At 49.0% G+C, this 115,343-nt stretch carries 72 protein-coding genes and 1 riboswitch (2 of these 73 running past the window's edge); of the genes, 15 read left to right on the forward strand and 57 right to left on the reverse strand.

Annotated features, from left to right (window positions below):
- The 12 genes from PAEVO_RS11905 to PAEVO_RS11955 form a co-directional block, all read right to left on the reverse strand.
- On the reverse strand, positions 1-1,129 hold the 5' portion of the coding sequence (locus tag PAEVO_RS11905; protein WP_100537736.1) for a chitinase. The gene continues 332 nt to the left of window position 1, outside the view; the window shows 1,129 of its 1,461 coding nt (coding positions 1-1,129); it begins with the start codon at positions 1,127-1,129; its stop codon lies off the left edge, out of view.
- A gap of 606 nt (positions 1,130-1,735) precedes the next feature.
- Complete coding sequence (locus PAEVO_RS11910; protein ID WP_243390746.1) at positions 1,736-2,329, reverse strand: YdcF family protein; 594 nt, start codon at positions 2,327-2,329, stop codon at positions 1,736-1,738.
- 160 nt (positions 2,330-2,489) lie between these two features.
- Complete coding sequence (locus tag PAEVO_RS11915; RefSeq protein WP_100537737.1) at positions 2,490-3,032, reverse strand: GNAT family N-acetyltransferase; 543 nt, start codon at positions 3,030-3,032, stop codon at positions 2,490-2,492.
- Positions 3,033-3,186: 154 nt separating this feature from the next.
- A complete protein-coding gene (locus PAEVO_RS11920) occupies positions 3,187-3,693 on the reverse strand; it encodes a DUF6886 family protein (RefSeq protein WP_100537738.1) in 507 nt (168 codons plus the stop codon).
- 73 nt (positions 3,694-3,766) lie between these two features.
- Positions 3,767-4,366 carry a transglutaminase-like domain-containing protein gene (locus tag PAEVO_RS11925; protein WP_100537739.1) on the reverse strand — a complete coding sequence of 200 codons (600 nt, stop codon included), beginning with the start codon at positions 4,364-4,366 and terminating at the stop codon, positions 3,767-3,769.
- Positions 4,367-4,600: 234 nt separating this feature from the next.
- Positions 4,601-4,807, reverse strand: coding sequence for a DUF1963 domain-containing protein (locus PAEVO_RS34880; protein ID WP_100537740.1), 207 nt, complete (start codon positions 4,805-4,807; stop codon positions 4,601-4,603).
- A gap of 178 nt (positions 4,808-4,985) precedes the next feature.
- On the reverse strand, positions 4,986-5,081 hold the full coding sequence (gene comI / locus PAEVO_RS34315; RefSeq protein WP_224753282.1) for a competence inhibitor ComI: 96 nt from the start codon (positions 5,079-5,081) through the stop codon (positions 4,986-4,988).
- A gap of 506 nt (positions 5,082-5,587) precedes the next feature.
- The gene (locus PAEVO_RS11935; protein WP_100537741.1) at positions 5,588-6,352 is read right to left on the reverse strand and encodes an SDR family NAD(P)-dependent oxidoreductase; all 765 of its coding nucleotides are present in this window, start codon (positions 6,350-6,352) and stop codon (positions 5,588-5,590) included.
- Positions 6,353-6,525: 173 nt separating this feature from the next.
- A complete protein-coding gene (locus PAEVO_RS11940; protein ID WP_100537742.1) occupies positions 6,526-7,344 on the reverse strand; it encodes an SPL family radical SAM protein in 819 nt (272 codons plus the stop codon).
- Between the two features lie 90 nt (positions 7,345-7,434).
- Positions 7,435-8,148 carry a 2OG-Fe(II) oxygenase gene (locus PAEVO_RS11945; RefSeq protein WP_100537743.1) on the reverse strand — a complete coding sequence of 238 codons (714 nt, stop codon included), beginning with the start codon at positions 8,146-8,148 and terminating at the stop codon, positions 7,435-7,437.
- Positions 8,141-8,689, reverse strand: a complete 549-nt coding sequence (locus PAEVO_RS11950; RefSeq protein ID WP_100537744.1) for a methylated-DNA--[protein]-cysteine S-methyltransferase — start codon at positions 8,687-8,689, stop codon at positions 8,141-8,143. The genes PAEVO_RS11945 and PAEVO_RS11950 overlap by 8 nt, the downstream gene beginning before the upstream one ends.
- Positions 8,676-9,272: a bifunctional transcriptional activator/DNA repair enzyme AdaA gene (locus PAEVO_RS11955; RefSeq protein WP_100537745.1), complete on the reverse strand. Its 597-nt coding sequence runs from the start codon at positions 9,270-9,272 to the stop codon at positions 8,676-8,678. Before PAEVO_RS11955 ends, PAEVO_RS11950 begins: the two co-directional genes overlap by 14 nt.
- Before the next feature lie 141 nt (positions 9,273-9,413).
- Between PAEVO_RS11955 and PAEVO_RS11960 the strand changes: the two genes are divergently transcribed.
- A complete protein-coding gene (locus PAEVO_RS11960; protein ID WP_243390747.1) occupies positions 9,414-10,400 on the forward strand; it encodes a DNA-3-methyladenine glycosylase family protein in 987 nt (328 codons plus the stop codon).
- Positions 10,401-10,495: 95 nt separating this feature from the next.
- On the opposite strand, the gene PAEVO_RS11965 is transcribed toward PAEVO_RS11960, so the two are convergent.
- The 11 genes from PAEVO_RS11965 to PAEVO_RS12005 form a co-directional block, all read right to left on the reverse strand.
- Positions 10,496-10,969 (reverse strand): DUF3574 domain-containing protein, encoded by a 474-nt coding sequence (locus PAEVO_RS11965; RefSeq protein ID WP_100537746.1) that lies wholly within the window; start codon positions 10,967-10,969, stop codon positions 10,496-10,498.
- 226 nt (positions 10,970-11,195) lie between these two features.
- On the reverse strand, positions 11,196-12,242 hold the full coding sequence (locus PAEVO_RS11970) for an ATP synthase beta subunit C-terminal domain-containing protein (protein WP_100537747.1): 1,047 nt from the start codon (positions 12,240-12,242) through the stop codon (positions 11,196-11,198).
- A 73-nt stretch (positions 12,243-12,315) separates the two neighbouring features.
- On the reverse strand, positions 12,316-13,170 hold the full coding sequence (locus PAEVO_RS11975) for an acetamidase/formamidase family protein (RefSeq protein WP_347708110.1): 855 nt from the start codon (positions 13,168-13,170) through the stop codon (positions 12,316-12,318).
- A gap of 391 nt (positions 13,171-13,561) precedes the next feature.
- Positions 13,562-14,644 (reverse strand): glycoside hydrolase family 172 protein, encoded by a 1,083-nt coding sequence (locus PAEVO_RS11980; RefSeq protein ID WP_100537748.1) that lies wholly within the window; start codon positions 14,642-14,644, stop codon positions 13,562-13,564.
- 99 nt (positions 14,645-14,743) lie between these two features.
- A complete protein-coding gene (locus PAEVO_RS11985) occupies positions 14,744-16,420 on the reverse strand; it encodes a ribulokinase (RefSeq protein ID WP_100537749.1) in 1,677 nt (558 codons plus the stop codon).
- Between the two features lies 1 nt (position 16,421).
- Positions 16,422-16,556: a hypothetical protein gene (locus tag PAEVO_RS34625; protein WP_279300448.1), complete on the reverse strand. Its 135-nt coding sequence runs from the start codon at positions 16,554-16,556 to the stop codon at positions 16,422-16,424.
- A 36-nt stretch (positions 16,557-16,592) separates the two neighbouring features.
- Positions 16,593-17,600, reverse strand: coding sequence for a LacI family DNA-binding transcriptional regulator (locus PAEVO_RS11990; RefSeq protein ID WP_100537750.1), 1,008 nt, complete (start codon positions 17,598-17,600; stop codon positions 16,593-16,595).
- A 319-nt stretch (positions 17,601-17,919) separates the two neighbouring features.
- Positions 17,920-18,768, reverse strand: coding sequence for an aminoglycoside phosphotransferase family protein (locus tag PAEVO_RS11995; RefSeq protein ID WP_243390748.1), 849 nt, complete (start codon positions 18,766-18,768; stop codon positions 17,920-17,922).
- A 1-nt stretch (position 18,769) separates the two neighbouring features.
- Positions 18,770-19,147, reverse strand: coding sequence for a hypothetical protein (locus tag PAEVO_RS12000; protein ID WP_243390749.1), 378 nt, complete (start codon positions 19,145-19,147; stop codon positions 18,770-18,772).
- Between the two features lie 222 nt (positions 19,148-19,369).
- A complete protein-coding gene (locus PAEVO_RS34630) occupies positions 19,370-19,492 on the reverse strand; it encodes a hypothetical protein (protein WP_279300449.1) in 123 nt (40 codons plus the stop codon).
- 180 nt (positions 19,493-19,672) lie between these two features.
- Entirely contained in the window at positions 19,673-21,553 is a 1,881-nt protein-coding gene (locus PAEVO_RS12005) for a beta-L-arabinofuranosidase domain-containing protein (RefSeq protein WP_100537752.1), read from the reverse strand.
- Between the two features lie 190 nt (positions 21,554-21,743).
- Between PAEVO_RS12005 and PAEVO_RS12010 the strand changes: the two genes are divergently transcribed.
- A complete protein-coding gene (locus PAEVO_RS12010) occupies positions 21,744-22,604 on the forward strand; it encodes a helix-turn-helix transcriptional regulator (RefSeq protein WP_100537753.1) in 861 nt (286 codons plus the stop codon).
- Between the two features lie 26 nt (positions 22,605-22,630).
- Here PAEVO_RS12010 and PAEVO_RS12015 read toward each other — a convergent pair whose 3' ends face one another.
- The 3 genes from PAEVO_RS12015 to PAEVO_RS12025 all read right to left on the reverse strand — a co-directional run bounded on the left by PAEVO_RS12015 (position 22,631) and on the right by PAEVO_RS12025 (position 25,710).
- On the reverse strand, positions 22,631-23,425 hold the full coding sequence (locus PAEVO_RS12015) for an SDR family NAD(P)-dependent oxidoreductase (protein ID WP_100537754.1): 795 nt from the start codon (positions 23,423-23,425) through the stop codon (positions 22,631-22,633).
- A gap of 118 nt (positions 23,426-23,543) precedes the next feature.
- On the reverse strand, positions 23,544-24,389 hold the full coding sequence (locus PAEVO_RS12020; RefSeq protein WP_100537755.1) for an aldo/keto reductase: 846 nt from the start codon (positions 24,387-24,389) through the stop codon (positions 23,544-23,546).
- A gap of 115 nt (positions 24,390-24,504) precedes the next feature.
- On the reverse strand, positions 24,505-25,710 hold the full coding sequence (locus PAEVO_RS12025; RefSeq protein ID WP_100537756.1) for an MFS transporter: 1,206 nt from the start codon (positions 25,708-25,710) through the stop codon (positions 24,505-24,507).
- Between the two features lie 191 nt (positions 25,711-25,901).
- On the opposite strand from PAEVO_RS12025, the gene PAEVO_RS12030 reads away from it, so the two are divergent.
- Complete coding sequence (locus tag PAEVO_RS12030; RefSeq protein ID WP_100537757.1) at positions 25,902-26,306, forward strand: winged helix-turn-helix transcriptional regulator; 405 nt, start codon at positions 25,902-25,904, stop codon at positions 26,304-26,306.
- Between the two features lie 137 nt (positions 26,307-26,443).
- Here the strand turns inward: PAEVO_RS12030 and PAEVO_RS12035 are convergent, their stop codons facing one another.
- From PAEVO_RS12035 to PAEVO_RS12050, 4 genes are read right to left on the reverse strand one after another with little or no spacing between them, the layout of a single operon-like run.
- A complete protein-coding gene (locus tag PAEVO_RS12035; protein WP_100537758.1) occupies positions 26,444-27,442 on the reverse strand; it encodes an ABC transporter substrate-binding protein in 999 nt (332 codons plus the stop codon).
- Positions 27,443-27,474: 32 nt separating this feature from the next.
- Entirely contained in the window at positions 27,475-29,190 is a 1,716-nt protein-coding gene (locus PAEVO_RS12040) for an ABC transporter ATP-binding protein (protein WP_100537759.1), read from the reverse strand.
- Positions 29,191-29,243: 53 nt separating this feature from the next.
- On the reverse strand, positions 29,244-30,278 hold the full coding sequence (locus tag PAEVO_RS12045) for a FecCD family ABC transporter permease (RefSeq protein WP_100537760.1): 1,035 nt from the start codon (positions 30,276-30,278) through the stop codon (positions 29,244-29,246).
- On the reverse strand, positions 30,279-31,334 hold the full coding sequence (locus PAEVO_RS12050; RefSeq protein WP_100537761.1) for a FecCD family ABC transporter permease: 1,056 nt from the start codon (positions 31,332-31,334) through the stop codon (positions 30,279-30,281).
- A 231-nt stretch (positions 31,335-31,565) separates the two neighbouring features.
- Positions 31,566-31,626: riboswitch (Fluoride riboswitch) on the forward strand.
- 72 nt (positions 31,627-31,698) lie between these two features.
- On the opposite strand from PAEVO_RS12050, the gene PAEVO_RS12055 reads away from it, so the two are divergent.
- Both PAEVO_RS12055 and PAEVO_RS12060 read left to right on the forward strand, forming a co-directional pair.
- The gene (locus tag PAEVO_RS12055) at positions 31,699-33,024 is read left to right on the forward strand and encodes a voltage-gated chloride channel family protein (RefSeq protein WP_100537762.1); all 1,326 of its coding nucleotides are present in this window, start codon (positions 31,699-31,701) and stop codon (positions 33,022-33,024) included.
- Between the two features lie 242 nt (positions 33,025-33,266).
- Positions 33,267-33,479 (forward strand): hypothetical protein, encoded by a 213-nt coding sequence (locus tag PAEVO_RS12060; RefSeq protein ID WP_100537763.1) that lies wholly within the window; start codon positions 33,267-33,269, stop codon positions 33,477-33,479.
- Positions 33,480-33,678: 199 nt separating this feature from the next.
- On the opposite strand, the gene PAEVO_RS12065 is transcribed toward PAEVO_RS12060, so the two are convergent.
- The 3 genes from PAEVO_RS12065 to PAEVO_RS12075 are packed head-to-tail and all read right to left on the reverse strand — an operon-like array spanning position 33,679 to position 35,617.
- On the reverse strand, positions 33,679-34,362 hold the full coding sequence (locus tag PAEVO_RS12065) for a hypothetical protein (protein WP_100537764.1): 684 nt from the start codon (positions 34,360-34,362) through the stop codon (positions 33,679-33,681).
- Complete coding sequence (locus PAEVO_RS12070; protein WP_100537765.1) at positions 34,359-35,249, reverse strand: ABC transporter ATP-binding protein; 891 nt, start codon at positions 35,247-35,249, stop codon at positions 34,359-34,361. Before PAEVO_RS12070 ends, PAEVO_RS12065 begins: the two co-directional genes overlap by 4 nt.
- A complete protein-coding gene (locus tag PAEVO_RS12075) occupies positions 35,249-35,617 on the reverse strand; it encodes a GntR family transcriptional regulator (RefSeq protein ID WP_009591066.1) in 369 nt (122 codons plus the stop codon). The genes PAEVO_RS12070 and PAEVO_RS12075 overlap by 1 nt, the downstream gene beginning before the upstream one ends.
- A 231-nt stretch (positions 35,618-35,848) precedes the next feature.
- Between PAEVO_RS12075 and PAEVO_RS12080 the strand changes: the two genes are divergently transcribed.
- The 3 genes from PAEVO_RS12080 to PAEVO_RS12090 all read left to right on the forward strand — a co-directional run bounded on the left by PAEVO_RS12080 (position 35,849) and on the right by PAEVO_RS12090 (position 39,768).
- Complete coding sequence (locus PAEVO_RS12080) at positions 35,849-36,982, forward strand: phosphodiester glycosidase family protein (protein WP_100537766.1); 1,134 nt, start codon at positions 35,849-35,851, stop codon at positions 36,980-36,982.
- Positions 36,983-37,175: 193 nt separating this feature from the next.
- Positions 37,176-39,344 carry a restriction endonuclease fold toxin gene (locus PAEVO_RS12085; RefSeq protein WP_243390750.1) on the forward strand — a complete coding sequence of 723 codons (2,169 nt, stop codon included), beginning with the start codon at positions 37,176-37,178 and terminating at the stop codon, positions 39,342-39,344.
- A gap of 19 nt (positions 39,345-39,363) precedes the next feature.
- Entirely contained in the window at positions 39,364-39,768 is a 405-nt protein-coding gene (locus PAEVO_RS12090; RefSeq protein ID WP_100537767.1) for an immunity 7 family protein, read from the forward strand.
- A 131-nt stretch (positions 39,769-39,899) separates the two neighbouring features.
- Here the strand turns inward: PAEVO_RS12090 and PAEVO_RS12095 are convergent, their stop codons facing one another.
- The 4 genes from PAEVO_RS12095 to pxpB form a co-directional block, all read right to left on the reverse strand.
- On the reverse strand, positions 39,900-40,538 hold the full coding sequence (locus PAEVO_RS12095; RefSeq protein ID WP_100537768.1) for a pyroglutamyl-peptidase I: 639 nt from the start codon (positions 40,536-40,538) through the stop codon (positions 39,900-39,902).
- 65 nt (positions 40,539-40,603) lie between these two features.
- Positions 40,604-41,362 carry a LamB/YcsF family protein gene (locus PAEVO_RS12100; RefSeq protein ID WP_100537769.1) on the reverse strand — a complete coding sequence of 253 codons (759 nt, stop codon included), beginning with the start codon at positions 41,360-41,362 and terminating at the stop codon, positions 40,604-40,606.
- Positions 41,363-41,368: 6 nt separating this feature from the next.
- Positions 41,369-42,370, reverse strand: a complete 1,002-nt coding sequence (locus tag PAEVO_RS12105; protein WP_100537770.1) for a 5-oxoprolinase subunit C family protein — start codon at positions 42,368-42,370, stop codon at positions 41,369-41,371.
- Positions 42,367-43,086, reverse strand: a complete 720-nt coding sequence (pxpB, locus tag PAEVO_RS12110) for a 5-oxoprolinase subunit PxpB (protein ID WP_100539436.1) — start codon at positions 43,084-43,086, stop codon at positions 42,367-42,369. Before pxpB ends, PAEVO_RS12105 begins: the two co-directional genes overlap by 4 nt.
- A 234-nt stretch (positions 43,087-43,320) precedes the next feature.
- Here pxpB and PAEVO_RS12115 point away from each other — a divergent pair, with 234 nt between their 5' ends.
- Positions 43,321-43,500, forward strand: coding sequence for a hypothetical protein (locus PAEVO_RS12115; protein ID WP_100537771.1), 180 nt, complete (start codon positions 43,321-43,323; stop codon positions 43,498-43,500).
- 132 nt (positions 43,501-43,632) lie between these two features.
- Here PAEVO_RS12115 and PAEVO_RS12120 read toward each other — a convergent pair whose 3' ends face one another.
- The 7 genes from PAEVO_RS12120 to yqeK all read right to left on the reverse strand — a co-directional run bounded on the left by PAEVO_RS12120 (position 43,633) and on the right by yqeK (position 53,381).
- Positions 43,633-44,844 carry a VWA domain-containing protein gene (locus tag PAEVO_RS12120; RefSeq protein ID WP_100537772.1) on the reverse strand — a complete coding sequence of 404 codons (1,212 nt, stop codon included), beginning with the start codon at positions 44,842-44,844 and terminating at the stop codon, positions 43,633-43,635.
- A 3-nt stretch (positions 44,845-44,847) separates the two neighbouring features.
- A complete protein-coding gene (locus PAEVO_RS12125) occupies positions 44,848-47,220 on the reverse strand; it encodes a DUF5682 family protein (protein WP_207797472.1) in 2,373 nt (790 codons plus the stop codon).
- A complete protein-coding gene (locus PAEVO_RS12130) occupies positions 47,199-48,302 on the reverse strand; it encodes an ATP-binding protein (protein ID WP_100537774.1) in 1,104 nt (367 codons plus the stop codon). Before PAEVO_RS12130 ends, PAEVO_RS12125 begins: the two co-directional genes overlap by 22 nt.
- A gap of 15 nt (positions 48,303-48,317) precedes the next feature.
- Positions 48,318-50,180 carry a HEAT repeat domain-containing protein gene (locus PAEVO_RS12135; RefSeq protein ID WP_100537775.1) on the reverse strand — a complete coding sequence of 621 codons (1,863 nt, stop codon included), beginning with the start codon at positions 50,178-50,180 and terminating at the stop codon, positions 48,318-48,320.
- A gap of 25 nt (positions 50,181-50,205) precedes the next feature.
- On the reverse strand, positions 50,206-51,636 hold the full coding sequence (locus PAEVO_RS12140) for an SWIM zinc finger family protein (protein WP_100537776.1): 1,431 nt from the start codon (positions 51,634-51,636) through the stop codon (positions 50,206-50,208).
- A gap of 355 nt (positions 51,637-51,991) precedes the next feature.
- Positions 51,992-52,723 carry a metallophosphoesterase family protein gene (locus PAEVO_RS12145; protein WP_100537777.1) on the reverse strand — a complete coding sequence of 244 codons (732 nt, stop codon included), beginning with the start codon at positions 52,721-52,723 and terminating at the stop codon, positions 51,992-51,994.
- Positions 52,724-52,745: 22 nt separating this feature from the next.
- Positions 52,746-53,381, reverse strand: a complete 636-nt coding sequence (gene yqeK / locus PAEVO_RS12150) for a bis(5'-nucleosyl)-tetraphosphatase (symmetrical) YqeK (protein WP_100539437.1) — start codon at positions 53,379-53,381, stop codon at positions 52,746-52,748.
- A gap of 485 nt (positions 53,382-53,866) precedes the next feature.
- Between yqeK and PAEVO_RS12155 the strand changes: the two genes are divergently transcribed.
- The 3 genes from PAEVO_RS12155 to PAEVO_RS12165 all read left to right on the forward strand — a co-directional run bounded on the left by PAEVO_RS12155 (position 53,867) and on the right by PAEVO_RS12165 (position 57,007).
- On the forward strand, positions 53,867-55,123 hold the full coding sequence (locus PAEVO_RS12155; RefSeq protein WP_100537778.1) for an ABC transporter substrate-binding protein: 1,257 nt from the start codon (positions 53,867-53,869) through the stop codon (positions 55,121-55,123).
- An 86-nt stretch (positions 55,124-55,209) separates the two neighbouring features.
- Positions 55,210-56,169, forward strand: coding sequence for a carbohydrate ABC transporter permease (locus PAEVO_RS12160; protein WP_100537779.1), 960 nt, complete (start codon positions 55,210-55,212; stop codon positions 56,167-56,169).
- A 16-nt stretch (positions 56,170-56,185) separates the two neighbouring features.
- Entirely contained in the window at positions 56,186-57,007 is an 822-nt protein-coding gene (locus PAEVO_RS12165; RefSeq protein WP_100537780.1) for a carbohydrate ABC transporter permease, read from the forward strand.
- Positions 57,008-57,239: 232 nt separating this feature from the next.
- Here PAEVO_RS12165 and PAEVO_RS12170 read toward each other — a convergent pair whose 3' ends face one another.
- On the reverse strand, positions 57,240-58,820 hold the full coding sequence (locus PAEVO_RS12170; RefSeq protein ID WP_100537781.1) for an MDR family MFS transporter: 1,581 nt from the start codon (positions 58,818-58,820) through the stop codon (positions 57,240-57,242).
- 208 nt (positions 58,821-59,028) lie between these two features.
- Between PAEVO_RS12170 and PAEVO_RS12175 the strand changes: the two genes are divergently transcribed.
- Both PAEVO_RS12175 and PAEVO_RS12180 read left to right on the forward strand, forming a co-directional pair.
- Entirely contained in the window at positions 59,029-59,400 is a 372-nt protein-coding gene (locus PAEVO_RS12175; RefSeq protein WP_100537782.1) for a MerR family transcriptional regulator, read from the forward strand.
- Positions 59,401-59,525: 125 nt separating this feature from the next.
- Entirely contained in the window at positions 59,526-60,755 is a 1,230-nt protein-coding gene (locus PAEVO_RS12180) for an aminopeptidase (protein ID WP_100537783.1), read from the forward strand.
- A 241-nt stretch (positions 60,756-60,996) separates the two neighbouring features.
- Here PAEVO_RS12180 and PAEVO_RS12185 read toward each other — a convergent pair whose 3' ends face one another.
- The 10 genes from PAEVO_RS12185 to fabD form a co-directional block, all read right to left on the reverse strand.
- Positions 60,997-66,213 carry an S-layer homology domain-containing protein gene (locus PAEVO_RS12185; RefSeq protein WP_100537784.1) on the reverse strand — a complete coding sequence of 1,739 codons (5,217 nt, stop codon included), beginning with the start codon at positions 66,211-66,213 and terminating at the stop codon, positions 60,997-60,999.
- 777 nt (positions 66,214-66,990) lie between these two features.
- Positions 66,991-67,563 (reverse strand): DUF1697 domain-containing protein, encoded by a 573-nt coding sequence (locus PAEVO_RS12190; protein ID WP_100537785.1) that lies wholly within the window; start codon positions 67,561-67,563, stop codon positions 66,991-66,993.
- The gene (locus PAEVO_RS12195) at positions 67,560-68,957 is read right to left on the reverse strand and encodes a protoporphyrinogen oxidase (RefSeq protein WP_100537786.1); all 1,398 of its coding nucleotides are present in this window, start codon (positions 68,955-68,957) and stop codon (positions 67,560-67,562) included. Before PAEVO_RS12195 ends, PAEVO_RS12190 begins: the two co-directional genes overlap by 4 nt.
- 517 nt (positions 68,958-69,474) lie before the next feature.
- A complete protein-coding gene (locus PAEVO_RS12200) occupies positions 69,475-70,218 on the reverse strand; it encodes a GTP pyrophosphokinase (protein WP_100537787.1) in 744 nt (247 codons plus the stop codon).
- A gap of 352 nt (positions 70,219-70,570) precedes the next feature.
- Positions 70,571-71,557, reverse strand: coding sequence for an acyltransferase domain-containing protein (locus PAEVO_RS12205; RefSeq protein ID WP_100537788.1), 987 nt, complete (start codon positions 71,555-71,557; stop codon positions 70,571-70,573).
- 11 nt (positions 71,558-71,568) lie between these two features.
- Entirely contained in the window at positions 71,569-72,246 is a 678-nt protein-coding gene (locus PAEVO_RS12210; RefSeq protein ID WP_394057361.1) for an MBL fold metallo-hydrolase, read from the reverse strand.
- Between the two features lie 73 nt (positions 72,247-72,319).
- Positions 72,320-90,322 (reverse strand): SDR family NAD(P)-dependent oxidoreductase, encoded by an 18,003-nt coding sequence (locus PAEVO_RS12215; RefSeq protein WP_100537790.1) that lies wholly within the window; start codon positions 90,320-90,322, stop codon positions 72,320-72,322.
- The gene (locus tag PAEVO_RS12220; protein ID WP_243390868.1) at positions 90,319-100,656 is read right to left on the reverse strand and encodes an SDR family NAD(P)-dependent oxidoreductase; all 10,338 of its coding nucleotides are present in this window, start codon (positions 100,654-100,656) and stop codon (positions 90,319-90,321) included. Before PAEVO_RS12220 ends, PAEVO_RS12215 begins: the two co-directional genes overlap by 4 nt.
- A gap of 15 nt (positions 100,657-100,671) precedes the next feature.
- Positions 100,672-110,382: an SDR family NAD(P)-dependent oxidoreductase gene (locus tag PAEVO_RS12225; RefSeq protein ID WP_100537792.1), complete on the reverse strand. Its 9,711-nt coding sequence runs from the start codon at positions 110,380-110,382 to the stop codon at positions 100,672-100,674.
- A gap of 20 nt (positions 110,383-110,402) precedes the next feature.
- Complete coding sequence (gene fabD, locus PAEVO_RS12230; RefSeq protein ID WP_100537793.1) at positions 110,403-112,787, reverse strand: ACP S-malonyltransferase; 2,385 nt, start codon at positions 112,785-112,787, stop codon at positions 110,403-110,405.
- Positions 112,788-113,254: 467 nt separating this feature from the next.
- Here fabD and loaP point away from each other — a divergent pair, with 467 nt between their 5' ends.
- A complete protein-coding gene (gene loaP, locus PAEVO_RS12235; RefSeq protein WP_100537794.1) occupies positions 113,255-113,830 on the forward strand; it encodes an antiterminator LoaP in 576 nt (191 codons plus the stop codon).
- Between the two features lie 89 nt (positions 113,831-113,919).
- On the opposite strand, the gene PAEVO_RS12240 is transcribed toward loaP, so the two are convergent.
- Positions 113,920-114,822: an EamA family transporter gene (locus PAEVO_RS12240; protein WP_100537795.1), complete on the reverse strand. Its 903-nt coding sequence runs from the start codon at positions 114,820-114,822 to the stop codon at positions 113,920-113,922.
- A gap of 149 nt (positions 114,823-114,971) precedes the next feature.
- Positions 114,972-115,343, reverse strand: partial view of an RNA polymerase sigma factor gene (locus PAEVO_RS12245; protein WP_100537796.1) — the final stretch only. Its footprint extends 1,377 nt past the window's final position; 372 of the gene's 1,749 nt are visible here — the last part of the coding sequence; its start codon lies beyond the right edge, outside the window — the gene reads right to left on this strand; it ends in the stop codon at positions 114,972-114,974.

Raw genomic sequence — 115,343 nt, forward strand, 5'->3', positions numbered from 1 at the left:
ATCCAGAATTATAGTATTGGACGTTAATTACCGTTGTAATATCCTTCAGATTGGTATAAAGCTGCATATAGGAGGTGTTTGGATTCTGCATGTCTATCGTTTGGGGTGCCATCGTCAGAACAAAATCATTTCCCACTTTTTGCTTCAATTGGCGGATTGCATTGGTTAAATTAGGTACATTCATGCCATGCTCCAGATCAATGTCTATCCCATCAAGACCAAATTGAGTGATGATTCCGTACATGCTGTTCACAAAGTTCGCTACATTCGGGGAAGGATTATTCAAATTAATGTTTCCCATTTCCCCTCCAATGGATATAATGACCTTCTTGCCTTGAGCGCGTTTTGCCTGAATATCCGCGATCAGTTCGGCATTGGTGTACCCGCCAAGCGCTGCGGATAGCGCAGAATCCACAGTGAAAGTGACACCACCAGGGTTAACAGGGTCCATCTCGGCAAACGCTAACACAATGATGTCGTACTGATCCGGTATATCTCTCACTTTCAACTTGCTCGCACCATTGACAAAGTTCTGCCAGTACCCTGTCAATATATGCCTCGTCGGCTGGGGACCTCCTGTTCCTTCTGAAGTGGTTGCATTCACGGTTGCACTGGCAGGAGAAAGATTCCCGGCAGCATCCTTAGCAATGACCTTAAAAGAATAGGTCGTGTTCGGTGAAAGGCCCGTTATTATCGCTGTCGTACCGGTAACCGAAATGGCAAGGGATGTGCCTTGGTATACATCATACCCTGTCACGCCTACATTGTCCGTAGAGGCTTGCCAGGATATAGTAACACTTGAAGAGGTGACTGCGCTTACAGTTACATTCGTAGGAGTTGTCGGAGCTACAGTATCACCACCTCCACCGCCTTGAACAAACTGCCACAATGCAGGAACATTAGGCGGTTCCCATCCGGGTAATGAGGTATGAGCTTGAATTGCTTTATACGTTTTTCCATCGTACGTCACGTTGTCGTTTACGGCATAAGATACATTGGGTGCCCAAGCGCCTCGTTCTGCTGCAGACGCCTCAAGGGGAAAAAAGTTCAACACCATAGACACGACGACCAATAAAGGCAACATCATCATTCTCGATTTGTCCAGCACTCTGGATAAACCCTTTTTCATCCATTAATCCCTCCTCAAAATAAGTGATAGTTAGCCTTAGCCTTTGTTGCGAAGACGACATCACCTCCTTTATAAATCACAATGATCTTGCTAAATTCTCTAAAACTAGGTCGATACAACTTATTTACTCCATTTTGATTCATTTACATATTTCGTAAGTTGATTTATATGTAAAAAATTTACTTTATATGTTAATTTTTATCCATAGCTCTAACGGATCAATTTGTGTATGTAAGAAGATTTTCAAACAAGATACGCCCGGGCCTAGGCAACACAAAAACAACCGTCCTCCTTGAAATGTGTTCAGGAAAACGGCTCCTTCTATCATTGTATGCAATGGTGATAAAAACCCAACTCATCGTGAGGCAGCACTACGTATGCGGATTATGCTTTCGATCCCTGTTCCCCCCAGATTTCTTATTGTACTTCTCCAAGGTTGAAATCCGGGGGCAAAGGGGACCGCTCCGCTTCTCCAGCATGATTCCGCCTTCTCCGTTGGAGTCTGGAAGACCCTCAAATGCGAATTATCGAACATGCGTTAATATATCAGGTTTGAACCCTAATCACAGTTAAGACTGGATATAATCGGCGAAATCTTGATTATTTTCAAATTTCAACATCCGCATCAACAAAATATCGGCCCTTTACCCCGCCAATCACTTTATTAAGCTCACTCAGCACCCGTTTCTCTTCAACAGGATCGGTCCACCAATTGTCACGTCTCCCTAGAGAACGATGGTCCGGACACCATACATACTCATACCAAGGGGGCATAAAGGTCCTGAGCATCAGTTGGCATCGGCGCATATGACCAGGTGCACTGACGAGCAAGAGTCGGTGGATTCGTTGTAACCCCAATGCCCGGTCAAGAACGGTTAGGGAGGCCATAATGTTTTCCTTCGTATGGTTGGACATCGTTTCAATAAAAATGGATTCTGCCGGAATACCCATTTTTATCGCTTCATCCCGCATCATAACCGCCTCAGGCTGCTCCCACTCGCCAAATCGGTCTCCACCTGTGAATAATAGATAGGGGGCGCGCCCGCTTTTGTATAATTCAACCGCTCTCCATACCCGGTCCAGATTTTTTCCGCCAAACACAAAGATACAATCTCCGGTCTGCGTACCATCATCAATCTCCGTTTCCGCTCCGAACACCACCTTCGTGATCTGTTCTCTCGTTAATGTCTCTGGATTCATCTGTGAGATCAGCAGTATGATCGCCTCCCGTTTATCATGTTCATCCAAACGCAACCCAGGCCTGGTCGATTTCCATATCGATAAAATTACACAAGCATTGCAGCGTCTGGAGCCCTCCATGTTCCATAAACTCGGACTGAACGGAACTCTATACTTTAGACTAATTTACTGATTTAACACGCTTTGCCATAATAATATCCGGTTTTCCTATTCCATTCGCATCTGGTATAACGCCGACGATTGCAAATCCTAACTTTCTATAAAAATTCGCTGGGTGATCTAGACTTTCAAAATTGGATAGATGAGCCGGAATATCATCATACAAATTCACGTTTGCTAAACTGGTTTGATTATACTCATCATCCGTACCCAATATGATGGTTATACCTCCGCGTTGGTAGACCTGATGTTCAAAGTCGATCACTAATGACTTTCCTAAGCCTCGCATTCTACTATCTTTTCTAATAACTAACGGATGCAGTTCCCACACATTACCGTCATACTGACTTCTCCCGCCAATCCACCCTATAACTTCATCATCCCCATTAACTAATACTCTACTAATAGAATCATTGCTAAAAGATTCAAAAACTTCACGTTTGGCAGAATCTATTGTGGGCCATGCTTCAAAACTCTCATGCAGTAGCCTAGCTGTTTGATTTATCTTTTCAGTATCCTTTTCTAACAAATCCATTATGAACATGTATGTACTCCCACCACTCTTTAGATTCTATAACTTCATCTCATTCCCTTAAATTTTTCAAAAAAAGACGGCTCACACGATCGTCGCATACCTGAACTTCTATCCTTGTTCACTTTAAGTTTTGACGAATGCAGTAGGTGAATCCTCCCTACAATTACTTGGCATTATTAAATCTATGTATTCCAAATTCCTTAAAATCTGAAGAAACTATTGATTCCCTAAGAGGACGTAAATTGGGTGTAACCCTTAATTCAATTCCCTTACTTAGAAGTCTCTCAACCAGTCTATCAACTTTCTCTATACCCACTGGCTTTACGGTTTGATAGGAAATATAATATCCTGCAGTCTTATCAAAAATTTCAAACCCCTCGTTTTCAAATTGGTACTTATATAATGTTTGTTCAACGATTCTTGCATACCAATCACTTTCTACAGTTACAATGATGTCAGCAAACGTGTTATTAAAAAATAATTCTTTGTTTTTCTCACTGATATCCTCTGTTCTTCTACATACGATTCGCGGACAATCCCTCGGGAAGTAATATGAGAATTCATGTTCCTCATCGATTGCCCAAACCACTGCCGGAAAATCTGATCGGTTCTGTTTTTCTCTAGGGATGAAGACTTCAATATCAGCCTCTTCGCTAAAATGAAAAAGCATTCATGCACCTCATTTTTTCTATGTATTTCAGTAATTTCGTATTCAATTACCGCCTTTTCCTTGCTGCCCTCGTTCACTCACTCAGGTCTTCTGGTAATCCGCCTAGGTACATCTCCATACCATTTGAATAGGCTTCTAATGTTTGAATAATGATGGGATGGGGCTGATCGTAATTAATCTCATAATCCTTCTCGCCATATTCTTCCCTAATGGGAAATGCTAATCTCTCCTTATCTATTGAAAACTGTGCATTTACGCCTTCCTTATTTCCTCTTCCGTCTAACCGTATCCACCTGTCATATTCCTTCAAATACACTGTATTCAATGCATGTATGCAGTACCCATCCTCGGGTTTATCGAATAGGGTTAACCTTTGATAACAAATGCCTGAAGGTATACCCATTCCACGTAGTATTCCTGCTAACAAATGAGATTTGGCATAGCATATTCCATGTCTTTTGTTCAATACTTCAGAGGCCTTTCTTGTTACTTCATCATTTTTAATATCAAAAGAATGATCAATCTGGTCGCGCACAAATTCAAATGCGGCTTTTATTTTTTCTATTTCAGTTTCTTCTGTAAAAGATAAGATCACATCTTGTATCTGAGCATCAAAATAATCAATATACTCAGATGCCTGTAGATAGGCTTCCAATGATGATACCTGCTTCATTGTTTCTCCTCCTAGTTGTTAAATCTGCAATTTCAGCTAACGTTCTTGTATATACAAACCCCAGAGCTAAAGGAGCACCGCGACTGGGTTCGACGGACTTAGCCTAGACCAAGATTGCTGCATCGCCCCGATGGGTCAATGCGGTGTTGTATGACGTACACAACATCTCAGAGATTCATAAACCAACTAAGTACCCACTCGACTTGTCATAATGTGGTCAAAATTCAGATTTATTTAATCCTCTTTCTCAATAAAGAAATATAAAAGACCCGATAAATCCCACTCCATCCCAATATCGCGATCAGAATCAAATTGGAATAATAGCGTTTCGTTTAATGGATAACTACCAAATTGTAAAGTATCGATGTGTCCAAGAAATCTATATCCTATCCCTCGACTATGTTTATCTAAAAATTTTGGTCTGAATATAGACCAGTACAATTCGAGGGCTTATCCTTTAACCCATTTCCTGTTCACTTCTTTTTCCAATTGTGTTATCATAATTTATAAAGAAGCCGAGTGCGGGAACACTCGGCTGAACAATTGGCTTGGATGGTTTATTCCCTTCTAAGCGATCAGAATAAAGACCCACCTTCGGCGCTAACCTTGGGGTGGGTTTTTACTTTCTCTTGTTGTTCGAATTGATGTATGTTAAAAGTGCAAGGATAAACGATCCAAACAGAAACATGACCGTCAACGCATCTTTAACTTCCATGGCTTCACCTCCTTTCGAAGGGAAACCATGCCCACCCAAGATTCAATTGTCTTTCCTTATTGTACCATCATCTACCAACAAGATGAAGAACGATTGTTCGGTATTTTTAATCAATCTTGAATCCGTTGATTTCATCTACCTTTGTAAGTTTTCACGAACCCGATAGGCTTAAAGGAGCGAGTGCGACTGCGTGGCTTTGCCACTTAGCCTTGCAGGGTTATCGGCCTGGAACTGAACTCACATCTTCGAATGCTTCGGGAAGATCAAAGCTTCTATTGATCGTACTCCAAAAGGTTTGAGTCTCAAAATAAATTCGGGGTATCTTATCTATATAATTGCACTTATTATGCATATCAAACCGATTCATGAAATTGGGCTCATACCATAATTTCACGCGCTCATAGATTTTAATGATTCAAAAATCCACGAACTTCGCAAATCCCCCACCGCAATGAGAATCTACGAAGCTCATGAACACGGCTGAGCTCACTCCATTTACCGAACCTCTATATCCCTACCATCACATTCCCGCCACACACAGGAATATACGCCCCGGTAATAAACGACGACAAGTCCGAAGCCAGGAATGCCACGGCATTGGCAATCTCCTGGTCCGTTCCGCGGCGTTTCAGTGGAACGGAGGCTTCGTAGGAGGCGCTATGCTCGGTACCGTTCTCCCGATCGCGGTCACTGATCGTCCAGCCCGGCGCGACCTGGTTGACGGTGATACCGTGCTCGCCGATCTCTTTGGCGAGCACGCGGTAGACACCGTCCATGCCGCGCTTGCCTGCTACGTAGGCGGATTGGCTCGGGAAATTCTGGATCGAACACTCGGTGTTGATCCCGATGAAGCGGCCGCTTTGACGCTCGATCATAGCGGGAACGAAGGCTTTCGCCAGATAGACGCTTTGCATAACGCAGGATTGGAACTGACTCTCGTAATCCTCCGGCGCTTGCTCCAATACAGAAGTCCATTGATAGGATTCGACGGCATTGGCAACAATGATATGCGGGAGCGCACCGAAGTGTGCAAGCACCGCATCCCGCATGGCATTCACGGAAGCTTGATCCGTCACATCGGCTTGCACCGGGAAAGCCCGTCTTCCCATCGACTCTACTTCTCGCTGAAGCTCTTCGGCCTTGGCTTGGCTTCCCCGATAGTGGATAACCACATCCGCGCCGCATTCCGCTAGAGTTCTGACCATGACGCGGCCTAATTGGCCCGCGGCTCCCGTAATTAACGCAATTTTATCCGTCAAATCCATCTTCATTGTTCATTCGCTCCTTTACGTATGACTGGTTATTTTCGCCTATCATACCATAATCCTCTACCAGCAGACATGGCAAAAAAGACCGGAAACGTTCTCCCGGTCCTCGCCTAAACCTATCAAAATCTATCTAATCCATGAATCACGGATAACTACTATACTTGCCAACCTATCCCCTAAGGTTCAAAACCCTGCTGGCTCACAAACAACTGCTCCTCCGGAAACTCCCTGCTAAATCGATCGTAGACCACTTGATAAGCAGTAGGATCGTACCATTCCTGCTCCCCAAGCTCCTCGTACAGAGCCTGAACTGGAAGTCTCTTCGTACGTTTACCGCCACTGCCGTCCCCCATAAAATAATCGTCGATGCACACGCGATCAACGAGCGGCCGCAGGATCTGTGGGAAAGCCTCCGTGCTCGGAAGCACGGGTGCAATCGCTGCTTGAGTGGGAATTCCTGCGTCCCTCAGGAGCGCGAGGGTTTTCAGTCTAGCTTGGATCGGCGGGGCAGACGGCGTAAAATGCTTGCGCATCTCCTCACGGTCCGTCTCGACCGTCATACTTACCCGCACGCGATCTCCTAACTGCTGCAGCAGATCGATATCCCGCCGGACCAACGGACTGCGCGTCTGTACGAGCAGAAAATCCGGCGGCTCGCCGACCATCACCTCAAGCAACGTGCGAGTCACCATTTCCTTGGCCTCAACCGGCTGGTAAGGATCGGTGCTGGAAGACATGAAGATCGTGACGGGTCCCTTGGACTTGGCACGCTTCAGTTCTTTTTGCAATATATCAGCAGATTCGAGCTTAATGTCGACCCAGCTTCCCCATTCCTGATTGCGGAATATCGATACCGGCATTTGCCGGACATAGCAGTAAGAACAAGCGAAGGCGCAGCCCGTATACGGGTTCAATGTATGGCTGTATCCATTCAGGAATCCCGTTCCTTTATTGAGTAGGGTCTTCGGCGTTTTATAGTACACTGCATGTTTCACCTTGGACACACCTCATTTCTACACTTTCTTCTATTATACTATTTCGCTCCTCCCATCCCATAATGAATGAGTAAACACACACGCCCCCCTCTACTTCGCATCATGAAAAATAATCCCGAGGCTGTATCGGGTCCCCGACGTAATCGTGCTGACGCCATGCCGAAGCGTGGTCCGGTAATACCCCCGCGCTCCCTGAACGGGACGATGGTTGGTTGGAAAGATTAACCCCGCTCCTTGTTCCAAGGTGATTACATGTCCCCGGCTCTGTGCCCGCGGCCGCTGCTCCATGAGCAGAAACTCTCCACCCGTGTAATCGACTTCCTTCTCATTCAGCACAAATACCACTTGAAACGGGAAAAATTCATCTCCGTACAAATCCTGATGCAAGCAGTTATAGCCGCCCTCTTCATATTTCAAAATCAACGGCGTCGAACGCTCTTGCCCTTGCGCGTGACACATCTCAAGAAACGCATCCAATCTCTCCGGATACCTCTCCTCATGCCCAAGCTGCGTCAACCAGCGGTTAGCCGTTAGTGCAAGCACAGGATAAAAGCCTTCCCGAAGCTGTTGCAGCGATTCTGGAAGCGGAGCTTGATAATACTTGTACTCTCCGATTCCAAACCGGTACCTACCCATATTGATCGTGTTTCGGAACCGCTCCTCTTCCGAATATGTGTTGATAATCTCTGTACACTCTTCAGGCAGCAGCAGCTTTGGAATGACCGCATATCCCTGTTCATCCAGAGCTGCTTGTATCCCTGCCCAATCCAGCCCCGCTATGCGTTGTGACAACGATTTAGGCATACTTCATGGTCTCCCTCATCCTGGCTCGCTCGCCCTCAAGCTCCAGCAGCCGGGTCTTCATGGCAAGCCCCCCGCGATACCCCGTCAAAGCGCCGCTTTTGCCAATTACCCGATGACAAGGCACTGTTATCAGCAGCGGATTAGCCCCAATAGCCGCTCCTACAGCTCGAACCGCTGCCGGCTTTCCAATCTGGTTGGCGATGTCAGAATACGTAAAAGTCTGCCCATACGGGATCTGGCACAGTGCATTCCATACCGCCATCTGAAAAGCGGTCCCCTTGTAATCCATTGCCAACTCAAACCGATCGCGTTTCCCCTGAAAATACTCCACCATCTCGGCGGCATACGACTGCATGGCTTCATCATTCTGCACGAGTTCACAGCCAGGGAATTTCGCTTGTACCCAGTTCTCCAACTCTGTTAAAGGCTTATCCTGTGATCCAACGTAACATAAGCCCTGCTCCGTGGCCGCGATGTATACGCTCCAGTTATCATGACGCAGTTGAGTCCAGTTAATGGTAATTGCATTATTGGATTTCATGATCGTGCACCTCCGCACTCGTATTTTTCAAATACTGCCCGCGATAGCTAAGGGGGGTCATCCCGGTCTTCTTCTTAAACAACGTGATAAAATAAGCCGTGTTCTCCATGCCCACCTTATGGCCGATATCCGAAATGGCCAAGCTGGAATTCGTCAGGAGCTCCTTGGCTTTGCCGATCCGGTAATCCTGAATGTATTCCATCGGGGTCTGACCTTTGACGCGCTTAAAGATCCGGTGCAGATGGTACGGACTGCCGTGGCTCACATCGGCCAAGACATCAAGCGACAAATGATCCATGTAGTGTTTATCGATATACTCGGTGACGAGTTCAATCCATTCATGGTCCGGCAGGCGTTCTCCCGTCGGCTTGCACCTTTTGCATGGCCGGAAGCGCTCAGCTCTCGCTTCATCAGCCGATTGAAACACGCGCACATTTTCAAACTTCGGGGGTCTGGATTTGCAGGATGGCCTGCAGAAGATCCTCGTTGTCTGCACCGCATAAAAAAACTTGCCGTCACTATCCTTGTCGTTGTCGATAATGGCCTTCCACTGAGCTTCGGTCGGTTGTATTCGGTTTGCCACGTTTCCTCACCTCCGCTAACATTATAACCACAGGATATCCTTGTTGTACGCTTTTTGGAATAGAAGAGCAAGATAACAAAATTATACGCCCCCTGTTTATGGTACAACTAGTATAGATAATTCCAGGAGCGAAAGGAAACGATGAAGATGCAGGAACGAAACCAGACACATGACGACAAGCGATATCTTATCGAGAATCAACTCCCCCAGGACAGTTGGGAAGACCATGCCCATACAGTAAGGCTTTTTGTACCGAAGGAGTTCAGTTTTACGGAGAACCTCAATTATTTGCAAAGATCGCCGAACGAATGTCTTTATCATATCCGGAATGACAGAATCTACCGGGCTATCCCACTCGATGGTGACATCGCTGTAATTGAAGTCAGTGCGGAGCCTCAAAAGCAAGCAATCCTTGTTCGGTTCTTGGGGAATACCGCCCCATCCGATCCCTGCAAGCGGGCTGAAGTTGCGGGTTATGTCCGAGACTGGTTCGATCTGAATACCGATCTCGTACCGTTTTATACGATGGCGGAGACAGATCCATTGCTCAGTCAAGCCGTTCAATCCTTCTATGGGCTTCGCAACATGGGCATTCCCGATTTGTTCGAGGCTTTGTGCTGGGGCATTCTGGGGCAGCAAATTAACCTGGCCTATGCCTATACGTTAAAAAGACGTTTCGTTGAAGCCTTCGGCCGCCGCGTGGAGTGTGAAGGAGAGGTATACTGGATCTTCCCAAGTCCTGAGGACATAGCACCGCTGCTTGTTGAAGACCTGGACGGGCTTCGGATGACCGTGAAAAAAGGCGAGTATCTTATTGGAGTTGCTCAGCTTATGGTAGAAGGAAAATTGACGAAGGAGCAACTGCTTGAAGCAGGCAGCTTGAAACAAGCGGAGAAACAATTGGTCAGCATCCGCGGGATCGGACCGTGGACGGCCAACTATGTGCTGATGCGCTGTTTGCGAATGCCGGCGGCTTTTCCCATCGATGATGTGGGTCTGCACAATGCCATCAAACATCTGCTGGGCTTGGAGGTCAAACCGACGAAGAAGGAAATACTGGAGTTGTCGGCTGCATGGGCGAACTGGGAATCCTACGCCACCTTTTATCTGTGGAGGTTTCTCTATTAAAGCCGAAACAAAAAATAAAGAGGACGTCTCCCCTTCTGCCATGACAGACAGCAGGGAGACGTCCTCTATTAGCACATCGCTGATTCGAGAATCAACTACTTGATGAAATACAGTTTGCCGTCAACCTCGAGTGAGATGGCGGATTGCGACAAATCGTCCTTAAGCTTCTTCGCATAGTCCACCACTTGATTAAGCGAGTCCTTGTCAAGCTTCTCGGCAAACGCGTACACGATCGTTACTTTTTCCTTGATGAGGGTTTTGTTGTTGTCTACCCAAGCTCCTTCACCCGGAATCGCCGTTGCCCCGCCAAACCAGCCGGACAGCTTCGTCAGCGTTTGGTCGACAAACTTCTGATGAGCTGCGTCCGTAATTGGAATGTCCCCCTTCACCGTTGAAGGCACGTAAATCTTAACGACATGATCCAAGTGGAACTGATCGTTCAGAGCACTCTGTGTAATGGCGGTTGCCGTCGGATTGCCCTCTGCGCTGAAAGACTGCTGAACCGGTACTACGATAAGTGTTAACAATAATGCCGCTGCAAATGCGATAAGCCAACCTTTTCTCTTCATGTCCATTTCTCCTTTATGTATGGTCTCGTGTCCCGTACAAGGATGGCATTACTGTTGTCCAGTGCAATCCTTCCTGCCATCCGCACGATTCAGACTAGCACATATTATATACTGGCCTTTTCTTATCAGCTATGGGACATACGGATTATATTATGCGGAATCATGCAAAAAAGCCGATATTCCCGATAAACAAACTGCGGGAATTCGGCTTTTAATGGATACAGTACTATTTTATCGTCCCGATCCAGGATAAACTCTCCACTGATCGGTGATCCATGCTGCCGTTCAAAATAGCTTGAACATCATGCAGCGTATCCTGCAAATGAACCCGCTCGCCTGGTAACCCGGTATAAGCTTCGGCAACGTAAAAAGGCTGCGTAAGATAGGCCTCGAGCCGTTCTCCCCGCTCATAAACCTCCGTCTCGGATGCCGGAATGGCCTGCAATCCTCGAACTTGAACCAGTGAACGCAGCTCGCGATAACGGCGCAGCAGCTTCTGAGCCCGCTGTTGGACCGATACGTGAGATTGATCCAGATGAACGCCTTCCGATACGGATGATGTGGAATATAACGGGTTCACCGCAGGGAACATATGTCTTGCCGCCAGATCGGCATCGAAATACCACAACGTCTCCAGCGGCCCGTAAGGCATATCTTCATCAACAACCGCACCTTTTAGGTCCACAAGAAAAGTCGTGACCTGCCCCATGCCCTCTTGTTGAAAACGTTCCTGAAGAGCGTAGATATGGCCGGTCAAGACGTGCTCCCGGTCCGCTGCAAACACAATGTCTTTCTCGGTATTCGCATTCGCCACTATGGAATAAGTTTCTTCTATTGAATATGCAACCTTTTCTACGTCATTCAGCATATCCTGCAGTTCGGGATGTTCCCCTTCCGGCTTTAGCAAAATCGTCATGAACCCTTCCTGCTTGAAGTGATGAAACAGCTCGCCGAGCAGCACCAGTTGGCCCATTCCGGGACGGGCGACCAGACCAACGGTACCCCCTTTTACTAAAGGGGCAAATAGATCAAGCGGTTTGATGCCGGTTTCGATCATCTCCACGCTTTCCCCGCGCAGGATCAGTTCATCCAGACTGCATTTCGCCAGAGAGGCCAATGCGGCAATGGTACGGACTTCAGCCCGACCAACGGGTATTTTTCCCGTACATAGATTGGAAACCGTGGCGGGCCGCAATCCGACGGATTTGGCTGCGCTGGTCAGGTTCGGAACCCTTTGTCGTAAAAGTGATACATTCAGCTTCAGATTGTCCAAGTGCGTACACCCTTTTTAATAAATAGATTGATGGTTCTGCTTCATCTCTTCAGAAAAGAATCATAACTTCCTTTCATCTCAACGCCCCAAAAGGTAAAAATGCGTGCACACCCTTTAGGATGTTCACGATCTGGGTTACCCGCAGATCCACTGTCAAGGTGGCGTAAGCGTACGCCTCCGTTCTTGAAATAGAGTAAAGCTCGGTCATGAGATCCAGCATCCCGCTTAATGCCATCCACATGGCTTCGTCCAGGTCCTCGTGAAACCCCATCGTAAGCCAGCCAGTACTCGTCTTGGCTCTGGGCATCGTTATGGGCATGTCTTCTCGGACATGAAAGGTTAAACTCACCTTCTCCATAGGGCATTCCAGGGCGGGACCGCTAACTTCGCCGTCACCCTGAGCCGCATGTCCATCCCCTGTTGAGAACAGCCCGCCATCCACCGGGATCGGCAGATACAAGGTGCTGCCGGCGGTTAATTCTTTGCAATCAAGATTTCCTCCATAGGGGCGAGGTACAAAAGTGGAATGCTGACCCTTTTCTTTCGGCGGCATGCCCATAATTCCCATAAACGGTTTCAGGCCGATGCTGTACATGAAATCTCCGAACTGGCTCTTGCCTGTCATTGTCCGGGCATCCAATTCAAAGTCCAGCGTCACTTCCTTGGCGTCGGCCACGCCCAGCTTCTCGTTCCAATAGCTCGGAAAACCTCCGGCAGAGGTCCATCCCCACGAACCGGGAACGACTTCGTTGATCCGGATCTCCAATGTAAGCCCGGGTGTAGCCCCTTGGATATGGACGGGACCTAATAAAGCATGCCCAAAATGCTTCTCCAGCCGTTCCGGCTTGCGCTCCGTAAACTTCGTTCTCGCCGCGCCTGGAGAAGATCGCTTCTCCAGTCCCCAACCCGCATCTAAGGTTTGATACATCAACGGTATCCCCTGACTGAATAAATAGGGCGGGCTCAAGCTCCTTGCTAAAAAATCCGTGAAGTGTGTGAATATCCGGATTTAGATTATGAACCTTTGACATCCGTTTCTCTCCCTTCACCCCCATGAACAGAGTGGTCATTCAATGTCTCATTATCACCCTGTTACTTTATAAGGTATTTTAAATGACTCTTAGAGTCAACAATAAATTACTCCAAAACGTAATAATAATTACTTTTAATGCATTTGGTTACTCATTCCCGGTTGGACCAAGGTGGGTCGTCGGAAAACACAAAAAACCGTCCACTGCGCAGCATCGCTGCGAGGGACGGTTCATCACCATGCTCAGTTAAATTTCCACCTTACCGGCTGGTAAGCAATAGCTCCTCCTTTAAATAACCTCCCGCTTATCATTATCCGGAAGCTCTGGGAATGGCGCATGGGGCTCGGCCTGATACCAGAACGCCGTCGATGCAATATCGCTCTGCTGCGGAAGATACCTTCCTCCGGACCTCCAGCCGAGATCCTGAATGGTCACGCGAAGATCGCTTTGAAAGCGGATCGGATCCATGACATGCCATCGATACATGCCAAAACGCTGCTGGCTTCGATACAATCCGTCCGGCTTCAGCACTTGGTGCATCCCCAAATATGGCGTCGAGTAGGTTCGATAGGTACCGATCGGCTGCTCCCAATTCCAGGCCCCGCCAAAATAATCCTCCGTTCCCGTACCGCAAAGGGTCGGATAATCCTGATCCCCGTCCATATAGAACTTGATCTCGCCTTCGCCCCACCAGCCGTTATTATTCACCTGCCACGCTAGGTAAGTCCCTACATAGTGCCCGTGTCCAGTCACCCCATCCAGAATGGTGTAAACCTCTTTATAAGGAACGGGATTCGTTCTCCGCCACTGCGCATGAAAATAAGCCTCATCATCCGGGATGTCCGTCAGCGTATAGTCAATTTGGTAGTAAAGGACTGCCTTTTCCGGCGCACGGTTCTCCATCGTCAAACGGGCATGCTTGCGGAAGGGCATCTGCCAGTAGCTGTTCATGCCGCCGGCCGGATTCACGGCAACCGGAATAGAATTGACATCGCTGCGCTCTCCCCATCCGTTACAGAACAAATCGCCGACGGGCACCTCAACCGAAGGGTCTTTCTCATCATCCCAATACATGCGGATAATCAGATTACGCCACAGCGTTGGATGACAGGTCAGCCAGATATGCTGAATCGCTCCAGGACCCTGAATGTCCCCCATCGTAAACGTTTCTCCCGGTAAGATCTCCACGGAAGGTGAGACCTTCCAGCCCATGCCCAGGTCCCTGGAAGCCGCTGCGCCCGTGCCGTCGGTGGCCATGCCGCCTTTTCCTTTTTCACCGGTAAAATTCTCCGCGCTGATGGATCTCGTCTGCGCATTGGACAGCCGGGATAAATTTCCGAGGTGCATGTTGAGCCCATTAAAGTTCATCATCTGTTATCACTCCTTTTAATATGTAAAGACAATCCGGCGATATATTTCGTTGCTGCCAGGTTTTAATCCCTCGTTCATTTAGGTGTTCATTCTTGGCTCTCATTCCGGTAATTTTCCGCTCCGTAACGCCTTCAAGCGTTTCAGCACCCCGTTTTCGCCTCTTCCCAAATAATCATGAAGTCCTTTATATTCCTTGTATAATTGATCATATACACGCACGTTGGCCTCAATCGGCTTAAAGGTCTCTTCGCGAACACGTGCCATGACTTCTGCAGCCTCCACGATGCTCCCAAAGCCTCCCTGCTCTTTACCTGCCGCGACGGCGCCGAACATAGCTGCACCAAAAGCGGCCGTTTGGACGGTATCCGCTACTTTAATTTCCTTGCCGGTAACGTCAGCATAGATTTGCATCAATAGTCGGTTTCGCTGCGGCAATCCGCCGCAAGCATAGAGCTCCTGGACTTCTACGCCGCTTTCGGTAAAGGCCTCGATGATCGCCCGCGTTCCAAAGGCGGTGGCCTCCAGCAGCGCCCGGTATATTTCAGCCGGCTTGGTCTGGAGGGTCAATCCAAGGATGACGCCGCTCAGATCGGCGTCCATCAGTACGGAACGGCTTCCATTCCACCAGTCGAGAGCCAACAGTCCGCTTTGGCCAGGCACATATTGGGCAGCTTCCTTCTCAAGCCACTCATGAATGCCAAGGCGCTCTTCGGCAGCCTTGCGCCGGACATATTCCGGTACTGCCTCATCCACATACCAGGCGAATATATCGCCAACGGCCGACTGGCCCGCCTCATAACCGTAATAACCGGGAATGATCCCGTCCTCGACGACACCGCAAATGCCTTCCCCCGCCACTTCCTTGTCGCTTAAGATCAAATGACAAGTAGAGGTTCCCATGGCGAGCACCAGTTTGCCCGGGGTTACCACACTGACGGCCGGCACCATGGCATGGGCATCGATGTTGGCTACAGCTACCGCGGTGCCCGGCAGCAGGCCGGTTAAGGCTGCCATCGATTCGGTTAATCCGCCCGCTTTCGAACCCAGTGGCTTGATCGGTCCTCTCAGCTTCGTCTCCACGAGGGACCCGAATCTCGGGTCAAGCGACTGCAGGAATTCTTTGGACGGATATCCCTCACGTTTATGCCAATTGGCTTTATAGCCTGCGGTGCAGCTGCTCCGTGCGAGCTGACCGGTCAATTGCATGACCACCCAATCGGCAGCCTCCATGAACAGTACAGCTTGCTCGTACAGCTCGGGAGCTTCATTCAGAATCTGTAAAGACTTCGCTAGCATCCACTCCGAGGACAGCTTCCCTCCATAACGTGAAAGAAATTTCTCCCCACGCCGCTTAGCGGCTTCATTGATCAGGTTCGCTTCATCCTGCGCCGCGTGGTGCTTCCACAGCTTTACCCAGCTATGCGGATTGTTCCTCCATTCCTCCAGCATGCACAGCGGAGTCCCTCCGGCATCCAGCGGCATCATCGTGCATGCCGTGAAGTCGATGCCGATCCCGATGACTTGATCTGGTGGTACGTTTGCCTCCGACAACACACGCGGGATGGATTGCCGAAGCACCTCCATGTAGTCGCCCGGATGCTGCAGCGCCCAATCCTGCTCCAGCTTCAAACCGGAGTGGACCAGCACCTCGTCCATGACTCCGTGCATGTATGGCGTCACATGGGTAGCAACTTCTTGCCCGGTCGTGATATCAACCAACAGAGCTCTGCCCGATTCCGTACCGAAATCCACGCCAATGGTGTATAACTGCTTCATGTTATTTGCCTCCTTTTGTACAAGGACCATAAGCTGCGCATGCCCGGTAATCGGCCGAGATCGGCTCCAGTCCGCCGAAGGCGGCCCAGGCGCGATTAACCGGAATATCCGTTCCTTCCTCTGGGACATGGTGCATGCATACCAGAATGCAAAACATCGATCTCAAAAATGATCAATTCAGCTGTTTCACTTCATTGATGTAAATCTTGATTTCCGGTTCAGACAACGGAGCTTCTTCGCGAATTCGACTTAGAAGAATCTCTCCGGCTTTGATCCCCATGTCATAGGGATGCTGTTCCATATAATAGAGTCCCGATTCCTTGAGTAATGGACCGGCCTCTACCTCACCGAAAGAAGCTACCGCTATGTCGGCCGGAATCTTGAGACCTCTGCTTACAATTTCAAGCAGAACGCCAAGACTCATTCGGTTGTTAAGGGATATAATTGCGGTTGGCCAACGCTCCGAACTCAGAAAATGCCGCACCGCCCGGATTCCGTCCTCTGTAGAGAAGTCACCGTTATATACCATGGGTTCCTCGTTCAGCCCGTATTCCTTCATCGCCATCCGAACACCGTCAAGCCGTTCCCTGCCCGTGCTGGATCTCGTTGGACCGTTTACCACACCAATTGCCGTATGCCCATCCTCAAGCAGCTTCCGGGTTAGGCGGGATGCGCCTTCGGTATTGTCCTCGGCTACCAGATCGAGACTCACCCCCGTTTCCGGCGAGTCCAGCTTTCGGTCTACGAGAACAATCGGCATTTTGGAATCCGCCAGCTGCTGGATCGCCGGGTCATTGCCGCCAGACGTCGCCAGTACGACGGCATCCACGCGCTTTTCCTGCATAAGCTTAAGCAATCGTCTTTCCTTGTCCGGATTCTCATCCGAGCTGCAGAATATAAGCTGAAAGCCTTCTTTGCCTACAATATCCTCAATACCTCTGGAAATGCCCATAAAATAAGGGTTGGAAATATCGGGAACGACGACTCCGATCATATAGGTCCGGTCCTGCTTCAGACTGCGGGCGATGGCGCTTGGCCGATAATTTAACTGGTTCACCGCGGCCATCACTCGCTCTTTAATCTCATCGCTTACATAATCGCTGTCGTTCAGCACTCTTGAAACGGTGGCCGTGGATACTTCTGCTGCCGCCGCTACTTGTTTAATCGTTGCTTTTGCCAAACATTGTTCACCTCAAAACGTCATGATTCCGATATGTAATCGATTACGTAAACGATTACAAACAAAGATTACAAGAATGGACATGCTGATGTCAACCCTCTTTTTTAAATCTTCGGAGAAAGATTTAATCGAGCTTTTAGCATACCTTCTACTTATCTTCTTCTTGGCGGATTGGTAGGGGATCACGCTGCTTCTTATAGACAAAAAAGCCCCCTACCATCATGTGAAATGGCTATAAGGGGCTCAGAGTACTGCTCCAAGATTCCGTATATCTATCACCTCTTATCTGAGAACCGGCTGTGTATGTTTTGGCTCAGACTTAAAGAAGCTTGAAATTTAAATACTTGTTGCTCGTAAGTATGGACCTAACCCTTGCGATCGTATCCTTTCTCATGGGTGGGTGGTCCACTCTACTGAGCAAAACCCAGCGAAGACAGGCTATGGCTTCAAACAGCTCAAGCTCATCCGCTTCGTATCGTTTCTCGGTACAAAATGCAGCACGGTAGAAGGAAGCTCGCTTCTCGCTTACATATATCCACATTAAGATAATCGACCATCCGATATCATATCTGGGATCACCCATCTGGACATTCGTCCAATCGATCACAGTCAGTTCGTTTTCATTCTCAAGAATATTGCCAAGGTGGTAATCGCCATGGATAACACATTCTTGTTTCATGCCCGCACGCTGAACAAGCTCCATCAATGGGTGTAGGATATCGGAGAACTCATCCATTCGAGGATAAAAATAGGAGGTGAAGTCATAATCCGGCAGCCCGGAGTCTTTCAGGCTATCCAGAGGAAGTTTATGTATATCCATTAAAATCTTTGCAAGTTTCAATAATTTAGGCTGATCGACCTTTTGAACGGGCGTACCGTCGTAACTGGTCAGCAATATCGGATTGCCATTCCGGTCTGACCCCCAGCCCAAAGGCTTCGACACCGCTCTTCCATGCGAGCTTAATGCATTCAATATTTGATATTGCATCTGAACGTTTGGCTTGGACTTTTTATTCCATACCTTTAATACATAGTCTGCCGTTGACGTGGCGATCTTCACCACCTCAGCTTCCAGACCGGAATCTAACGGGACGACTTGAATGGTAGTTTCATGTTCCAGCAATAACTCAAGCGTCTCGCTTTTCTCCAACCAGTTTATTTCCCGCAAATTACATTCCTCCGTCATTGTGCAACGACTCGATGGTTGTGAAAATACGCGAATAGACAGCTTTGATATTGGTCTCATTCATAACATTGTTGTATAATCCGTAACCCCAATATTGATCATCCTTGCCGTAATATCCTGTTGCGTACATATCCGTTGAAAGATCTTGAACCTCATCATAGGACAATTCTTCGATCGTGAAGGGGACATGAGATTTGCTAGACTCGATATAGAAAAAAGGAACTTCAGCCTTGTTATAAACTTCTGTATACTTGGGCTCAGAAGCTTCCACCAGATGTTCTTTCGTTATGAACACGGCGTCAAGCTCAGGAGAAAGGTCTAGCTCCTCTAGCTGCTCAAACGTAACCTCCTTAAAATCCACATGTCCCTCCTCCCTAACCTGCGGTGTTTCTCCGATCACACCAATGACGAGGCTTCTGCCCTCATAAAGGGGCATATCGTCGAATCCGGCTTAGAAACGCAGCCCATTACAATAAAACTAATAAACAACAGGACCATTGAAATTTTTTTCATATGGAGAGCTCCTTCGGTCATTTTTCCTTCTCGGCAACCCGTACATTCCTTGTATATGTTTTTCTCACTTTCAATATCCATATTCGATTCGTGGTGTACCCACACCCTCCGCCCCTATTTTTCCCGGGAACACAAGGATGGTTAACAGAGCCAGCCATGCCGAGATATTAAATATGCGCTTATCTATTCTCACCCGATCACCTCCATGGATTGATAGCTAACATCAGGGAATGCAGCCCAGTACCATCTTTTCGAATAACTCCATATTATGTGTATTTCTGAGCTTCGTAAACACTTATCTTAACCTTGAACGCATATCTGTACAACAAAAAAACCGCGATCAACGCGGTTTTGATGATGCAATCCATCTTGCTTATTTCTTGTCGCCCTTTTTCCGCTCTCCAATCAGAGGAAATTCACCGATCCGAAGCCTGGCGCTTCCATACGGAACTAACTCCAATTCCGTCATGGGCTGTCCGTCCGTGTTCGGATGAAGCGGAGGGTTTCCGGCGTTGTTGCCTTCCATTTTCCAATCCCGAATCAGTTGGCCCTTAACCTTCACCCTGACAGGCGCATCCTTCGCCAGGAACGGCTGGCGGACCATATCCTGTTCTAGTACCTCGAATGACGTATCGGCGACCAAACCGTATTTCCAAGGCGAGGCAGGATATACCTCCCAATCGTGGAACATGTCGCGCTGCCGGATCATCTGCCAGTTCTCCTTCACGGGCAGCACATACACCAGAGGCCCTCTCTCAATGCTGGTAGCGTACATGCTGCGCGACACGGTCTTCACTTCCATGGGCAAATGAATCTCCAATCGGTCGCCGTTCTGCCAGTTCTGTACGATCCTTGCATAACCGGACTCCACCTGGAATGGCAATTCCTGCCCATTCAGAGTTATGACGGGATCGTCGCACCAGGCCGGGATGCGCAGCGATAGAGCGAACGACTCCGCGTGTTCCAACGACAATTTGATTTGAACGCGATCCTTGAATGGATATTCTCCGGTTACCTCGACTACAGCGGGAACGCCTTGACGACCGACTGTGGTTCTCACCGTACATGGCGCATAGGACACGGCAACAAGCCCGTCCTCCTGATCCTTCATCCATAAATGAGAGGTCAGCTTGGGCCAGCCCTGATGCATGTTAGCCGTGCAGCATCCGAAGTTCGGCTCCAGGCCGAAGACGTTGGCGTCCGGGCTGTTGCTCCAGGACCGCTGAGCGACATTGCAGATCATCTGGTTGACTTGCTGATCATACTGATGCGAGGTCCAATCCGGAGAGATGGCGGCAGGAAGCGCATTAAAAGCGACCTTCTCCAGGATATCCCCGAAACGTCCGTCCCCGAAAATACGCGTCAGCTGCTCCATCGAGAACATATACTCCACGACGGCACATAATTCCACGCCTTGACTCGGATGGGTGCCGGATAACCACTCGTCCCCGGAAAACATGCCGTGCGCTTGACCGTGGTACGTCATCAGGGAATCAATGCCCCGATGTACGCTTTCTCGCTCCACCGGATTTCCGTTCAGTTCATACAGCAAGCCCGGCGTTTTGATTCCCATCGCCACATTCACGACATGGGTTGTCCAATCCCACTCTTCGACCTTTCGCCAGAACGGAAAATCATGAAAGATATCGCTCCAGTCCGTGGTTTGTCCGGCAACGATATCGGCAAGCTCTAACAGAAAGGGCTGCTTCGTACGTCTATATAACCACACCATGCACAGCAGCATCTCTGCCCCCCTTGTTTGGGCCCAGCCCCGCAGCGGTTGTTCCTCGATAACCGAATGGACATAAGTGAAAAACTTCGTGAGAAAAGGGATGATCCGTTCATCGCCCGTTGCTTCTTCATGCTGCATCATCACTTTCAGCATGATCATGTAATGCCACCAGTCCTGCTCCTTATCAATATCCTGATTGACGGAGGTTATGCGCGCCGGACCGAACATGCCATTTTCCTGCTGACTGGTAAGCGACCACTCGACCCAGCGATTCGCTTTGGCAATCAAAGACTCGTCTTCAAGCAAATAAGCTAACGGAAGTAAGCCATCGACATAATACGGTCCCCGTTCCCAGCTCTCTCCTTGACCGCCGAGCCACCCATTCTCATCCCCTACGTCCTTCCACTGTTCTTCCAAATGTCCGGTAAACCCGCTTGCTTGAATCTCCAACTGACTCTTAAGCCAGCCAGCCGGTTTAATTGCTCTAAGCGGCAAGCTGTTAAAGGCAGGATTATGCAGCATCCATTCCACGCTCCTTGTTTCTGTCTTGTAGGTGCACACTCTGGTAGAAATATACCATCTGGGCCAGGCGTACCCTATACACAGAAACAACATCTTTTTATCCGATTGCAACTTGCTGTCTTATTGAATCCGGATCAGCAAAACGATTATCATAGAGAAAAGCTCGTTTGAGGAGGAGGCCTGGCCGCAGATGATCTTCCAGTTCACGGCGCCGCCGCTACCGCACTATATGATTTGTGGAGAAGATACCTATCAGGTAGGAGACAAACATCCGGATCGCTATAACATCGGGGTCTTTGATCTGATTCTGGTGACAAGAGGGACATTATTCCTGGAGGAGAACGGCGTTGCTTACAGGGTAAAGAGCGGCTGCCACCTGATTCTAAGGCCCGATGCCGCGCACCGGACGTATCTGCCCTGTCAGGAGGAGACCCACTTTTATTGGCTGCATTTTCAGACACTCGGTCGTTGGATTGAAACGGAGGAACTGACCCTTTTTGCCTTATCGCAAACCGATCAGCCTTATGTACAGATCGAGAGTTTTTCTTTTTACATACCCAAGTATGGAGAGCTGCCCACGATAGAGCAAGCGAGACTCCTGATCGAACAATTGCAGAACCTTCAGCAATCATCTTCTTCCGCGGCACGCTGGAAGCAGCAGCAGCTGCTGCATGAGCTGCTCCTGCTGTTTCAGGCCGAAGAGGAAGGAAGCCAGCATCAGAATCCTCAATATGCCATAGCCGAACGAACTGCCAACTATTTGAGACAACATTACAAAGAACCGGTGAGCTACCAGCAATTATCCGATGCGATGCATTTCCACCAGAACTATCTGTCGATCTGTATGAAAAAAACGTTTGGCTGCACGCCCCTGGAATTTCTGACTCGGCATCGGATCGAACAAGCAAAGCAAATGTTGATCCACACCAATGATCCGATTGGACGTATTGCCGAAGAATCCGGGTTCGGTTCATTTCCGTATTTCATTCGCTGCTTTGTTCGTTATACAGGCTTCAAACCCAAATCCTTTAGGCAAAAATACCGTTCCTAACAGAGCGTTCACAGCACCACGGTTGCTTAGAATACGCTTCGTACCAAGCCCCCGTCGATTCGAAGCGCTGAACCGTTAATCGCCGAGGATTTGGGACTGCTGAGATACGTAACAAAATCCGCAATCTCGTCTGGTCGAATCAATCGCTGAATAATGGAAGTCGGCCGATTTTCCTTCATAAACCGCTGCTCGGCTTCTTCGATCGAAAGATCCTCATTCGGATATAGCGTATTCAGCATCGTTTCCACGCCTTCCGTAAGAGTGGATCCAGGCATGACGGTATTCACCGTTACTCGGGTTCCTGTCGTCAGCTCGGCCAAGCTCCGGGAAAGGGACAGCTGCATCGTCTTGGTTGCGCTGTAATGTGCCATCTCCTGGGAAGGCATGACGGCTGCTTCACTCGCGATAAAAATAATTCGACCTTCATTGCGATTGATCATGTTCTTCAAATAGTGCCGGGTTAACCGAACACCGCTCATGATATTGGTCTCGAAGAACCTGAACCAATCCGCGTCAGGGATATCGAAAAATTCAGCAGGCTCAAAAATCCCTAAATTATTGATCAGAATATCAACGACCGGAGCAGCTTCCCTGACCTGATGGCAGCCCTCCTCCGTTCCAAGATCCGCCACGGCAATACGCAGCTCGGCATCCGGATGCACAGCGTGAATGTCATGGATCGTCTGTTTTACTTTATCCTCATGCCTTCCATTAATAATGACGGAAGCTCCCTCGGCTGCAAGCGACATGGCAATCGCTTTGCCAATACCGGATGTCGAGCCCGTTACCAAGGCGACTTTTCCCTTTAGATCCATATTCATTATGCTCTCTCCTTCCGTTATGTAGGATTGGACTCTCCTGACCCCTGTTGTGCTGCCGGCAGTACAGGAGAGCCACAATATTCATTACACTTCTATTCTTGCCGTTCACGCAGATTTCTTAGAAATCAAAATTGTCGGGATCCGGTCCCACTCTGTGATCCTGATTCAAGCTGTCGATGCGCTGCATCTCCTCAACAGACAATTCAAAGTCAAAGATGGCGGCATTCTCGGCGATCCGATGTTCTTTGGTCGATTTCGGAATCGTGACCACGCCGTTCTGTAAATCCCAACGAAGAATAATCTGGGCAATGGATTTATGATGTTTGTCGGCAATGTTTCGAAGCTCCTCTTGATCCAGCAGCTGTCCTTGCATTAAAGGAGACCAAGCCTCAAGCTGAATTCCGTTGGCCTGACAGTACGATTGCAATTCTTTTTGCGTTAATCGGGGATGATATTCCACCTGGTTCACCATCGGTTTGATTTCCGTTTCCTTCATTAACCGCTCCAGATGATGGATCTGGAAGTTGCTCACACCGATCGCTTTCACGCGTCCTTCTTTGTACAACGTTTCTAACGCCTTCCACGCCTCTATATATTTCCCTTCAACCGGCCAGTGTATAAGGTACAAATCCAAATATTCCAGGCCTAGTTTCCGTAGACTCTCCTCGTAAGCCTTCATAGTAGATTCATAACCCAGATCAGCATTCCACACTTTGGATGTGACAAACAGATCTTCTCGCTTAATACCGGCAGCTTCCAAGCCCTCGCGAATGCCTTGTCCGACGCCTTCTTCATTGCCGTATATGGCGGCCGTGTCCACGCTGCGATACCCATGCTGGATGGCTGTACGTACGGCATTCACCAGCTCCGGTCCTTCTTCTACTTTAAATACGCCTAATCCAAACCAAGGCATGTTGACGCCATTATATAAAATGGTTGTATCTTGTAGGTGTTGTGCTGTCATGTTGATAAACCTCCGAACATTTTTTTGGTTGTGATTAAATTAACCTATAATGAAGTATCTCCGATAAAACGCTTAGACATCACCTCCCTTCATCATAAAATAATCACTCAGGCATTCAGGCCGCTTGCTTATCCGGCTTCTCCGAGTTCTTCCGTTCCAGCTTCAAGCTCCATCCCGTAAGGACGAAGGCACCTACTACCATGAGCGCTCCGATCCATGCCGTATGAATCAGGCCCATGGAATTCGTGATCAAGCCGCCCAGAAAAGCCCCGATGGCGATGCCTGCATTAAATGCGGCAATGTTCAGCGCGGACGCCATATTCACGGCTCCGGGTGCAAACCGCTCAGCCAGCATTACGACATAAACCTGCAAACCCGGCACATTCATGAAAGCCAGAAATCCCATGAGAATAATCGTGATGAGTCCCGCTACTTGAAACGGTGCGGTAAACGTAAGCGTGAACAGCACCAACGCTTGGGCGATGAACATATAGAATAGTGCTTTAAGCGGGTTGCGATTGGCTGCCTTACCGCCGATCACATTCCCGACCGCAATGGCGATCCCGTATACAAGGAGGATAATGGCCACCGTATTATCCTTGAAGCCTGTTATATCCTGCAGCAATGGGGATAAATAAGTGAAGACCACAAAGGTGCCGCCATAACCGAGGGCCGTAATCAGGAGCATGAGCAGTAGTCTGCCATTCGTCAGCAGTTTAGCCTGATCACGGAATGAAGTGCGTTCTCCTTTTGGCAAGTCCGATGGGACCAGGATACTATTTGCAATCAGCGAAACAAGGCCGACCACAACAATCGCAACAAAAGCAAGTCTCCAGCCCCACTGCTGACCGATAAACGTTCCAAGCGGAACGCCGGTGACCGTAGCTACCGTCAGGCCCGTAAACATAATGGAAATCGCCGATGCCCTGCGGTTCTCAGGCACCACGCTTGCGGCGATGATCGAACCGATCGACATGAATACGCCATGGGAAAAGGCCGAAAGCACGCGTGCGGCAAGCAGAATACCAATGGAAGCTGCGCTGGCCGCCAAGCTATTACCGATGATAAAAATGATCATAATCCAGAGCAGCAACGTTTTTCTGGACATCCTGGACGTTAGCGATGTTAGGATTGGCGCCCCAAAGGTAACGCCCAGCGCATACATCGAAACGGTTAATCCGGCCGTCGTTACGGATATATTCATATCCTCCGCAATCAACGGCAGCAGCCCTACGCTGATAAATTCCGTTGTTCCGATAGCGAAGGCACTAACGGCAAGCGCCAGCAGCGCAAATAAACTTCTTCTTTTATCTATCATCATGGTGTTGATATTTCCCCCTATCCTATTCTCTTGCTTGTATATTGTAAAAATATTGAGTATGGTGTAATCCAGCTGGCAAATGCTATTATGATCTATATCGTTTTTTGTGTGAAGAACGTACTTTTTTGTAATGTAGGTACCTGACAGTACCCTAGGCACTTTTTAGTGCCTATAGAAATAGGAGGATGACTATGCAAGCAAAGAAATACAACATCGCCGTCGAAGCGACATTGGAAGTGATCGGAGGCAAGTGGAAATGCGTCATTCTGTGTCACCTGACCCATGGCCGTAAACGAACCAATGAACTGAAGCGTCTCATGCCGCATATCACGCAAAAAATGTTGACCCAGCAGCTGCGGGAGCTCGAGGATGATGGCGTGATCAATCGCATTATTCATAATCAAGTGCCGCCCAAAGTGGAATATGAGTTGAGCGATTACGGCATGAGTTTGAGCGGAATTCTGGATATGCTCTGTGCATGGGGAGAAAAACATATCACGAAAGTATATGGGGACAAATTCAGCGTGCTTGAAGATAGTATTCTGAATGATAAACTGAAAGTCTCGGAAGAGCCTACAACCACAGATGCACGCTAAACCTGATTGATAAGCGATCCTGATGCAAAAAAGGGCAAGGTCCGTGATTGCGGACCTTGCCCTTTTCGTATAAACCATCTCTTCCAAGCATATTCGAAATCGCCCAGCAATCTATCGGGGATCACCGATACCGCTGGTTATTTCGTGTCCTCCTTCTCTTTTTGGCTGACGATCATTTCCGTCACTTCCTCGGCCTGGGCCAGGACAGCAATGGGATCAAACGGCCAGAACCGCTTGGCATCCAGATAAAACACTCGATCCTGCTTCACCGCCTCAATCGATGTCCATACCTTATCCTTCTTATCCATCTCGGCACCGTTAGACTCATCAAAGAAGATATAATCGCCTGCATAATCGTTGAGCACTTCCAGGGAGACCTCTTTGTATGTCACGTTGGCATCAATCAATTCTTTTTGAATCGTTGCCGGAGGTGTTAGCTGAAGCTCCTTGTAGATCGCCAAGCCCCCGCGATAAATGCCGTCACCGTACAGATAGAAGGTTTTGCCGAATGCGCCAAAGATCGAGAACGTCTCTCCCTCTTCAACCACACCATTCACTTTCGCGCGCAGTCCTTCTATTTTCTCATCAAAATCAGCTAGCCACTCCTTCGCTTCTTCTTCTTTGCCTAGAATAGCCCCCAATCCCTCCACTTCTTCGTGCACGCTTCGATAGGTTTCATAAGGGAGAATGACCGTCGGTGCGATTTTGGACAATTTCTCGTATAATTCCGGGTCCGAGTTAGCGCTGATAATCAGGTCGGGGTTCAATTCCACAATCTTTTCCGGAGCGCTTTCCCCCGTGTTCTCTATGCCCTCAATCATGTCTTGAATATGGACGTTCTCGAGATCCGTCGCTGTCGCGCCGACCGGCTTTTCTCCGAGCAGCAGCAGAGTTGGCAGGTAGGCATCAACTACAATTCGCTCGGGAGCGGCCGGAATTTCGATTTCTCCGTTAATCGTATCCACCTTTCTAGTCGTGGGCGCTGAGGCCTCAGTCTGAGGCTTGTCCGTGCCCGCAGCGGTTTCACCGGCAGAGCCCCCATTATTCGCGGTATTTCCATTCCCGCTGCATCCCGAAATAACGATCGAGCATAAGACAAGCGTGGAGAGCATGACACGTATTTTAGACTTGAACATGTTTTATCCTCCTAATAAAATGATGGCTGGATTTAAGCTCCGAATTGAGCTCGATGTAATCGGCTGTATATGCCGTGCGCCGCGAGCAGATCCTCATGGATTCCTTGTTCGGCAATGCCTTTGTCTGCAACAACCACAATGCGGTCTGCATTCTTGATCGTTGCGAGCCGGTGTGCAATCACCAGGGTCGTACGTCCCTCCGACAGTTCGGCCAGCGCCTGCTGAATCGCCGCTTCGGTCTCCGCATCCAATGCAGACGTCGCTTCATCCAGAATAAGAATCGGCGGGTTCTTGAGGAACATCCGGGCGATCGACAGGCGCTGTTTCTGTCCGCCGGACAGCTTAACGCCTCTCTCGCCGATTAAGGTGTCCAGCCCATCCGGAAGCGAAGCAACCAGCTCCTCAAGCTGGGCACGGCTCACGGCTTCCATCATGTCGCTCTCTGCAGCGTTGAGCCGGCCGTAGGCAATATTTTCGCGGATGCTGCCGTCAAACAGGAAAACATCCTGCTGCACGATGCCAATATGGGAACGAAGGGATTGCAGCGTCATGTCTCGGATATCGATCCCGTCAATCGTTATCCGCCCGGCTTCAATGTCATAGAAACGAGGCAGCAAAGAGCACAACGTTGTCTTGCCTGCTCCGGAAGGACCCACAAGCGCAACGGTTTCACCTGCTCGGATGGACAAACTGACATTCTGCAGCACTTGATCTTTGTTCTCGTACCCGAAGGATACCCCGTCAAAGGCAATGTCTCCCCGCAGATGGTTAACCGGCTTTGCATCCGGCGTATCCGCAACGTCCGGTTCGCTCTCAAGCAGCTCCAAATAACGCTTAAAGCCGGCGATTCCCTTCGGATACATCTCAATGACCGCATTGATCTGTTTAATCGGACCCAGGAACACATTGGACAGCATAACAAAAGCGATAAATTCCCCGTTGGTCATCCGGCCTTCGATCACGAACCAAGTACCGCACACCAAAACGAACAGGGAAATGAATTTCATCAGGATAAAGCTGATCGAAGAATTCCAAGCCATAATGCGGTAGGCAATCAGCTTTGTCACGCGGAAGCGGTTGTTGTTCTCAGCAAAACGCGTCATTTCATGCTCCTCATTCGAAAAGGCCTGAACCACGCGGATACCGCTGACGTTGTTCTCCACACGTGCGTTGTAATCGGCAATATCGGAGAACATGCGCTTGAACGCTGCCGACATTTTTCCGCTGAAATACAGCGATAAATAAATCATCAATGGAACGATCACAAACGTCATTACGGCAAGCTGCCAATTAATCCCGAGCATGATGCCCAAGGCTCCGGCAAGCGTCATAAGGGCAATGAACAGATCTTCCGGACCGTGGTGGGCAATTTCCCCGATATCCATCAGGTCGTTTGTCATCCGCGAGACTAGATGCCCCGTCTTGTTATTGTCAAAAAAACGGAAGGATTGCTTCTGCACCCGATCAAACAGCTTTTTGCGCATATCCGTCTCAATGTTGATGCCGAGTTTATGCCCCCAATAGGTGACCACGTAATGTAAGAAAGAACTGACAACATAAATGCCGAGAAGACCCAGACAAGCGTACAAGATCCACTTCCAGTTGCCGCTCGGCAGCAGGTCGTCTATCACGCGGTTGACAGCAACCGGGAATATCAATTCCAGCAAAGCTGCAAAGATCGCGCAGCAAAAATCCAATATGAACAGCCCTTTATAAGGCTTGTAGTAGGAAAAAAATCGACGCAGCATAAGGACCTCCTTAATCCGTAATTCCGTTATAGAAATGAGCAAGTCCTTCCCTTTTAAGCTCTCGACCTGGATAGCAGGTAGAGGAAATAGGGAGCGCCAATTACCGCAACCACGATCCCCGTCGGAATCTCTGAAGGTTGTATGATCCAACGTCCAAGGGTATCGGCCGTGATGACCAGCAATGCACCGACCAGCGCTGTTACCGGCAGCAGCATCTGATGCTTCGCACCGACCAAGCGCCTGGACAGGTGGGGCGCGATAAGTCCGACAAATCCAATTCCGCCGCTTACCGCGACGCAGGAGGCTGCTAAGCCAACCGCCGCAGCCAGCAGCTTCAGTTGCTCCCTAGTGACGGAAGCACCGAGTCCGGTTGCCATCGATTCTCCAAGATTGAGAACGTTCATCACCTGCGCTTTGTACATGACGAAGGGCAGCAGCACAAGTATCCATGGGAGCAAAGCCAGGACGAACTTCCAGCTGGAACCCCAGATGCTTCCTGCTAGCCAAGTGGCAACAAACTGGTATTTTTCAGGACTCAAGCGCAGCGTTAGCACGATCATAGCCGCACTAATGCCAGCCGCAACGGCAATCCCCGTTAAGAGCAGCCCTGTCGGCTTAAAGCCCTGATTCTTCTTATAGGCCAGCACGCATATTAAGGCAGCGGTTAAGCTTGCCCCAATCAGTGCAAGAACCGGCAGTAAATAGACCGGGGCCGCCGTCGTGCTCGGGAAAAATGAAATAAACAGCATCACCATCAAGCCAGCTCCCGCATTAATCCCCAAGATTCCGGGATCCGCCAGCTCATTACGGGAAATCCCCTGCATGACGCAGCCCGATATCGCTAACCCGGCACCAATAAGAATTGAAATCACGATCCGCGGCAAACGGAATTCAAACAGCACCAGTTCCTGCTTGTCCGTCCCGCTGCCAAACAGGGTTTTTATGACCTCAAACGGCGATAAACGGATCACCCCCGTGTTCATACTGATCAGAAAGACCAGAATGATTAATGCAACCAGGACAAACAATGTCATGAACCTGCGCTTCCTGCCTTTTCGTTCATGCATATTATTGGTAACAGCTTCCATTCACAGTTCCCTCCTTTCTTTGCGTGCCAAGTAGAGGAAGAAGGGCACCCCGATCAACGCGATGATCGCGCCCACCGGTGTCTCGTAAGGGGGGTTCACCATTCTTGCCGCAAGGTCGGCAATGACGACCAGCAAGCTCCCAAGTACTGCCGAGCAAGGAATGATGAGCCGGTAATCCACGCCGACCAGCTTGCGCGTGACGTGCGGAATCATGAGACCGACAAAGCCTACCGCACCGACAACCGAGACGGCAGCGCCAGCCAGCACCAGCACGATAACCGTTCCGGCCAGCTTGACGAGTCCTGTTCGCTGTCCGAGCCCGCGGGCAATTTCATCGCCGAGGCTAAGCATGGTAATGGAGCGTGACAACGCAATAGCTCCCAATATAGCAGCGGCGATCCACGGCAGCATAATCTTCAGATGGACCCACTTAATCCCCGCCGTTCCGCCGGCATACCAGAATGCCATGTCCTGTCCGACCTGAAAATACAATGCGATGCCTTCGCTCAGCGCACTTAACAGAGCACTAAGCGCAGCACCAGCCAGAACAAGACGTACCGGTGTCAGACCGCCTTTTGCCATGGAACTGACACCATACACGAGGACCGCACCTAATCCTGCCCCAAGGAATGAGAACAGAATCAGGTACATATAAGGCAGCCCCGGAAAAAATGAAAAGCAGAGGGCAATGGCAAAACCCGCTCCCGCATTTAATCCGAGCAAACCTGAATCAGCGAGCGGATTCCGGGTCATCCCCTGCATGATCGCGCCCGATACCGCAAAGCAAGCGCCCACCATCGCACCACCGAGGACCCGCGGCAAGCGCAGCTCCTGTATAATCTGATGCTCCGTCACATCGGGATTAAAGAAGAACACCGCCTCCCATACCTTTCGCAGATCAATCTCGGCCGCCCCGAGTGATATCGATAAAGCTATGCCAAGCACCAGCGCTGCCACGCCTCCGGTGAGAATCAGGGTCGCAGCCCATGGTCGCCCCTTGAGTTTAACGTGGGTCTTGGAATCTGTAAGACTTGGATTGGACGTGTTTGATGACATCATTTTCTCCTCAATACTTTGATATTGATTCTCATTATCATCTGTAATGATAAAATAAAGCTCTTTCCTGCGTCCATGGACATCTTGAATTTCTTACCTGAAAAAAGTCCATGTCCAAGTCAAGCACTTTTCTCCAAATTAAAGCATACCTCTTTTGGCTCAACAAAAAGCTCGCTCCCGATGGATTGTGCCATTGACACAGAAACCTCTATTCCATTACAATAAATGCTAATTGAATGAGGCGATGGAGTTCGCCATAACCGCTTCGATAGCTAATGACTCCTACCAGAGGTCGCTTTCCTGGTAGGAGTCTGTTTGTATATTGAAGGGTCAGCGGCGAATACATAGAAACGGGTGAATTTGCATGATTAAAAAATGGCTTGAAGGTACCGAAAAATGGCCCTACGCCTTGTTGTCCGGTTACTTCATCAAATGGATCGTTCTGGGAAGCTTCGTTGGATTGATGACGGGCAGTGCCTCCGCCTTCTTTCTTTACAGTCTGGACGATGTAACCTCCCTTCGCATGGAGAACCCTTGGCTGCTGTTCTTCCTTCCCTTGGGAGGCGCCGTGGTCAGCTACCTATATTACAAGTTTGGCAAGAGCAGTACCAAAGGGAATAACCTCATCCTTGAACAAATCCATGGCGGTGCGGAATCCATTCCATTGCGAATGGCGCCTTTAGTTCTAATCGGAACATTAATCACGCATCTGTTCGGAGGCTCCGCAGGACGCGAGGGCACTGCCGTTCAGATGGGAGGATGCTTATCGGAGTGGTTCGGTAAGCTAATCCGCGTAACGCCGGCGTATCGAAAAATCCTGCTTATCTGCGGAATTAGCGGCGGCTTCGGATCCATTTTCGGCACGCCGCTAGCGGGAACCCTGTTTGGACTTGAAGTGCTTGCCATCGGACTGATCTCGCATCAAGCACTATTGCCAGCATTCGTAGCCAGCTTGGTCGGGAACCTGACCGCCACCTCTCTGTGGGGGGTCAGCCATCTGCATTATCCGATTGGAGACATTCCGGCTTTGAGTTTCATAGTGATCCTAAAGGTGATTCTGGCCTCGATACTCTTTGGTCTGACAAGCCGACTATTCAGTGAGCTAACCCATTCCTTGAAACGGTGGTACAGCTATTTCTTCCGGAATCCGATGATCAAAAGCGCTGTCGGCGGCATCATCATCATTGGACTGGTTTATCTGCTTGGGACACGCGATTATTTGGGGCTGGGCCTCCCCCTGATCGAAGCCTCCTTCACAGGCGAAGTATCGCCTCTCGCCTTTCTCGGCAAAATCCTCTTTACCTCGCTGACGCTCGGAGCAGGGTTTCAGGGCGGAGAAGTTACCCCCTTGTTTGCCATCGGGGCAACGCTTGGCAACGCGTTGTCGGGATGGATCGAATTATACGCACCGTTCCTGGCCGCACTAGGATTTATTGCCGTCTTCTGCGGAGCGACGAACACGCCAATTGCTTGTTTTATCATGGGAATCGAACTGTTCGGCGGGGAAGGTGCCGTTTATATGTTTATGGCCTGCGTTATCAGCTACCTATTCTCCGGGCACTCCGGCATTTACACCTCCCAACAAATCGGCATATCCAAACACCCGTACTTCTCGTTTCCGCTGGGCACCACGCTTGCGGGAGCGAAGATGTTAAACAAACAGAAGCACAACAAAAAGACGTCCGAGTAATCGGACGTCTCCGGCTGTTGAGAAAGTCTCGATAGCTATTTTTTGTACATTCAATTCAACACGACGCCGCATTAATGTACCGTTTTTATTTATTTGAATTATTGTATTAGTTCTATTTATATTGTTTTATTTCGTAACTAATTACCCAATCGAGTTGTTACTAATAATAAGTGGCAGTTTAAACGTTTGAAAAATCTATCAAATGGGATTTGAATTTCTTGAACTTGAGGTGGAAAACAGCTATGAAAAATAGAAATAAAACAGGTATTGTATTGGCCATAATATATTGCATTGTCCTTTTTGAGATTTTAACTGATGCCCACCCTGGTGAAGCTCCAAATAATCCGCTATGGGTATACTCATTGATTCCACTTGGAGCTGTTGTGATTACCTCTCTTTTTGATTTTGTGATCAAATTCGATTTGTTCGATTTCTTCAAAAAAAAGAAAACGTGAATGGAGTATAAAAAATGACAAAATAAAAATTGCTAACACTTTTTTGGCAGGAGTTCTACTCTCTACATCTTTTTCAATTCCAGCCCCCCATCCCCCCCTTTGAAGTGACCATTTGAAATGTGAGAAACCCTGTCCTTTGAAAAAGGACAGGGTTTCTTCGACAATCTGAGACGTCCGAGTAATCGGACGTCTTTTTGCCTTACACCGAGCTTTTGCGAATCGAGCGGTAACTGACGAGTGCGATGATAACCGAGATGGGAATGAGCCACAGGGACAATTCAAAGGCAGTACGTTTCACAACCCAGTCAATCACTTGCCCCCACCGGCCGTATTGGGTGATCAGTACGCTGACCACCGACAATAGAATGAAATAGGCCGCAAGCATGACAAAGGTCTTGATGCCGCGATTACGAAGATAGAAGACGCCGATTCCTATCCCAATAAAGGCAAATGTAAGAAGCAATATGAAATAAATGATGAATTGTTCTAACAGCGTGCCGTCATTCAAATACGGCAGGTTGAAGAACGATATCCGGTCTCCCCAAGAACCCGTAATGCGTTCAATTTCGGCTAAAACTAATAATATAATCGACGTAAAGACGCTGTACGATACCACCATCAGAACAGAGCCCAGATAGAAGTCCGTTCTTCGAATGCTGAATCCGAGGGAGAAGGGAAACAGCTGCAGCACCGATACCAGAGCCGCGATAAACACATAGATAAAGATCGTTGCCAATCCCCCGGCATAGAACGCTTCACCATCAACCAATACGCTGATAATGTAGTTGATCAGAAAGCTGAATGCCGTGATGGCCCAGGGCAAATAAAACCAGGATAGTTTCTGTCTCGAATAAATATGGATTACGCCAGGAATTCCGTTCATGGTTGGATCCCCACCTTTTCGCGCTTAGTTAAATATACGATCAATTGTTGAAGGGAAACGGGGGTTGTTTCCAAGCCCAATTCCTCCGCCTCTTTATGCAACCTCGTAGTCGCACTTCCCATCACCGTGACGGACAACATGGAAGCGAACGATTCCCGATTTATCACTTCCTGCCCTTGGATAAACGATTCAACCGTTTCGGAAGGACCGACGATCTTAAACGCACGTCCCCGCAGGTCATCCGTGGCATCGTCAAGCAAAATTCGGCCGGAATCGATAACGATGATATGCTCCAGCAATCTGCTAACCTCATCAATCAAATGCGTGGACAGAATAATCGTGCGCGGATGATTCGTGTAATCCTCAATCAGATGATCATAGAACAGCTCTCTTGCCACGGCGTCGAGTCCAAGATAAGGCTCATCAAAGATCGTGATCGGTGCCCGGCTGGCGAGTCCGACGATGATGCCTACCGATGAGAGCATGCCGCGGGACAATCTCTTTACGAGTCGTTTCATTGGCAGCCGGAATACCTCGATCAGTTTGTTTGCATATGCCGCATCCCAATTCGGATAAACGTTAGCTGCAATTCCCATAACGTCCTTGACCGTAAAGATATCCGGATATTTCTGGCCTTCCTTAATGAAGCATACCTGCCGGATCACCTTCTGATTTTCGTATGGATGCTCTCCGAATACGCGAATCTCCCCTTGGCTCGGAAACAGCTGCGCCGTTATCATCTGCATGATGGTCGTTTTGCCCGCGCCGTTCCTGCCCAGCAATCCATAGATCTTATTCGCCTCGATGGTAAAGCTCACATTATCGACAGCCGTCGCATCCTTGTATGCCTTGCTCAAATTCTTGACTTCGATCACGGTTTGGCTCATCAGTCTTGCTCCCCCCTGCGGATCATTTCCGATAATTGATCTTTGGTAATCCCAAGTTTGGCCGCTTCCTTAACCATGGCGACCACGTACTGTTCATAAAATTCCGTCTTGCGCTTCTCCATCAGCAGTTCACGAGCTCCAGAAGCTACAAACATGCCAATCCCCCGTTTCTTGTACAAAATTCCTTGATCGACCAGCAGATTAACCCCTTTGGCAGCTGTAGCCGGATTGATCTGGTAAAAGGCTGCAAACTGATTCGTTGATGGAACCTGCGTTTCCTCAGGCAGTCGTGCTTCGATGATGTCATCTTCAATTTTGTCGGCAATTTGCATGAATATCGGTCTGCTGTCATCAATCTGAAATGCCATTTACCTCACCAACTTTCGTTTATAACCTCGTTACATAATTGGTTAGTTACTCATGTAATTAACCATATAGGAGATGAAGCTCCTTGTCAATGGGTTCTCGGGATTTTTTTACAAAAACAAGAGAGATACTGGACTTTAGTCCTAAATAAATAGTCCCTGCAAGCCGATAAAATATAGGCACATATTCTACGCCCAATACAGATAAAGAGACAAAGGAGCTTGAGAGAAAACATGAAAAGAATCATTGCAATCGTTGTACTGGCCATGCTGACGGTCATGACACCGCTTTATGCCGCATCCGCCCCCAAAAATTTGGCCTACGTGGACAAGAACAGCCAGTCCTTCATCTCGGTCGGGGTACTCAAGACCTATGACGGTGTAAAGGTAGCTTATACAGCTGCAGAGAAGAAACTCAACATCACCCGTGAAGATACTGCTCTCACGCTATATCTGGGCAGTCGGAATGCCTATATAAACGGAAAAAAGGTTCAGGCTAAAGCAGCCCCGTTTTCCGAGAACGGCTCTACTTATGTACCGCTGCAATTTGTCAGCCAGCATCTTGGGCTTAAGCTGTCCTGGAGCAATAACAGATCCACCCTGAACATTACGGACGGCAGCGTGTCAAACACCCTCCCCGTTCTTTCGGGGAACATGATGACCCGTTCATCCAAGGCCGTGACGTCGGCCAGAAAAACATTTAAAGTGGGCTCCCGTTCCTTCAGCGCACAGGTCGTCACCGTTTCGCTGCTCCATCCGAAGGTGGAACTGGACGTTGTTTTGGCAGGCAATAAAGCAGGGAAAGTCGAAGACTTGCGGAGCATAGCAAAGCGCAGCAACGCCGTAGTTGCCATTAACGGAACGTTCTTTGACGCCTATACTTCAGGAGCGTACAGAGCACCGTACGGTTATTTGGTCAGCAAAGGCAATATTTTTCACAAGGCCTCGGGAGATAACCGGACGATCTTCACCTATGACAGCAATAATCTGGCGACGATGATGCCAGGACTCGACTTCAAATCCGTATATGATGCAGGCCGTATGGAAGGGGCACTTCAGGCGGGTCCGCGTCTGTTGACCAATGGCAAGGTGACGCTGGACGTCAAGAAGGAAGGATTCAAGGATCCGAAGATACTAACGGGCGGCGGCGCACGAAGCGCACTGGGTATCACGAAGGATCATAAGCTGATTATGTTAACGACAGGCGGCGCTACCATTCCTCAACTGGCTGAAATGATGAAGCAGGCAGGTGCCTATCAAGCAATGAATCTAGATGGCGGGGCTTCCAGCGGATTGTATTATAACGGCTCTTACTTAACGACGCCAGGCCGTCAGATCAGCAATGCCATCGTCGTAAAATATCAATAATGAACCCTCTCCTCTGGTTAACCGGATCTTCCGCCGGCTGCCAGAGGAGTTTTATTTTATGAACAGCACTACCTCCCCTTCGAGCCGCATATGCTGATCAAAGAAATGTTTCACTATGAGGACCATTTGTGTAAATATCTAGCAAACTGTCTATAGGGAGCGATTCGTAAGATAGTGGTTCATTCAGCGGGGGGTGGATTCGATTACATCGTCTATTGCGGTCATTCGGACGAGAATCAGGGACACGATCGAGGGGATATATCGGGTTTGGAAGGAATGGATTGGGAGGTACCCTTTGATTGCCAAGGTGTATCACTTATTTTCCTGGCTTTCCCTGCTGGTGCTCGTTATAAGTCTGGTTCTGATCGAAGAGTCGCGGACCATGCTTGTGCAATATTTGTGGTCTTTCTATGTACTACTGCAATTTTGGCTGCTAAGCCGGAGCAAAACCGTTACCTGGAAGCAGGTCAGCTTGTTTGTACTCTCAGGGGTTCTTTTGGTCATTCCCTTGACTAACGGGACCATGCAGGGACTTCATTTGATTTTTGGAGGACGGACGACCGACACATGGTCATTCGCCGTCATGACACCGGTCGTAGAGGAAATCTACAAGCTGCTGCCGCTGGCATTGTATTTATTTTTTTCAAGAAGAGCCACGACGTTAAGCCTGAGCGATTATATATTATTAGGGGCTGCTCCCGGCATTGGCTTTCAATTTATGGAGGAGCTGTCAAGACGCTTGGTCCAAAGCAATTACGGGGTGTCTTTTCTCGGCGGCAAAACGCTCCACTGGGAGTTCTTCGATTGGTTTCCGGGCTACTTTGAGGAAAGCTTTATTCCGACCATGATGAATGTTACGCATCCTGTACATAGTGCCATGATCGCGCTTGGAATCGGCATTGCATTTCGGTACGCCAAACGTCTGACACGCTGGGTCTATGCATTTCCGGCTGTCCTTCTGCTCTGGGCTATCCTGAATCATGCGGCCTGGAATGGACAGAATCGGCTGCCGGAGTGGGTACTTACTCTTCATGAATGGACCGGTGAGGGCTACCGAACCGAAGGCTTCTTCCTCATCCTGCTGGTTGCAGGGTTGTTCATCGATTATTTCGATCTGCATCGAATTCGTGACCGTCTCCCGGTTCTGAAGGGTGAGGCTCTCATCAATCCATTAACGGAATGTTGGCAGATGACGCGGGCTCTCTTTACAGACCGGAAACGCCTCGGTTACCTGATCGGATTCTACCGAGAACGACGCGAGCTCGGATATTCGTTATTGTATGGCAATCTCGAAGCAGCAGGCCAAAGGGATCAGGTCCAGGAAAATGTAAGAAAGTATACCGCTGTTCTGGGAGTCATCGGCATCCTCATACTTGCTGCCGGGATTCTGTCCAGTATCGGCGCTTCGATGATAGCTGGCGACTCCTCTTGTTTCGCGTGCTTATTCGACTCTCTTCAAAACTGGTGGGATCGGCTTAGCGGCTGGGAACAAGCGGGTCTCATATTGGGAGCTTTTGCCCTTTCCCTGCTATTTGTCAGCTTCTGGCCTGCGCTTGGTATTGCCTTGACCGGTGCCGGCATTGCCGGTGGCGGACACGAGATTGCCGGATACATCCGTGACCCGAAGAAGCTGCTATCCCCACAAAATGCGGCCGCTGCCGTGTTAGCCGTTATCCTCAGCCGTATTCCAGTCGGTAAAGGGATATCTTGGCTGTCCAATAAGCTGGGCCCACGAGCCAGGAGGTGGCTGGATACACTCGCCGAAAAAGTCGGCTTGAAAACGCGCGCTGAGCCGGATACTCCAACTGGCGGAACTCGCGATCCAAAGCCTGACGGTACGAATGAACAACCGGAAGAGAATCCGAGGAAGCCAGATGGTGACCATGAGAATAAACCTGATGAAGATAAGCCGAATCCAGATAAGCCTGACAACGAAAAGCCGGAGGAAGAAAAGCCAAAAGACAAACCCGATGATGAAAAGTCTGACGAACCAAACGACACACCGCAAGAGGTGCCGAGATATTCCGGAGAACTGCAGAAGGTTAACAAACCGGATGCTGCCGCCGATGCGCTTGCGGAGCGACTTGGCGGAGAATCGAGAATGAAGTTTGATTCCGACCCCATCGGGCGGGAATTCGACGCCGTTAGCGATGAATATATTGCCCAGACCAAGCCGGCATTGCAACAGGTTAACAAAAAGGTCCGTGATCAAATGAAAGCGACCTTTGAAGCAGCGGAGCAAACCGGCAGAAAGGTCTACTATCATTTTGAAGGGGAGCCTGCCCAATCCGTCATTGACAAATTACATGAATACAGCCAAAGATATGGTATAGAAGTCCATATTGATACCGATCCATTATAACGACAAGGAGTGAACATTCATGTATGAATTTCACGGCTGGGCTACCATCCAGGAGAATCCTGCCGAAGCGGATGCCGGGCAGCTTGACATGATCATTCAGAAAATACAGCTTAAGATGACCGAGTTTGCATGGGGCAGCGGCTTGCTATCCTTAAATGCGGCTAACGGCTCCTATTACCTTCATGTCGGAGGTTTTACGAACCGCAAGGGAGCTGAGGCTGCCGAGATCGTAGCGCTGTACCAATTGATTGGCGAAATCGCTCCCGGCTCATACGGTCTTCTGTATACCCGAGATGATGAGAATCTGGAGGGTTATGACAACGAGTTCCGGGTTCAGGTGCTGGCACGGGGACAACTACGGGAACAACGCGATTCGTTTCTCTCCCCTTGCGTCCCGGTGATCGAAGATGAGGTCGATGAATGACCATATGAAATCATAGAAATCCCGCAACCCCACCATGTTTTGTTCTCATGGTGGGAAGCTGCGGGATTTTTGTTGAGCCGTTATCGTTGGTATATCCGAATGGATATTACCAATGAATGAGTGACAGTAACTTAAGCTCGTCCATTCAATTCATCCATCGTTGCCTGCACGATGATCCGCAGGCCATTCAACATCGTTTCATGGGATAAGGTCGGCAAGGCCGGCTTCTCCACGGCCATCTCCGTCGATGCCGGAAAATGCACAAAGCCGCCTATGGCAGAACTTTGCTGAAGGCGAATTTCGTTCAAAACCGCATACATCGTATTATTGCAAATATACGTTCCAGCAGTATTGGAAACCGAAGCAGGAATTCCAGCTTCCTTCAGTCGGTTGACCATCAAACGGATTGGGAGGGTCGAGAATAGTCCGTCCGGTCCGTCAGCGTCTATGGGCTCATCTTGAGGTCTTGCACCCCGATTATCCGAAATCGTCGATTCCGGCGGTATGTCCTTGATATTAATGGCGATCCTCTCCGGTGTAATGGCGGTTCGTCCACCCGCTACGCCGCAGGCAATGACCGCATCGGGTTCGTATGCCTTCATCTCTTGCAGCAGAATGTCCGCACACTCATCGTAATGCACGGGAAGAAGCAGCGTTCTGATTTCTGCACCGGGGAAGTCGTCGTGCTTGATCTCCTTAACCAGTTTTTCGGTTGGATTGATAGAACTTCCGCCAAAAGGTTCAAACCCTGAAATTAATATTTTTAACATCTGTCATATCTCCTGTACTCGTTTATGTAAGCTGCCGGATCACGTAATTAGCATCCTGACTTTTATTATAGCAGCGCTTGAATGCTTACACCTTCAGCTTCAAGCCGTGATCGCAAGGTGCTGGCGAACAGCGATGCGTGCGCGCCATCTCCATGAATGCATACGGTATCTGCAGTAATGGGGATCACCTTGCCGTTCAGGGTAACTACCACTCTTTCTTTCACCATCCGCACGACTTGCGTGACCGCAGCTTCGGGATCGGTTATGATGGCATCCAGCTGATTTCTCGGCGTGAGGGTGCCGTCATCCCGGTAGGTACGATCCGCAAACACTTCGCTTGCTGTGCGAAGCCCTGCCCTCTCCCCCGCCGCGATTAACTCGCTGCCTGCCAACCCATACAGAATGAGCGTCGGATCGATATGCTTGATTGCGGATGCAATCGCATCCGCAAGGGGTCTGGAGGTCGCTGCCATATTATACAGAGCACCATGAGGTTTTACATGCTGCAGTCCGGACCCTTCCTGTATCGCAAAAGCCATCAAGGCTCCAACCTGATAGGTTACCATATCATAAGCTTCGGCAGGCGTAATCTCCATTCTTCTTCTTCCGAAGCCGGCCAGATCAGGCAAGCCCGGATGCGCACCGATCGCGGTACCGTTTGCGATAGCCTGACGGACCGTTGCCCTCATGACCGCCGGATCGCCTGCATGAAATCCGCAAGCAATGTTGGCCGAAGTTATACTGCGAAGAAGCTCCGTATCATTGCCTAACCTGTAAGCACCGTAGCTCTCTCCCATATCGCAGTTCAGGTCCACACGAACCATGCTGACTCACCACTCCTTTAATTTAAGCTTGATCATGGTTTCCAACATTCGAAGCTCTCGAACGTGAGCCGTATAAAGCTGTTCTGCGTCTGCCAAGGATATTTCCGCAAAGCGAATGGCCGCCCCAGGCGACAGCTGAGCGATCAGCGAAATATCGATGGTCGCCACTTGTGCGATTTTGGGATAGCCTCCAAGCGTCTGCCGATCCGCCATTAGAATGATGGGCTGGCCATCTGCAGGTACCTGCACCGTTCCAAGGGCTACCGGCTCGGATATATATTCTTTTGCATGGCTTAATTGAAGCAACGGGCCGGACAATCGGTAGCCCATACGGTCCGATTGCGGAGTTACGGTGAACCGTTCTCCGAGCAGCGCCTGCTTGCTGCCTTCGTCAAAGTCATCATATTGACGCCCTTTCAGCACGCGTATCACCGCCTCCTGTCCTGGACCAGGATACCCTTCAGCAGAGACGGCCCATTTTACGGTGAGGAAACCGCCGTAATCATCAAGATATCGTTTAGACGAAACCAGGGGAAGCCGAGAAGGATGGGCATGCAGCGTATCCCCTTTCTTCAACGGTCTCCCTTCATGCCCGCCGATTCCGGCCCTTAAATACGTACTGCTGCTTCCCATTACCTGGCAGACATCAAATCCGCCCGATACGGCCATATAAGCGCGACAGCCCGTTACCGGCTGTTGAAAGCGCAGAACACGGCCCGCTTTGATCAGCACGGGACGCCACATAGGAACCTTCACGCCTTCGATCGATGGCGATAGATCTCCGCCTGTAATGGCGACCCACCGATCGCTATGAAATTCAACCGCGAATCCTGACCATGTAATTTCCAGAACGGCCCGTTCATCCTCATTGCCAACAAGTCGATTGACGATCCGATAAGCGTAGTTATCCATGGCTCCTGCCATTATAATACCGTATCTGCCGTAACCCCGTCTTCCCGCATCCTGAAGAGTAACAAGAAGTCCCGGCTTTATAACGGTTATACTCATAGACCCACTTCCCTTATCTGTTCGTATTCCTCCGCTTGAATAGGCCGAAACCGGATATATTGCCCGCTCTTCAACAGCGTTGGAGGCTCAGCTTCGGGACGAAATAAAGCGAGCGGCGTCCGGCCGATAATCTGCCACCCGCCCGGCGTTTCGATCGGATAAATGCCGGTTTGCGTGCCGGCGATTCCTACTGATCCAGCCGGTATAAGCAGCCTTGGAGTCTGTTTCCTCGGTGTCGCAATTTGCTCCGGGATACCTCCGACATAGGGGAAGCCGGGCGCAAATCCGATGGCGTAGATTAAGTAATCCTGCCCGGAATGAATACGGATGACATCCATGGGAGAAAGGCGGTTCTTCTGAGCGACTTCGTCAAGATCCGGTCCATAGTCGCCCCCGTAACAAACCGGAATGTCAACAACCTCATATTTTGTGATGTCCTTCTCCCCAGCTTCCTCCTCCATCCGCTCATCCAGCATCGAGCAGACATAAGCAAACACCGTATCGAATCCGTCTGGTTTGCCGATCTTATCATAATCATAGTAAACCGCTAAGCTCGTATACGAAGGGATGCATTCGATCCAGCCTTGAAAAGGGTTCTTCTCCAATCGCCTCGCCATAGCTGTAACCAGGCGATGTACCTTCTCGCTCACGATGTCTTCGAATTGAATGAGAACAGCCGAATCCCCTAAAGGGAAGAACGAATAAGACTTACTCATAGGACATTCTCCGTTCCATATGGACTGCTGATTGTCGTCAATCATTGAATGATTATTCCTATGATAGCAGAGAAACGGGCATCCGTTGAATATGAAGTTAAATTTTTGGTCGATAGAATCAGAACAGCTGGCTCTGTACGGATCCTACCAAGCGTCCATGCTGTTATCTGCATAATTTTAGGGAATGGTTGGCAAAATACAGAAGTCGTACTTTAATAAGGAGGTGCCACCCACATGAGCCAACAAAACCATAACCGTAACGAACCGACAAAAGCAGAAGTACAAACCACAAAATTGAACAAAATGCCGATTCCAGGTGAATTTGACACCGAGATCTCTGCCGAAGAAGCAGCCGAGGTGTTTAAACAGCAGCAGCAACCAAACGCTGGTCATAGTTCCGAGAACCAACAATAAGTAGAAGACCTCACGGATCATCCGTTGTTTACAGGATCGTCCGTGAGGTCTTTTTAAGTGTATTATTTTACAGTCATTCGGGTTTTTATGGTTTAATTAGCCATCCATGAAGCTCTTATTTAAGCTTCCGGTTTAAATCCCCTTGGTGCCTAACCGCTTCGCAAGTTCCGCCAAATCCTGCCCTTTAAGGGCTCCTTCCACCAGCTGCGGAAGAAGCGCAGGAGTGCATGCAAAGCAAGGTGTTCCGTCTCTCGACAGTGACCTGGCTACCTGCTCATCATAGAACGGTTTTCCCTCGTCGGATAATGCGAGGAGACACATCGTCTTGACTCCCGCTTCCCGTAATTCACGCATTCGCCGGATCAGCCCGGCTTGATTGCCGCCCTCGTACAGATCCGAAATGATGATAAACAGAGTCTTTTTCGGTTCTTCAATAAATTGCTCGCAATACGCAACGGATTTATGAATATCCGTTCCGCCGCCAAGCTGGATGCCGAATAACATATCCACCGGATCATTGGCACACTGCTCCGTCAAGTCAACGACTTCCGTATCGAATACAACCACACGGGTGTCGAGCGAAGGTATGCTTGCAAATATGGATCCAATGACCGAAGCCCAGATCACGGATTCCGCCATGGAACCGCTCTGGTCGATATCCACGATGACGGTCCATTCTTTGCTGCGTCTTACTCTGTCAAAATAATAAAAACGCTCCGGAATGATCTGCTTGCGGTCCGCATCATAATTTTTCAGATTTCGCTGTATCGTCCGCTTCCAGTCAATACCGCTGAGCGAAGGAAGCGGTGTATGCTGCCTGCGGTTCAAGGCACCAGTCACTGCCCTGCGAATATCATCCTGCAGGCGCTGGACAAGCTCGTCCACAACCGCCTTCACCAGCAGGCGTGCCGTATCCTTGGTTTTCTCGGGAATCTTGCCTTTCAGGGACAGCAGCGTGCCAACCAGCTGTATATCCGGCTTGACCGTAGCCAAGACCTCCGGTTCAAACAGCAGCTGCTTCCATCCCTTTCGTTCCATGGCATCATTCTGGATAATGGACACCACGTCCTCCGGAAAAAAGGAGCGGACATCACCCAGCCACTGCGCGAGCCGGGGAGCCGACTTTCCTTGCCCGGCTGCCCGCTGCCCCGCGGACGCACTTCCAGCTTCCGCCCCGCCGTCCGTATTATCATAAATCGCGGCGAGCGCACGGTCCATAATCATTTCTTCCTCCGACAGCTGTATGCTTCCCCCGGCGCTATAGCCCGCTAGCTGAGGTTCAGCCGACTGGCCCAGAATGAGCCGCCAACGCGATATTTGGTTTGGTTCCGTTATGCAGCTCATCGCCTAAAAATCCTCAAAGTCAAAATCATTCAAATCATCGATCATCTTCGCTTCTTCCTCCTTCAGGTCACCGGTCAAAACCTCGGCAGCCTGCTCTGCATTCACGCCCCATAGCTCGCCAAGCAGCTCGGCAATCATGGTCTTCTCCTTCGCCGAAAAGCTGCTGAACGCCCGACGCAGAAAAACAAGCGCACGAGTGAATTCATCATCCTCCAGGGATTGGATGTATTCATTCAGCTGCTCCCACAGGCTCAACCGCGAGAGAAGGGCATACCGGTTCCGCATCGATAAGCCTTCAAACCATCCAGCACCCAAATCGGCCGGAATGCCGGGCGATAGTCTGCGAGATACTTCTTCGGCACACTGCCGGGCGGAAATCGCATTCCGCTCCATCAATACCGCACACGCATATCCTGACAACCGGGCGTTCAAGTCATCCCTCTCAGACAAATGCCCGAGTTCTTGCAGCCAAAGTTCCTCGTCCACCTGCTCCGCGTGCTCCATGGCGACACTGTTCAGTTCATTCAAGGCAGTTATCATCGAGCCTGATACCTCGTCGCTGCACTGGCTGCCATCGAGCAAAAACAAACAAGCGCGCATAAAGAGCTGCTGCAGCAGCGGTACTAACGGCTCTGTATTCATCCGCCTGATCCCGCCGTAGCGGATCAGAACCGATAACTCCCGGGAAGCTGCCGCAATCTGTACGACATCGCGGCTGTCCACAGCAAGCTTTTGCAGGGTCAGCCGACCTGCTTCCATCTGTTGAATCATCCCGCATTCATATGCGCTCCGGATGAGCGAAGAGGCTTCGTCAATCGAGCTGCAGCCCGCCAGCTTCTGCTGGAGCCTATAAGCAGCGGCTACCTCTACCGTCTCTCCCAGCAGCGTCGATTCGACAACCTGAATTTCAACCTCAGGCGTCCATTTCACAACCCAGTGCTCCGCCCACGCCCCTTGCTCCTGCCCGCTGGGTCTGGCCTTAACAAAGTCAATCCCCAACAGCTTCAAGCGGTGAAACAAAAAGGACCGGTTCAAATCGAGATACGCGGACTCTTTCGAGGTTACCCTCCGGTTCTCGCGCAAATCCAATATTAAATCGTTGGCCACAACCGATTTATACTTCTCAAGCTTCAACCTTTTCAGCTGGCGGTTCAGGTCGTCCTGGATCGGTGTCTGGCTGACGCCTTCGGCCAGCTCGCCGATCGCCGTGCCGATCTCCACTCGTGCAAGCTCCTCTGCTACGACGGAAAGATCGCCGCGCCCAAGCAGCGTCTGGGCCGCATCCCGTAAATCCCGCAGTGTCGGGAGACCGCCACCATGGAGCGCTGCGAGCGACTCCGCCAACCGGACGGCTTCGATCACCTCCGCCGTGGAGCGGTGGGTACCATTCTTTCTCATCGAGCCCGCGACCATGGATAAATAATGATGCGGCAATTCCGCTAGCGCGCCCTGCTGCATTCGTTCCCACATCATCTCAAAATAATGGGGAGCGATATTCCCGGCACCATAACCGGAAATGGACGACAGCTTATAGTAGGAATAAGGCATCAGCGTCAGCTTGGTTATCCGGTTAGGAAGCTGATTCAATTCCTCGTCGCTCATCGGGCCGGACAAATCGCTAAGCGCGGAGGCATGGTAAGCCCCGCAAATGACTACAATGCGCTCGGGGTCATGCCCTGCCGCAATCGCTTCAACAATCTGACGGCGCATATACGACTCCCGGACGGCATTGTAGGCGTATTCCACAGTATCCTCACGGTGCTCTTTCTCCTCCGACAGCTCTCGCATCTGCACGGAAAAAGCCGATATGGATTGCCGGTAAGAGCCTTCGCTCAGATTATGTTCGTAACTCCGCTCCCAGTACATATCATAATCATATTCGCCGGCAAGCTCGGCAATCCGCTCATATACGGATTTTTCGTCCGGCTGGCTCTCGTCCACCGGCTCGGCTGCCCCCGAGCTGGATCCATGATCCTCGCCTTCAAGATCTTCCCCACCCGCTTCACCGTCCGAGCTGCGGCGCAGCTCCTGCAGACAGACGGCAGCAGATGAGGGCAGATCGATAAATGCGGCATAAGCTCCGTGCTTCTGCGCCCATCTCATGGCCTGATATTCCGGGGAATATACCGCAAAAGGCCACAGAACCGTTCGTACGGGCAGTTCTTCGGTAAACGCCAATATAGCAACCGGCGGCTTTGTTGTTGCCTGGGTCAGATGCCGTATTTCCCCGCTTGCATCCGACGGCCCTTCGATGAGCACCGCCGTAGGATTGATCTCATCCAGAAAATCCAGTACATGCTTCGCACCGGCGGGCGACAAATGCCGAACTCCAAAAACATGTATACCGGCAGCATTCACTGGTTGATCTCCTTGCATGCGTTATATAAGCCACGCCACTGCGCTCCGCGTTTCTTCATGATATTATCAAGATATTCCTTCCATACGAGCCGGTCTTTATCATCATCCTTTACAATCGCCCCTTGGAGTCCCGCCGCCAAATCCTCATCCGTCAGCTCACCGCTGCCAAAGCTCGCTGCCAGCGCCATGCTGTTCGTCAGGAGCGAAATCGCTTCAGCCGTCGAGATCACCCCGGCCGGAGACTTCACCTTTTCCTTTTTATCCAGGGTCATGCCGCTGCGCAGCTCTCGAAAAATCGTCACGACCTTGAGCAGTGCTTCATCTGCGGGAGCAGCAGCCTGCAGATCATAAGAGGAGGCAATCTCGGACACCCGTTTCTTCACGATTTCGATTTCGGTACTCAGATCCGCTGGAGCAGGAAGAACGATAATATTGAAACGGCGCTTGAGCGCTGTTGACATCTCATTGACCCCGCGGTCTCTTGTATTTGCAGTAGCGATAATAGAAAAGCCTTTTCGGGCGTTCATTTCTTTTCCGAGCTCAGGCACCGATATTGTCTTTTCGGACAAAATGGAGATGAGTGCATCCTGTACCTCCGAGGCACAGCGGGAAATCTCTTCGAACCGGGCGATCCCTCCCGCTTCCATCGCCCGCATGATCGGACTCTGCACCAGCGCTTCGGGTGTAGGGCCTTGAGCGAGCAGCATGGCATAGTTCCAGGAATACCGGACGTGCTCTTCACTCGTTCCGGCCGTTCCCTGAACGACCAGACCGGAGTTTCCGTAGATCGCTGCCGCCAGATTTTCGGACAGCCAGGATTTGGCCGTGCCTGGTTCCCCGATTAATAACAGGGCACGGTCGGTTACCAAGGTAGCAACCGCCATCTCGATCAACCGCTTGTTCCCGATATATTTAGGCGTGATTTCCGTTTGGCCCGCCTTGCCGCCGACGATGAATTTGAGTACGGATTGAGGCGACATCTGCCATCCGGCAGGAATGTTCCCGGAATCCTCCTTACGCAGTGCTTCCAGCTCGTGACGGAACAGTATTTCCGCCGGCTGCCGCATGATATCTTGTAATTGCTCTTGTCCTGCTGCCATGGGCTTTTCACTCCTTTAAATTTCTTGTTCCTTCATCATCCGAAGGATGTAACGAAGCTGATCTTCGGCGCTGTCCCGATAGTTGCCCAGCACCGCTTGAACGCGGTCATAATAGCCTTCCGGTAATCGGCAAAGCTGCTTAAATATAAAAGGTTCAATCATATAGCAGTCCTGATTGCGCTTATCCTCCATTGCGACCACAATAGCTTCAAATAACGCTTCATCCTTCATGCCGGAACGTACAAGCCCCATAATGATCAAATTGGCAAACCGATTGCGGAATTCCGGTGAATTCTTCAGCTTCGCCAGCAAATACGACTCGGCTTCGTGGTGTCCCCGGCGGGCGAAAGCGCTCACCAGCGCAAGCTCATCCTGCTCGATAAACAGCTCAAGCCATCTGTCATCCCAGCTTGCTTGCAGCTGCTCCTGCGGAAGCATTTCCACGTAATACGTATAGCTCTCCTTCCCCGTAAACGGCATAACTTCCTCATAAGGTTTATACTGCCTATGGATGACCATATCTGACAGGGTGTCCAAAAGCCTTTTTCGTTCTTTGGCCGCGTTGCCAAGTGACGAGGAGGAGAAGCCTTCTAACATAACGTCCTTGTATTGTTCATATACGCGGTCCGGCGGGAGCACGCGAGCGGCTTTTTGGAATACTTCGCGGACATAAGAGCTGCCATGTCTGTATTGCTCCAAATCATTCTCCGCGTTTTGGCGAAGCAGTTCCCTGGCTTCCTCGGAATCCACGCGATTCATGTAAATGACCGCTTCATTCATAAGGTATGTCCAGCCCAAAGATTTGATATATAAGGAATACTGCTGAAGCACGTTCCGGTACAGCTCCTCGAGCGCCGGACTTTGTTTATCGTGCAGGGCCCACAAGCAGCGCTTCACCTTGCTCCAGCTCTCCTCCAGCTTTGACTTGTCATCCGGAAATTCGGAAACCGCTTGAAGCTCGGCGGACATGTCTCGTACAAGCCAATCCGTCAACAAGGCGGAACGGCATTTGCCCAGGGCAGGGTTAACCAGCTCTTTGTCTTTTCCTTGAGCGGCTTCATACAATCGCTCCAAGGCTTGATCCGAACCCATCTCGGCAAGTGCGTCATAAGCCGCCTCGCGGATCACCTTCTTCTTGCTCTTGCTCCATTCCATCAGATCAGCCTCATACTCTTCGTAGCGGGCAAGCAGTTTGATCGCCATGCACCGCACCTCATCGCTGCCGGTCTCGGCCGCTTGTCGAATCAGCTCTGCTATTTCCTTGCCGCCGGTTTGCGCCATCACCTTCAGCTTCCGCGACTCCGGCTTTCCGCCCTCCGGATTAAAGCTTTCCAGCAGAAATGGAACGATTTCCGGGCCATACGCTGGCAAGATCTCATTGGCTGCCAGCTCTCCAATCTCGACATAGGGGTCATTCAAAGCTTCAATTGCAAGATATACCAGACGGAAATCCCGGAACAAGCCTTCCTTCCATGCTTCTTCTATGATCTCGTAACGGCCGCCGCCCGTTGTAGTCAACGCGGTCTGTACAGCGGAAAGCTTGCGGAAGGATAAATGGGATGATAGTGAAACCGGATGATGGTCTACCGGGTGGAGCTCTCCCTCAGGGGCTGTCGTTCCTTGGGTATGCAGCACGGAGCTCAGCAGCTGGTTCAAATCCTGAAGCAGCTGTGCCGACTGGGTCTCCTTCCCGGATTCCGGTTCCATTAAAGCGCTGATCCCTTCACCCAATCTCTTGAACACGGGAGCGCGCTCTCCGAGCTGCTGAAACTGCGGCAGCAGCCTCTTGAGGCGGAAGTCGCCTGCCGCGAGTTCGCTGCCGGCAATATATAAACGCCTAACCTCCTGGTTAAGCTCCTGCAGTAATGCCGTACTCATGGTTGTTCCTCCTTCTTTACCCTGCTCAGTACAACAGCCGGATGATTTCGTGATTCGTAATGATGGTCAGCGGCTGCGCCAAGAGGCGGCCTGTCGTCAGGCAGTGCTCAAACATAACCAGCATGGAGACACCGCTCAGCTTCTCCTCCGGCAGATACCGCAGCATCGGTACCGTCGGCTGTAAAAAAACGTCACCAAGCGCAACCGACTGTCCGGCTTCATCCGTGATGGCATACTGACCATCGACGTTCAGGCTGATCCGGGAAACATGAAGCAGCATCACGGGATGGCTGTCAGCGAGCGGATTTTTCAGCTGGTTCTTCACCTTTTTAATTGCGTCAGCATAAGAGCCCGCCGCATATTCGTGAATCCAAACCATATCCTCCTCTGTCACCGGAGTTGAAGCCATCTCTTCAAAGCGGACCCGCCGGTTCATATCCCCCGGATAACGGTACAATACAGGGACTCGGGCTTTTTCGAAAAAGCTGTCTTCCTCACGCATCAGCTTGGCGGCCTTATAGGGACGGTACTGGATCGTTCGGTGAATTTCGCCGCTGTCCTTCTGAAGCCAGTATCCGGTATCCACATGCTCCAGCCGTGCATCGTCGGCATAACTCAGAAAAGAAAGCTGTATCAACTCTGCCTGTTCACTTACGAGCCCGAAGCTTTGCAGCTCCGTCAGCTGCCAGGCATGCCCCAGCCATTCCTCAATCGTCGACTCATGATCCAGCGCCATTTCCGGATCCTCAAGCTTTGAAGTCAGATAATGTCTGCCTTTTTTAATCATTGCGTTCATGACGGCTAGCTGCTCCACTGCATATGTATAAGCTTTCTCCTGGTCTTTGTCCGACAGCACCAGCGCCAAGCGACGAAGTTCCGATTGAGCACCCGACAAGTAATAATTGCCCATCTGCTTTACATGTTCCTGGATCAGCTTTTGTTCCTTTTTATCCAATGTTCCTAATCCGTTCCGGATCAACGAGTGGATCAGCTTCTCCAATACGTCCAGACCTTCCAGCTGCGCATTGATTTTCTTTTTTAATGCCGATTTGTTGACCTTTTTCGGTTTGGGCGCTGCCCCTTCGGCCGTTTCTTTGAGCTTGCGCTCTTCCCGCTTCTCCGCTTTCTCCCGCTTGGCAGCCAAATCTTCCGGCACCTCGGCAGGGGTAAACGCCGCTCCGCCCGCATACGCATAAAGCAGTCCAAGCACATGCTTGCACGGAAACTGCCGGCTCGGGCAAGTGCACCGCATCACCGGTTTCTCCGGCACCGCAAAATCGGCGGACGGCTGGTAATCGGAGCTTCCGCTGCCTGCACATGTGCCGAACAGCACGGCATGGTCCTCCGAATGATGCAGCTGCAGGAACCGTCCTTTTTTTACAAGGCCCTGCCCGTTCTTAATGGCTGCACTATTCGGTGCCTGCGAATCGATCCATGTCTCTGTAATCTCAACCAAACTCATACCCTCCTAAATCAAGTCACTGCTGGTCATTGCACAGTGTAATTATCCATTACTCATAATCATATCTAATCTGTGTCTGGCTCCCTACCCTTCTTAAGACCTATTTAAGAACATTCATTCCTATTTATTCAATCATCTTCATCCTTTAATAGATAATAATGTAAAATTAAATTTATGTGATTGCTAACATAAAAAAAACGTCTATCAACGTACTTTCTCAGTAGACAGACCGCATGTAGCGGAAGTTTTTCTTGCGAGATAAGGATGCTAAGCCTTGGAAGTTTATACTTTCTTATCTCTAAAAAAAAAGAGCCGGCATCACCGGCTCTTCAGAAATCGATATCATCCATTAGTCTTTTCTTACTTGATACCGTCCCGTTCTAACCTCAAGAATATAGTCCTCAGGGGAAGGCATGCCGGATTCCAAGGCATCCTGTACGGCTTGTTCAATAGGGTATGGCACGCGAATAAATTGAATGTTGAAAGGAGCAGGATCTTCGCTATCATAGATCCCCTCCAAAATGGCATAGGAGGCGTCAGGCATTTCAAGGGGGTTGCCGACGCTGCCGGTATTAAACAGCGTTCTCCCGTCCAGATGCTGGTGATACGCATTATGAATATCCCCGTAACCGGCGACATCCGCGATTCTTGGGTCCCCGCACAGCGGGGAACTGTGAAACAAGGTTTCCCGCTGCTCCTGATCATCCCAGGGCTGTATCCGCTCGTACACGCTGCGGGGCGAAGCATGAAACAACCGGATCCATTTACCGCTCATCATGAACTCAAGAATATACGGAAGATCGGCAAGATATTGAAGCCTCTCGCTTCCGAGTCGATGCTGATGCCATTGGAGGACCGGATTGTCGGTTTCCTTACCTATAAAGTCATCCCAGTTCCCCTTGATGACTTGCTGGCAATGGGTTCTCACCATATCAACCGCGATATCTCCGTGCGGGCCTTTGCCAATCAAGTCACCCAGGCAATAAATGGTTTCGATTCCGCGCTGTTTGATATCCTTCAGAACGGCCTTCAGGGCAGGGATGTTTCCGTGTATGTCGGAGATCAATGCAATTTGCGTCAATGAACCCGCCTCCAAACTTCGTTTATTTCAGATTACTGTGGTTGTAGTTTTGTGAATCCCGTAATTCATCATATGCGTCTCGAAGCCAAGGATGGACAACTTTCAGCGATTCACGCCGTTTCCATAAGTATTGTATATATTCAAATGAGGCATGATCCAGCGAGATTTGCAACTGCTCCGTAATCTCCTTTAAATATGGGGGAGTCCCCTGCTGATCCCACTCGATCTTGTCAGCGACGAACAATACCTTGTCTAACAAAGATGCCTTGGCTCTCAACGTTGTATGGCAGCCAACCGCATTTAAAATTTCCTGTTCTGTAATCTTGAACATATTCTCGGCCATGTATGCCGATATTTTCTGATGTATGATCATCGGAAATTGCTCTTCTTCAGGCAATACATCCAACCCGATCTCGCGGGATACCTGAATGCGGACGTGAGTTGGAAAAACGGCGCTAATATCATGAAGATACCCGGCATATTCAGCTGCGGTCGGATCGGCACCATAGAGAACAGCAATTCTGCGGGCTTCCTCCCCCACTTTCAGTACATGCTCTGCTGTCTGTGGACATTGGTGTTTCAGCAGAAAGCTGGCCACGTCATTCCTAAGATTCCCGGTGAGCTTGTGCCCCCCAAGCTCACGGTAGGAACGGATCATCAATCGACGGTTACGCGGGTCATTCACTCTTTTCACCTCACCTAATCCCCTTGAATTTACCAATCTAGCACTTCATTTTCCATACAATATTCACTTATACTGAGAATAGTTTGAAGCTATTATACATGAAAGTCAAAGAAAGGAGGTCATCCGATTCCATGCATCGTCGGCTGGGTATTAGAGCACGCGATGCGTATATCCACAGCAACGGCAATACATAACGCACATTGGAAGGAGGCAATTATACACTGGAACGAGCCCAAAGGATTCTATTAAAAAGCAGCCCGGAGGCTGCTTCATTCAATGGAATTAGTTAGGGTGATCCGAAAGCGTACCGTTTGTCCATTTATTATTCCTTAATATGGAATGTTTCGATTTTTAGTCTAATGTTTATAAAGGTAATCATATATTTTTACTCACGCAAGCTTGGTAACTGAATAAGATTTAAGCATCACCGACTTCACCACGTTAGGAGGCTGACGATAGTGAATACACGCAGGATGGTTAGCTTGGGGTTACTGATTCTTGTTATGCTCATCAGCGGTTGCGCTGGAAATGTTTCCACCGAAAAGACGAAAACGCTTACACTCTGGTATTGGAATCGAAGCCTGGACGATGAGCTGATTAAATCCGTTGAACAGGAGTTTCCGGGGATCCGAATCGATGCGCAAAAAATCGGTGGCGACTTCAAATCGAAGTTAAAAACAACGCTAGCGGCCGGTTCCGGAGGACCGGACATCGTCGCTTTTAACGACTGGGTGGCAGAGCTGTTTACGAGTTCGGATCGTTTCTACGATCTGTATGAGCTGGGCGCAAAGGACATTGAGCCGGATTTCCTGGATTGGAAATGGAAGCTAGGCGTTACGCCCGAAGGCACCATGATTGCCCTGCCAATCGATACAGGGCCAACGGCTCTTTACTACAGGGCCGATTTGTTCGGGGAAGCCGGGCTGCCGACCGAACCGGAAGAGGTCCATGCGCAGCTTGGCACCTGGGATGAATACTTTGAAGCCGGGCAGAAGCTGCAGGAGCATTTTGATCAAAAAGTAAAAATGCTCGACAACATCACCAACATTTACACGCAAATGAATGCTCAGTCTGAACGCATATATTTTGCCGAGGACAATACGTTTATCGGCGAAACTCCCGAGTCCTCCATGAAGACGGCGTGGGATACGGCGGTGAAGGCTTCCCAGATGAAGCTAAGCGCCAACGTCAATACGTCCTCCTCCGAATGGAATGCCGCCATGAACAATGGACGGGTCGCTTCCTTTGTGGGTGCGGTGTGGATGAAGGAAATCTTGATGCAGGCAGCGCCGGATACCAGCGGCAAGTGGAGAGTAGCACGCGCCCCTGGCGGGGACGGCAACAATGGCGGCTCCTTCCTGGCCATTATGAAAACGAGTAAATATCCGCAAGAAGCATTTGAAGTGATGAAATATATTCAGAGTCCGGAAAATCAGGTTCAATCCTTCAAGAAGATCAACCTCTTCCCTTCCGCCAAAGACGCGCTGGATGCCCCCGTGATGAAGGAACCCGAGGAATTTTTCGGGAATCAGGCAACGGGCGAGGTGTTCTCGGAATCTGCGCGTAACGTCAAACCTGCTTATTTCGGCGGTAAATTCGCTAATGTAAACGGCATTGTCAATCGAGAGCTGTCATCCGTTGCGCTCCAGGGCAAGAATCCTGATAAAGCCTGGGAAGACGCGCTGGCCAGAGTCAAAAAAGAACTGCTGCGCTAACCCGGATCCGTTTTCGGTTCTTACCTGTATGTTTCTCGATGGCTATAAGTACTTAAATACCAACCGATTGAGGAGGTTACAGTACGATGGATAATCCAATGCTGAATCATACGCCCGCGGAACAGAAGCCTGTTCCTAAGCATCCGAAATCACAAGACAGACTGTCCGCACAGATATGGAAACACCGCAAAGAATATTTGGCGATTTCCCCTTTTTACATTCTATTTGCCATATTCGGGCTCTTCCCGATCGGCTTCTCGATGTTCCTGTCCTTTCAGAAATGGGACGGCATCGGCGAGATGACCTTTAACGGGCTGGGCAACTACCAATTCATGCTCACCGATCCGGAATTCTGGAGAGCTGTCGGCAACACGCTGCTCATCTGGATCTATTCCACCATACCGATGCTCTTTATCGCGCTGGTTGTTGCCTTCCTGCTGAACGCATCGTTTGTCCGATTCCGCACATTCTTCCGAATCGGTTATTTCCTGCCGAACGTTACCTCACTCGTAGCGGTTGCCATCGTGTTCGGTACCGTATTCTCAAACAATTACGGCCTGCTCAACTATATTCTGTCCTTGCTCGGCCTGAACTCTATCGAGTGGTTGAATAAAACATGGGGCATACAGCTCGCCATTTCGGTCATGGTCATATGGAGATGGGCAGGGTATAACGCCATTATCTATCTTGCCGGGCTGCAGAGCATCCCGACCGTCCTGTACGAAGCCGCCAAGATCGACGGTGCCTCCGGAATACAATCCTTTTTCAAGATCACCATTCCCAATCTAAGGCCCATCATCCTCTTCACGGTTATTACTTCGACCATCGGCGGCATGCAGATCTTTACCGAACCGCAGGTGCTTGTCGGCAACGATGGCGGTGTCAGCGGCGGCGGTATGACCATCGTCCTCTACCTATACCGTGAAGCCTTCGTGAATAACTATTTCGGATATGGCGCTGCCGTCGGCTGGGGAATGTTCCTGCTCATTGCACTCTTCTCCATCGTGAACTGGAAAATGGTGCAGGGCAGTCCTTCCAATGACTGAAATGGGGGTGAATCGTATGTTCAAATGGAAATCCATATTCCTTCACATCGGGTTAATCGCCGGACTGCTGCTGTCGATTTTCCCCTTCTATTGGCTGCTTGTAATGGCAACGCGCACCACTTCGGATATTTACAGCTTTCCTCCGAAACTATGGTTCGGTCCTCACCTGCTTGATAACGTGTCGAGGGTGCTGAGCAGCATCGATTTCTTCGGCGCCTTCTGGAATACCCTGTTCGTAGCTTCCGCTTGTACGCTGTTAGTCTTATTCTTTGATTCCCTGGCCGGATTCACGTTCGCTAAATTCCATTTCCCGGGCAAAAAATGGCTGTTTGTGCTGCTGCTAGCTACCATGATGGCGCCTGCCCAGTTGTCCCTGGTGCCCTCGTTTGTCATTATGGCAGAGTTCGGATGGGTAGGAACTTATAAAGCGTTGATCATTCCGGGAATGGTAAACGCCTTCGGGATCTTCTGGATCAGGCAATATGCGCAGGAGTCGGTACCCTCGGAGCTGCTCGATGCAGGCAAAATCGACGGCTGCGGATTCTTCCGCCTCTACTGGAATATATCGCTGCCGATTCTGCGTCCCGCCCTCTCGTTCCTGGCCGCCTTCACGTTCATCGGCGTTTGGAACGACTACCTGTGGCCGCTTATTATTCTAAATGATGAGAACAAATTCACCTTACAGGTTGCGCTCTCCTCATTGAACGGAATATATACGACCGACTATTCGATGGTCATTGCCGGTACGCTGCTCGCCGTCATTCCGCTGATCGTTATGTTCCTGTTCATCAGCAAGCAATTCATTTCCGATATTGCAGCAGGTGCCATTAAGAGTTAACCATCAGGGGGTGCCCCAAAAGATCCTGGATCTGGCGGGATGCCCTCTTTTTCTCTTAAGAGCAACCGACTGAAACGCAAGAAATGGCGATGCAAGGATAACATCCTGAGCACCGCCATGATTTCATAGAACATAGCTTTCAAACTGACGAACCATCAGTCCAATGAGCCATCTGCTTGTGGGACAAATCTTTGATATGTTGACCCCAGATCATGCCACCGAACTGTAAACGCTACGGCACCATCACCAGCTTTTCATTTTCCGGAGTTTCTCCCTCTTCTTCTGAATCAACCATGGCCTCCCTCTTTAACTCCGCTGTTTCATCCAACTTTTTACGGCCCATTAACGTTGCTGCTGCAAGCGCTAATGCTGCAGGAACAATTGCCCAGGCAAATGTAACCGCAATAGAGGAAGCGAGGGTGTCCGAGATCGGTTTGAGCAGCTCTGATGGAATCAGAGACCTCGTCTCCGGCGCCAATAAAATGTGGGGATCCTTCAGATCGAATCCTTCGGGAAGACCACTGGTGTTCATTCCTCCCGGTGACAGGGATCCGGTGAAGAAGCGGCTCTGTATTAACCCGAACACCGTTATTCCAATGGTCATTCCAAGCGATCGCGTGAAGTTGAAAGTCGAACTCGCCATCCCGCGCTGTTTATAGGATAAGCCATGCATGACGGCCGTACCCAGCACGGAGAACGATCCGCCGATGCCAAGCCCGATCAGCACCATATATAGGGTTACGATGAACCTGCTGGATTCCGACGTAAGCGTCGATGCGAGCACCATCCCTCCCGTGAACAGGACAAGCGTCGGGATCATGATGTTGCGATACGATATTTTACTCATCAGAAAGCCGCTCACCGTAGCCGTGATGACGGAGCCCACCATCATGGGCAGCAGGACGAGCCCCGAGTTCGTTGCGCTTCCGCCGAGTACGCCTTGAATGAAGATCGGAATATACACGGAAGCCACGATGAACGATCCTCCGCTAAATAAACCGCACAGCACACTGGATGTATAGAGTTTATTCTTGAACAAACGAAACGAGATTATCGGTTCCTCCGCCCTTCTCTCCGCAAGCACGAAGAGAACCAGCATGACAAACGCCATAGCAAACAATGCCAGAATGATCCAGGAATTCCACGCCAACTGCTTGCCGCCAAGCTCTAAAGCAAACATGAAACAGATGACACCCGTCAGGAGCGTAGCGGCTCCCATCCAATCAATCGGCTGCTTGGAACGTTCATGCGATTCCTTATAAAACAGCGTAACCATCATGAAAGCCGCGATGCCGATTGGCAAATTAATATAGAATATCCACTGCCATGTAATATGATCCGTAATATACGCACCTGCGAGCGGTCCGAATATGCTGGATAATCCGAACACGGCTCCGAATAACCCGGTGAGCTTACCCCGCTTTTCAAGGGGAACCGTATCGAACATTATAGCGAATGCAATCGGGATGAGCGCACCGCCGCCGATACCTTGCACAGCACGATATAACGCCAGTTCTGTAATGGAGTTCGCCGTACCGCACAGCACGGAACCTAGCATAAATACAATCATCCCGAATACAAAGAACTTCTTGCGACCGTACATGTCGGACAGCTTTCCGAAGATCGGCATTCCCGCAAGCTCGGCGACCATGTAAGCGGAGGTCACCCATACGAAATGATCAAGCCCTCCGAGCTCCCCGACGATATTCCCCATTGCGGTCGCTACGATGGTATTGTCCATGGAGGCCATTAATATGCCGAGCAGCAGGCCGGCAAGCACGATGGGTAATTTGTTCGTTGATTGTGTCTTCAAGTTCTCATACACTCCTTCTACGTAAGTTTCTTTCTTTACTGTTGTCATTGTAATTCAGAAAATATGACAGGTGACTGTCACACTTTTTGCCCTACTTCTCTTTTTTTTTCGACTATATAAATAAAGCCCAGACACTTTCAACCCACATACCTGGTAGCGTATAATCTGGGTATCCAACTCATGCAAGGAACAAGGAGGTTCATGTGGAATGAAGATCAGTGAATTATCGCAAATCAGCCAGGTCAGTGCACGCTCCATCCGGCATTATGAACAAAAAGGCCTGCTTGAAGCCGACAGGCTTGATAATGATTACCGTCATTTCGACACATCGGCCATCGAACGGGTTAAGATGATTCAATTGTATTTGAAACTGGGATTAACGACGGATCAAATCAGAGCTTTATTCAAAGGTGAGGTCACTTCTCCAGATGATTACGAGTATTGCGAGGAAATGCTGTCCATTTACCAAGAGAAGTTAAGTCATGTGGATGGTCAGATCGCAGCTCTCCATGAGTTGAAAAGACTGCTTGAAAGGCAAATTTCCCTTACGCTAAAGAAAAAGAATCAGGTCCCTGTCTGACGACATCCGCGGCCCCGAGTGTCATCATGCTCGGGGCCGTTCATTTCAAGGATTAGATCCGTTATCTGCATTCCTACTTAACATGTTAAAATAAAGTGTACATCTGAAATGGAGGAAATCTACATATGGACAATTTCGAGAAAAATCTGGAGAAATACGCGGAGCTGGTCGTTAAGGTTGGCGTAAACGTTCAACCGGGCCAAGTGCTGATCGTCAATGCTCCAATCGAAACCGTAGAATTGACACGCCACATCGTGGCCAAGGCTTACGATGCAGGCGCGAAATATGTGCAAGTCGACTGGGATGATGAGCAAATCACCCGCATTCGCTACGAGAAAGCACCCGATGACTCTTTCGGTTATTATCCGCAGTGGCAGGCTGACGCCATGCAGCAGCTGGCTGAAGGTGGAGGAGCCATTCTGCGCATTAAGGTTCCGGATCCGGAGCTGTTCCGCGGCATTGATTCGGCCAAAGTATCTACAGCCGTGAAAGCCGCTGCCGTAGCTAACGAGAAATACCAGGTTTATGTGCGCAACAATAAAATCAGTTGGTCGCTCATTAAAGCCCCTACCCGTGCCTGGGCCGATAAGGTATTCGGGGATCTTCCCGAAGAGGATCGGATTCAAGCGATGTGGGATGCGGTATTCCAGATGAATCGGGTGGGTAGCGAAGAACCGGTTGCCGCTTGGCGGGATCATATTGCTCAGCTGAAGCAACGCCAGAATCACATGAATGCCAAACGCTATAAGAGTTTCCACTATCGTGCGCCGGGAACGGATCTGCGCGTGGACATGCCAGAGGGGTATCTCTGGCTCGGCGGCGGTGACGAGAATGAAGCCGGCGTATATTTCGTGGCCAACATGCCGACCGAAGAAATCTACACGATGCCGCACCGTACAGGCGTGAACGGGACCGTAACCAGTACGCTTCCGCTTAATTTGAACGGTCGCCTGGTGGAAGGCATGAAGCTCACGTTCAAGGACGGCAAGGTTGTCGAATATGAAGCCGAATCCGGACGGGAGCATCTTACAACACTCCTGGAAACGGACGAAGGTGCCTCCTATCTAGGAGAAATGGCACTCGTACCGCATGACTCGCCAATCTCCCAGCTGAACCGCGTCTTCTATAACACCGGTATCGATGAGAATGCATCGTGCCACTTTGCCCTGGGAAGCGCCTATCCTGTCAATATCGAGGGCGGTACCAAGATGAGCAAGGAAGAACTGCTCGCTCGCGGAGCCAATGTCAGTCTGACGCATGTTGACTTCATGATTGGTTCGGCTGAGCTGGACATTGACGGCATGCTGGCTGACGGCACGATTGAACCTGTATTTCGCGGCGGACGATGGGTTTAAATTCACTCTGAACAAGTTCAGAAACGCATCTGAATATTTGGGACAAAGCCCTGCGGGAAATCGCAGGGCTTTCTAATGTTCATCACTCGTAAAACGTATCCTTCCATCCGCACCACGCGCGGCTCCCAGCGCGCCTTGTTTGGCGTTACATGACGGTGGTCAACCATGAAGCCTTCAACTCCAAAAAGGCTGACACTAAAGCGCTCGCTCTAGTGTCAGCCTCTTATTTGTTCTTAAATCTTTATTGTTGTTCTCCATGCTCCAGCATCCGCAGAATCATCATGACCGCTTCCGCACGGGTAGCAGATTCCCGAGGAGCAAACCGGTTACCCGAACGGCCATTCACGATGCCGGCCGCGGCCGCGGCTGCGATTTCCTTCTCCGCCCAAGCCGGAACGGCTTGCTGATCACGGAATTCCGTTTCTGTTGCTGGTAAGGCAAGGCCCAGATAACGAGTGATCATGACCGCCATTTCAGAACGGTTGACGGATTGATTCGGTCTGAATGAGCCGTCTTGATATCCATTCACAATACCTTCGGATACGGCCCATTGAGTCGCTTCAAGCGCCCAGGATCCGATCAGGGAACTGTCTTTGAAATTCAGCTTCCCAGCTTCCCCTTGTCCATCCAGTGCATTGGCCATCATCACCATAAATTCTGCTCGCGTTACCTTACGGTCCGGTTTAAAGGTTTGATCCGGATAGCCGCCAACGATACCAAGCTGAACCGCTTCCTCTATCGCCGACGAAGCCCAATGTCCAGCGATGTCTGTTAACATCACCGGTTTTGGCTCCGGCTTCGGTTCTTCGGTCCCCGGCTTCGCCTTACGGTGAATGGTTATCTGGTAGGTTCGGGTCGTACCGTTCTCCGCCCGAATTACCAGCCTCAACAGGTTAGCCCCTTCCTTCAGCGCGATTACCTGATCCTTCTTCAGGGGTTCTTCTCCCAGAAGGATTTTTGCCTTGCTATGCGCCGCATCAACACGGAGCTGCACGGAATCGGCTTCCGTCTCAAGTCGGTACTCTGTCGTGTTCTCATGGAATGCAGGGGTTAATTCAGCTGCTTTGCCGCCGATGATCACTTCAAGTCCTTTTAAACGGTTGTCTCCAGATAATACATGGCCTCCAGAGGATCCCGATTCTGATCCCGATGATGGAGGATTCTCCGGTGAAGGTACAACCGAAGCGTTATAGGCACGAATCGCAGCTTGCAGAGCGTTGATCGCATCCTGTACTTCCTTGGCAGTTGCATGATCCTGTTGCGCTATGGCGCTGGCGCTTTCAATGGCGGCACGGAGTGCTGACCTTGCTCCGGCCGGATACTGCCCCGGCGATGTGCCTTCCCGTGTTTCGTCAAGCCTTTGCTGTGCCGATGCAATCAATCCGATTAACTCGCTCTTGTCAACTGCTGCTGCCGGTGTTGTGACCGAGTTATGAAGTCCGGCGCTCTCTCCCGCAGCATTATAGGCTTTTACGGTAAAATGATATCGGGTGTCCGGCTCCAAACCGGTGGCGGTATGTGAATACACATCATTTGTCACGGTAACCACCGGTTCACTCCGCCCTTTCAGATATACACGATATCCATCCACGCCATCATCTGTGGTTGCTTCCGGCCAGCTCATGGATACGCCGTTTGATGTGATGTCCGAAAATTCAAGCTTCCCGGCTGTCCACACAGGTGCACCCGGAATTTCTACGGCTTGAGTGATGACCGTTAAAATCTCACTCGGAGCCGATTCCGTGCCTTGCTTATCCACGGCGGTAACTTTGAATTCATACAGCGTGTCCGGGGTCAGCCCAGTCGCTTCATATACGCTATCGGTGACAGTTGCCACGCGCTCCCCGTCCTGATACACATTATAGTTCACAACTTGTTGGTCCGGACCCTTCGCGGGATCCCAACCGATTTGAACCGTTGACGATGTCACATTCAGTGCTTTCAGGTTGGTCGGAGCATCAAGCTTCCCGCCATCTGTCGTGAAGGTCCACACATCCGAAAGGGTTTTCCCTCCGAATTTGTCTTGTGCGACGACATACCAGGCATAGGTGCCATCGGAATGAAGTCCTGCCCACGGCTGAGTAACCTCCGTGCCGCTAGCCACGTTCTGCGGTGTACCGATGGGTGCTCCTCTTAGATGATTTACTTGGATCGAATCCGTTGCTACTCGCTTTAATTTCGGTTCAAGATCCAGATTCATCTTGAACTCATCCGATCCATTTGTATAATAATTGTACTTATCCAGGTAAGGAGAATACGTATTCACATAAATCTGCTTGCTATCCTTATCAAAATGCAGCAGTCTCAAGTAACCACTCCCGCCATCGGCATGTCCTTGATAGTCTGCCAGCATCTGATACACGGTTCTGTCCGCAGTACCGTCACCATTATCATCCAATTCATTTTTAAGCAGACTGGCTCCCGTGTAATGGCCGCTCAGAACGGCAACCACGTTCGGATTCGGGACAACAACTTCCTTGTATAATTTGTTGCCTATTCCGGAGCGGGTTCCGTTCGCGAGCATATAATCATGGAAATTCAGGAATGCGATACGGTCAGGATACTCTGCGAGAACCTCGTTCATCCACTTGATATCCTCATCTTCGACGCCCCATCCCATATACATCATGATGAAGTCGTTTCCTTCTACGGAGACAAGATCGTAGTGCCCGCGATTGTCCTTGTAGGAACCTCCGTAATATGGCTGATTCTTATAACGGTCCTCCCCGAAGTATTGACTGTAGGTCGTGTAATCCCAATCATAACTTCCCACATCATGATTCCCGGCAAGCACGCCGTGCGGAAGATTTGCATCCTCCAGCATCTTCATGTAATCATCGGCACGTTTCCATTGATACTCAGCTGTTGGATCGTTCACGATGTCACCGGTATGGAACAAATATTTGATGTTCATATCATCGATGGAATCGACTATCCAGTCGAATTGCTTCTGCTGGATATGCGGGTACAGCTCCGTTAAGAACTGGGTATCCGATACCCATACAAACGTGTAATCATAATCCCCACGGGAAGGGATTTCATCCTGTACGATGACATCCACTTTGCTGTTCAGTACGTAGTCTGCTGCCGTCAGTTCGCCTCGAAGCGTAAAATCATCTTCAGACTGCGCAATCTGTTTGGTGATCTCCGTCCACTTGTTCAGATTGTGGTTCCAGGCATACATCGTGACCTTGCGGCCCGAAACAGTGTGTCCTTCCCAAGTCACTTCAACGCTGTCACCCGGCTCCACGGCATGCTCCAGCTCTACCTCAAACCGGATATAAGGGAACTGGGACGTGGAATCCACCGTGACATATTGATCGTTGGATTCAGCTACCAGCTTCAATTCCTCTTCAGTCAGCGCGGTTTCGCCCGCCGGGAACCTATCCTTAGGGGGCTCTTCATCCGAGGCGTTCCTGGATAATTTTACCCGATCGCCGCTTAATGCATGATACGGATATGCCTGATGGAAGGAGACCTCAAGCTCGTCATCCGATGGATCGCTGACTTGGACCTTAAGCTCCGGCGATAACCCGGTTCCGCTCTCCATATCTGCTGGTGAGATCAATACTGGGGCATTCGGATGCTCCGGTGAAGTGTTAAACGTAACCGTACGTTCCGAGATGTTGCCGATCTTGTCCACTGCGCGGATTTCCAGCTTATGATCACCTGGATCAAGCTCGGAAGATGAAGTATCATACGGCACCTGGATGGCTTGACCATCTAGCAGGACCTCCACCTGTTCCACGCCGGATACGCTATCCTGTGCAGTCACATCAATGGGAATGCTTCCCTTATAGCTTTTGCCTTCTTCAACCGTCACGTTAATTTCGGGTCCATTGTTATCTACCTGAACGTTGGCAAAGGCTTCAGACTTACCCTTTACATGCAAATCAACCTTGTGCTGCCCGTCTGTTACCGACGTGGTATCCCATGCGTAAGACAGGGCTTTTACTTTATCGGCAGGAATATCGAATTGAAACGCAACAAAAGGCAGAAACCGTCCATCGTCACCAAGGTCGTGGATAAGCGCAGGATCCTTAAATTGCGGATCCCGAATTTCTGTCCCATCTCCTAACAGCAGCCGTACGTTGCGGGCATTAAAGTCATCCATATTGCCCGTCGGCTTGTCATCCTCGAAATAGGTTTTCTCGTTATCGCCGGCCCGAAGGGTAATTTCGTTTGTGCCGCTTGTCAGCCATTGCGGTTCGATGGGGACAGCGATCGTTTGATAGCCGTCAATGTTCGCCGCGGTTTTGAACAGAACATTCTTGCCGATGGTTACCGTGTTAATCCCATCGTCAATACCATCGCCTTCAAAAACAAAATAAGCGGAATGCTCCATAACAGGTGTGCCTTGAACCGGCTGCCCGTCGATATGAAGCTCAAGATCGGCAGGTTCTACCCCATCCGCTGCCCCCCGAATATACGTTATCCCGGTGACGGTCTGTTGATCGTCAACATTCAGGCTAGCGCTGGCACCATTCCCCGTTAGATCGACTTCGTATTTGGGACTTTCTACTTCCTTAAAGGTGTTGGACACTGTGAAATAGTACTCCAGCTTGGTGTGTCCCAGCAGTTCCAGATAAGAAATCGTATGGCTGAGGCCTTGCTCCCCTTCCTGAAGCTGTACGACCTTGTAATCGTTCTGTCCATCGACACGATAAGATAGCGCGAGGGAAGTAACCATACGATCATCATGCGCTTCTGCGGCAATCTCCAGATTTTCGCCCGGCTCCACATTCGTCGTTGTCGTCCGGTTGGTGACCGTCGGTTCCTTGGTCACGTCGATATGTACCGGCTCCGCAGGCACCTCGGAATGCTGCAGCGAACCCGGCGTAGCCTTATGCTCCAACTGGGAAATTCGCTGCATCTTCAGGCTGCCATCCTCCGGATACTTATAGAAGATTCCCTGATCAGAGCCGTTATGAACATCTCCGTCATTGTAAAATGCGGACACGATCGGATTGCCCGTGTTTGTCACAACCACGAGCTCCCGCATGCGTGAATTGGACATGCCGCCTGAGAATATTTTGACAACATCGGTGTTTTCAATCAGGTTCGTGCCGTAATTTTTATTAAAATCAGCAATCGTGGATTTGCTGTTCTGAGCGTTAATGATCCAGAACACCAGCGTGCCTCTGGATGGAATCATCACCTCATCGGGAACATGAGCCCAAAGGGTATCACTCTCCAAGTAACGATAACGAATTTTGTAATGGCTGAAATCGATGTCTTGATCGGTATTGTTGTATACTTCAATAAATTCATATCCGTCGGCGGTTCCTACATTCGTAGAATCAGGAACAAGCTCGGTGATCAGCAGTTCAGGCACATTGTTCAGCGCAGTGGATGACTGGGCTGAAGCCTGTCCTGCGAAACCGGTAAACGAGGCCGACAACACGATACAGAGAATCAAGAAGCAGGATATACATCGATTCAGGACGATCTTAGACAATGGAAAACCTCCTAGAAATGATTTTTTGAACAATCAATTCAGTTTCCCAATTCTCCAGGTCTCCATGGGATCTCCAAATTTTAATTAAAGCGTTTTCAAGATTAAATCCCTCATGATATCAGATTCAGGCTATCCCCTAGAGAGATCCATTTAGCACTTCACCTCCTAAGATCAATAATTGCATATTCCCTTCGTTTTTTAAACCACTTTATGTAAAATCTGATAAATGATACACAAGTCCCGGAATCAGCTAACCATCTAGTAAAATAGGACAACATGTTAACAGACCTGCATCACTATTTCTTGAGTAAGCATCCATATCTCAAGAACCGCATATGAGATTAGCATGACGTTTAAAGCTCATTACTTCCGGACTATTCACGTCTTATCCGGTTCATCTTTGAGCAAAGATCGGTCCCATCCTCTATCATAGGATGTGGCTTCTGCATATTCTGCACAAAAAAAAGACCCCGCGAATGTTATCGCAGGATCCTTATCAGTGGGAAGCGATTCTGTTATTCATTATGCAGCAATTTTCCAATTGCTAGGGTGCCTTACCTGAAAAGAATCGAAGAAACTTCGCTCTCCTTCTCCTTTTGCGAGTGTTCATGGCGAATCAACTGCCTTTCGGAATGACATCATGTTCTTCCGTCCGTCGATTGACAATACCACTTCCCACTTGTTCTATATTTACCCGTTCCTCAGAAAGTGAAACACTTTAGCCCGAACTTCCTCTCGAATTGGGAGATCGGCCTATGTCCCCTTCATTTGTATAAATTATTGCGATGGCTCACTTTCCATCGACTGAGACAGTTGTACCAGCTTGTTCATTGTTTTCCAATTCCGCATCGTCATCGGTACGCCAAGCTTCGACAACTGAACCGCCAGCTTGGAATTCCGAACGCTTTCCTTGAACAGTAAGTATACCTCTTCACCGATAACTTCGAAGGTTTCTTTTTCATTCACATAAAGCCTTAATTTCTCCACGTCTTCAGCAGCAGGCGCTTCCGGCAGCATGGCAACATAAAGACTCTCAAACTCCGATGCTGCCTCCGCTTGACGTATCGTTTCATCCGAAAATGGACAGTTCCGAACGATCCCCTCGATTTCCTCGGAGGTTCTAATAATCACCGATATCGGAAAGCCGAACGTTTCAATTATGCCCTGCTCTATATGAACGCGCAGCGTTTCCTTGGATTCCCCGGATTCAAAGAGCACGTTTCCGCTCTGGATGTAGGTCTGCACGCGATCTAGTCCCATAGATTCAAGCATCTTTCTTAAATCGGCCATCTTGATTTTATTGTGTCCGCCTACGTTGATCCCTCTAAGCAACGCAATATAGATTGTCATCCAGGCATCCTTTCCAGAATCAGACCTGCCGTCTTCTCCCCGTTCGCGATGCAATCCGGTATACCCACTCCATAATAGGAGCATCCCGCGAGAATAACGTTAGGATACAGGTCATCCATTTTCTGTTCTAATGACTCCACGATTTGCCGGTGCTTCAAATGATAATTCGGCATATTGTCATGCCATTTGGTGACTTCGCATGACACGGGCTCAGCCTCGATGCCTAAACTCCGGCGGATATCCTCCATCCCGACACGCTTCAATTCTTCGTCGGATAATCGGATTAATTCGTCATAATGCGGATTGGAGCTCTTGTAGAACAATCGCATCAATAACCGATTATTCTCGGAGGTATGCTCCCATTTCCGGCTCGTCCAGGTGCAAGCATCACATTTTAACTGGGTTCCCTTAGCCGTAATAAATCCCGTTCCATCATAAGGAAGCTCTTCGTCTTGAATATCATAGGCAAGGTACACGCTGATGAGCGATTTGGTATAGAGCTGGTCAAAGTCCTCGTTAAGCTGCGGATCTTGCAGCAGTTCCTTCGCCGCAGATCCCATCGTGCTTAATACAACAAAATCAGCTTCAAGCTTTTCGCCATTTGCCAACGTTATCCCGTAGCCGCTAGCTGTTTTCTCCAGCTTCTCTGCGGCAACGCCCTTGTATATCTTCGCACCTGCTTCTGTCAGGCTCTGTGCCAGTGCGTCAATCACAACCGAGACTCCGTCTTTGAAGGAAAGAAATTTCTTATTGCCCGAGCCAAGGAATTTCTGTTTATTCTCGGCCAACCCCCCCATGATGCTGCCATACGTATTTTTGTACTCCAGCAAATAGGGAAATGTGGACGCAATGGTCAGGTCATGAAGCTCCCCGGAATAGACGCCCGATATGACCGGAGCGATCTGATTCTGAACGATTTCCTTGCCTAGGAAAGACTCGAGGAACTCCCCCAGAGAATCATGCTTGGTAAATGACTCATTCGGCGTGTAGTAGTCCTTGAGCGCCTCCACCTTCCCCTCGGCAGACACCAGCTCGCTTTCCGCCAAGGATTTCAGGCTAAGCGGTATGCCGAATACGCTCTCATCCGGGATTCTTTTCAAACCTGCAGTCGTATAGATAAAAGAAGTCCCCGTGGCATTATACACAACCTGGTCTGTTAACTGAAGTTCCTCCAGAAGTGGTGCCACATTCGTTTTCCGGGAGACGATCGAATCCGCTCCGGTTTCCATCGTAAATTCACCGTTCTGAACGGTTCGGATTTTGCCTCCCAACGTTTCACTTGCCTCGATAAGCACCAGTTCCATATCCTGTTGATGGCGATTCAACTCTTTTTGCAGATAGTATAAGGTCGACAGTCCGGTAATGCCGCCGCCGATGACTACGGTAGTTGTCACTGTACATACACCTCTATTATGTAGGTTCATAACATCTTAATCATGATTGTTACCATTGTATCCAATTTCTAAGTATATCATAGAGGCCGCTCTTTCGAGGGTCGCCATTCCCTCAATATTGTGAACTGATCCGTTTATACAGCCACCGGCTTCCCGCCCGCGGAATATACCGTGTGTACTGCTCCCTTTTATGCACGTGCTTGGATGGTTGTCGACAGCAAAAAACTCCGCGAGATCACTCGCAGAGTTTTTCTATCGTGGGAAGCGGTATATCCATTCTGACGCTATCATTCCATTTCTTTAATAGCTTGAGGTGTACGTTTGGAATAATTCAGACTGTGTCGTCCTTATTCCTCGTTACGTTGTACATGGGTATCAAATCCTTTCGGTAATTCCGACTTAACGTCTTGTTATCCGTCTGGTGTTGATGTGTTTCCACTTCCCACTTAGGATATATATACCCGGTGCACAGTCGATGAAACAGGTGAAACTTTTCTTATTCCCACCGGCGAGAACTTTATTTATCCTCAGTCAACACTTCAAGCAAGCCTGCCGGGAGCTCATACTTGCGGTTGTTGATCTGAATGCTCTTCAATTCCTCCAGCAGCGAATCATCGCTTTCCGAATCCTTAATGGCCTGCACTTCGTGGTGCAATTGCTCCATCTGACGGTCCAGCGCGTTAGCCGTATCGGCAGCCTTCTTAAGCTCTTCCAGCAGATGCTGAGGGACCGACTTATTATATTTGTAGAAAATTTTATGCTCCAAGCTCGCCCAGAAATCCATGGCAATGGTTCGAATTTGGACTTCAACGCATACCTTCTCCACCCGGTCGGAGAAAAAAACTGGCACTTCGACTAAGAGATGCAGGCTCTGGTAACCGTTCGGCTTCGGATTCTTGATATAATCTTTGACATTTAGGACCGTTAAATCGCTCTGCTTCTGCAGCATGTCGCTGATTTTATAAATGTCGGTAATGAATGAGCAGGTGATTCTTAAACCCGCGATGTCTTTGATATTATCTTCTATGGAACTGAGAGAGATGTTTCCGCCTTTTCGGAGCAGCTTCTTCATGATGCTCTCCGGTGATTTCAGGCGGGATTTCGTATGTTCGATCGGGCTATAATCATGAAGAGCCTGGAACTCCTCTTTTAATATTTCCATTTTGGTTTCGATCTCATCTAAAGCGAATTTGTATTTCATCATAAATCGGGTAATTTCATTCCGAATGATTTTGAGCTGTTCAATTTGCAAAGAATTCATGGGATACTTCCTTTCGATTGTGTGATTCAGAGCCGTGATGACTCGAGTAGTAAATAAAAACAAAACACGCTGCTAACATTCTAGAAGTTCTGTTCCCTCTTTAAATAGTAGTTGATATTGAGGTGCGACTGCAACTTTAGTGCAATAACGTCAAAAAGACGCTGCAACCAGAAAGTCGCAACGTCTTTTATCTTATGCGAGCACCGCGCTGCTTGATATCGTTGGTATAAACCATATCTTGCAAGGCGTTTATGCTCGTATTTTATTATCCCATACGGTTTATGAACAAGTTATTATTTCTCGGGTAATCGCAAAATACTCATGGTTTCGACATCAATTCTCTTAGAATGACTTAAGTGGTTACTCGCTGCATTTTTATTTTGGAAATGACTTGTTCCAATCTATGGATATCCTTATGAAAAGGACTTAGAACGGTGTGTATATTTCGGGCTTCATGGGAGCCAAACATTTGATGATTATGCTTAATGAAGGTGGCAAGTGTTCCTCCAGGGCCTAAATCTACAAAAATCTTATCTTCCAGGGGCATCAAAGATTTCAACGCGTCGCGGAATCGGATCGGTTCCCTCACCATGTTCCACAAGTATTCGGGTTCGAAAGCAGCCACCCTCTGCCCGCTAAAAGATGAAATTACGGTTGTATGGGGAGACTTTAAAGCTAAAGAGCTTACATGGCGCTTATAATACGGGCCAGCCGGGTCGATCCACTTGGAATGGAAACCATGACGAATGGGTAATCGCTGAGCCATGATATTACGATCTCTTAAATAAGACTCCACTTCGGAAAGAGCCGAAACTCCTCCCGAGATGACAAAATGCGTATCAAAATTAACCGATGCAATTTCACAGTTCTGATAAAGTATCGATTCGCTGCGGTATAGCGATACCTGATCAAGAATAGCGATCATGCCCCCGGGTTCGCAATGATTCTGAATGATTTCAGCTTGAGCGATCACATGCTCCAACGCTGCATTGTAATCCATGGAACCTGCGACCGTGCAGGAAGCAAATTCCCCCAAGCTTGTGCCTAACACATAATCAGGGAAGATCTGATATTCCATAAATACCTGAGCTAAGGCATACTCGATCATGAATATTGCGGGGTGCGTGAATGGTAATGAATCAAATGGCCGGCTGATTGGATAATTATTCTCGTAAAGCTCGCGGGTTACCGATTTACCGGAGATTTGATAATAATATTGATCCAGCTTCTGAATCCAATGACGAAATACCGGCTGATCCCGATATAACTCCTTGCCCATTTGATAATATTGTGATCCTTGCCCGGAAAACAAAAATACGATCGATTTCCCCACTTTCATTCACTCCCATTTCATCGAAAATTAAATATTCCTTCTTGATTTGGCCTCATTCTGAAATTGACAAAATGCTTGAGCGAATCCAATTGAAAGTAGATGTTCTGATCGTACAACATACTTATCGTTTGACCAGGAGGGGTTCCATAGGAATGACCGGGAAATACCCGCAGTTCCGGAGACGCAAAAGATTTGATTTTTTGAATGCTATCAAACATCGCCTCAGCGGATCCACCCTTGAAATTGCATCCCCCGCAGCCTTCAATAAAGAGTGTATCCCCCGTAAAAATACAGTCTTCAAGCAAAAAACACATACTTCCCGAAGTATGCCCGGGCGTCCACAAGCACGTCACGTTTGTCTCCCCGAATACGACGACCTCATGATCGGATAAACTTCTCAAATGTCGGCAATTGAAACCATAGTCTTCAATTTCCACGCTCGACATGAATACATCGCATTCATAAATCTCGGTTAACACCGACGCCAAATTTACGTGATCGTAGTGAGAATGGGTCAGCATAATCCCTTTCACATCTGCGTTTAAATCGTTTAGCTTGCCCATTATGGTATCGAGTTCCCATGAAGGATCAATGATGATGGCAGAGCGGCTGCTTTTATCAAAAACAATATAGCTATAATTAATAAAGGGATGCGAAACCGTTCGCAGTACAAACACTTCGTAATGAACCATGATTCCTCCCCTTTCACATTGGGTTACAAAAAACTCCCGGCTAAGTGCCGTTTACTGCAGCTTAACCGGGATTCGTTCATGCCTTGACTCCGTGTAATTCTTTCGTCTTCTCTTTAAACATGTGGAGAAACTCTTTGGTCATGCCATGTTCCGAATATAACTCTTCGCAAAACGCAAAAATCGTTTCATAAGATTTGGCTTCTGATAACAGCACCATATGATTGGAAGGATCTATATCCATAACATGCAGATTAGGAAATTGACGTTCCCATTCCTCCCAGTAGGTTGCATGGTCAAGAGCAGAAGAATCTTCGGTAGTAGAGAAATAGGGTTCCAGCTCTCCGAAGATCAGTCCACCCTTATTGCGGAAGTAGTAGCAGGTTACTGCATCGGGTTCGGATAGCGGCCTCACCGAAAATCGATCAAATTGGTATGCATGCTGTATCTTGATATTCGCTTCGATCATCGACATGATTTGCTCCTCCGTCTTGGTGAGTCCGCGGGTGTTTCCAAGCTTAATTAACTGTTCAAACAATTCCTCTTCCTGAACACTCAGATCCAATTCATTTCGATGGATGAGCGTCTGCATAAATGTGTCCGGTTCCTGAAAATTCTTTGAAGCAAGGGCCAAATTAACGGCTTGCAATACGGCCGTCTTTCTAGAAACGGCTCCTTGCTGAAACTCTTTTCCATATGGTGAATCCAGCATCACCACTGAATTCACCGAATGACCAAGCTCCTGCAATTGACGCGTCACTTCATACGCCAGTACTCCGCCTAAGGAGTAACCTCCCAGATCATAAGGCCCGTTAGGCTGAACGGATTGAATAATATGGGCATAGTACGCAGCCATCGCCCCAACCCCTTTTAACGGAGATCGATCAGTTAACCACCCTCTTGCCTGGATGCCGTAAAATGGCCGCTCGCTCTTTTGCGCGAGCTTTTGATACATTTCCACGCCACCCAAGCCGCCATGAAACCAAAATACGGGCGATCCCTGTGAGCCATTGTTAAGAAGGATTAGCTCGGGAAACTGCGGCCAACTCCCGGGCACTTCGGACTTACTTTGTCGGCTGATACTTCGTGATCCATCCACTTTGCTCAGCGATTCGATCATTGTAATGATATCCAGAAAGGTCCTGCATTCCTGAAGTTTAATGAGATCCACCGCCGGGGCCAACTGATTCTGCAATTGCTGCAAAAGCTGCATCAATAGAATGGAGTCAAGCCCATATTGATCCAAAGGCCGGTCCGGATTCATCTCAGAGGGTGCCATTCCCAGTATTTTCGATACGATCTCGATAACACGGCTGCTTACATTAGGGTCCGTCTCCGCCATAACCGATGTGGTTTCTGTTAAACGATGGGTTGAAGCTGCACGTTTAACCTGTCCCTCATGGATCTCTCGTGCACTCTCGCTATCAAGATCGGGCCAGCACCTTCTCCTCTCAAACGGATAGACAGGCAGTGACATTCTACGAACCTCTTTTGCATCGTGAAGTGTTTCCCATGGAAATATGCCGCCTCTTGTCCATTGGAGAGCAATATCATTCAGGTTGTTATCCGCAAATAATGTTAGAACGGCATCCGAATCCATTTTGGGCTTGGAATTGACTGTCTCTCCTGTAAAAATGACAGGATGCGAATCTTTCGCCATCGGGAGGACTTGCGATGGTTTCAGGAATTGCCTGAAACCACTAATCAGCTCCTCGCGACAACTTGCAACGAAAGCCAGCCGGGATTCCATCTGTTCTCTGCCTATCTGCAAGGTGAATGCGAAATCGGATAAAGAGAATTCCGGCACACGTTCTGCATATTCAAGCATGTGTCGAGCATATTCTTCCAGTCGCTCTGTACTTTTTGCCGAGAGCGCTACGATCTGAGGTTTCCTCGAAGGTTCCTGATGCTTACCGGCATCTGCCGGAACATACTCTTCCAGGATGACATGAGCGTTCACACCGCCGATGCCATAACTGTTTATCGCCGCACGTCGCGGGAGCACCTTACCATGCACATCGGTTAACGACTCCCATTCATGATGCTCTGCAGAAATTCGAAGCGGACTTCCCTCCAGCGAAATATGCTGACTCGGACTCGTAAATCGTTTCACTCCAGGGATAAGTTTGTGTCTTATCGCCTGAATGGACTTGATCAACGAAGCCATGCCTGAGGCAACTTCCCCATGACCCAGTGAAGGCTTCAGCGTGCTGATATAACAAGCGCTCTCTCCCAAAGAACCAGATGGGGATGGATCGTTAGACGCTATCTCCTGATAACCCGCCTTCAATGCATTGACTTCGATGCCGTCGGCGATAGGCGACGCGATACCATGGGCTTCAATGTAGGATATCGTCCGGGGGTTAACACCCGTGCCTTTAAATGCTTGGGCCATGGCAGCCTTCATCCCTGCCGCATTGGGCGAGGTCAATGACATTCCCTTGCCCCCATGGGACACGCCGGTCCCTCTAATTACGGCATAAATTAAATTATTGTCCTCAATCGCTTTCGACAATGGCTTGATGATGATTGCACCAACACCTTCGCTCCGAACAAATCCGTCCGCGTTGGACTGAAAGGATTTAGCTTTTCCATCCGGGCTTAGATATCCCATAGCATCAAAGCCTATGAAGCCTATAGGAGAAATCAGCAGATTTACAGCGCCTACAATTGCTTGTTCGCATTCTTCGTTATATATGGATCGGATCGCTCGATGTAACGCTACCAATGTAGAAGAACAAGCTGTTTCGTAGTATTCACTGGGACCTTGCAAGTTTAATGCATATGAAATGCGGTTTGGAATCAGGGACGGGACCACGCCGGTCATCGCTTGGGGATTTCCTTGTGAAATCGAAGTGATGTTCATATAATCGCCTGGGCCAGCAGCTACGAAAACGCCTGTAGGCTGTTGCGAGAGCTTGCTCGGCGAAATGCCGGCATCTTCAACCGCCTTCCAAACCTGAGTCAGCAGGAGACGCTGTTGGGGATCCATCATTTCGGCTTCTCTCGGAGAAATACCGAAAAACAACGGATCAAACTCTTCCACACCTTCAATAAAGCCCCCCCATTTCAGACTGGTTTGCTCTTCGTCATCAGAATCATCGTCCAAGCATTCTCTCCAATCCCAGCGCTCTTTCGGTATTTCCGTTATACAGTCCTTGCCCTCCACGATATTCTTCCAAAATTCATCCACATCCTTTGCCATCGGAAACAGGCCACTGATGCCCACAATCGCAATTGGCTCAGATTCAGAATCGGTGGCCTCCGGGTCCGGAGACGGCGACTCAGACCGGACTGCCATCCTTGCCGGGCGAGAACGTGATTTTCTCAAGGGAATCTCTTCTTCCTTGGGCCCCCTTGTCTTCGGCACGGATATATCCTGCTCAGCGGTTAATGCAGCCTTTACATCAAAGGCAGTCCGATGTTCCGATAACAAGTATTCGGCAAAGCTATCCAGCGTCGTATATTCAAAGAACACGGTAGGTGTAAGTTCAAGGTGGTATTCCTCATTCAAATGATTGGCAAATTGCGTAAGCGAGATCGAATCAAACCCATACTCACTTAACTCCGAATGCATATCGATGTCTTCCAGCTTGACCTTTAGCAGCTTGGATACAGTCTGGACCAAGGCTGTCTCTACTCTTGCTGCCAAGCTGGTATCATCTGACTTAACGAGCGCTGGCATGTTCTCATGCTGACCGGATGCGGCTGCAGGCAGCATTCTAGGCTTCACTCGGGACAGGATGCCTGTCATTACTACCACCTGGTTCCTTCCCGAGGCAAGCCCCTGATACAGTGCTTGGATACCTGTCGAAGTCTGCATTGGGACAGTACCCAGGCTCTTCATCATGATTTTTTCGACTTCCTCGTCAACACGCATACCGCCTTCTTTCCAGAGCGGCCAATTGATGGATAACATGCGTCCATGCCTTTGCCTGGAAGCCGTAAGCGAATTTCTATACTCCGCGTAGGCATCCATGAAAGCGTTAGCGGCTGAGTAATCCGCTTGTCCCGGATTCCCCGTCGCCCCAGCCACAGAAGAAAACGCAATGAACCAATCCAGTTGAATGTCTTCGCTAGCTTCGTCTAGATTTACGAGTCCCCTTACTTTGGGTGCCATCACGTTTTCCAACTCTTCGACATCTTTTCTGAGAATTAGATTGTCTCGGATAATGCCCGCCCCATGAATGATGCCGTTCAGGCTTCCGTATTCCTCATGAATGCTCTGAATTAAGGAAGTAACCTGCTGCTTATTTGTCACGTCGACTTGTCGATAATCAACCTTGGCTCCAAGAACCCGCAGTTCATCCAGTTCGGCATGCATGCTCTCATGCAGTGATGAGCGTCCGGTAAGAATCAATACGGCCTCTTTCGCTTTATGGAGAATCTCTTTGGCAAAAATGATGCCAAGACCTCCTGCACCACCTGTGATCAGGTAAATGCCTCGGTCTCTCCAGGGAGCAGCCGCCTTCATAGCATCAGCTTGGAGTTCATCCCATCCGGCAACCCAACGTTTGCCGTCCCGATACCGAATCCGTTGATCCATTGGATAATGACTGTTCTCCATCAGTACGTCCGTTATATTAGAATCAACGGATTCTATTTCGATATATTGACATACCAGCTTGGAGTTTTCCGACTGTGCAGCCTTCATCAAGCCGGAGATACCCGATAACAACAGCCGATCCTGCTGAGAGAGTGACAACACCTGGATAAGGATTTTATCTTTGGGCTTGTCTCTCAGGATCGCTTGAACCTCCTCAAAGATTCGGGCCGAATACGTTATGAACCGTTCTTCTATTCGTTCCTGATATAATTCCAGCGTAATGCAACGGGCCTGGCTCAACGGATGGTTTAAACTCTGCTCCATGCCCGAACTGATTTCACACAGGAACACCAAGTGTTTGGCATACTCCGGGGCACTGCCAATCCGAGCAGCTGGCTGGTCCCTCCAGATCGGTTCCAGCATGAGGGTGCCAGGTGTTTCCGAAACCGCCGATGATTTCACCTCTCCGTCAAGCACCCTGGTTGAAAACCCCTTCATTTTTACATAAACCTTACCCAGAACATCACATAGGTCGATATCCAGTTTCTGCACTTTACTCTCTGGTTTATTTCCGTCACTGTACCGGATTCGTGCCCACATCTCGGAAGGACAGCTGCCGAAAACCTCCAGCTCCTGCAGGGCAAAAGGAAGCCCCGGCTTCAATGAAGCGGTCGACGCTGAATCTGGGCTCATCATCATGGATATGGTGGCCTGCAGAGCAGAATCCATTAGGCTGGGGTGCAGCGTAAATGGAGCAGCTGGGTCGGTCACTCCGGATGGAAGAGACAGCTTCGCTAACGCCTGGCCTCTGCCCAGATAGACTTTTTGTATGCCTTGATGTGCTGGACCGTATTGTATACCCATTGCGCTATAGGTTTCATAGATCTTGCTTGATGAAATGATGTCCAGATTGCATTCAGCCAGAAGAGATTCAATATCCAACGAAGCATGATCATTCATGCTGCATACTTCCGCACTTCCCTGGCTGTGCAGCACCGGTTCTCCTCCCGCTTCCTGCTCACTGTATACTTCATAGGCAATTTCACCATTATCCTCATGATATAGATCCAAATGGACTTGAACCGGTTGATCTTCCGCCACAATGGGCCGAGCCCATACGACATTTTTAAGCCGAATTCCTGTGCGACCTTGCTCCAGCGTCTCTCCGGCAATTTGTTCTACGGCCGTTCGAGCCATTTCAAGATAAGCCACTCCAGGCAGAACCCGCTGTCCCTTCACAACATGATCCTTTAGGAAAAACTCGCTCCCCGTAAAAACCGAACTGAAACGCAGCCCCGAAAGATCGGAGGTATTCCGGTGAAGTAAAGGATGAACAACCGATACGGCGGGAACTCCAACAGGCTCTGTTGCATTGGCATCCTTCTCGATCTCAGGAATCCAGTAAGGTTCACCAGCAAACGGATAAGTTGGCAAGCTAATGCGGCACGGCTTCACGTCTCCATAGATCTGGTTCCAGTTGACACCCAGTCCTCTTACCCAAAGATTGAGAAGTTTGGCGTATTTTCCGCGCTGGATCCATTTGATAACGGCTTCCTGAAACTCTTCATCTGCTTCGAAGACTGACAACGTCTCCTTATTGCGTTTAACCTGTCCCCGGAACATGTCCTTGATATGACCACTGCCCTCAATGAATCCTTCCAACTTCATCTTAAGATCGTCCATAGACCCTACGATCCATGCCAATCGTTCTTCCATGGCTTCACGCCCCACTTGAAGCGTATAGGCAATATCAGCAAGCGCGCCGTCCGAAAACGGTTCTTCCGTAATGGCATACAATAACTGCCTGGCCTTTTCCCGGAGCCTGTCTTCGTTTTTAGCCGATAAGAGAATTAGCGCAGGACTTTGCGAATTGACGGCAATGCGGGCCCGTGGATCGTTCACCGGGACATACTCTTCAACTATGATATGTGCGTTAGCTCCCCCTGCACCGAAGGATGAAATACCGGAACGGCGAGGAACTTCCTGTCCATGAATCGTTGGACGTTTCCAATGAGCGGTATCACGCTGCACAACAAATGGTGTCCGATCAAAGTCAATATTAGGATTTAAACCATGCCCGTGCATGACATTTTTCACTAAGGTTTGATGCTTCAATTGAAGCAGCACTTTGGTAAGCTGCGCAATACCAGCCGCTGCCTCTGCATGTCCAATGTTGGATTTGACTGAAGAAATGGAGCAATATCCTATATCCCCGGTATATTTGCCGAATACATCCGTCAAGCCTTTAATCTCAATCGGATCCCCGAGAGAAGTTCCGGTGCCGTGAGCTTCAATGGAACTGATGCTTCTTGGATCAATCCCGCTTTGGAGAAGCGCCTTTTCAATCGCCTGAGACTGGGACACTGGACTTGGTACCGTATAACCGTTCGTCCTGCCCGCATGACTGACCGCGGTTCCTTTTATGACCCCATAAATGGAATCCTGATCCTTGATTGCCTCCTGCAAAGGCTTTAAAAAGACTGCGCCTACCGCCTCAGACGGCACATAACCTGTTCCCCCTTCGCCAAAAGCGCGGCATCTTCCGTCGGAGGCGCTGAATTGTCCCTGGCACAATGTAATATACTTGCTAGGATGGAGCGAAAGATTTACACCGCCGGCGATTGCCATCCGGGACTGCCCATTTCGAATGCTTTCACAAGCCAGGTGAACTGCATATAGGGATGAAGAACATGCTGTGTCCACCGTCAAGCTTGGACCTGTAAAATCCATGATATAAGACACCCGGTTTGCTATCGAAAACATCTGGCTTGTCGCCAGATACATCTCTTTACTGGCTTGCCCGGCAGCATCGGCCATAAACAACTGATAGTTGTTAAAAGTAGCACCGACAAATACTCCGATTTGATTTCCATACCCATCCCGCTTCAGCGATTCCCGGGTATATCCCGCATTCTCCATACATCCCCAGGCAACCTCAAGAAACAAGCGTTCCTGCGGATCCATGTACATGGCGTCCCTTGGCGAAATATTAAAAAACAATGGATCGAAATATTCAATGCGATCCAAAAAGCCTCCCCACTTGCTATAGCTTAAACCCTTCGCTACCGCTTTGGTCCGGTCCGGTTCATAGAAGCCGTCTAAAGACCAGCGACTTGCCGGAATTTCTTCAATGGAATCCTTTCCTGCGTACAGGTTATTCCAGAACTGCTGCAGCGTATCTGCTTTCGGATAGCGGCCAGCTAAACCGATAATGGCAATATCGTTCGAGGCGTTTGGCTGCCGATCCGTTAATAAGATCGAACGGCTTAAAGGTATCGCTGCTGGAATAGGAGCTTGCGGAGGTTGTTTTGAGGCCGGTCCCACTTCCTCAACCTGCTTTATGTTCTTCAGAGATGCCCCATTCACAGCCGTATCCACATGCTTGGAGACCGCTACATTATATTCCTGTGCCAAATAAGCGGCTAATGCTTGGATGCTGTTGTACGTATAAAAAAGAGTGGCGTCTAACTGTCCAACCCAGAGCTCGATTTTTTTATTTAACGCATGAATCATCAGGGAATCCAGTCCCAATTCTTCAAAGGTGGCCGCATTCTCCAATTTGTCATGGGGAATCCCGGTTACCTCCGTCAAGAGGGTTCTTAGTTGAGCAGAAACTGACGACACCAGCGCTTCGGAATCCATTTCGCCTGAATGATATGAAATCTCAACATCAGCTTTGATCTCCACATCATATGTGCGGTCGGCTAACGGACTCACCTCAGCCTCTACTGCAGGATGAGGTCCTGCGGCATCGATCCTCCTGATTGTTGGCTCACAAAATTCTCCTTCAGCAGTATTCACCCAATAGCTTTCCCGTTCAAATGGATACGTCGGCAGCTTAACCTTGTAAGGTCGAACATGACCAAAAAGTTGACCCCACTCGATTTCATATCCTTGGCAGTAAAAGTCCGCCAGGGCATATAGCGTGTCTTTAAATTGGCTTTTGCCAAGATGCTGGGTACAGCTCTTCGCAAGCAGTTCCTGTATATACAGTTGCATCGCTTTTTGTCCGGTAAAATCGCGGGGAACCCTGCCTTCGAAAAGATTCGGCACTTTCTCGCGGTTCCCAACCTGTTTCATTACATACACAGCATCACTTAAATCCTGTATGACAACGGCACAGCGATAACTGAAATGAACGCGGCCATTCAGCAGCGTATAGCTGATATGCTGAAGGTCCTCTTCACCCCACTTCTCATTAACGAGTGCATGAAGCATATCCCGGATTTTTTCCTCGAGCGCTTCTTTCGTTTTGGCTGAAAGTGCAAGCACATAGTACGGCGGTCGCTCCGTGGACACAGCAACTTTTTTCCTCGAATAACTCTCGACAACCATGTGCGCGTTAGTTCCGCTCATTCCGAAAGCGCTGACGGCTCCTTTTAGGGATGTTCCGTTAGCTTGACTCCAAGCCTTCGCTTTCTTGTTCACATAGAACGGGCTGTCCGCCCATTGGATATAATCGTTCTCTTGCACAAAATTAAGACTTGGCGGAATCATTTCATGACGCAGGGACATCACGAGATTAATCAGGCTTACCAGTCCGGAAGCCGCAAAAGCATGGCCGAAATTCGTCTTGGAAGAGGTAAGCGCGCAGTACCCCTGTTTCTCCGTATGCGCTTTAAACGCTTCATTCAAGGCATTAATTTCTACTGGGTCGCCCAATTTTGTCCCGGTGCCATGGGTTACAATGTACTCTATTTCTGCTGGATTGATCTGATATTGATGGTAAACTTCTTTCAACAGATTGGTTTGGGCAATTCCGCTGGGAGCTGTGATCCCATTGGTTCTCCCATCATAATTAACTCCGCTTCCGCGAATCACCGCATGTATAGGGTCCCCGTCCGCTTCGGCTTGTGACAAGCGTTTGAATACCAAAGCGGTAACAGCTTCACCGGGAACCGTTCCGTTAGCCCGTTGGTCAAATGCATAACACTTGCCGTCTGCTGATAATATCCCAGCCTGACTAATGCCAGTGTATGCATTGGGTGTAAGCAGAAGATTGACTCCTGCCACGATGGCCGCGTCGCACTCTCCATTACGTAGGCTCATACACGCTTGATGAGCTGCAACCAGTCCCGATGAACATGCTGTATTAATGGCCATATTCGGCCCGGTCAAGTTCAGAAAATACGATAACCGCGCTGCCAGAATAGCGTTATGGTTAGAGGTTATACTCCCTTTGTCTTTCACAAGCAGATGATAGTCGCCATCTTCGACTCCAACAAACATCCCGATCTTGCATCCGCCAAGCTTGTCCTCCCCATACCCGGCATCTTCCAACGCCCTCCAGGATTCCTGAAGCAAAAGCCGCTGTCTCGGATCCATCGTTTTCGCCTCATTAGGCGAAATCTCAAAAAACATCGGATCAAATTCACGGACGCCCGGAATGGTTCCGCACCATTTGCAATGGATTGGCGTTGATTCCTGCTCGCCATCCCCATAATATCGCCGCCAATCGAATCTCTCGGCAGGAACTTCCGACACGGCACTTTTGCCTTCCGCCAGGATCGTCCACATCTCATCGATGTTTCGGGCTTCCGGAAACCGTCCGCTCATGCCAATGATCGCAATAGGCTCATGGAGGTTTGATGATGAGGCTATTCGTTCCTGCACCCTCGCTCTCTTGAAAGCTTTGGGCTCAGCTGCAGCTGTGTCTGGAAAGTTTGGCGATTCCGTATCTACGATCTGACTTTCTCGATAAAATTCAGTCATCATTTCGTTATGCTCTTTCAAAAAATAATCGATTAATTTTCCGATCGTGGATTGTCCGAAGAATAACGAAGGTGTGATATCCAAGTCATAATGCCCGGTCAGCACATTGGCAAATTGTGCAAGATTGATGGAATCAAAGCCGAATTCCGCCAAATTTTCGTCTAAATCCAGCTTATCGCGAGGGATCTTAAGGAGCTCGCTTACGATTTCCTTCATATCCCATTCCAGGCGCTGCGCAAGGCTCAATCCCTTCATTTCATTCCGCCATCCCTTGCCTTGAGCAGCGTTCGCATTTACGGTATTTGGTGTTTGTCTATTTGCTTCAAATGAATTCTCGTTGTTGGCCAGCCCCAGGAATCGATGCACCCGGCTTCGCTGACCAACCAGCACCAGATGCTGCGAAAGACTGTGAGAAAGAATGCGCTCAAATATCTGTAAGCCCTCTTCAGTCTCCAGCAAGCGCTGACCGCTGGATTTCAAATACATCTTGGTATTATCCTGATCCTCAAAGCCCATGCCGCCTTCCTTCCAAAGCGGCCAATTGATCACGATGGATCGACCGGCCCGGTTCTGTTCGTTCCGATGTCGCGCATATGCCATCTGATACCGGTTTCCAATGGCGTAGTCGCATGAACCAAAATCGCCAATCACAGCCGAGGTGGATGAGAAATAACAGATAAATTCCAACTGCTGCTCATCCTGAAGTATTTCATCCAGTGCGAGTGTTCCTTCCACTTTAGGAGCGAGCACTGCATGGAAATCTTCCAACTCTTTTTCAAGTATATGTTGACGGCTTGACATGCCGGCCGCATGAATAACCCCATGTATAGGTTCGAAACGAGCCTTTGCAGCGACCAAACCTTCACGCATATGTTCCACGTCACAAATATCGGATTGGACATATAGAACTTGACTGCCCAGGTCCTCCAGCTCCTTGATGCCGGCCCGTATTTCATCATTCATCGGGGATCTGCCTGTAAGGATTAAATTCGCAGCATACCGGCTTGCGATATGTCTGGCAAAAAGAAGCCCCAAGCCGCCGCATCCGCCGGTAATCAGGTAGGTTCTCCCTCGCTTCAACATGATAGAATCAATCTCCAGCATGGTGGGCTTGACTCGGCAAATATACCGTTTTCCGTCCTGATACAGTACACTTCCTGATTGGTTCGCTTGAAGTTCCGTCCACAGCTTCCCAATCGGGACGATCAGAGACTCCTTTCGCAACCGTGCCTGCAACTCAATGGAAACGACACTTACGCGAACATTTGGCAGTACGAGACCTAAAGATCGCTCAAAGCCAATCCATGATTCCATATAACATCGCTCAATCGGATTCTCGAATTGGCCGGCAAGCAACAACTGCTTCGGTTTTAATTTTGCGGCAGCGATAGCCTGAACCAAATGCACGATGCTGGAATAATCTTTGATGTACGCAGCATCTTCAATTGGCCATAAATACAGAACGGCATCGATTTCTTTGAAATCCTTGCGGATACTCGACAGCACCTGTACATATGAATCCCTATTCATCGCGGGAATACGGTAATCATGCCTGGATTTCTTGTCAAAGACGGTACTTTGCGAAACAAAAATAACCTGCGTGTCTCCATCCAAGGCTGTGGCTTTGTCCGTAACAATCTGTTTGCTCTCCTCTTCGGTTAGGAAACAAACCAGCGTCTTTAAATCGGCGTTATGGATATCCTCTAAAGCCTCTTCTTCCCAGACCTCTTCAAATGTCATCAATTCGTTAGCTTCTTGCGGCGCCGCACCTTCTGTTATTCGAAGCTGATCTTGTCCCACAGAAGGCCCATGATGTGCATCTCTTCGGGGCCTGTTTATGATTCGGAAGCGCCCGGGTTTCGTATTTGCAACGCCAGCGGTCGCGTCTTGGACAGATGCCCAATAATGCTCTCTGGCGAATGGATAAGTCGGGAGCTCTGTCAGCTGGGCCAATGCACCGTCATATAAACCTTCGCCGCTGATCTCATACCCTTGGCAGTACAGATCAGCTAATGCATAGAGTGCTTCTCGGTATTTATCCGGATCTTCCTTCAGAGATTGGGCAGATCTCAGTAGATCGTTGACGTACTGCTGGATCAAAGGTTGGCCTTCAAAATCACGTGGCACTTTTCCAGCAAAGCGATTGGGCAGACGTAAGGTATCCCCGTTTGCCGATAATATATATTCTGCGTCCTGTTTATCCCCAGCAACAACTGCCATACGATGGTTAAAATGCTGTCGTCCTTCCAACAAGGTATAACTTATTTTGCTCAACGATTCCTGTGATGCATCCGCTTTTCCTAGCATGACAACCATATCTTGAATCTTCTCTTCCATTGCTTCCTTCGTTTTGGCAGAGAACGTAAGCAAATGATAAGGGGGAATGCCTGTTGGCTCTTCTACGGAAGCTGTAACGTAGCTCTCCAAAACCATATGAACGTTCGTTCCGCTCATTCCGAACGCACTTACGGCACCCAGACGTTTTTTATTTCCGCTGGCTGGCCAGGGTTTATTCGATATATTGACATAAAAAGGACTTTCCGTCCAATGGATAAAATCATTCTCTTGCTCAAAATTCAGGCTTGCAGGAATCGTTTCATGACGGAAAGCTTGTATCAGATTGATCATATTGACTAACCCAGAAGCGGCGAAGGTGTGCCCAAAATTCGTTTTATTGGAAGTAATCGCGCAATATCCTTGTTTATCCGTATAGGCTTTGAATGCATCTTGAAGGGCGTTTACCTCTACCGGATCCCCCAGCCTCGTTCCGGTCCCGTGTGTTACGACATATTCAACATCACCCGGGTTAACACGAGACTGTTCATAAACGGCTTTCACAAGCTCGGTTTGCGCAACTCCGCTCGGAGCCGTGATTCCGTTTGTTTTGCCGTCATAGTTAATACTGCTGCCGCGGATCACCGCCAAGATCGAATCCCCATCGGCCTCTGCCCTGGATAAACGCTTGAGCACAACCACGGTGACCGCTTCTCCAGGAACAAGCCCGTTCGCCCGTTTATCAAATGCAAAGCATGTACCATCCCTGGAGAGCATCCCGGCCTGACTCATTCCAACATACGGGTCTGGAGTAAGCATCAGATTGACACCGGCAGCAATGGCCGTATCACACTCATCATTGCGAAGGCTGAGACAAGCTTGGTGTGCTGCGGCCAGCCCAGAAGAACATGCCGTATCCACCGTGAGTACCGGACCATTCAAATTCAGAAAATAGGACAGCCTTGCCGCCAGAATAGCATTATGGTTGGAGGTAATCCCTGCCTCTCCTCTAACTAGCTGCTGGTAATCCCCTTGCTCAGCACCCACAAACATGCCAATTTTCCCAGCTCTGATTTTTTTGTCTCCGTAGCCAGCATGCTCCAACGCCTTCCAGGCTTCCTGGAGCAATAAGCGCTGCCGCGGATCCATTGATTCCGCATCCTTAGGTGAGATCTCGAAAAATAACGGATCGAATTCGCTAACGCCCGGGATACAACCGCACCATTTATTGTCTGTCTTGTGAGGATCCTTGTCTGAGGGACTGTAATAATGACGCCAATCAAACCGATCAGCGGGAATTTCTCTCACTGCGTTCCTTCCCTCGGTCAGAATCGTCCACATTTCTTCAACGTTTCTCGCTTCCGGAAATCGTCCGCTTATGCCGATAACGGCGATGGGCTCATGGGCATCATCAGATAGGTTGCTGCTTAGCTTCATCTTTGCCTGCGCGATGGGGCGTGCTTGGGGAGCGATCTTTGCAGGCCTGTGCTCGTCAGCCTCATAGTAAAACTCGGCAAGTGCTTCTTGGTGCTCCTTCATCAAATACTCCGTTATTTTACTTATCGTGGAATGACCGAAGAATACCGAAGGTGTTAGTTCCACCCCATAATGCTTAGACAGCCTGGTCGCCAAATGGGTTAAATTTATGGAGTCAAAGCCAAAGTCAGCAAGATTGATTTCGCTGTCCAGCCTACCCTTCTGAATTTGGAGCAATATACCGATCTGCTCCTTCAAATCCCATTCAATGCACTGCTTCGTGCTCATGCCTCTCATTTCTCTTCGCCAGCCTTTACCTGACACAGCACTTCGATGACTTGCCTCGTGGATTGTTTCCTTGGAGCTTCCATCCATCTCCATCCTTGCAGACTCATTCGCATTCGCAGAATCCACGAGCGACTTCCGGGTTGATGAAACAACGCCTTCTTTAATCAGCTGATGCTCTGCAATATAATATCGTTCCCTCGCAAAGGGATAGACGGGCAGACTTCGACGGCGTGGTTTAACGCCATTCCTATACAGGATATTCCAATCCACGCGCAGGCCCTGAACCCAAATCATGGCGATGCTATGAAAATTCCGCTCCAGTACCAGCTTCTCCATCGATGAATCCGCTTCTTCTATACTCTGTTGCTCTTTATCCGGCTTCATCTGTCCCCTGTAGAGTCCATCAATATCGTTGTGTCCCGTCACATAACGTGTTAGCTTAGCTCGAAGATCTTGAATCGATTCCGCAACGACTGCAATCCGTTCTTCCATGCCTTCTCGCCCAACCTGAAGAGTGTAAGCCATATCAAGGAGCTGACTATCCGATAAAATCTCCTCAGCCATCATCTCCAAAAGCTGTTTCACTTTCTCGTTAAGGCATGATTGGTTTTTGGCTGACAACGGAACAACCACAGGAAGACCATCTTGAGAAGACGGGGCCGGGCGATACGTCTCCTCAGGCGTATATTCTTCCAAGATGACATGGGCATTGGAACCGCCTGCTCCAAAGGACGAGACACCCGCTATCCTAGGAAACTCTATAAGCTCTCCATCCATATGAATCACCGGTTTTTGCCATTCCTGAAGCGATTGCTGGACGACAAAAGGCGTGTTGGCAAAGTTAATGTTCGGATTCAGTTCTTTGGCATGCAGACTGGGTACCAGCATCTTATGCTTCATTTGCAAGACGATTTTGGTTAGACCGGCCATGCCGGCTGCCGCTTCCAAATGGCCGATATTGGATTTGGCTGAACCGATGGAGCAAAACCCAGTATCCCCTGTATCTATGGAGAATGCTTGGGTAAGCCCTGTTATTTCAATGGGGTCGCCGAGATCGGTTCCTGTTCCGTGCGCTTCGATATAACTGACCGCTCTTGCATTTATTCCTGCTTTATCCAGTGCAGCACGGACGAGATCTCCCTGCGCTACAGGATTGGGTACAGTATAGCCGTTGGTTTTACCGCCATGATTCGTACTGGTGCTTTTAATCACGGCATGAATCTGATCTTCATCTGCAATTGCACGTGACAGAGGTTTCAGAAGAACGATCCCCACGCCTTCACCAGGAACGAATCCGTTTGCGCCCTGGCCAAAACTTTTGCATCTGCCATCCTTCGAGAGCATTTGTTGAACGCTAAGCCAATGATAATTGGAAGGGTGCAAGTATAGATTCACACCGCCTGCGATCGCCATTTCACATTCTCCCAGATGAAGATGCTCACAGGCTTCGTGAATCGCGGTCAGAGAGGATGAGCACATCGTATCAATCGGCATGCTGGGTCCTTGTAAATTCAGATAGTACGAAACTCTGTTGGCAACTGAGCTAAAGGAGGTGTACGGGTTAACATGTTCCCCCTGCTCCCATAAACCGGGGCCGTACAGATCGTAACCCGTCTTCGTGATCCCGGCAAAAACGCCTACCCGGCGGTTATGCTTGATCGCCAGCTGCTCCCGCGTATAACCCGCGTCTTCTAACGCTTCCCAACAGGACTCGATGAACAAGCGCTCTTGAGGGTCCATCATCATGGCTTCACGGGGAGAAATATTGAAAAACAAAGGGTCAAAATCCGCAAATCCCTCTAAAAACCCTCCCCATTTACTATAGCTCTTGCCTTGCGCCACTGCTTCCTGTGGATCCGAATCGAAGAAGTCTTCCATCGGCCAGCGGTCACCAGGTATTTCGGTAATACAATCTTTGCCTGCCTTAAGATTCTCCCAATATTCGTTGAGATTGCGGGCAGAAGGATAACGTCCGCTTATACCGATAATAGCAATGGGTTCTCGCGATTTGAGCTCAGGTTTATGGATTGGAGAGCGGGTAGAACGGTTCTTCTCTTTACGGAATGAAACGAGAACAGGAAAAGGTTCACCGGAACGAGGATCCACCGATGGTCTTGCAGATCCCTCCTCACTCTGCTCTCCCAGCCCTGTCCACCACACACATCGTTCCGTGTGTTCGGCAGTCAGATAATCAAGGACTTCACCTAATGTCTGGTACTCGTAGAACAATGTTTTGGAAAGCTCCCCGAAGATCACTGCCATTTTTGCATTCAATTGGTTGATCATGATCGAGTCGATTCCATAACTCTCAAGGGGTTCATTCACATGTAATTGGGTAACCTCGAGTTGTGTCACTTCTCCAAAGAGGACTTTGAGTTGACGGCCCGTTCTGTCTCTTAACAAGCCCTCATCGACTTGGTGACGCTTCGTCGGTTCAGAAGCTGCTGATTTAGGAGTGGGACCGGGTAGCAGCCTCTCTCTGATCTGATCTACTTGACCTGACACGATGAGGACTCGATCATGACCGGAAGCCAGTGCTTGATGCATAGCCTGTATACCGGTTTTCGTGTCCAGAGCCATCATTCCCCAGCTTTGCATCATCGATTTCTCCGTTATTTCATCAACTTCCATTCCGCCATCCTTCCAGTATGGCCAGTTGATGGACAACGATTGGCCTTGACGCAGTCCGGTTGCTACGAGACCGTTTCTATACGCCGCATAGGCATCCATATATGCGTTGGCAGCAGCATAATCCGCTTGTCCCGGATTGCCGAAACAGCCCGCGATCGACGAGAAGAAAATAAAGAAATCCAGCGGCAAATCCTTGGTGGCCGAATCTAGATATGTCGTCCCTGACACTTTGGGATTCAGCACTTGCTCCAATTCATCCCCGGTCTTTTTAAGTATGAAATTGTCACAAACGACACCTGCACCATGGATGATCCCATGCAGGCTTCCGAATTCCTCCAGGATGTCATGAATCAGGAGTTCTACCTGATCCTTAAGAGACACATCCGTTTGTTTATATTCGATTCTGGCTCCTGTTGCTCTCATCTCATGAAGTTTGGCTTCTTTATCCATAGATAGGACAGAACGACCGGTAAGAATCAATACTGGAGCGTTAACTCGCCGGATAATATCTTCCGCAAACAGGAGTCCGAGTCCACCTGCGCCTCCGGTAATCAGATAAACCCCGTTGTCTTTCCATGGAATGCTCACCTCCACCGGCGGAACAATAACTTCATTCCACCCTGCCTCCCACCTTTTTTCTTGATCAAAGCGTATGATATCTACTGCCAACCCCTTGCTGCGGTTAAGCATTTGCACGAGTATTGATGCCTCTACGTCCGGTTCTATTTCTATCAGTTGACCGCTTAATCGCGGGTTTTCCATACGGGCTGTTCGTAGGAGGCCGTAAAGTCCGGTGAACAGCTTCTGCTCACCCTGAACCGGCACCACAAGTTGAATAAGCACCTCGCCGGTCACTTTCTGTTCCATTATCGTTTTTACGAGGTCAAGAAACTGCTGTGCATAGGATTGGAAGCGTTGATTGATCTCCAGGTAAGAAGGTGACTGAAGCATCAGGCACTCGATGCCTGTCAGCCCGCTCTGTAGACTTTCGAAGGTTGAATGATCCATCTCACAAAAGATGGCTAGATGCCGGACATAACTCGACGGATTCCGACCATTCATGGTCTCTGTTTCTTTATAGATCGGTGTAAACATCTGGACCCCTGAAGCAGAAACTGAGCCTTTTGAACTTGAAAGAGCATCCTGATTTCTCATATTTGTAATCCTCCTCCAACCTTTGCGTGTTTTACGGTATGCTGTCCGTTGCTCTCCAATCGCGCTGTAAGTCCTTTCATGGTTGCGTATAACGCTCCGTGATGATCGTAGAAGTCAATATCAACTTTGATATTTGTCCCCTGAACGCCATACGCACTGTTTCGTACGTGAACCCATGACAATGGCGTTGGCTTACCGATCATATGAACCTCCTGCAAGGATAGCGGTTGTGCAGAACTCACGATTCCGCTACCCATTTGCTCATCCCAATCTGGCAAGAGGCCTATCGTCGCTTGCATAGCAGCCTCGGTTAGACTTGGATGCAATATGAAATGATGGGATGAATCCCGAAAAGCAGAATGCATTGAAAGCTTCGCGAGCAGCTGGTGGTGTCCGATAAACATCTCCTCTACCACTTGCTGTTGAGGACTATGAATTATTCCTGCTTCCACATATACCTTGTACCACTCAAACTTTGAGAAATATTTCACATTGCATTGTGCCTGTACAAGACTCATATCAGCCCGCAATGCCTTGCTTTGAAGGGCCGTTGTCAACACCCGTCCCTGATTGTGTATAACCGGATCTATGCTATTCTTGTCCGCTGTACTGTAGATTTCATATGAAAGGTCTCCCGCATCCGGGAAGATATCAATATGGAGCTGCAAGTCTTCTTCCACAAATTCAACCGGTTGGGACCAAACCACATCCTTGATCTGAATCTCTTCATGGGCGTCAAGGAAAACTCCCCCCGATAACTCCGCTGCTTTCCTGGCCATCTCCACATATATCATCCCCGAGAGTGTGTTCCTTCCTGAGACATCAGTTGAAGCCAGTAAAGGTTCGTCTCTGTTAAAAGTCGAGCTGTAGCGGACTCCCGAAAGATCCGATGTGTTCTGATGAAGCAGAGGGTGCAGCATGGCCTGCCCTTGTGGGGCTGATTCAATAGAAGAGCTGCCTTTGCCTTTTTTATCCGGTACCCAATAGCGTTCAGTCGCAAAGGGATAGGTTGGCAGAGATATGATGGTATAGCGTTCATTCGAGAACAACGCTTCATAATCAAGCCCATATCCTTGAATATATAACTCAGCAATCGTTGTTAGCCGCTCCACATATTCGGTGGGTTCGACCAAATGGCATTCCTGGATGCATTGGTTTCCGTATCGCTTTAAGGAAGGCTGTTCCCGACGATCATTTTCATTCAGTTCCGACACATAAACCTGTGGTACCTTGCTTCTGGCCAGCCATTTACTAAGGAATGTCATTAACTCATCCAAGCTCCGAGCTACGCAGGCTAAGCGGTTGTTAAAGTGCTTTCTTCCCGCCAACAAGGTATAGCTAAGGTTTCCGCAGTCTGCTTGCCTGTCATCTTGGCAGAAATCCAGCAGTTGATTCGCCTGCTTGCGCAGCTGCTCAGGCGTTCGTGCAGATAACACAATCAGATATCCCGGTTTGTCGGTATGACTCCCTGTTAGTTCCGGTGCCTCTTCTATAACAATATGGGCGTTAGTTCCGCTGAATCCGAAGGAGCTCACGGCTGCTCGTCTTTTACCACTCCTTCCTTTCTCCCAATCCCTGAGGCTCGTATTTACATAAAAGGGGCTGTCCTTAAACTGAATATTCGAATTCCCCGTTTCAAAATTTAGCGTAGGCGGAATTTGCTTATGCTTCAAAGACAGCAAAACCTTAATGATTCCCGCGACGCCAGCCGCATGGGCCGCATGCCCGATGTTGGTCTTGATCGAGCCGATCGCGCAGTACTCTTTGTTGTCGGTATAATTTCTAAAAGCCTTCGTTAGTGCCTGATACTCAATGGGGTCTCCCAGCTTCGTGCCCGTTCCATGAGCTTCTATAACCTGTATGTCGCCGGGATCAATTTGGAAGGCATCATATACGTTTCGTTCCAGGCGTTCCTGAGAGACGGCGCTTGGCGCCGTTATGCCGTTCGTCGTTCCGTCCTGGTTCATTCCCGATCCGCGAATGACTCCATAAATATGATCTCCGTCATGTATCGCTTCCTGAAGACGCTTCAGTACTAGAACGCCCGCCCCTTCACCCGGGATAAATCCGTCAGCACGCTCGTCAAAAGTATAGCTGTGGCCCGTTGTCGAAAGCATTCCCGCTTTGTTGGTGCTCAAATAGTACCATGGCGTAGACTGGATAAACACGCCTCCAGCCAATGCCATTTCCGTCTCGCCTGACCATAACCCCTGACATGCCATATGGACGGCGACTAATGAGCTGGAACAGGCCGTATCAATGGCGATGGCCGGTCCCTTGAGATCAAGATAATACGCAATCCGTGCCGGAATGACCGATCCAGCTATGCCCCAGAATGCTTGCGCCGGCGCATCATCTCCGAAGAGCTGTTGATAATCGCCCGCACCTCCAAGGCAGCCGACATAAACGCCGCAATGGCGTCCCTGAATCCTGGATCCGGCATAACCTGAGTCCTCCAGTGCCTTCCAGCACTCCTCCATAAATATCCTTTGCTGAGGATCCATATAGCTGGCTTCCAGACCATTAATATTAAAAAAGAATGGGTCAAACTGATCAATATTCTCTACAAAACCTCCGCGATCGCAATACTGGGCCACTTTCGGATAATGTGCCGAGAGATCCCAACGCGGAGACTCTCCAATAAGTTCTGCTCCGTTGGACAAGTGCGTCCATAGTTCATTCACGTTAGCTGATTTAGCATACTTTCCGCTCATTCCGATAATGGCAATCGGTTCTTTGTTCATGGGTGTCACAGGAGCGACCTCATGCTTAACGAGATCAGGTGCTTGCCTGCCTGATAAGGAACTCTTGTTGATAAACCGACTGGAATAAGATGGCGATGCTGCTTCACCTAATTCAGGCATATCCCGCCGATTGTCATCAGAGGCGACTGGTTTCTTTAAATTCTGCCCAAGCAGGCCAGCGACTGCATCCCTGTGATCCGATAAAATATAAGCTGTAAGCTGCTTAACTGAACTGTAATCAAAGAGACTCGTGGTATCGAGTTCGATGCGTAAGGCTTGATTAAGAACTTGTACCAGATGAACCCCGATAATGGAATCCAGACCATAATCGGCAAAGGACTCCTCCAATTCGATTTCGTTCCTATTTACTTTTAATGCCTCGGAAAGCTTCTCAATGATGGTCTCCTTCACATGATCTTCCAGCATCTGTTCGGTCATAACCGTGCTAGCCTGTTTAGCGGCAACGTTCTTAACTCGAGGCTGCTCTTCCACTGCGGCAATCGTTTCTAACCTGTCCCTCGTATCAAATGGTTTGGGATTAAACGTGCGTTTGACCTCTGCATCGGCTCTGTCTGAATAGGGCACCTGTTTTACTCGGACCACCCCGTTACTACTTGCCGCAATGATCTGCTGTCCCCATTCATGAGACTCTTTTGCCGGAAAAAAAACCGCTTCGTAGCCCTCGGACTCCAACACGTCCTTCCAGGTTTCGGGATACAGACCCGGACTACCAGGAATGCGTAAAGGTGCATCTTCATAAAGCCACCAACCTTCCAGGAGTCCAAAGGTTAAGTGCGTAAATAATCGGTTATCGCTCAGCTCATTGATTAGAATCAAACCGTTCTTTTTCAGGACGGATTTGGTATTGCGTAAAGTTTGGCGGATATTTCGGGTCGCGTGAAGCACATTTGTTGCAATAGCTATATCGAATTCACCCAAAGGGGTGTCCGAGCCGGCAACGGGCGCATCAACATTCAATATTTTATAAGTCAAAAAGGGATTGTGCGGACCGTACTCCTTCTCAGCAAATAATAAAAACGCTTTGGAAATATCGGTGTAGCAATACTCCTCGATATAATCACTGCAAGGCTTTAATTTTTGGAAAAGCCTGCTGCTCGTTCCTCCCGTGCCGGCACCAATTTCAATGATCCGGATTTTAACGGCAGGAGATTCGTTGATCCGTTCCTCCATATAGGCCAATAAGGTATCGGCAAGAACTTCATTGAAATGATCGGCGACGGGATTATTTTTATAGATGCCCTCCACTAGGTTCATGGAGGAATTCGGGAACATAATATCGGTGGCCAGGCGTTTACCTGTCAGAATTTCAGGCAATGCAAGCATGACCTCTTCAGCTAATGTCATCCATGCCTTTAAACTCGGATCTTCCAGCCATTCGACTTTCTTCAGTTCCCATTCCTTCCATAACAAGGCTTTATCAACGGATAACGGATCGGTTACTTTGTACATTTCACCATCCTGATAGAGGGAGTGATGCTGCACAAGGACGCGCAAGCTTTCCTCAAACCACTTTTGGTACATTGTGATGATTCCAATATGGGCTTTGCTCTCGGCTGACTTCGTATCCTTTTCCAATAATCCCATTGACGATAGCTCACTTAGCAGCATTCTTGATAGAAGGCTGATCATTTCCTTATTTAAACTCTGGGCCTCATTCATGTTCTGGAGCCGATCTGCTGTTCCCGAATTATAGTCCCTAATTTTGTTGATCACTGACGGTATGCTATCCGATCGGATATCGATGCGCTCTTTAGGATTCATGCCTTCCACGATAAGAGGTTTGGTCGTTGTAATCATCGCCATTTGATGAATCGGATTGGAAACCAATCGTTCCAAAGCTCTCATGCCAGCTTCAGGCTCAATGAGTCCCATCCCGATCCGGGACAGCTGTTGTACATCCTCTGAAGCAGAAGCGTCATCGCTGCTCCAATACCCCCAATTCATCACCTTCACCTTGCACGGCCATTCATGCGAAAGCCGATGTGCGAACGCATCCTTGAACGTACAGCCTGTTGCGTAGTGGCTCTGTTTTGGATTCTTAATGAAAGCGATCAAGGAAGAGAAGAACATAACAAAATCCAATGATTCCTTACGGAAAACCTGGGCCATCCGTACGGTCACGTCAATCTTGGCCGATAGCCCTGATCTGAATTGATCCTCTTCCATGTCCAGGAGACTTCGATTCGACAGCACCATCGCCGAATGCACGACACCGTTAATTCGCGAATATGTCTGCTTTATTTTTTCATAAGCTGCTCTGAGTTCTTCATAATCGGTTGCATCTGCTGAGATATAGACGGGTCTGGGTCCAAAACGAGCGATTCTATCCATATCCGCCCGTATATGTTCATCCATCTGTCTGCGGCCGATCCACACCACATGGGCTCCATAAGCACGAACCATATACTCGCTCCATGCCTTGCCGATACCGCCAGCCCCTCCAATTACGACATATACGCCACCCTGCCTAAAGCTTGATTCCACCGTTGCAGGAGCATTCAATGGTATGAGCTGCTGTCGGTACCACTGCTGTTTCCGGTACACCCAAGGGTGTCCGCGCCGATCAGCAGGGAGAGTGAATATATCGGATACAGGCCACGGACGGCCGGCCTCCAAATCGATAATTCGGATATTCCAGCTCGGATATTCTTTTGCCATTGAACCTACCAGACCGTGAATGCCGGCATGCGAAGGATCGACCTTGCGAGATTCGTTAACCCTCTGCGTGTCAAATGTGATCACTGTCCATCCCAAGGCGCGGGCAGAATAACCCAAACCAATGAACGCCTTAATCAAGCGGAACAATGGGATAACGCCATGCTCCTGTCGTTCAATCAGTTTTTCATCTTCCAGGGAAGTTGACGGACCTGCAGGAGCAACCCACACGATATGATCAACTATGCCGAAAGCTTCTAGTTTTGCAGCAATTTCTGATATCGTATCTGCTGGATTCAAATCAAAAAAATGAACCCGCGGGTACATCTGTTGAATCATGCTCCTATTCTCTTCCCCACCAACATAGATCACATGATCGGAATCATGCGCCTGCCATGTGCCATTCTCTGCCGGAACGGCCTCCCATGCTGGCACAAGATGTATATTTCCGACAGGCGTTTGTACCATTGCCTCCTGTGTAGCCGCATTAGACCGACTGCTGGCCTCAAGCTCCCCTTCCAGCACCCTTGTTGAGAATCCTTTGATACGAACACAAATATTGCCCTGATCATCACATATATCGATATCCAGCTTTGGAGTTAAACCTGTCTTTGCAGCCTTATCGTTGTTTCGTATCCATGCCCACATATTCGGCGTGCACTCCCCCCGAATATCCAGTTCCTGGAGGGCAAAAGGCATCACCGGGTTCACCGAAACCGGGGGCATGCCGCCAGAATTCATAGAATAAGCAATCGTCGCCTGTAAAGCTGAGTCCATTAGGCTTGGGTGGAGAACATACCCCTTCAAGGTATTAGAAACGGATGACGGCAAGGATAACTTAGCCAATATTTGTCCCGCACCTACATACGCTTTCTCTATTCCCCTGTGGGCCGGGCCATACTCCATCCCCATCTCATGAAAGACCTCGTAGAATTGGGAGGATAAGAAGCACTGTTCGCCGCAATGCCTCTTCAAATCTTCAATATTCAAGACATCCTTCGTTCCAGCAGCTGGTAGCAGCTCGGCACTGCCTTTGCTGTGTACAACAGGCTCCGAATTTGTGCTCTCCTGAACTTGACTATATATTTCGTAAACGATCCCTCCATGCTCAGCGGGAAGCAGTCGGATATTCACTTCAGCATATTCCTCCCCAACGGAGACAGGCCGAATCCAAACCACATTTTTCAGGCGGATTCCCGTATGATGCTCCGCTCGGCTGCCAAGGGATTCCATGACTGCCATACGCGCCATCTCCAGATAGGCAACACCCGGTAATATCTTCTGCTTCCTCACGACATGATCGGATAAGAAAAATTCATTTCCCCTAAAAGTGCTGCTAAATCGCTGCTCGGTAAAGTCGGACGTGTTTTTGTGCAGCAAAGGGTGTATCCCTGCTTCAGCAGTCGCAGCAACGATTGGTTTTCCGGCAGCTGGTACCCAATAACGCTCCCGTGCAAACGGGTAGGTCGGTAAACTGATCCGGGAAGGCCTGGTGCTCTCGCCGTATAATAAATTCCAATCTAACTCCATGCCCGAAGCCCACCCTTCAGCCAATTCATCCCAATTCCCCTCATCGATCCATTGGCTGACGGACTGCTTATTCCTATCACCTGCAGAGGAGGATGCAGCTGAATCCTTCATTAACTTGGCCTTGCCTCTAAAGCCGTGTTTAAGTTCTTTATTGTCCAGAAAAGCTTGAAGCCCCTGAATCAATTCGAGGATATCCTGAGCGACAAACACCACTCGTTCTTCCATGGCTTCGCGTCCGACTTGCAGTGTATAAGCCACATCTTCGATGGAGATTATCGAGCGGTTCTGTCCCCGCTTGTCCTGATCATCGGATCCGCCATCATGATCAGTTCCAACGTTAGGAGCCCCCATCACTTCTGGGTGCTCATTCAGAAGATGAGCGGTTACGGAAGCAATCGTGCTTCTCTGCCCCCATTCCTGATCATCGATCTCAACGAGGAATTCATCCTGAATTTTTCCCTTTAATAATCGAATATGAACAGGCTCAACTCCATATTCACTCCATGGAACATCTAGTTCAATGAGTTCTTCATGAACATGCATGATATCAGCTAATAATTCCTTCAGTTTACCTTGTAGGTCGACTGTATATCCCGGCTCTTCATCCTGCTGTACCGGCTCGCTCTCAGGCAATCCTAACAGATAATCGAGCATCTCTTTTGCGTAGGTTTTGAGCCTTTCTTCATTTTTAGCCGAAACAGGAACAATCATAGGTCGCTCTTGTCCATGGTTCGCCTGCGTTGTATCGCTTACTTTCGCACCTATGTATTCTTCTAGAATCATATGGGCATTTGAACCAGTGGCTCCGAAAGAACTTAACGCAGCTCTCCGCGGATAGCTAATCTTGCGCATGCCGTCCATGGTTACAGGTTGTTTCCATTTCTCCTTGGTGTGCTGCACATAGAATGGAGATTGTTCAAAATCAATATAGGGATTCAATTGCTCGGAATGCAGGGATGGAACCAGTGTTTTGTGATAGATTTGGAGAGCTGCCTTCTGGAGGCCGATAACTCCCGCGGCGGACTCCGCATGGCCAATATTGGACTTTACTGAACCAATCGAGCAATACTGCCGTTCTCGGGTATACAACTCGAAGGCTTTCATTAACCCTTCGATCTCAATAGGATCCCCCAGCGAGGTGCCTGTACCGTGAGCTTCGACATAACCGATCGTTCGCGGGTTTATGCCTGATTGCTCGAGACAATCAGCGATCACTTCCCCCTGTGCCACTGGGCCAGGCACCATAATGCCGCTCACAGTCCCTACATGGTTGATCGCGCTGCCTTTTATAACCGCATAGATTCGGTCATTATCTCGAACTGCATTATTTAATGGTTTTAAGAGGACTGCCGCAACCCCTTCGGCTGAAACGTAGCCGTCGCCTCCTTCGCCGAAGGTCTGGCAATAACCGTCACTTGAATGCATCCCCCACAACCCGTATGTCATATACTTCGACGGGTGCAGAGATAAATTCACCCCACCGGCCAATGCAACTTCGCTTTCTCCACGTTTCAAGCTCTCCATCGCCAGATGAACGGCCGTGAGGGAAGATGAACATAGCGTATCCACGGTCATGCTGGGGCCATGGAAATTGCAAAAATATGAAACCCGATTGGCAATAGGGCCTGCATTCAGCGAAAGTGGGAATGCTTCCCCTTGGGAAGCAGCCTCTGCGCCCACCAGGGAATAATCCTTATGCATCACACCCGCGAAGACGCCTACCTTCCGCCTGTTATTTTTACCTCGGGGCGGGACTAATGATTTAGGGGTATATCCAGCATCCTCAATGGCTTCCCAGCAAGTTTCCAGGAACAACCTTTCCTGGGGATCCATCGTTTCTGCTTCACGAGGGGATATTCTAAAAAATTTCGGATCAAAGCAATCCGGATCGTCTATGAATCCCCCCCATCTGGACATCGCTTTCCCGCCAGCTGATTTTATACCATCCATCGTCTTCCAGTCCCAGCGGGATTTTGGAATTTCGCTTATGCAGTCCTTTCCCTCCTGCAAATTCCTCCAAAATTCGTGAAGGTTTCTAGCTTGGGGATATCGGCCGGACATACCGATAATGGCAACGTCTCCTTCCGTTGGCGGATTATCAGAAAGATTGGAACCGGAAAACGAGCGCTTAGATGAACTCTGAAATTCCGGATCTGAAGCGGTATCAGTTACGGATATTACCGATGCAGCCTCGGATTGCTTGAATTTTGAAGCATAGTTTTCTTCGAGATAAGCAGCAAGCTCGGCAATTGTTGTATACTCAAACAACAAAGTCGGCGATAACGAGATATTAATGCTGGTCTCAATCGCCCTCACAATCTCTAACAATCCGGGGGAATCCAGTCCCATCTCGTAGTATCCGGATTCAGGATGGATATCTTCCACCTTACAGTTAAGCGTGTCCGCCATGAGTTGCCGTAGGAACCATTCGATCGAAATAACGGGTGCCGTTTCGTCGGCACCCGTTATTTGAACCTGCTTATTGGAGCTGACCCGAGGTGGCTTGCGCTGCTCCGTGATCTGAGATGATGAAAGGGACCCTTTCCGCTCCGGATGGATCAACCCGGCATCGCGAACCAGTTTCGTAGATAAGTTTTTCAGTTCCCCGACTTTTTTTCCATCCCCGTTAAAAAACTCCATCGTCCAAAACATCAGCTCATTCTTATGAAGAACGGACGACCTCTGCACCCTTGTAATACACCGTTCCTGGAGCGGTTCCGAAGCATTAAAAACGGCATAACTCAGAGGCAAGAACAAGCGCTGTTCCTCTTGGGCAGAAGGAGCATACATTCTTCCGCCCCCTACGCCACTGCCGTCGATCAGAGCAGGATGAAATAAGAACTCTTTCGAGCTGGCTATCGCTTCCCGACTAATAGAAAGATCCAGAATTGCTGCTGTATCCATCTCATAAATCTGGCCTTCCGCCTTCATAAATCCGGTATGCACCAACTCCTGGCTTCGGTACTCTTCATAAATGTCATGGATGGGGAGCACACGGTTTGCTGCCCCCTTCACGAAGCCTAAATCCAGCGTTTCCGAGTATGACACCTGATCTCTTGCATGCATCTCGGCTGTGGCATAAAGTGTTTGCTCTGGTTCTTCCATACCGTTACGACGATTCTGTCCCTCCAACCGAATCTTCCATCTACCAGGAGAAGCCTCATCACATTGAATGCCGAGAATTATAGTAACATCCCGTTCGACTATGAGCGGATTATATATACTTAAATGACGAAGCTCAAGTTTGTCGAATGCATAGTGATGTTTCTTATAAACCTGGTAGATAAGGTCAATATAGGCCAGTCCAGGCAATAATTGTTGCCCGTATACCATATGATTGCTAATAATCGGGTTCTTGGCGGACAGGTTAAACTGTTCATACATCACGTTTGCTCCCTCCTAGTCGAAATTTTCCCAAAAAATATCCTGCGGAACGTTTGCTGCTGTTTTTCTGCCGCTTGATAAGGTTTTGGAATGAGTTTGTGTCTCCCATAACTGCCGCCTGTTTAAAACCGGAACCGGTAAAGGCTGCCTTCTATCACGTTGAAGAGGCACCCCTGCGCCATCCTCCAGGATCACATGGGCGTTGGTTCCTCCGTCCGCAAAACAGTTAATCGCCGCCACTCTGGATGTATGCGCCCACTCGGTTTTTTCTCTACTAAAATAGAACGGAGATGATTCCATATCATAGTGAACCATCGCTTCTCCGCCTGATAAAAAAGGAACGAATTGCCCGTGATGCAGCATCAACACCACTTTAATAAAACTGGCAATGCCTTCTGCACAAAGTGGATGTCCGATATTAGGTTTCATTGATCCCAGCCCCAGCGGAACCGTGCTCGATTCCCGATAAATCGAATGAATCGCTTTAAGCTCCAGTAAATCGGTCACCATGGTACCCGAGCCATTCGTTTCAATATAACTGATCTCCTCGGGATGCCTTCCACTCTTGCGCAAGGCAGTCTGTAATACATCCCTTTGCGCTTGAATATTCGGAGTTGACGGTCCTGCCGTTCGCCCGTCGTTATTAACGGCCAAGCCCTTAATGACTGCATAGATCCGATCGCCATCGGCAATAGCTTGCTCCACCGTTTTTAACAGAACCATACCTGCGCCTTCTCCCAGCACGATACCTTCAGCCCGTTTGTCAAACATATGGAAGTCCTGTACCGGACTTAAGATCCCGCGTTGTTCAAAAATTTTGTGTGCACGGTCAGTAGTTAGCAGACTCGCGCCTCCGACAATCGCCGAATCGATATCGCCTGCTCGCAGAGCTTGTACCGCCATGTTCATCGCTACCAGCGCCGAAGAGCATGCTGTATCCACTACAACGCTTGGACCACGAAGGTCAAGGAAATGTGAAATATTGGCAGACAGATAGTTCTGCCCAATCGCCACAATCGGATTACGCGCTTGGTATAAGTCGGATTCCTCCGGTTGATGCTGCGTTCGAGCTCCAATATAGACTCCCATCGGCTTGCCCTTTAATTCTTGCCACGAATATCCAGCATGACATATCAGCTTCAGACTTTCTTCCAGCACCAACAGTGCCTGCGGATCCATGACTCTGGCATCTTCTTGCGGGATCAGGAAAAAGGACGGATCAAAGCTTGAGATTTCCTCAAGCATTCCAGCGTAATAAGAGGTGGAGTGCCCCCACCGTTCATACGGAACCTGCCGAATGGCCGATATCCCTTCGGACAAAATCCTCCAATAGTCCTCAAGTGAACCGGCACCAGGGAATCGGCATGACAATCCTACCACCGCTATACCCGTGGCAGGCTCGCCTGGAAGTCCTTTCGTTGATGCTCCGCTTTCTAACAAAGCCATCGGCGCCTGAGGTGATGATGCCTTTACGTTAGACATGGATTCACAAATATCCGCAGTCCCCAGCATCTGCGATACCGCAGCAGAATGAGCATTGACCATCCAGCCTGCCAATGATTCTATGGTCGGATATTCAAATAGCAGGGTAGGCTCCAAATCCAACCCGGCCAGCTGATTGATTCGTCGAAGCAATTGAGCGATCATGATTGAATCTACACCATAATCTTGGAAAGCTATATCGGGCTCCAGTTTCGTAACAGGAATTTTCAGTTCTTCGGCCAGCAGCTCCGTAAGCCATGCTCGCGTTTGATTCAACAGGCCTTGGGGACTCTTGTTCGAATTCTCCGGCTCTTGCCCTCTTTGTCTCATCCTGCCTTTCAAGCTCTCCTGGTTGGCAAACTGCATTAGCCTGCCGGGATTCCACAATTCGGGATTGACCACAGCCGGCATAACCACCGATGGTATTCGGTTTGAAAGAATCTGATCCAACAGCTGTAAGCCCTCTTCATTGGTTATGCTCAGCAAACCCGTCTGCTCATAGGCCCTGCTTCTCACTTCGCCCATTCCCGCCTCTTTCCAGCTCGGCCACTGAATGCTGGCAATGGGTACCGTATGTTTCGCTTTCTCCGCAAAATAATCCATATAGGCATTCGCCATTCCATAATCACTCTGTCCGGAAGCTAAAGCAGGAATCGTGGACGAAACCGAAGAGAAGAGCAGAAAGAACGATAAAGATTCATTTCGGAAGCACTCGTAGAGTACACGAAGGCCTGACACTTTCGGTTCGAAGACCTGCTCAATTCCTTCAACGGATTTTCTAATAAACGCTGGATTATGGGTGTCAATCCGCCCCGCACAATGAATAACGCCTCCAATGGGCCCCATTGTCCTTTTGACCAACTCCATGCTCTGCTGAACAGCTTGCTCATCCGATAATGATACCGACAAGATTTTCACTTCTGCCTGAAGTTCTTCCAACACCTGAATCGCCTGAATTTTTTGTGCTACCGGCGTTTTTTGCCCCTTATAGAGACTCCATTCTTCACGTGAAGGCAAAACCTCCCGACCTGTCAGAACCAGCTTCTTAACGCCATATTTCTGTACAAAATGTCTGGCGCATAGGTAACCGATCCCCCTTGTACCTCCTGTAATCCAAAGCACATGATCCTCGGGGAAAGCGAACGCTTCTTTATCGGAAATCGCCCCCTTCAACTCTTCCAGCGAAGCCCGATATCGCTTACCGCTCCGGTAACAGATTTCCGTGTCTCGGCTTTCGGTAGCATATTCGTTAACGATCTGTTCAGCAATGATCTGAACATCCGTCTCAGCATCCACATCCACATGCCGTGAGCTCAGGCGACTGTATTCACTCTGCAGCATTCTGTACAGTCCAGCGCGTTCGGCACCGGACAAGTTGACTTCAGCATTCTGGAAAGACTCCAGACATTTCGTTACCCCAAGCAGTGTTAGGCCGTCTGTGTCAGCATGCTCGATCCATTTCTGGAGCCAGGGAACCCATCCGGTCAGCCCCGTTGTATTCAACCCGCAGCCTACAACGTCGATACAGCCGCCATATTGGTTCCAATCCTGTTCAGTCTGATGAAACTCGCGTGCCATATCCTGAATATCAATGATCCGGCTGCTTTTAAAATGCCTGGATATGTGAATAGCTAACTCCATCGTTTCCTGCGTAGTCAATATCGCAATGGATTGCGTAACGGATTTGCTTCGGTCGGCAGAACCATCTATGGCAGTCAGTTCCCACTTTTTATTCAAATAGCTCACTTTACGCTCAACTGGACTTTTTTCCCGGTTAGAGACTACAAGTTCTCGCTTGGGCTCCGGATTGCTCCACGCCTGAGCGTTACTCGGTTCGGGAACCCAGTAGCGATCTTCGGAAAACGGATAGGTGGGCAAGCTGATTCGGCGTGGCTTCGTATTCTCATAAAGCCGGCTCCATTCCACATCCAATCCTTTAACCCAGAGACTTGCGAGCTTGTCATATTTTCTACGCTGAATCCATTTAGCAATGGCTTCCTGCAGTTCTTCGTCTCTTGTAAATACAGATAGCGCTTCTTTGTTCCGTCTTACCTGACCATAATAGATACCGTCCACATGATCGCGGCCTTCGATATATTCTCTTAGTTTATCGATCAGCTCTTTCATTGTAGATACAATCACAGCCAATCGTTCCTCCATGGCTTCCCGTCCTACTTGTAGAGTGTAAGCCATGTCAATAAGGCTGGAATCTTCTTGCGGTTGGTCGCTGATATCCGCGAGAAGACGCTGCGCCTGTATCCTCAGCTGTTCTTCGCTTTTGCCTGATAGCACAATGATGACCGGATTTAGACCTTCCATGATGATTGGTGAAGACTCCTCGACTCCGGGGATATACTCCTCAATGACGAGGTGGGCATTGGACCCTCCCGCACCAAAGGACGATATTCCTGCAATTCTTGGGTACTCCTTCATTACTCCATTCAACTCGAGGACAGGTCTTTTCCACTCCGCAAGCTCTTGCTGCACAACAAATGGAGTCTGGCTAAAGTCGATGTTGGGGTTCAAAACCCGCGAATGCAATGAAGGCACCAGCTGCTTGTATTTAAGCTGAAGCAGAACTTTGGTCAAGCCTGCGATTCCAGCCGCACTCTCACAATGTCCAATATTCGATTTTGCAGAACCGAGCGCACAAAACTGCTTATCCCCTGTGTATTCCTGAAAGATGTTGTGTAATCCCGTTATTTCAATTGGATCCCCCAGCGAGGTTCCCGTTCCGTGCGCCTCCATATAGCTGATCGTGCGCGGATCAATCCCCGCCTTCTTGAATGCTCGTCCAATTACGCTGGACTGGGCTTTGGGATTCGGTACCGTGTATCCGTTGGTTTTCCCCCCGTGATTGATTGCAGTCGCCTTAATAATTCCATAAATCTGGTCTCGATCCTCCATGGCATGGGACAGCGGTTTAAGAAGAACGGCTCCTACTCCCTCACCAGGCACGTATCCCTCTCCTCCCTCGCCAAAACTCTCACATCTTCCTCTGCTGGAGATAAACTTCCCCTGTGACAGATACAGATATTTATTGGGATGAATCGAAACATTAACCCCGCCCGCAATCGATACCTTGCATTCTCCCGTCAGCAAGCTTTGACAAGCCAGATGAATGGCCGTCAAGGATGAAGAACACATCGTATCTATGGTCATACTTGGGCCATGGAAGTTGAAGAAATAAGACACCCGATTGGCGATGGATGCTGGCAGTCCGGGTAGTGCCAGAGGATTCCCCCTTGCTTGCTCCTGAGCACCGTAGAGCTGATATTCCTGATACATGGCACCGACATAGACGCCCACACTACCTTCCAAGCCAAAATCGCTGTATAAGCCCAGGGTTTCCCGGGTATATCCCGCATCCTCAAGGGTTTCATTGACACATTGCAGAAACAGGCGTTCTTGCGGATCCATCATCTCCGCTTCCCGAGGGGATATATTAAAAAACAAGGGATCAAATCGATCGACCCCTTTGAGAAAGCCCCCCCATTTACTGTTGGCTGTTCCTGGTTTGTTGCGATCCTCGTCATAATATAGATTGTAATCCCAGCGGTCGTTCGGTATTTCCGTAATGCAATCCTTGCCATTCTTCAGTACCTCCCAAAACTGCCGTATATTCTCGGCGCCGGGATAACGCCCGGACATTCCGATAATGGCAATATCCATCGCGGTAGACGCATGTTCATCCTGTTGCTTAATGGTTGGCTGTCCAAAACGCGAACGTCTAAGGCTGGCAGGATGCGATACATCCGGTCCTTTCGTTGAAACGGAAGGCGCTGCAAGCTGAACTGTGGGTTCTGCAGACCCCCTCTCTCCCAGCACGCTCACCAACTTATCACGGTATGATTTGATGAAATACCCGGTCAATTCCCTGATATTCTGATATTCGAAAAACAACGTTTTGGACAGCGAGCCAAACGTTTTCTCCAATTCATTCGTCAATTGGGTGGTCATGATGGAATCAATGCCGTAATGCTCCATCGGGGCATCCGTTTCAATTCGCTGTACGGGCAGCCTCAAGACGGTCGAAATCTGTTTTTTCACGAAGCTAATTGCCTTTTCCGTAAAATCGTCCTCACTCATACCCGGGAAGAGCTCATGATCTTCATGTCCTTTCCCTTGAATCGCTTCGATTGGCGTATCTTCCACATTCTGTTTTTCTGTGAGTTTTGTATAAAAATGCTCTAAATCCCCTTCCATGACGAGAACCTGGTCATTACGGGAAGCCCACGCTTGATAGAAAGCAAGGACAGCCGAGCCTGTATCGATAGCCGCCATACCTAACTGCTGCATCATCATCTGTTCGGTCTTTTCATCGACATGCATCCCGCCGTCTTTCCATAAAGGCCAATTCATGGACAGGGTGTGCCCGCTACGCTCCTTCGAACGAACAAGCTCGTTTCGGTACGTGGCATAAGCATCCATAAAGGCATTAGCCGAGCAATAGTCCGCCTGACCCGGGTTGCCCACGATTCCGAATACCGATGAAAAAACGACAAATAGATCAAGCTTCAATTCCTTGCTCGCCTGATCCAAGTTTACGATCCCTTCCACTTTCGGTGCCAATACAGCCTGCAGGTTTTCTACAGTTTTATTAAGAATAAGACTGTCTTTAATCACTCCAGCGCTATGAATGATTCCACTGAGACCACCAAACTCAGCTGTGACACGCTGGATTAGGTCATCTACTTCCTTGCCCTTGGTCACATCAGCCTGCCAGTATTCCGCTTGGGCCCCATGTACTCTTATTTCCTCCAGTTGAGACTCCATTTCGTTGCTGAGATCAGAACGGCCGGTTAGAATCAACGTCGCACCCTTTGTGCGTTTGGCAATCTCATTAGCAAAGATGAAACCGAGTCCGCCCATTCCACCCGTGATCAAGTACGTCCCTGTGTCTTTCCACGGATTGCTATCTTCTGACTGCATAGCTTCAACCTGATCCCAGCTTTTGACCAATCGCTTCCCTGACTCGTACCGGATATGGAAATCCCGGGTGTCCTGAAGATTGCTTTTCAGCTTGGAGACGAGCTCCTCCGGCGTTTCTCCCGAATCGACCTCAATCATCTGGGCCGCGAGTTTTGGATTCTCGAGTCTGGCTGTCTTAAGAAGTCCAGCCAAACCGGAGATTAGCTGTTGGTCTCCATGCCTGGAGAATACGATTTGTATAAACGCTTTCGTCCTCGTTCCGGCTTTAAGAATGCTTTGAAGTTCCTTTAACAGCTTTACCGAGTAATCTTGAAACCGCTCCTTTATCCCGTTACGGTTGGATTGCAAGGATAGAATGCGAGCTTCGTTTACATCGGTTTCTATGCGCTCCTTCACCACATCGTCCATTTCGCAAAGCACGATACAATAGTCTTCGTAGCTCGCGAAAGTCGTATCCCTCGAAATAACCTGTTCCTTCCAAATAGGGTGCAGCATGAGCGTGTCCGAATCCGTCCGTGATTGGAGCAAGGTTTCCTCTTCACTTCGTTTTCTCCAGGATAATTCTCTCATCCTCACACACAACGTTCCTTGCTCATCATAAAGGTCAATATCAACTTTCTTTGACTGTCCTCCAGTGGTATTTTGATTGCTGTATTGAACATGTGCCCACATGACTGAAGAGCATCTCTGTAACACATCGAGTTGTTCAAGTGCAAACGGAAGAAAAAGCCGCGATGAAACTTTGCCGTCGGAAGTGTCTTGCTTCTCCGAACCAAGCATCAGAATCATTGCGGCTTGCAAAGCCGAATCCAGGAGGCTGGGATGCAGAATATATCGAGCTGCTGTACTCTCGATCAAGGAAGGCAACAGCAGCTTGACCAGTACGCGGCCGCCCCCGCTGTATACCTCTTCTATCCCTTGGTGGGCTGGACCATAATGAATTCCGGAGCGCTGAAAAGTCTCATAAAAATGCTTCACCGTATCGTTTGCCCTGGTTAATTGTCCTTTCAATCGATCGATATTCACGCTGGTCAATTCGCCAAACAGATCTGTGTTCATCTGAGCATTGCCCTGGCTATGTACAATAGAATCCCCGCGTCCCTCTTCGGTTTGACTGTAAACTTCGTAGGTAACGTCACCGTTTTCGCCTGGAAAAAGCGCAATATGGACTTGAACCGGATGTTTACCAACGATTACCGGCTTGGCCCACACCACATGTTGAAGCCGAATCGGTGAATCAGCATCGGATGATAACCCAGATGCCTTTTCAACCGCTTCCCGTGCCATTTCAAGGTACGCTACGCCTGGCAGCACATGGCGACCCTTCACCATGTGGTCCTTCAAGAAAAACTCTTCACCCGTAAAGGTAGAACTGTAGCGTTGTTCTGAAAAATCGGATGTATTCTGATGCAGCAGCGGATGAACATAGGAGGTTTCAGCTCTCTCAGCTGTAACAGCATGATCCGAGAAGCTTTCCACTGGGATCCAATACCGCTCCCGTGCAAATGGATAGGTGGGCAAATGCACATGCTGTGTCTTTCCCTTGAGAAATATGGCCTTCCAATCCACTTCATGCCCTTTTACATATAATTCTGCTAATGCCTTCAATTTGCTGCCGTATTCCTGTACATCGCTCCTCTTGAGGGATTGTAGTTCTGTTACCAACACCTTACCCAGATGTTCAAGCAGCGGCTCTTGCTTCTTACCGATTAACGGAATTTGATCTTTACAATATCCATTCGGTCTACTATTCTCCAGCACCTGCTTTAATTTCTCCCGAAGTTCCTGCACATCCTTAACCACATAGGCAGATCTTATTCCGAAATGCTCCCGCTGGAGCAAGAGAGTTGCACTTACATCCGTCAGGCTGATCCCATGCCCATTCCTATCGATCCACCGTGCTAGATCCAGCTCCCTCTGCCGCAAAGATTCTTCTGTTTTCGCAGATAAACAGATGAGATATTGGGGGAGCTTCTTAGCGGATTTTTTCTTCATAGCGGGTGCTTCTTCGAGGACGATATGCGCATTCGTTCCTCCGAACCCGAAAGAACTAATGCCTGCACGTCTCGGAAAGCTTTGCCCATCTGCTCCCTCCAGAAGCTTCCACTCCTGCAGCTTGTCTACCATGTAGAATGGACTTTCTTCAATTGAGATACGATGATTCAATGTTTTGAAATTTTGCAGTCCAGGCAGCTGTTTATGCTTCATGGACATGAGGACCTTGATCAGTCCGGCAATCCCGGCGGCAGATTCCAAATGCCCGATATTTGTTTTCACCGAACCCAGGCCGCAATAATTCTTGGAAAGTATTTGGTCCTTTTTCGATCGTAATTGAAAAGCTTTTAGCAGTCCTTGAAACTCCATCGGATCTCCTTTTGGAGTTCCCGTTCCATGAGCTTCAATATAACTGATGCTTTCCACGGGGATGTCCGCTTTCTTATGGGCCTCAGCTATAACATCTGCCTGGGCTTCAGGGTTGGGATAAGTAAGGGTATGAGTTCTTCCATTATGGTTTACGGCAGTTCCCTTTAAGACGCCATAAATGGAGTCCCCATCTTCAAGGGCTTGTTCTAAAGGTTTAAGCAACACGACCCCTGCCCCTTCACTGCGCACATAGCCATCTGCATTGTCGTCGAAGGTTTTGCATGAGCCGGTCGGGGACAGCATCCCTGCTTTGGAAAAGGAGATATGACGTGAGGGGGTTAGAATAAGGCTGACCCCGCCCGCAAGAGCCATATTGCTCTCCCCGAGAAGTATGGACTGGGCCGCCGAATGAATCGCGTTAAAGGAACTTGAGCATGCTGTGTCTATCGGAAAACTCGGACCTTTCAAGTTAAAGAAATGGGAGATTCGGTTCGCTATGACGGCAGATGCCGTACCTATGGAATGATAGGTTTCAATAATCTGGTTCGTCTGCTCCTGCAGCCCTTTATAATCAAAATTAAAAACCCCCATGTAAACGCCGATTTTGTCCCCTGATATCTGGGAAGGAAGAATCCCGGCGTCTTCCAAACAGGACCATGATAATTCCAGCATGATCCGCTGCTGGGGATCCGTCGCTTCTACCTCCCTTGCCGAAAGGCCGAAAAAGCCCGGATCAAAGGCGTCTGCATCTTGAATAAAGCCGCCCCACTTGCTGTTGCTCTTGTTGTCAGCCTGCGGATCGCCCCAATACTCCTTCCAATCCCAGCGCTCCTTGGGGATCTCCTGAATGCTTGAACGACCTTCTTTCAGATTGTCCCAGAATTCTTCATAGTTCTGTGCTCCCGGGAACCGGCAAGCTATACCAATAATCGCGATTTCATTTTTCATTTATATGGTACACCTCACTTTTAATAAACCTCTTGAACGCTTCGATTGCCCTGAAGATCTGGCAGGCCAGGTTCCTCCGAAGGCATTCGAAAGCTGTTAAATCTCCGGTTCAACAGTGCAGCCGTTTCCGTCATCAGTTTCTCGGCAATCTCATCTACATGCCGATTCCGCCAATCCTCGAGCTCCGTTCCTTTCACCCATTGATTAAATGCGCCTAAGGCTGGCCCGCAATGAATTTGATAGTCGACTTTATTCTCCTGATCCCCTTGCAGAGCCAATCGCGTGCTGTAACTGAAATACCATCTGAATATCAAAGCCATTTTATATTTGGGATTCCGTTCTGCCTTCTCAACGACTTGAGGGTAGCGTGTCCGGACTGTTTCATATACGCTCTCAAAGCTGCGCTTGAAATATTTTTCTTGGATCTGCGCCTTTGTCTTCTCGTCAATATCATCAATGGAATTGAACTGACGGTATAAATCGTACAGTTTATTGGAGCGTGCCGGGAAGAACAGTCCTTTTTTCAGCACCTGTACCCGAGCCCCCATCTCAAACATATCCCCGGCAGGCGCGTATTCCGTATCCTGAACATTCATTTGCTGGAGTAAATCCTTTACTTCGTCGCTAGTTCCAGCCTCGACCGTGCATTGGTTAATCGAACCTGTCACAATGAAATCCGCACCTAATGTAAATGCCGCTGATATGGCATCTGGAGTGCCGATCCCACCTGCAGCTCCTATCCGTATGCTTGTAGGGTATGAATACCGTTGCATCATCTCATCCCGTAATTTAATCATGGCCGGCATTAATGCATAGGCCACGGCACCGTCTGTATGACCACCGGAATCTGCCTCGGCACAAATATCATCCGCAACAGGGACATCCCTGAGCATATGAGCTTCTTCCAGCGTAATTTTGTTTTCTTCCCGCAGCTTTGCAATGATTCGCTCGGGTGCTGGACTAAGAAACGCCTCGGCAACTTCCGGCCGCGATACCTTGGCAATCATTTTATTTATCGAAACAACTCTTCCATCGGCATCGCGGGTTAAACTTTTGGCGCGGTATTTGACCAATGCTGGAGTGATATTCATGAAAGCAGCCGCTTCCATAACCTTCACGCCGCTCTGAAGAAATATGTCCACCGTTTGTTCTTCGATTTCCGGCTCAGAAGGATTGTGCACCAAGTTCATGCCGTAAGTTTGACCTTCAGAAAGTTCTTGCTGTATGTATTGAATCGCCTCTGCAATTTGGGGTAATTTTAAACCTCCAGCTCCGAAAAAACCCATCATTCCTGCCTTGCCCATTCTTACAACCATTTCTTTAGAGGCAATTCCCCGGTACATAGCGCCAGTCAAATAGGCGTATTTAAGATTGTAATCCCTTCTGAATGCTGCGCTTCCCAGCGAACATGGTTTAATTTCGTATGAATACAGTTGTTCCACAGCTATCGGTTCAGATTTATTAGATATCTCTAAATGGCTTTTGTTCAGATCCTCATGCACGGCTTCAATAACTGCTTCAGTATCGAATGCAGGTTCATCCACAATTAGAGGTCCTGCTTCGTTCTTGATTCTCCCTATTAAATCGGTTAAAACCCTTCCCGGACCAATCTCCTCAAAATCAATAACACCAAGCCCCATCAAATATCGAATACTGTCCGTCCATCGAACGGAGCTTGTAATCTGTTGAACCAGATTCCTTTTGATAGAGGACCTCTGATATCGCCTGGCATACACATTGGAGATAACCGGGATACGCAATTCATGGAACGTGAAGTTCTGGAGAAAAGCTTCATATTCTCTGCCCGCATCCTCCATATGACGAGAATGAAAGGCACCGCTCGTTCGCAAGGGAATAAACATCATGACATCCTTAAGCGATTCAAAGACCTGCTTGGCGAGATCCATATCTTCCCTCGCTCCAGAGATTACGATCTGATGAGGGCTATTCAGATTGGCGATATCGATGGTTTCAAGCTTATGTTCCTGCAGCACCTCTGCAATTTGTTCCTCGGTCGGTCCGATGACGGCCGCCATGCCGCCCCCCGCAGCCTGGCTCATTAACTGCCCTCGCTTTTGAACAAGCCTTAAACCTGTAGCAAAATCAAAGGCTCCCGCGGCCAGCAGGGCGTTATATTCCCCAAGGCTATGTCCCGCAACAAAATCTACCGTTCTTGCCGAATGCTTAATCTTGTTGAAGTAGCTTATAGCATTTACGGTATATAATGCCGGTTGGGTATATTGAGTCTTATTCAGATTAAAATCAGGATCTTCCAAGCATAATTGTTTGATCGAATACCCTAGAATATCATCCGCTTGTGCAGTCAATTCTTTAAACTTGTCGAAAAGCTCCTCGCCCATTCCTTTTTTCTGGGCGCCTTGGCCGGGAAATACATAGGCTAGCATATGCTTGTACCATCCTCCCAAATAGATAAATATTGGTGCGTTTTACCCCCACTTAATCCCTGCTTGACGGTTTTAACTCATAATATAGAGATCTCTTATGGTCCTTATACCTGCCGTCAGTTGCTCAGTCGCAAGCTATCGAGCTTTTGCTTTTTGGAAATGAACATAAAAATGCCTACGAGGTCCTCCCCAACTCACTGGAGGCTTCGTAAGCATTCACACACAATGCGTGTATCATTATGGCCCTTAAATGTTCTTAACGCGCCGAAACGTCGATTAAGTCTGTTTAAGTTTTTGTTAAATTAAGTCATTCATTACCAATATATTATTATATAAATATTTTTTTGTAAACTATTAATCTTATAAGATTAGTCGATTATTTTTTCTTCGATTTCCCTGTTTCGACATTTATTTCATAAATTATTTGGTATTATCTTCTTCATCAAAAGGAAGTGGGGGAGCAATTTATGTCATGGTATGCGTTATTTGTTAAAACCGGATACGAGTCTTCAATTAAAAAATGGCTTGACGCCAGATTTGATGATAGCTTGCTAACCAGCGTGATTCCTAGAAGAAAAGTACCGGAGAAGAAAGACCGCCAGGAATACCATGCGATCAAAACACTTTTCCCCGGCTATGTGTTTGTGGAGACAAAAATGAATTTTTCCATATATTATACATTAAAAGAGAATCCCTTCATTTACAACTCACTAAACTATCTCAATAACAAGGATAAGGGATTACTCCCATCGAATACGCAGCAAGTCCACCTGTCATCTCAAAAACCGGACGAGTCTTATTTTTTCAAAGAGATCCCCAAAGATGAAATGCTGATCGTTCTCAAACTGATCAGTGAAAGTGAAGTTATCGAATATTCCCAAGTCACGTTCCAGGAGTCCAATGTCATCGTTAAATCGGGTCCGTTGAAGGGAATGGAAAGCCTTATAAAAAAAGTTGATAAGCATAAAAAGCGCGCGAAAGTGCTCATGAACATCATGGGAAGAGAGCAACTGGTCGATTTTGGAATCGAGATCATTAGATGATGGATGCATGGACCTTCTTCCCCACACAGAAAAGGGGCTGCAAGCAGCCCCTCCACATTCCTATCAGCATTATGATTTTCATCTGAATCCTATCTTTGTACCGCTGGCACCCTGCCCCGCTTCTGCGCCGCCATCTGCGGATACGCAATGCCCAGCAGGATGACAATAACCCCGATCCATTGCAGCGCAGTCACCTGCTCGCTCAGCACCAGCACCGAAGCGATAACGGCGACGGGCAGCTCTCCGGCACCAAGGATGGTTGCCAGTCCCGTACTGATTTTGGGTGCACCCAGTACGAATAGCAGCACGGGCAAAACAACACCGAATACGCCCAAGATGAGGCCGAACAGCCATAACCCGTTGTCAAACAGGGAAATCTCCGTGTACACTTTCGGCGTAAACAGGATCGTCAGCAGAATCAGGCCACCCGTTGAGGTATAGAAGCTCCGGGTAATCGGTGACATCTGCGTCTCAACCCGGCCGCTGAAGAAAACAAACAAAGCCATCATCAAGGCAGCAGTCAGCCCCAATAAAGTCCCTTTCAAATCCAACTGAATCTCGCCTGCGCCCATAATCCCCCCAGCCATAATCGTCCCGACAAACAGGATGATAACGGAGATGACAGTGGATTTATCCGGCCATTGCCGTTTCACAATGGCTTCGATCATGACGCCGATCCAGGTGAATTGAAATAAAAGAACAACGGCAATCGATGCCGGAATGCTCTGAAGGGCAAGGTAATACGTGACGCCTGTAAGACATGTACATAACCCAACCCCAGCTAGCTTTAGGAATTGCTTGCCCGTAACCTTTTGACGTCCAAAAAACAGCATCAGCACAAACAGAATAAGCCAGCCTGTCCCGAATTGACTGATCATAACCTCCTGAAATAGGAATCCTTCCTGGTAAGCGAGCTTAACGACCGTTGACAGAATACCGAAACAGCAGGCTCCCAAAAATACGAAGAATGAATTTTTCAACAAATGCAACAACTGAGACTCCCCCTTTTACGCAACAAAAAACCCCACTTTCACTGTTTTGGAATCCAGAAAACAGTAAAAAGTGGGGTTGACTCTGTTTGAAATTGAATTATGGTCTTATCTTAAGACAAAATCTCAACATTGTAAATACCAAATGGGGTTTATGAAGACAGCTTTGCAAAGATCTCTCTCAATTTAGCAACAGCCTTGATTTCCAGAGCTTTAATATCCTCTACCAGCGATATCGCCGTTGTTGCTTGAACCTCCGAATTAGGCTCCCCGCCTACCGGAAATGGAAACATCTGATGCAGGACACTGTACTTCTCGCACATTCCCGAATATAACGCACTGGCTTCCTTGAACTGCTGCGTGAGCTCCGGTCCTTCCTTATTCGCATCGGGCCAAGCTGCAATCAGTTCCTTAAAGAACTCAGCAGCGTAATACCGGGCATCTCTTAATACCTCGATGTTGTAAGCATGACCGTTCGGTTCTATCTTCCGCCCCTGCAGCGATTCAATCCAGGCATCATATGC

The organism is Paenibacillus sp. GM2FR (genome assembly GCF_002803325.1).
In the GTDB taxonomy this organism is placed as follows: Bacteria; Bacillota; Bacilli; order Paenibacillales; family Paenibacillaceae; genus Paenibacillus_AQ; species Paenibacillus_AQ lautus.

What these genes read in the sequence shown, in the direction of transcription:
- PAEVO_RS11910 (WP_243390746.1), bottom strand. Translation starts at nt 2,329, where the DNA reads ATGAATCCAGAGACATTAACGAGAGAACAGATCACGAAGGTGGTGTTC.
- PAEVO_RS11915 (WP_100537737.1), bottom strand. Translation starts at nt 3,032, where the DNA reads ATGTTCATAATGGATTTGTTAGAAAAGGATACTGAAAAGATAAATCAA.
- PAEVO_RS11920 (WP_100537738.1), bottom strand. Translation starts at nt 3,693, where the DNA reads ATGCTTTTTCATTTTAGCGAAGAGGCTGATATTGAAGTCTTCATCCCT.
- PAEVO_RS11925 (WP_100537739.1), bottom strand. Translation starts at nt 4,366, where the DNA reads ATGAAGCAGGTATCATCATTGGAAGCCTATCTACAGGCATCTGAGTAT.
- comI (WP_224753282.1), bottom strand. Translation starts at nt 5,081, where the DNA reads ATGGAAGTTAAAGATGCGTTGACGGTCATGTTTCTGTTTGGATCGTTT.
- PAEVO_RS11935 (WP_100537741.1), bottom strand. Translation starts at nt 6,352, where the DNA reads ATGAAGATGGATTTGACGGATAAAATTGCGTTAATTACGGGAGCCGCG.
- PAEVO_RS11945 (WP_100537743.1), bottom strand. Translation starts at nt 8,148, where the DNA reads ATGCCTAAATCGTTGTCACAACGCATAGCGGGGCTGGATTGGGCAGGG.
- PAEVO_RS11950 (WP_100537744.1), bottom strand. Translation starts at nt 8,689, where the DNA reads ATGAAATCCAATAATGCAATTACCATTAACTGGACTCAACTGCGTCAT.
- PAEVO_RS11960 (WP_243390747.1), top strand. Translation starts at nt 9,414, where the DNA reads ATGAAGATGCAGGAACGAAACCAGACACATGACGACAAGCGATATCTT.
- PAEVO_RS11965 (WP_100537746.1), bottom strand. Translation starts at nt 10,969, where the DNA reads ATGAAGAGAAAAGGTTGGCTTATCGCATTTGCAGCGGCATTATTGTTA.
- PAEVO_RS11975 (WP_347708110.1), bottom strand. Translation starts at nt 13,170, where the DNA reads ATGTATCAAACCTTAGATGCGGGTTGGGGACTGGAGAAGCGATCTTCT.
- PAEVO_RS11980 (WP_100537748.1), bottom strand. Translation starts at nt 14,644, where the DNA reads ATGATGAACTTTAATGGGCTCAACATGCACCTCGGAAATTTATCCCGG.
- PAEVO_RS11985 (WP_100537749.1), bottom strand. Translation starts at nt 16,420, where the DNA reads ATGAAGCAGTTATACACCATTGGCGTGGATTTCGGTACGGAATCGGGC.
- PAEVO_RS34625 (WP_279300448.1), bottom strand. Translation starts at nt 16,556, where the DNA reads ATGCACCATGTCCCAGAGGAAGGAACGGATATTCCGGTTAATCGCGCC.
- PAEVO_RS12005 (WP_100537752.1), bottom strand. Translation starts at nt 21,553, where the DNA reads ATGCTGCATAATCCTGCCTTTAACAGCTTGCCGCTTAGAGCAATTAAA.
- PAEVO_RS12010 (WP_100537753.1), top strand. Translation starts at nt 21,744, where the DNA reads ATGATCTTCCAGTTCACGGCGCCGCCGCTACCGCACTATATGATTTGT.
- PAEVO_RS12015 (WP_100537754.1), bottom strand. Translation starts at nt 23,425, where the DNA reads ATGAATATGGATCTAAAGGGAAAAGTCGCCTTGGTAACGGGCTCGACA.
- PAEVO_RS12020 (WP_100537755.1), bottom strand. Translation starts at nt 24,389, where the DNA reads ATGACAGCACAACACCTACAAGATACAACCATTTTATATAATGGCGTC.
- PAEVO_RS12025 (WP_100537756.1), bottom strand. Translation starts at nt 25,710, where the DNA reads ATGATGATAGATAAAAGAAGAAGTTTATTTGCGCTGCTGGCGCTTGCC.
- PAEVO_RS12030 (WP_100537757.1), top strand. Translation starts at nt 25,902, where the DNA reads ATGCAAGCAAAGAAATACAACATCGCCGTCGAAGCGACATTGGAAGTG.
- PAEVO_RS12035 (WP_100537758.1), bottom strand. Translation starts at nt 27,442, where the DNA reads ATGTTCAAGTCTAAAATACGTGTCATGCTCTCCACGCTTGTCTTATGC.
- PAEVO_RS12040 (WP_100537759.1), bottom strand. Translation starts at nt 29,190, where the DNA reads ATGCTGCGTCGATTTTTTTCCTACTACAAGCCTTATAAAGGGCTGTTC.
- PAEVO_RS12045 (WP_100537760.1), bottom strand. Translation starts at nt 30,278, where the DNA reads ATGGAAGCTGTTACCAATAATATGCATGAACGAAAAGGCAGGAAGCGC.
- PAEVO_RS12050 (WP_100537761.1), bottom strand. Translation starts at nt 31,334, where the DNA reads ATGTCATCAAACACGTCCAATCCAAGTCTTACAGATTCCAAGACCCAC.
- PAEVO_RS12055 (WP_100537762.1), top strand. Translation starts at nt 31,699, where the DNA reads ATGATTAAAAAATGGCTTGAAGGTACCGAAAAATGGCCCTACGCCTTG.
- PAEVO_RS12060 (WP_100537763.1), top strand. Translation starts at nt 33,267, where the DNA reads ATGAAAAATAGAAATAAAACAGGTATTGTATTGGCCATAATATATTGC.
- PAEVO_RS12065 (WP_100537764.1), bottom strand. Translation starts at nt 34,362, where the DNA reads ATGAACGGAATTCCTGGCGTAATCCATATTTATTCGAGACAGAAACTA.
- PAEVO_RS12070 (WP_100537765.1), bottom strand. Translation starts at nt 35,249, where the DNA reads ATGAGCCAAACCGTGATCGAAGTCAAGAATTTGAGCAAGGCATACAAG.
- PAEVO_RS12075 (WP_009591066.1), bottom strand. Translation starts at nt 35,617, where the DNA reads ATGGCATTTCAGATTGATGACAGCAGACCGATATTCATGCAAATTGCC.
- PAEVO_RS12080 (WP_100537766.1), top strand. Translation starts at nt 35,849, where the DNA reads ATGAAAAGAATCATTGCAATCGTTGTACTGGCCATGCTGACGGTCATG.
- PAEVO_RS12090 (WP_100537767.1), top strand. Translation starts at nt 39,364, where the DNA reads ATGTATGAATTTCACGGCTGGGCTACCATCCAGGAGAATCCTGCCGAA.
- PAEVO_RS12095 (WP_100537768.1), bottom strand. Translation starts at nt 40,538, where the DNA reads ATGTTAAAAATATTAATTTCAGGGTTTGAACCTTTTGGCGGAAGTTCT.
- PAEVO_RS12100 (WP_100537769.1), bottom strand. Translation starts at nt 41,362, where the DNA reads ATGGTTCGTGTGGACCTGAACTGCGATATGGGAGAGAGCTACGGTGCT.
- PAEVO_RS12105 (WP_100537770.1), bottom strand. Translation starts at nt 42,370, where the DNA reads ATGAGTATAACCGTTATAAAGCCGGGACTTCTTGTTACTCTTCAGGAT.
- pxpB (WP_100539436.1), bottom strand. Translation starts at nt 43,086, where the DNA reads ATGAGTAAGTCTTATTCGTTCTTCCCTTTAGGGGATTCGGCTGTTCTC.
- PAEVO_RS12115 (WP_100537771.1), top strand. Translation starts at nt 43,321, where the DNA reads ATGAGCCAACAAAACCATAACCGTAACGAACCGACAAAAGCAGAAGTA.
- PAEVO_RS12120 (WP_100537772.1), bottom strand. Translation starts at nt 44,844, where the DNA reads ATGAGCTGCATAACGGAACCAAACCAAATATCGCGTTGGCGGCTCATT.
- PAEVO_RS12125 (WP_207797472.1), bottom strand. Translation starts at nt 47,220, where the DNA reads ATGCAAGGAGATCAACCAGTGAATGCTGCCGGTATACATGTTTTTGGA.
- PAEVO_RS12130 (WP_100537774.1), bottom strand. Translation starts at nt 48,302, where the DNA reads ATGGCAGCAGGACAAGAGCAATTACAAGATATCATGCGGCAGCCGGCG.
- PAEVO_RS12135 (WP_100537775.1), bottom strand. Translation starts at nt 50,180, where the DNA reads ATGAGTACGGCATTACTGCAGGAGCTTAACCAGGAGGTTAGGCGTTTA.
- yqeK (WP_100539437.1), bottom strand. Translation starts at nt 53,381, where the DNA reads ATGATCCGTTCCTACCGTGAGCTTGGGGGGCACAAGCTCACCGGGAAT.
- PAEVO_RS12160 (WP_100537779.1), top strand. Translation starts at nt 55,210, where the DNA reads ATGGATAATCCAATGCTGAATCATACGCCCGCGGAACAGAAGCCTGTT.
- PAEVO_RS12165 (WP_100537780.1), top strand. Translation starts at nt 56,186, where the DNA reads ATGTTCAAATGGAAATCCATATTCCTTCACATCGGGTTAATCGCCGGA.
- PAEVO_RS12175 (WP_100537782.1), top strand. Translation starts at nt 59,029, where the DNA reads ATGAAGATCAGTGAATTATCGCAAATCAGCCAGGTCAGTGCACGCTCC.
- PAEVO_RS12180 (WP_100537783.1), top strand. Translation starts at nt 59,526, where the DNA reads ATGGACAATTTCGAGAAAAATCTGGAGAAATACGCGGAGCTGGTCGTT.
- PAEVO_RS12190 (WP_100537785.1), bottom strand. Translation starts at nt 67,563, where the DNA reads ATGACAATCTATATTGCGTTGCTTAGAGGGATCAACGTAGGCGGACAC.
- PAEVO_RS12200 (WP_100537787.1), bottom strand. Translation starts at nt 70,218, where the DNA reads ATGAATTCTTTGCAAATTGAACAGCTCAAAATCATTCGGAATGAAATT.
- PAEVO_RS12205 (WP_100537788.1), bottom strand. Translation starts at nt 71,557, where the DNA reads ATGAAAGTGGGGAAATCGATCGTATTTTTGTTTTCCGGGCAAGGATCA.
- PAEVO_RS12215 (WP_100537790.1), bottom strand. Translation starts at nt 90,322, where the DNA reads ATGAGAAATCAGGATGCTCTTTCAAGTTCAAAAGGCTCAGTTTCTGCT.
- PAEVO_RS12220 (WP_243390868.1), bottom strand. Translation starts at nt 100,656, where the DNA reads ATGTATGAACAGTTTAACCTGTCCGCCAAGAACCCGATTATTAGCAAT.
- PAEVO_RS12225 (WP_100537792.1), bottom strand. Translation starts at nt 110,382, where the DNA reads ATGAAAAATGAAATCGCGATTATTGGTATAGCTTGCCGGTTCCCGGGA.
- fabD (WP_100537793.1), bottom strand. Translation starts at nt 112,787, where the DNA reads ATGCTAGCCTATGTATTTCCCGGCCAAGGCGCCCAGAAAAAAGGAATG.
- loaP (WP_100537794.1), top strand. Translation starts at nt 113,255, where the DNA reads ATGTCATGGTATGCGTTATTTGTTAAAACCGGATACGAGTCTTCAATT.